102 protein-coding genes, 4 tRNA genes, 1 other RNA gene and 1 pseudogene (1 of these 108 running past the window's edge) are annotated in these 113,572 nt (G+C 72.9%); 69 read left to right on the forward strand and 39 right to left on the reverse strand.

Features of this window, described 5'->3' with window-relative positions; translation table 11 throughout:
* Positions 1-144: 144 nt before the first annotated feature.
* From ACPYO4_RS04005 to ACPYO4_RS04025, 5 genes are all read left to right on the forward strand, one after another.
* Positions 145-1,131 (forward strand): hypothetical protein, encoded by a 987-nt coding sequence (locus ACPYO4_RS04005; protein WP_425707928.1) that lies wholly within the window; start codon positions 145-147, stop codon positions 1,129-1,131.
* Positions 1,132-1,338: 207 nt separating this feature from the next.
* Complete coding sequence (locus tag ACPYO4_RS04010) at positions 1,339-2,892, forward strand: SLC13 family permease (RefSeq protein WP_425707929.1); 1,554 nt, start codon at positions 1,339-1,341, stop codon at positions 2,890-2,892.
* Between the two features lie 131 nt (positions 2,893-3,023).
* Positions 3,024-3,096, forward strand: a tRNA-Arg gene (locus ACPYO4_RS04015).
* Positions 3,097-3,327: 231 nt separating this feature from the next.
* Positions 3,328-3,936 carry a MarR family winged helix-turn-helix transcriptional regulator gene (locus ACPYO4_RS04020; protein ID WP_425707930.1) on the forward strand — a complete coding sequence of 203 codons (609 nt, stop codon included), beginning with the start codon at positions 3,328-3,330 and terminating at the stop codon, positions 3,934-3,936.
* On the forward strand, positions 3,933-5,780 hold the full coding sequence (locus ACPYO4_RS04025) for an MFS transporter (RefSeq protein WP_425707931.1): 1,848 nt from the start codon (positions 3,933-3,935) through the stop codon (positions 5,778-5,780). Before ACPYO4_RS04020 ends, ACPYO4_RS04025 begins: the two co-directional genes overlap by 4 nt.
* Here ACPYO4_RS04025 and ACPYO4_RS04030 read toward each other — a convergent pair.
* Genes ACPYO4_RS04030 through ACPYO4_RS04040 form a run of 3 tightly spaced genes read right to left on the reverse strand, consistent with a single transcriptional unit; the run spans position 5,743 to position 8,018 of the window.
* Positions 5,743-6,729 (reverse strand): alpha/beta hydrolase, encoded by a 987-nt coding sequence (locus tag ACPYO4_RS04030; protein WP_425707932.1) that lies wholly within the window; start codon positions 6,727-6,729, stop codon positions 5,743-5,745. The two genes, ACPYO4_RS04025 and ACPYO4_RS04030, sit on opposite strands and share 38 nt — an antisense overlap.
* Before the next feature lie 26 nt (positions 6,730-6,755).
* The gene (gene upp, locus ACPYO4_RS04035; protein WP_425707933.1) at positions 6,756-7,394 is read right to left on the reverse strand and encodes a uracil phosphoribosyltransferase; all 639 of its coding nucleotides are present in this window, start codon (positions 7,392-7,394) and stop codon (positions 6,756-6,758) included.
* Between the two features lie 9 nt (positions 7,395-7,403).
* The gene (locus tag ACPYO4_RS04040) at positions 7,404-8,018 is read right to left on the reverse strand and encodes a GNAT family N-acetyltransferase (protein ID WP_425707934.1); all 615 of its coding nucleotides are present in this window, start codon (positions 8,016-8,018) and stop codon (positions 7,404-7,406) included.
* Between the two features lie 47 nt (positions 8,019-8,065).
* Between ACPYO4_RS04040 and tadA the strand changes: the two genes are divergently transcribed.
* Positions 8,066-8,548 (forward strand): tRNA adenosine(34) deaminase TadA, encoded by a 483-nt coding sequence (tadA, locus tag ACPYO4_RS04045; RefSeq protein WP_425707935.1) that lies wholly within the window; start codon positions 8,066-8,068, stop codon positions 8,546-8,548.
* Positions 8,549-8,670: 122 nt separating this feature from the next.
* Here the strand turns inward: tadA and ACPYO4_RS04050 are convergent, their stop codons facing one another.
* A complete protein-coding gene (locus tag ACPYO4_RS04050) occupies positions 8,671-9,747 on the reverse strand; it encodes a Sir2 family NAD-dependent protein deacetylase (RefSeq protein ID WP_425707936.1) in 1,077 nt (358 codons plus the stop codon).
* Between the two features lie 114 nt (positions 9,748-9,861).
* Here ACPYO4_RS04050 and ACPYO4_RS04055 point away from each other — a divergent pair.
* Both ACPYO4_RS04055 and ACPYO4_RS04060 read left to right on the forward strand, forming a co-directional pair.
* Positions 9,862-9,950, forward strand: a tRNA-Ser gene (locus ACPYO4_RS04055).
* Positions 9,951-10,117: 167 nt separating this feature from the next.
* Positions 10,118-11,260, forward strand: a complete 1,143-nt coding sequence (locus ACPYO4_RS04060; protein ID WP_425707937.1) for a hypothetical protein — start codon at positions 10,118-10,120, stop codon at positions 11,258-11,260.
* Between the two features lie 126 nt (positions 11,261-11,386).
* On the opposite strand, the gene ACPYO4_RS04065 is transcribed toward ACPYO4_RS04060, so the two are convergent.
* From ACPYO4_RS04065 to ACPYO4_RS04075, 3 genes are all read right to left on the reverse strand, one after another.
* A complete protein-coding gene (locus ACPYO4_RS04065) occupies positions 11,387-12,604 on the reverse strand; it encodes an RNA polymerase sigma factor (RefSeq protein ID WP_425707938.1) in 1,218 nt (405 codons plus the stop codon).
* A 95-nt stretch (positions 12,605-12,699) separates the two neighbouring features.
* Positions 12,700-13,131 carry a YciI family protein gene (locus tag ACPYO4_RS04070; protein WP_425707939.1) on the reverse strand — a complete coding sequence of 144 codons (432 nt, stop codon included), beginning with the start codon at positions 13,129-13,131 and terminating at the stop codon, positions 12,700-12,702.
* 342 nt (positions 13,132-13,473) lie between these two features.
* A complete protein-coding gene (locus ACPYO4_RS04075) occupies positions 13,474-13,677 on the reverse strand; it encodes a CsbD family protein (RefSeq protein ID WP_425707940.1) in 204 nt (67 codons plus the stop codon).
* 249 nt (positions 13,678-13,926) lie between these two features.
* Here ACPYO4_RS04075 and ACPYO4_RS04080 point away from each other — a divergent pair, with 249 nt between their 5' ends.
* Complete coding sequence (locus tag ACPYO4_RS04080; protein WP_425707941.1) at positions 13,927-16,455, forward strand: choice-of-anchor I family protein; 2,529 nt, start codon at positions 13,927-13,929, stop codon at positions 16,453-16,455.
* A gap of 309 nt (positions 16,456-16,764) precedes the next feature.
* On the opposite strand, the gene ACPYO4_RS04085 is transcribed toward ACPYO4_RS04080, so the two are convergent.
* Both ACPYO4_RS04085 and ACPYO4_RS04090 read right to left on the reverse strand, forming a co-directional pair.
* Positions 16,765-17,499 carry a glutamine amidotransferase gene (locus ACPYO4_RS04085; protein ID WP_425707942.1) on the reverse strand — a complete coding sequence of 245 codons (735 nt, stop codon included), beginning with the start codon at positions 17,497-17,499 and terminating at the stop codon, positions 16,765-16,767.
* Between the two features lie 42 nt (positions 17,500-17,541).
* Positions 17,542-18,081 (reverse strand): DUF4190 domain-containing protein, encoded by a 540-nt coding sequence (locus tag ACPYO4_RS04090; protein WP_425707943.1) that lies wholly within the window; start codon positions 18,079-18,081, stop codon positions 17,542-17,544.
* 200 nt (positions 18,082-18,281) lie between these two features.
* On the opposite strand from ACPYO4_RS04090, the gene ACPYO4_RS04095 reads away from it, so the two are divergent.
* Positions 18,282-19,664 carry a uracil-xanthine permease family protein gene (locus ACPYO4_RS04095; protein WP_425707944.1) on the forward strand — a complete coding sequence of 461 codons (1,383 nt, stop codon included), beginning with the start codon at positions 18,282-18,284 and terminating at the stop codon, positions 19,662-19,664.
* A 125-nt stretch (positions 19,665-19,789) separates the two neighbouring features.
* On the opposite strand, the gene ACPYO4_RS04100 is transcribed toward ACPYO4_RS04095, so the two are convergent.
* The 3 genes and pseudogenes from ACPYO4_RS04100 to ACPYO4_RS04110 form a co-directional block, all read right to left on the reverse strand.
* The gene (locus ACPYO4_RS04100) at positions 19,790-20,416 is read right to left on the reverse strand and encodes a LytR C-terminal domain-containing protein (protein ID WP_425707945.1); all 627 of its coding nucleotides are present in this window, start codon (positions 20,414-20,416) and stop codon (positions 19,790-19,792) included.
* Between the two features lie 250 nt (positions 20,417-20,666).
* Positions 20,667-20,960, reverse strand: a pseudogene (locus ACPYO4_RS04105) (type II toxin-antitoxin system VapB family antitoxin); the annotation flags it as partial.
* Positions 20,961-21,254: 294 nt separating this feature from the next.
* Positions 21,255-21,755, reverse strand: coding sequence for a MogA/MoaB family molybdenum cofactor biosynthesis protein (locus ACPYO4_RS04110; RefSeq protein ID WP_425707946.1), 501 nt, complete (start codon positions 21,753-21,755; stop codon positions 21,255-21,257).
* 196 nt (positions 21,756-21,951) lie between these two features.
* Between ACPYO4_RS04110 and modA the strand changes: the two genes are divergently transcribed.
* Both modA and ACPYO4_RS04120 read left to right on the forward strand, forming a co-directional pair.
* Positions 21,952-22,737, forward strand: a complete 786-nt coding sequence (gene modA, locus ACPYO4_RS04115) for a molybdate ABC transporter substrate-binding protein (RefSeq protein ID WP_425707947.1) — start codon at positions 21,952-21,954, stop codon at positions 22,735-22,737.
* A complete protein-coding gene (locus ACPYO4_RS04120) occupies positions 22,734-24,854 on the forward strand; it encodes an ATP-binding cassette domain-containing protein (RefSeq protein WP_425707948.1) in 2,121 nt (706 codons plus the stop codon). Before modA ends, ACPYO4_RS04120 begins: the two co-directional genes overlap by 4 nt.
* 24 nt (positions 24,855-24,878) lie before the next feature.
* Here the strand turns inward: ACPYO4_RS04120 and ACPYO4_RS04125 are convergent, their stop codons facing one another.
* Positions 24,879-25,112: a hypothetical protein gene (locus tag ACPYO4_RS04125; RefSeq protein ID WP_425707949.1), complete on the reverse strand. Its 234-nt coding sequence runs from the start codon at positions 25,110-25,112 to the stop codon at positions 24,879-24,881.
* A 201-nt stretch (positions 25,113-25,313) separates the two neighbouring features.
* Between ACPYO4_RS04125 and ACPYO4_RS04130 the strand changes: the two genes are divergently transcribed.
* Both ACPYO4_RS04130 and ACPYO4_RS04135 read left to right on the forward strand, forming a co-directional pair.
* Positions 25,314-25,856 (forward strand): nucleotidyltransferase family protein, encoded by a 543-nt coding sequence (locus ACPYO4_RS04130; protein WP_425707950.1) that lies wholly within the window; start codon positions 25,314-25,316, stop codon positions 25,854-25,856.
* Positions 25,857-26,070: 214 nt separating this feature from the next.
* On the forward strand, positions 26,071-27,288 hold the full coding sequence (locus tag ACPYO4_RS04135; protein WP_425707951.1) for an MFS transporter: 1,218 nt from the start codon (positions 26,071-26,073) through the stop codon (positions 27,286-27,288).
* On the opposite strand, the gene ACPYO4_RS04140 is transcribed toward ACPYO4_RS04135, so the two are convergent.
* Positions 27,251-29,116, reverse strand: a complete 1,866-nt coding sequence (locus tag ACPYO4_RS04140; RefSeq protein WP_425707952.1) for a helix-turn-helix domain-containing protein — start codon at positions 29,114-29,116, stop codon at positions 27,251-27,253. The genes ACPYO4_RS04135 and ACPYO4_RS04140 overlap by 38 nt on opposite strands.
* A 204-nt stretch (positions 29,117-29,320) precedes the next feature.
* Here ACPYO4_RS04140 and ACPYO4_RS04145 point away from each other — a divergent pair, with 204 nt between their 5' ends.
* From ACPYO4_RS04145 to ACPYO4_RS04230, 18 genes are all read left to right on the forward strand, one after another.
* Positions 29,321-30,412 carry a C4-dicarboxylate TRAP transporter substrate-binding protein gene (locus ACPYO4_RS04145; protein WP_425707953.1) on the forward strand — a complete coding sequence of 364 codons (1,092 nt, stop codon included), beginning with the start codon at positions 29,321-29,323 and terminating at the stop codon, positions 30,410-30,412.
* 71 nt (positions 30,413-30,483) lie between these two features.
* Positions 30,484-31,071, forward strand: a complete 588-nt coding sequence (locus ACPYO4_RS04150) for a TRAP transporter small permease (RefSeq protein ID WP_425707954.1) — start codon at positions 30,484-30,486, stop codon at positions 31,069-31,071.
* Positions 31,071-32,480 (forward strand): TRAP transporter large permease, encoded by a 1,410-nt coding sequence (locus tag ACPYO4_RS04155; protein WP_425707955.1) that lies wholly within the window; start codon positions 31,071-31,073, stop codon positions 32,478-32,480. Before ACPYO4_RS04150 ends, ACPYO4_RS04155 begins: the two co-directional genes overlap by 1 nt.
* A gap of 70 nt (positions 32,481-32,550) precedes the next feature.
* Entirely contained in the window at positions 32,551-32,988 is a 438-nt protein-coding gene (locus ACPYO4_RS04160; RefSeq protein WP_425707956.1) for a universal stress protein, read from the forward strand.
* Between the two features lie 257 nt (positions 32,989-33,245).
* Positions 33,246-34,478 carry an FAD-dependent monooxygenase gene (locus ACPYO4_RS04165; RefSeq protein ID WP_425707957.1) on the forward strand — a complete coding sequence of 411 codons (1,233 nt, stop codon included), beginning with the start codon at positions 33,246-33,248 and terminating at the stop codon, positions 34,476-34,478.
* 86 nt (positions 34,479-34,564) lie between these two features.
* Positions 34,565-35,005: a hypothetical protein gene (locus ACPYO4_RS04170; protein WP_425707958.1), complete on the forward strand. Its 441-nt coding sequence runs from the start codon at positions 34,565-34,567 to the stop codon at positions 35,003-35,005.
* A gap of 316 nt (positions 35,006-35,321) precedes the next feature.
* On the forward strand, positions 35,322-36,197 hold the full coding sequence (locus ACPYO4_RS04175) for an FAD binding domain-containing protein (protein ID WP_425707959.1): 876 nt from the start codon (positions 35,322-35,324) through the stop codon (positions 36,195-36,197).
* The gene (locus tag ACPYO4_RS04180) at positions 36,194-36,769 is read left to right on the forward strand and encodes a (2Fe-2S)-binding protein (RefSeq protein ID WP_425707960.1); all 576 of its coding nucleotides are present in this window, start codon (positions 36,194-36,196) and stop codon (positions 36,767-36,769) included. The genes ACPYO4_RS04175 and ACPYO4_RS04180 overlap by 4 nt, the downstream gene beginning before the upstream one ends.
* The gene (locus ACPYO4_RS04185) at positions 36,766-39,231 is read left to right on the forward strand and encodes a xanthine dehydrogenase family protein molybdopterin-binding subunit (RefSeq protein ID WP_425707961.1); all 2,466 of its coding nucleotides are present in this window, start codon (positions 36,766-36,768) and stop codon (positions 39,229-39,231) included. Before ACPYO4_RS04180 ends, ACPYO4_RS04185 begins: the two co-directional genes overlap by 4 nt.
* Positions 39,228-40,130, forward strand: a complete 903-nt coding sequence (locus ACPYO4_RS04190; protein ID WP_425707962.1) for an AAA family ATPase — start codon at positions 39,228-39,230, stop codon at positions 40,128-40,130. The genes ACPYO4_RS04185 and ACPYO4_RS04190 overlap by 4 nt, the downstream gene beginning before the upstream one ends.
* Positions 40,127-41,335, forward strand: a complete 1,209-nt coding sequence (locus ACPYO4_RS04195) for a vWA domain-containing protein (RefSeq protein ID WP_425707963.1) — start codon at positions 40,127-40,129, stop codon at positions 41,333-41,335. The genes ACPYO4_RS04190 and ACPYO4_RS04195 overlap by 4 nt, the downstream gene beginning before the upstream one ends.
* A complete protein-coding gene (locus ACPYO4_RS04200) occupies positions 41,332-42,426 on the forward strand; it encodes an XdhC family protein (protein ID WP_425707964.1) in 1,095 nt (364 codons plus the stop codon). Before ACPYO4_RS04195 ends, ACPYO4_RS04200 begins: the two co-directional genes overlap by 4 nt.
* 246 nt (positions 42,427-42,672) lie before the next feature.
* A complete protein-coding gene (locus tag ACPYO4_RS04205) occupies positions 42,673-43,638 on the forward strand; it encodes an ABC transporter substrate-binding protein (protein WP_425707965.1) in 966 nt (321 codons plus the stop codon).
* A 34-nt stretch (positions 43,639-43,672) separates the two neighbouring features.
* Positions 43,673-44,446 (forward strand): SDR family oxidoreductase, encoded by a 774-nt coding sequence (locus tag ACPYO4_RS04210; RefSeq protein ID WP_425707966.1) that lies wholly within the window; start codon positions 43,673-43,675, stop codon positions 44,444-44,446.
* Positions 44,443-45,813 (forward strand): aldehyde dehydrogenase family protein, encoded by a 1,371-nt coding sequence (locus ACPYO4_RS04215; protein ID WP_425707967.1) that lies wholly within the window; start codon positions 44,443-44,445, stop codon positions 45,811-45,813. Before ACPYO4_RS04210 ends, ACPYO4_RS04215 begins: the two co-directional genes overlap by 4 nt.
* Before the next feature lie 53 nt (positions 45,814-45,866).
* On the forward strand, positions 45,867-47,297 hold the full coding sequence (locus ACPYO4_RS04220) for a UbiD family decarboxylase (protein ID WP_425707968.1): 1,431 nt from the start codon (positions 45,867-45,869) through the stop codon (positions 47,295-47,297).
* A gap of 13 nt (positions 47,298-47,310) precedes the next feature.
* Entirely contained in the window at positions 47,311-47,931 is a 621-nt protein-coding gene (locus ACPYO4_RS04225; RefSeq protein WP_425707969.1) for a UbiX family flavin prenyltransferase, read from the forward strand.
* A complete protein-coding gene (locus ACPYO4_RS04230) occupies positions 47,928-48,473 on the forward strand; it encodes a gamma carbonic anhydrase family protein (protein WP_425707970.1) in 546 nt (181 codons plus the stop codon). Before ACPYO4_RS04225 ends, ACPYO4_RS04230 begins: the two co-directional genes overlap by 4 nt.
* Here the strand turns inward: ACPYO4_RS04230 and ACPYO4_RS04235 are convergent.
* Positions 48,449-49,261 carry an alpha/beta fold hydrolase gene (locus ACPYO4_RS04235; RefSeq protein WP_425707971.1) on the reverse strand — a complete coding sequence of 271 codons (813 nt, stop codon included), beginning with the start codon at positions 49,259-49,261 and terminating at the stop codon, positions 48,449-48,451. The genes ACPYO4_RS04230 and ACPYO4_RS04235 overlap by 25 nt on opposite strands.
* Complete coding sequence (locus tag ACPYO4_RS04240) at positions 49,258-49,908, reverse strand: PadR family transcriptional regulator (protein ID WP_425707972.1); 651 nt, start codon at positions 49,906-49,908, stop codon at positions 49,258-49,260. Before ACPYO4_RS04240 ends, ACPYO4_RS04235 begins: the two co-directional genes overlap by 4 nt.
* An 83-nt stretch (positions 49,909-49,991) precedes the next feature.
* On the opposite strand from ACPYO4_RS04240, the gene ACPYO4_RS04245 reads away from it, so the two are divergent.
* Genes ACPYO4_RS04245 through ACPYO4_RS04270 form a run of 6 tightly spaced genes read left to right on the forward strand, consistent with a single transcriptional unit; the run spans position 49,992 to position 58,255 of the window.
* Positions 49,992-52,421: a xanthine dehydrogenase family protein molybdopterin-binding subunit gene (locus ACPYO4_RS04245; RefSeq protein ID WP_425707973.1), complete on the forward strand. Its 2,430-nt coding sequence runs from the start codon at positions 49,992-49,994 to the stop codon at positions 52,419-52,421.
* Positions 52,422-52,442: 21 nt separating this feature from the next.
* Positions 52,443-53,222: an enoyl-CoA hydratase/isomerase family protein gene (locus ACPYO4_RS04250; RefSeq protein WP_425707974.1), complete on the forward strand. Its 780-nt coding sequence runs from the start codon at positions 52,443-52,445 to the stop codon at positions 53,220-53,222.
* A gap of 1 nt (position 53,223) precedes the next feature.
* Positions 53,224-54,126 (forward strand): FAD binding domain-containing protein, encoded by a 903-nt coding sequence (locus ACPYO4_RS04255; RefSeq protein ID WP_425707975.1) that lies wholly within the window; start codon positions 53,224-53,226, stop codon positions 54,124-54,126.
* Positions 54,123-55,400, forward strand: coding sequence for a xanthine dehydrogenase family Fe-S subunit (locus ACPYO4_RS04260; RefSeq protein WP_425707976.1), 1,278 nt, complete (start codon positions 54,123-54,125; stop codon positions 55,398-55,400). Before ACPYO4_RS04255 ends, ACPYO4_RS04260 begins: the two co-directional genes overlap by 4 nt.
* Positions 55,401-55,403: 3 nt before the next feature.
* Entirely contained in the window at positions 55,404-56,969 is a 1,566-nt protein-coding gene (locus tag ACPYO4_RS04265) for a class I adenylate-forming enzyme family protein (RefSeq protein ID WP_425707977.1), read from the forward strand.
* On the forward strand, positions 56,966-58,255 hold the full coding sequence (locus ACPYO4_RS04270; protein WP_425707978.1) for a benzoate/H(+) symporter BenE family transporter: 1,290 nt from the start codon (positions 56,966-56,968) through the stop codon (positions 58,253-58,255). Before ACPYO4_RS04265 ends, ACPYO4_RS04270 begins: the two co-directional genes overlap by 4 nt.
* A gap of 195 nt (positions 58,256-58,450) precedes the next feature.
* On the opposite strand, the gene moaC is transcribed toward ACPYO4_RS04270, so the two are convergent.
* The 11 genes from moaC to ACPYO4_RS04325 form a co-directional block, all read right to left on the reverse strand.
* On the reverse strand, positions 58,451-58,927 hold the full coding sequence (gene moaC / locus ACPYO4_RS04275; protein ID WP_425707979.1) for a cyclic pyranopterin monophosphate synthase MoaC: 477 nt from the start codon (positions 58,925-58,927) through the stop codon (positions 58,451-58,453).
* The gene (gene glp, locus ACPYO4_RS04280; protein ID WP_425707980.1) at positions 58,924-60,195 is read right to left on the reverse strand and encodes a gephyrin-like molybdotransferase Glp; all 1,272 of its coding nucleotides are present in this window, start codon (positions 60,193-60,195) and stop codon (positions 58,924-58,926) included. The genes moaC and glp overlap by 4 nt, the downstream gene beginning before the upstream one ends.
* Positions 60,192-60,998, reverse strand: coding sequence for a HesA/MoeB/ThiF family protein (locus tag ACPYO4_RS04285; protein ID WP_425707981.1), 807 nt, complete (start codon positions 60,996-60,998; stop codon positions 60,192-60,194). Before ACPYO4_RS04285 ends, glp begins: the two co-directional genes overlap by 4 nt.
* Positions 60,995-61,417: a molybdenum cofactor biosynthesis protein MoaE gene (locus ACPYO4_RS04290; RefSeq protein ID WP_425707982.1), complete on the reverse strand. Its 423-nt coding sequence runs from the start codon at positions 61,415-61,417 to the stop codon at positions 60,995-60,997. Before ACPYO4_RS04290 ends, ACPYO4_RS04285 begins: the two co-directional genes overlap by 4 nt.
* A gap of 2 nt (positions 61,418-61,419) precedes the next feature.
* The gene (locus ACPYO4_RS04295; protein ID WP_425707983.1) at positions 61,420-61,749 is read right to left on the reverse strand and encodes a MoaD/ThiS family protein; all 330 of its coding nucleotides are present in this window, start codon (positions 61,747-61,749) and stop codon (positions 61,420-61,422) included.
* Position 61,750: 1 nt separating this feature from the next.
* Positions 61,751-62,884: a GTP 3',8-cyclase MoaA gene (gene moaA / locus ACPYO4_RS04300; protein WP_425707984.1), complete on the reverse strand. Its 1,134-nt coding sequence runs from the start codon at positions 62,882-62,884 to the stop codon at positions 61,751-61,753.
* A gap of 164 nt (positions 62,885-63,048) precedes the next feature.
* Complete coding sequence (locus ACPYO4_RS04305; protein WP_425707985.1) at positions 63,049-63,687, reverse strand: hypothetical protein; 639 nt, start codon at positions 63,685-63,687, stop codon at positions 63,049-63,051.
* 93 nt (positions 63,688-63,780) lie between these two features.
* Complete coding sequence (locus ACPYO4_RS04310; RefSeq protein WP_425707986.1) at positions 63,781-64,512, reverse strand: alpha/beta fold hydrolase; 732 nt, start codon at positions 64,510-64,512, stop codon at positions 63,781-63,783.
* A 5-nt stretch (positions 64,513-64,517) separates the two neighbouring features.
* A complete protein-coding gene (locus tag ACPYO4_RS04315) occupies positions 64,518-66,008 on the reverse strand; it encodes an NAD-dependent succinate-semialdehyde dehydrogenase (protein ID WP_425707987.1) in 1,491 nt (496 codons plus the stop codon).
* Positions 66,005-67,126: an alcohol dehydrogenase catalytic domain-containing protein gene (locus ACPYO4_RS04320; protein ID WP_425707988.1), complete on the reverse strand. Its 1,122-nt coding sequence runs from the start codon at positions 67,124-67,126 to the stop codon at positions 66,005-66,007. The genes ACPYO4_RS04315 and ACPYO4_RS04320 overlap by 4 nt, the downstream gene beginning before the upstream one ends.
* Positions 67,123-68,730, reverse strand: coding sequence for a class I adenylate-forming enzyme family protein (locus ACPYO4_RS04325; RefSeq protein WP_425707989.1), 1,608 nt, complete (start codon positions 68,728-68,730; stop codon positions 67,123-67,125). The genes ACPYO4_RS04320 and ACPYO4_RS04325 overlap by 4 nt, the downstream gene beginning before the upstream one ends.
* Before the next feature lie 99 nt (positions 68,731-68,829).
* Between ACPYO4_RS04325 and ACPYO4_RS04330 the strand changes: the two genes are divergently transcribed.
* The 4 genes from ACPYO4_RS04330 to ACPYO4_RS04345 all read left to right on the forward strand — a co-directional run bounded on the left by ACPYO4_RS04330 (position 68,830) and on the right by ACPYO4_RS04345 (position 72,264).
* Positions 68,830-69,432 (forward strand): TetR/AcrR family transcriptional regulator, encoded by a 603-nt coding sequence (locus ACPYO4_RS04330; protein ID WP_425707990.1) that lies wholly within the window; start codon positions 68,830-68,832, stop codon positions 69,430-69,432.
* A gap of 153 nt (positions 69,433-69,585) precedes the next feature.
* On the forward strand, positions 69,586-69,936 hold the full coding sequence (locus ACPYO4_RS04335) for a DUF485 domain-containing protein (RefSeq protein WP_425707991.1): 351 nt from the start codon (positions 69,586-69,588) through the stop codon (positions 69,934-69,936).
* Positions 69,933-71,492, forward strand: coding sequence for a solute symporter family protein (locus ACPYO4_RS04340; protein ID WP_425707992.1), 1,560 nt, complete (start codon positions 69,933-69,935; stop codon positions 71,490-71,492). Before ACPYO4_RS04335 ends, ACPYO4_RS04340 begins: the two co-directional genes overlap by 4 nt.
* Positions 71,493-71,529: 37 nt before the next feature.
* A complete protein-coding gene (locus ACPYO4_RS04345) occupies positions 71,530-72,264 on the forward strand; it encodes an alpha/beta fold hydrolase (RefSeq protein ID WP_425707993.1) in 735 nt (244 codons plus the stop codon).
* A gap of 4 nt (positions 72,265-72,268) precedes the next feature.
* On the opposite strand, the gene ACPYO4_RS04350 is transcribed toward ACPYO4_RS04345, so the two are convergent.
* Positions 72,269-72,751, reverse strand: coding sequence for an acyl-CoA thioesterase (locus ACPYO4_RS04350; protein WP_425707994.1), 483 nt, complete (start codon positions 72,749-72,751; stop codon positions 72,269-72,271).
* A gap of 84 nt (positions 72,752-72,835) precedes the next feature.
* On the opposite strand from ACPYO4_RS04350, the gene ACPYO4_RS04355 reads away from it, so the two are divergent.
* The 8 genes from ACPYO4_RS04355 to ACPYO4_RS04390 are packed head-to-tail and all read left to right on the forward strand — an operon-like array spanning position 72,836 to position 80,821.
* Positions 72,836-73,642 carry an SRPBCC family protein gene (locus tag ACPYO4_RS04355; RefSeq protein ID WP_425707995.1) on the forward strand — a complete coding sequence of 269 codons (807 nt, stop codon included), beginning with the start codon at positions 72,836-72,838 and terminating at the stop codon, positions 73,640-73,642.
* Positions 73,627-74,460: an MBL fold metallo-hydrolase gene (locus tag ACPYO4_RS04360; protein ID WP_425707996.1), complete on the forward strand. Its 834-nt coding sequence runs from the start codon at positions 73,627-73,629 to the stop codon at positions 74,458-74,460. Before ACPYO4_RS04355 ends, ACPYO4_RS04360 begins: the two co-directional genes overlap by 16 nt.
* A gap of 10 nt (positions 74,461-74,470) precedes the next feature.
* The gene (locus ACPYO4_RS04365; RefSeq protein ID WP_425707997.1) at positions 74,471-75,238 is read left to right on the forward strand and encodes an SDR family NAD(P)-dependent oxidoreductase; all 768 of its coding nucleotides are present in this window, start codon (positions 74,471-74,473) and stop codon (positions 75,236-75,238) included.
* Positions 75,235-77,577 carry a xanthine dehydrogenase family protein molybdopterin-binding subunit gene (locus ACPYO4_RS04370; RefSeq protein WP_425707998.1) on the forward strand — a complete coding sequence of 781 codons (2,343 nt, stop codon included), beginning with the start codon at positions 75,235-75,237 and terminating at the stop codon, positions 77,575-77,577. The genes ACPYO4_RS04365 and ACPYO4_RS04370 overlap by 4 nt, the downstream gene beginning before the upstream one ends.
* Entirely contained in the window at positions 77,574-78,302 is a 729-nt protein-coding gene (locus ACPYO4_RS04375) for an enoyl-CoA hydratase (RefSeq protein ID WP_425707999.1), read from the forward strand. The genes ACPYO4_RS04370 and ACPYO4_RS04375 overlap by 4 nt, the downstream gene beginning before the upstream one ends.
* A gap of 10 nt (positions 78,303-78,312) precedes the next feature.
* Entirely contained in the window at positions 78,313-79,149 is an 837-nt protein-coding gene (locus ACPYO4_RS04380) for an FAD binding domain-containing protein (protein ID WP_425708000.1), read from the forward strand.
* Between the two features lie 2 nt (positions 79,150-79,151).
* The gene (locus tag ACPYO4_RS04385; protein WP_425708001.1) at positions 79,152-79,652 is read left to right on the forward strand and encodes a (2Fe-2S)-binding protein; all 501 of its coding nucleotides are present in this window, start codon (positions 79,152-79,154) and stop codon (positions 79,650-79,652) included.
* Positions 79,649-80,821 (forward strand): XdhC family protein, encoded by a 1,173-nt coding sequence (locus ACPYO4_RS04390; RefSeq protein ID WP_425708002.1) that lies wholly within the window; start codon positions 79,649-79,651, stop codon positions 80,819-80,821. Before ACPYO4_RS04385 ends, ACPYO4_RS04390 begins: the two co-directional genes overlap by 4 nt.
* A gap of 4 nt (positions 80,822-80,825) precedes the next feature.
* On the opposite strand, the gene ACPYO4_RS04395 is transcribed toward ACPYO4_RS04390, so the two are convergent.
* Positions 80,826-81,401 carry a TetR/AcrR family transcriptional regulator gene (locus tag ACPYO4_RS04395; RefSeq protein WP_425708003.1) on the reverse strand — a complete coding sequence of 192 codons (576 nt, stop codon included), beginning with the start codon at positions 81,399-81,401 and terminating at the stop codon, positions 80,826-80,828.
* Positions 81,402-81,583: 182 nt separating this feature from the next.
* Positions 81,584-81,668 (reverse strand) — tRNA-Ser (locus ACPYO4_RS04400).
* 129 nt (positions 81,669-81,797) lie between these two features.
* Between ACPYO4_RS04400 and ffs the strand changes: the two genes are divergently transcribed.
* The 8 genes from ffs (at position 81,798) to helR (ending at position 94,145) form a co-directional block, all read left to right on the forward strand.
* Positions 81,798-81,894: signal recognition particle sRNA small type (ffs, locus tag ACPYO4_RS04405), an RNA gene on the forward strand.
* Positions 81,895-81,948: 54 nt separating this feature from the next.
* The gene (locus ACPYO4_RS04410) at positions 81,949-85,317 is read left to right on the forward strand and encodes a DNA polymerase III subunit gamma and tau (RefSeq protein ID WP_425708004.1); all 3,369 of its coding nucleotides are present in this window, start codon (positions 81,949-81,951) and stop codon (positions 85,315-85,317) included.
* Positions 85,318-85,326: 9 nt separating this feature from the next.
* Positions 85,327-85,926, forward strand: coding sequence for a recombination mediator RecR (gene recR / locus ACPYO4_RS04415; RefSeq protein ID WP_425708005.1), 600 nt, complete (start codon positions 85,327-85,329; stop codon positions 85,924-85,926).
* A 9-nt stretch (positions 85,927-85,935) separates the two neighbouring features.
* Positions 85,936-86,721, forward strand: a complete 786-nt coding sequence (locus ACPYO4_RS04420) for a TSUP family transporter (protein ID WP_425708006.1) — start codon at positions 85,936-85,938, stop codon at positions 86,719-86,721.
* Positions 86,722-86,897: 176 nt separating this feature from the next.
* Positions 86,898-88,172 (forward strand): aspartate kinase, encoded by a 1,275-nt coding sequence (locus ACPYO4_RS04425; RefSeq protein ID WP_425708007.1) that lies wholly within the window; start codon positions 86,898-86,900, stop codon positions 88,170-88,172.
* Positions 88,169-89,215 (forward strand): aspartate-semialdehyde dehydrogenase, encoded by a 1,047-nt coding sequence (locus ACPYO4_RS04430; protein WP_425708008.1) that lies wholly within the window; start codon positions 88,169-88,171, stop codon positions 89,213-89,215. The genes ACPYO4_RS04425 and ACPYO4_RS04430 overlap by 4 nt, the downstream gene beginning before the upstream one ends.
* Before the next feature lie 266 nt (positions 89,216-89,481).
* Positions 89,482-91,482 (forward strand): acyltransferase family protein, encoded by a 2,001-nt coding sequence (locus tag ACPYO4_RS04435; protein ID WP_425708009.1) that lies wholly within the window; start codon positions 89,482-89,484, stop codon positions 91,480-91,482.
* Between the two features lie 512 nt (positions 91,483-91,994).
* Complete coding sequence (helR, locus tag ACPYO4_RS04440; protein ID WP_425708010.1) at positions 91,995-94,145, forward strand: RNA polymerase recycling motor ATPase HelR; 2,151 nt, start codon at positions 91,995-91,997, stop codon at positions 94,143-94,145.
* Between the two features lie 98 nt (positions 94,146-94,243).
* On the opposite strand, the gene ACPYO4_RS04445 is transcribed toward helR, so the two are convergent.
* The 3 genes from ACPYO4_RS04445 to ACPYO4_RS04455 all read right to left on the reverse strand — a co-directional run bounded on the left by ACPYO4_RS04445 (position 94,244) and on the right by ACPYO4_RS04455 (position 97,889).
* A tRNA-Pro gene (locus ACPYO4_RS04445) sits at positions 94,244-94,320 on the reverse strand.
* A gap of 129 nt (positions 94,321-94,449) precedes the next feature.
* Positions 94,450-95,445 (reverse strand): metallophosphoesterase, encoded by a 996-nt coding sequence (locus tag ACPYO4_RS04450; RefSeq protein ID WP_425708011.1) that lies wholly within the window; start codon positions 95,443-95,445, stop codon positions 94,450-94,452.
* On the reverse strand, positions 95,445-97,889 hold the full coding sequence (locus tag ACPYO4_RS04455; RefSeq protein ID WP_425708012.1) for a transglycosylase domain-containing protein: 2,445 nt from the start codon (positions 97,887-97,889) through the stop codon (positions 95,445-95,447). Before ACPYO4_RS04455 ends, ACPYO4_RS04450 begins: the two co-directional genes overlap by 1 nt.
* Positions 97,890-98,096: 207 nt before the next feature.
* Here ACPYO4_RS04455 and ACPYO4_RS04460 point away from each other — a divergent pair, with 207 nt between their 5' ends.
* From ACPYO4_RS04460 to ACPYO4_RS04470, 3 genes are read left to right on the forward strand one after another with little or no spacing between them, the layout of a single operon-like run.
* Complete coding sequence (locus ACPYO4_RS04460) at positions 98,097-98,423, forward strand: WhiB family transcriptional regulator (protein WP_425708013.1); 327 nt, start codon at positions 98,097-98,099, stop codon at positions 98,421-98,423.
* 22 nt (positions 98,424-98,445) lie between these two features.
* Complete coding sequence (locus ACPYO4_RS04465) at positions 98,446-98,607, forward strand: DUF4177 domain-containing protein (protein ID WP_425708014.1); 162 nt, start codon at positions 98,446-98,448, stop codon at positions 98,605-98,607.
* Complete coding sequence (locus ACPYO4_RS04470) at positions 98,607-99,077, forward strand: RidA family protein (protein WP_425708015.1); 471 nt, start codon at positions 98,607-98,609, stop codon at positions 99,075-99,077. Before ACPYO4_RS04465 ends, ACPYO4_RS04470 begins: the two co-directional genes overlap by 1 nt.
* Positions 99,078-99,138: 61 nt before the next feature.
* Here ACPYO4_RS04470 and mtr read toward each other — a convergent pair whose 3' ends face one another.
* Together mtr and ACPYO4_RS04480 are read right to left on the reverse strand one after the other, a co-directional pair.
* Positions 99,139-100,548, reverse strand: a complete 1,410-nt coding sequence (mtr, locus tag ACPYO4_RS04475; protein ID WP_425708016.1) for a mycothione reductase — start codon at positions 100,546-100,548, stop codon at positions 99,139-99,141.
* A gap of 86 nt (positions 100,549-100,634) precedes the next feature.
* A complete protein-coding gene (locus ACPYO4_RS04480) occupies positions 100,635-101,312 on the reverse strand; it encodes a Crp/Fnr family transcriptional regulator (protein ID WP_425708017.1) in 678 nt (225 codons plus the stop codon).
* A 110-nt stretch (positions 101,313-101,422) separates the two neighbouring features.
* Here ACPYO4_RS04480 and nth point away from each other — a divergent pair, with 110 nt between their 5' ends.
* A complete protein-coding gene (gene nth / locus ACPYO4_RS04485) occupies positions 101,423-102,103 on the forward strand; it encodes an endonuclease III (RefSeq protein ID WP_425708018.1) in 681 nt (226 codons plus the stop codon).
* Between the two features lie 8 nt (positions 102,104-102,111).
* On the opposite strand, the gene acs is transcribed toward nth, so the two are convergent.
* The 3 genes from acs to ACPYO4_RS04500 all read right to left on the reverse strand — a co-directional run bounded on the left by acs (position 102,112) and on the right by ACPYO4_RS04500 (position 106,853).
* The gene (gene acs, locus ACPYO4_RS04490) at positions 102,112-104,094 is read right to left on the reverse strand and encodes an acetate--CoA ligase (protein ID WP_425708019.1); all 1,983 of its coding nucleotides are present in this window, start codon (positions 104,092-104,094) and stop codon (positions 102,112-102,114) included.
* Between the two features lie 57 nt (positions 104,095-104,151).
* On the reverse strand, positions 104,152-105,741 hold the full coding sequence (locus ACPYO4_RS04495; protein ID WP_425708020.1) for a hypothetical protein: 1,590 nt from the start codon (positions 105,739-105,741) through the stop codon (positions 104,152-104,154).
* Between the two features lie 116 nt (positions 105,742-105,857).
* Positions 105,858-106,853 (reverse strand): hypothetical protein, encoded by a 996-nt coding sequence (locus tag ACPYO4_RS04500; protein ID WP_425708021.1) that lies wholly within the window; start codon positions 106,851-106,853, stop codon positions 105,858-105,860.
* A 326-nt stretch (positions 106,854-107,179) separates the two neighbouring features.
* Between ACPYO4_RS04500 and ssd the strand changes: the two genes are divergently transcribed.
* The 7 genes from ssd to ACPYO4_RS04535 all read left to right on the forward strand — a co-directional run bounded on the left by ssd (position 107,180) and on the right by ACPYO4_RS04535 (position 112,307).
* Entirely contained in the window at positions 107,180-108,154 is a 975-nt protein-coding gene (ssd, locus tag ACPYO4_RS04505) for a septum site-determining protein Ssd (protein ID WP_425708022.1), read from the forward strand.
* Positions 108,151-109,509, forward strand: coding sequence for a TadA family conjugal transfer-associated ATPase (locus tag ACPYO4_RS04510; RefSeq protein ID WP_425708023.1), 1,359 nt, complete (start codon positions 108,151-108,153; stop codon positions 109,507-109,509). Before ssd ends, ACPYO4_RS04510 begins: the two co-directional genes overlap by 4 nt.
* A complete protein-coding gene (locus tag ACPYO4_RS04515; protein WP_425708024.1) occupies positions 109,506-110,417 on the forward strand; it encodes a hypothetical protein in 912 nt (303 codons plus the stop codon). The genes ACPYO4_RS04510 and ACPYO4_RS04515 overlap by 4 nt, the downstream gene beginning before the upstream one ends.
* A complete protein-coding gene (locus tag ACPYO4_RS04520; protein ID WP_425708025.1) occupies positions 110,414-110,962 on the forward strand; it encodes a type II secretion system F family protein in 549 nt (182 codons plus the stop codon). Before ACPYO4_RS04515 ends, ACPYO4_RS04520 begins: the two co-directional genes overlap by 4 nt.
* Before the next feature lie 213 nt (positions 110,963-111,175).
* Entirely contained in the window at positions 111,176-111,394 is a 219-nt protein-coding gene (locus ACPYO4_RS04525) for a DUF4244 domain-containing protein (RefSeq protein WP_425708026.1), read from the forward strand.
* A gap of 155 nt (positions 111,395-111,549) precedes the next feature.
* A complete protein-coding gene (locus tag ACPYO4_RS04530; RefSeq protein WP_425708027.1) occupies positions 111,550-111,891 on the forward strand; it encodes a TadE family type IV pilus minor pilin in 342 nt (113 codons plus the stop codon).
* A complete protein-coding gene (locus tag ACPYO4_RS04535; protein WP_425708028.1) occupies positions 111,888-112,307 on the forward strand; it encodes an Rv3654c family TadE-like protein in 420 nt (139 codons plus the stop codon). The genes ACPYO4_RS04530 and ACPYO4_RS04535 overlap by 4 nt, the downstream gene beginning before the upstream one ends.
* Before the next feature lie 75 nt (positions 112,308-112,382).
* On the opposite strand, the gene ACPYO4_RS04540 is transcribed toward ACPYO4_RS04535, so the two are convergent.
* Positions 112,383-113,572 carry the end of a DEAD/DEAH box helicase gene (locus ACPYO4_RS04540; protein WP_425708029.1) on the reverse strand. Its footprint extends 1,417 nt past the window's final position, so 1,190 of the gene's 2,607 nt are visible here — the last part of the coding sequence; the start codon falls outside the window, past its right edge; the stop codon is at positions 112,383-112,385.

Consider the following 113,572-nt stretch of genomic DNA (forward strand, 5'->3'; position numbering starts at 1 on the left):
TCTTTTTCCCTCCTTCCTTTTTTTTCTCTCCCTTTGTTTTGCTCACCGGTATCTTTTCCCCCCCCCCCCCCCCCCCCCCCCCCCCCCCACGACTCGGGGGGCCGGTCGGTGCTCCGAGGACGCCACACTGGAGGGACATCAGCAATGAGCACCCACCGCACACAGATCGCACCCGCACGACTGCGCCTCATCTGCGCGGGACTCGCGACGACCGGTCTCGTCGCCGCCGGTGCCATCGCGGCGCACGCGACCGGCGGCTCCAACGACGAGCTCGGCGAGGGCTACTACCCGAGCAACTCCTGGTCGGAGACGGCCGACACCCGGTTCACGTTCGGCGACGCCACCTCCTCGGTGTTCGTCGGCGACTGGGACGGCGACGGCGCCGACAGCTTCGGCGTCCGTCGCGGCAACGAGTACCACCTGCGCGACACGCTGAGCGCGGGGCCGGCGGACACGACGGTCGCCTACGGCCGCGCGGACGACACGGTCCTGGTCGGTGACTGGGACGGCGACGGGCACGACACGCTCGCCGTGCGCCGCGGCGCCGAGTACTTCCTGCACAACACGCTCGAGTCCGGTCCCGCGGACGAGCACGCGATCTACGGCCGGGCGGACGACACGGTCCTGGTCGGTGACTGGGACGGCGACGGCGCGGACACGCTCGGCGTGCGCCGCGGCATCAGCATCTACCTGCACGACGAGATCGCCACGGGGCCGGCCGAGACCGTCCTCGACTACGGGCGCCTCGACGACGGGCTCGTCGTGGGCGACTGGGACGGCGACGGCGTCGACTCGCCCATGGTGCGGCGTGCCGACTTCATCCGCGCGGCGGTCCGGGGCGCGACGCTCGCCGCAGCGGAGGGTGACGCCGCCGAGCTCGAGGCGTACACGGACGCCGCGGGCTACGACGAGCTCTGGTACGCGTTCCAGGGCTTCTACGACCCGCCGCTGACGCCGTCCAGCATCGAGAACTGCCACCAGTCGTTCGACACGGGTGTCATCACGTGCGACGTCTACTCGGACGACCACGAGCGGCCGATCGGGCGTGCCGAGGTGGCGCCGACCGACGTCGGGACGTTCGAGGTGGTCGGCTACGAGATCTACGCCGACTGGGAGGGCTCGGCCCCGTAAGGGCCGGCCCGCCCCGACGTGCGGCGCGGGCCCGGCACGATCACGGTGCCGGGCCTGCGACGCGCCGACGGAAGGCGATGACGCAGATCCTGTGACGCGCCTCTCCCGCTGGTAGGTTCGCGAGCGACCGGAACCACGCAGCGGTGCGTGGCGGGGGCCCGGCCCACGCCTGCCCCCTGCCGCCTGCGACGACGCAAGGAGCAGCTCGTGTCCACCCCAGAAGTCAAGGAGAGCACGTCGCGGGCCGCCGGCCTCGACGATCTCCCCGCCGACCCCAGGACCCGCAACCGACGATGGATCGGCCTCGCGCTCGGCGTCGTCGGCGCGTTCGTCATCTACTTCATCTTCCCGAAGGAGCTGTCGGCCGAGCTGGTGGCCACCCTGACGGAGAACGAGATCGAGCCGTCGGGCCACCACATCGCCATCACGGCGGCGGTCGCCGTCCTCATGGGCGTGTGGTGGATGACGGAGGCGATCCCCCTGGCGGCCACCGCGCTCGTGCCGCTCGTGGCCTTCCCGGGGCTGGGTGTCGTCAGCATCGGCGACACGGCCGCGCCCTACGCCTCGCCGACGATCTTCCTGTTCCTCGGCGGGTTCTTCCTCGCCCTGACGATGCAGCGGTGGAACCTGCACCGGCGCATCGCCCTCGGGGTGGTGCTGGCGGTCGGGACGAAGCCGAAGATGCTCGTCCTCGGTTTCATGGTCGCCACCGGGTTCCTCACCATGTGGGTGTCGAACACCGCCACCGCCGTGATGATGATGCCGATCGGGCTCTCCGTGCTGGCGCTGGTCGGCACCCTGAGGGGCGACGACACGAAGAGGTCGAACTTCGGTACCGCGCTCATGCTGGGCATCGCCTACTCGTCGTCGATCATGAGCGTCTCCACGCTCATCGGGACGCCCCCGAACGCGCTGCTCCGAGCGAACCTCGCGGACAACTACGACATCAACCTCAACTTCGGCACGTGGATGCTGTTCGCCACCCCGCTGGCGATCGTCTTCACGCTCCTGTGCTGGCTGCTGCTCGTCAACGTGGTGTTCAAGCCGGAGATGAAGGAGATCCCGGGCGGCCGTGAGGTCATCCAGGAGGAGTACCGCAAGCTCGGTCCGATGAGCCGCCAGGAGAAGATGACCCTCGTCATCTTCGCCGGAGTCGCCATCTCCTGGGTGACCGTGCCGCTGGTCTGGCCCGAGTCGAACTTCAGCGACGAGGTCATCGCGATGATCCTCGCGCTCGTGCTGTTCCTCGTCCCGGCAGACGTCAACAAGGGCGTCCAGCTCCTCGATTGGGACACCGCCAAGGAGGTCCCGTGGGACATCCTCCTGCTGTTCGGCGGCGGCCTGTCGCTGTCGGCCGCCTTCACCGCGACGGGGCTGTCCCAGTGGATCGGTGAAGCCGCGGGCGGGCTCGAGGGAGCGCCGGTGATCCTCATCGTGGCCGGCGTGACGGCCCTCGTCATCTTCCTCACGGAGATGACGTCCAACACGGCCACCGCCGCGGCGTTCCTGCCCATCATGGGCGGCGTCGCCACGGGCATGAACGTCGACGTCATGCTGCTCATGGTGCCCGTGGCGCTTGCCGCGACCTGCGCCTTCATGCTGCCGGTGGCCACGCCGCCGAACGCCATCGTCTACGGCTCCGGCTACATCAAGATCTCCCAGATGGTGAAGGCCGGCCTGTGGCTCAACCTCTCGGGGATCGTGCTCATCACCCTCACGGTGATGACCCTCGGCAACTGGGTCCTCGGCATCGCGATGTAGGCGGTCCGGGGGAGGGGGCCGGCACGCCGGCCCCCTCGCGCCGGCCACCCGGTCGTGGTGAGCACACTCACGGGGACGGGGGCGGCTGCGGTCCCCGGGCCGTTGTAACCTGGTCCCTGCCCTCGTGGCGTGCGCCCGTAGCTCAATGGATAGAGCATCTGACTACGGATCAGAAGGTTGGGGGTTCGAGTCCCTTCGGGCGCGCAGATGCCCCGGTCGCGTATGCGGCCGGGGCATTCGTCATTCCCGGGGACGTCCGGCCCCGCCACCAGTGTGGCCCGGCCGCTCCGATGGCCCCGCCGGCCCGTTCGATCGCCCTCCGGTCCCCGGCCTCGTCCGCTCCGGCGAGCCCGCCCGACCATGGCCGCGACCCGCCCGATGTGCCCCGGCTCACGACTAGTTGCATGTGGCAAACAAAAGCGTAATATCGGGACTGTGCCCGATACTTCGTCCGCCAGCTCCCGGACCCCCGACCCCGCGCCCCCCGGGCCCCCCGAGGACCGCGGAGCCGTCGTCGCCGATCTCGTCCTGGCCGTGCTCGAGGCGGGGCGGGTCACCCGCGGCCTGGGGGAGGCCGTCAACAAGCACACCGGCATCCACCGCGCCAACTACCTCACGCTGCTGCGGATCCAGGAGTTCGACCGCTCCCGGATCTCGGACATCGCGGCGGGCCTCGAGCTCGACGTGTCGGTGATCTCGCGGAAGATCGCCGCCCTCGACGAGCTCGGCCTCGTCTCCCGCAGCCCGCACCCCGACGACGGCCGCGCCCAGGTCGTGTCCGTCACCGAGCTCGGGCGCGCCACCATCGCGGAGAACCGCCGGATCTACACGGAGGCGGTCGGGCGGCTCACGGCCGACTGGGACACCGACGACCTCGCCACCCTCGCCGCCGGCCTCCACCGCCTCGGTTCGCACCGGCCCGAGGCCGCCGTCGCGGACACGGCGGAGGACGCCGGGGCGGACGCGGACGGCGGGGCGAGCACGAGCGAGACCGCCGACGCCACCGGCGCGAGTACCACGACGACCGACACGAAGGACCGGTGAGGGAGACGACGAGCTCCAGGACCCCCACGAATCCCGCGGCACCCGGCGCCCGGACGAGCGCGCGCCAGTCCGGGCGCAGGCCGAAGGACCTCACGCGGAAGAAGATCTACGCCGGCCTCACGCAGGCCGAGGCGGAGGCCGCGGAGGCGGAGCACCGCCGGATCATGGCCGTGCTCACCGGCCTGCTGCTCACGCAGTTCCTCGGGATGATGGCCAACACGATCGTCGGCAACGCGATGCCGGTCATCGCCGCCGAGGTCGGCGCGCGGCCGGACCAGTACGTCTGGATCATCACCTCGGCGATCCTCGCCAACACGGTGATGACGCCGATCGCGGGCAAGCTCGGCGACCTCTTCGACAAGCGCCTCATGCTCATCGCCTTCATCGGCGTCTTCGTGCTGGGCTCGCTGCTGAGCGGCCTCGCGGTGGACGCCGAGATGCTCATCGCCACCCGGATCCTGCAGGGGATCGGCATGGGTGGCCAGGTGATGATGTCGATCATCATCATGGCGACGATCATCCCGCCGAGGAAGCGCGGCAGGTACAACGGCTACCAGGGCGCCGTCATGGCGGTGGCCACGGTCTCCGGCCCGTTCGTCGGCGGCGTCATCGTCGACACCCCGTGGCTCGGCTGGCGCTGGTGCTTCTTCGTGATGATCCCGTTCATGCTGCTCGCCGCAGCGGTCGTCGGCTCGCGTCTCAAGCTCCCGCCGAACCCACGCACCGGCAGGGCCCGGATCGATTTCCTCGGCGCGGCCATCATCGCGGTCGGCTCCACGCTGCTCCTGGTGTGGATCTCGATCGGTGGCACCACCTTCGAGTGGGCGTCGTGGCCGTCCGCCCTCATGCTCGGCGGCGCGATCGTCCTCGCGGTGCTGTTCGTCGTCGTCGAGCGGCTCGTGCCCGAGCCGCTCATCCCCCTGCACATCCTGGGGTCGCGCACCACGGTGCTCGCGATCGTCGCCTCGCTCGGCGTCGGGGGGATGATGTTCGGCTCCAACGTCTTCCTCGGCCAGTACTTCCAGTACGGCCGCGACTACTCGGCCACCGTCGCCGGCTTCCTCGGGCTGCCCCTGATGTTCGGTCTGCTCATCGCGTCGACCTGGTCCGGCCGGGTCGTCACGGCCCGCGGCACCTGGAAGGGCGTCGTCATGTGGGGGATGGGTCTGATGACGCAGGGGACGTTCCTGTTCGGCACCCGCGTCCACCAGGACACCTCGCTCCTGCTGACGTCGCTGTTCCTGTTCGTCGCGGGCTGGGGCATGGGCATGTGCCTGCAGAACCTCGTGCTCGCCGTACAGAACACGGTCGGCCTCCGGCACATGGGTGCGGCCACCAGCTCGGTGACGTTCTTCCGCAACCTGGGCGGCGCGATCGCCATCCAGGTCTTCGGCATCCTCTACGCGCGGCAGGTCGCGAGCCACATGCGCGACGCCGGCGTCACCATGCCCGGCGGCGACGCCTCCGGGAGCACGCTCGACCTCGCCGGCCTGCCCGACGACGTCGAGGTGGTCGTGCGTGCCGCCTACGCCGAGGGCATCGGACCGGTGTTCCTCTCGATCTTCGCGCTCGCCCTGGTCGGCTTCGTCGCGACGATCTTCATGCGGGGCACCTCCCTGCGCGACACGGTCGACGTCGAACGGGCGACCGGTCCGGCGGGCCCCGTCGTCCCCACGTCCGGCGCGTCCGTGACCACGGCACCAGCGGGACTCACGCCGCCCGAGGCCGACGCGACCCTGCCCGACGGCGACGTGAACGACGTCGTCGGCCCCTCGGACCGCACCGACGATGAGCGGGTGCCGGCTCTCAGGGGGTCCACGGGCGCGAGCTCGCCCAGGCGATGACCTCCGAGGTGTAGAAGGAACGGGCCGGCTCCGGGGACAGCGCGAGATCGTGGATCCCGCCCGGGACCTCGAGGACGTCGACGCGGTCCCCCAGCAGGGAGACGCTGCGCCGCATCGTCGTCACGTCGAGCACCACGTCCGAGGACGACAGGTCCGCAGGGCCGGGATCGACGCGGGCGCCGGACCGTCGCGACATCGCCATCAGGACCGGCTCCGCGACCGTCGCGCGGCCCGCCTGCACGGCCCGCTGCGCGCGCCGCACGGCCCGGAAGAAGCCCGCGTGCACGGGCATCGTGTCGGTCGGCTTGAGCGACGGCGGGACCTTCCACCCGCCGCCGTCCGGGTCCGTCAGCCAGGCGCCGTACGTGCCGGTCAGCGAGGAGATCGGCAGCCGGGGTGCGAGGGGGGCGAGGCGGTCGATCACGGCGGTCGCGACGACGTCGGTGAGCGGGCCGCGGCCGAGGTCGAGCCAGGGCGAGTTGAGGATGACGCCGTCGACGGCGCCGGGGTGGTCGTGCGCGAAGAGCACGGCCTGCAGCCCGCCGGTCGAGTGGCCGAGCAGGACGACCTCCTGGGCGCCCTCGCTGCGGGCGAGGTCGACGGCGAGGCCCACCTCCTCGTGCCGGACCGACATCATGCGGATGTCGTCGCGCACCTGCCCGGGCCGCAGGGATCGGCCGGACCGTCGCATCTCCAGGGCGTAGAGGTCCCAGCCCGCCTCGTGCCAGGCGTGCTCGTGCTCGGCGTGGAAGAACGTGTCGATGAACCCGTGCAGGTAGACCACCGCGCGGCCGTGCCGGCCCGTGCCCTCGTGGTGCACGATCGTGGCGACGTCGCGCACCCGACGCGAGTGGCCGCCGTCGGTCAGGGAGAGTCCGACCGTGCGGGAGACGTACGGGTCGCCGAGGACGTCGGCGGTGGGGGCCGAGAGGTCCGCGGTGGTGGTCACCGGGGGAGTCGACACCATGGCGAGCGTCAGTCGACGATGCCGTACAGGCGGTCCCCGGCGTCCCCCAGACCGGGCACGATGTACGACCTGTCGTCGAGACCCTCGTCGATCGCGGCCGTGACGACCGAGACGTCCCCGCGGGCGCCGACGCTCTCCTCGACGTGCCGCAGCCCCTCCGGCGCGCACAGCAGCGTGATGCAGGTGACGTCGCGGGCGCCGAGGTCGAGCAGGTACTCGATCGCGGCGACGAGCGTGTGACCGGTGGCCAGCATCGGGTCCAGGACGAAGCACTGGCGGCCGGAGAGGTCGTCGGGCAGACGGTTGGCGTAGGTGATCGCCTCGAGCGTCTCCTCGTCGCGCTTCATCCCGAGGAAGCCGATCTCGGCGGTGGGGATGAGCCGGCTCATCCCCTCCAGCATGCCCAGGCCGGCGCGCAGGATCGGCACGACGAGCGGTCGGGGGCGGGCGATCCGTACGCCCGTCGTCGTCGTGACGGGTGTGGTGATCTCGTGCGGCTCGGTGCGCACGTCGCGCGTGGCCTCGTAGGCGAGGAGCATGACGAGCTCCTCGACGAGGAGCCGGAAGGTCGGCGACTCGGTGCGCTCGTCGCGCAGCGTGGTCAGCTTGTGGGCGACGAGCGGGTGCTCCGCGAGGTGGACGCGCATGGGACGAACTTACCCGGGGTAAGGGTCGGAGCGCGTGCGGTGGCGCGCGTGACCGGGCCCGGGTCCGCTCGGCCGTACGACGGCGAGGATCACCATGTCCACCCGCCGGCCGCCGATCTCCTCGTGGCTGCGGAGCACGCCCTCCCGGACGTAGCCGGCACGCTCGGCCACAGCCAGCGACCCGGTGTTGCCCGGTTCGATCCGCAGCTCGACGCGGTGCAGGGCGGGCACCGTCCAGGCGAAGGCGGTCAGCGCCAGGAGGGCGTCGGTCGCCAGCCCGCGCCCGCGCGCGGAGGGGACGAGCGAGTACCCGATGCTCGCGCGTCCGTCGGCCAGCTCGCGGAGCCAGAGGCCGCAGCTACCGACCGCCGCCCCGGTCGCCCGCTCGACGATGGTGAACGAGAACCCGGCGCCGTCGTCGTACCTGGCGCGCTGCCGCTCCACCCAGGCGATCGCCTCGTCGCTGCTCGCGTGCGCGGGGAGCGTGCCGATGAGCGGGACGTACGGGTCGGTCGCGAGCTCGCGGGCCATCTCCGCGTCTGCCGTCCGTGGCCTGCGGAGCACCGCACCGCCGTGCGCCGGGGCCGTGTCGGGCCAGGGCGGCAGGTCGGACCGGGCGGTCATGGACCGAGCGTAGGGGGCCCACGCCTCGTGGCTGGCACCATGGCGGCATGGTGAGCGTGCGGGCCGGCGGGGGAGCGTCGTCGCCGTGGGGCGCTCCGATGGACCGGGCGCTCGGGCTGGCGCGTCAGGCGGCGGGGCGCGGGGACGTGCCCGTTGGCGCCGTCGTGCTGGGTCCCGACGGGAGCGTGCTCGGTGAGGGGGCGAACCGGCGGGAGGCCGACGCCGACCCCACCGCCCACGCCGAGGTGCTCGCCCTGCGCGCGGCGGCTCGGGAAATAGGGGAGTGGCGGCTCGACGGCTGCACGCTCGTCGTCACCCTCGAGCCGTGCACGATGTGTGCCGGCGCGCTCGTGCTCGCCCGGGTCGAGCGGCTCGTGCTCGGCGCGTGGGACGCCAAGGCGGGGGCGACGGGGTCGGTGCGCGACGTCGTGCGCGACTCCCGGCTCAACCACCGGGTCGAGGTGGTCGCCGGCGTGCGTGGCGACGAGTGCGCCCAGGTGCTGGAGTCCTTCTTCCGCGCCCGCCGCTGACCCCCGGATTCGTCGAGTGTGCGGTTCGTGACCCTCGAGTGTGCGGGTGCGCGCATTCTCCGGCGAGCATCAGCCGCACACTCGACGACCGGCAACCGCACGCTCGACGACGTGGGGAGGGCTCAGCGCTGCCAGGCCGGGCGCGCGTCGCGGCGCCTGCGCAGGGCGCGCAGGAGGGCGGGCAGCGCCCGTGTGGTGGAGGCCGAGAGCGTGGCCGCCGCCTCGTCGTCGGACCGGGTCGGTCCCCGGTTGACGATCACCAGCGGGAACCCGTTGCGCACGGCCCGGCGGACGAGGCGGCGCACGCCGAACACGGACAGGGTCGAGCCGGTCACGAGGACGCCGGTGGACGCCTCGACCAGCTCGGCCGCCCGGCGTGACCGGTCGGGCTCGGCGCTCCCGCCGAAGAAGACGACGTCGGGCACGAGGATCCCGCCGCACACCTCGCAGTCGACGACGTGGAAGTCGGAGGTGTCGTCGAGGACGGCGTCGGCGTCGGGCGCCACCTCGACGTCCTGCAGCCGCAGCAGCCGCTCGCGCCAGCCCGGGTTCGCGGCGGTGAGGCGGTCGTCCTGCTCGGCCCGCGGGATCGTCCGGCCACAGCCCAGGCAGCGCACGCGGTCGTAGCGGCCGTGCAGGTGCACGACCGTCGGCTGGCCTGCCCGCGCGTGCAGGAGGTCGATGTTCTGGGTGACGACGCCGGTCGCGAATCGCGCCCGCTCCATCTCCGCGAGCGTGCGGTGGCCGAGGTTGGCCCGGCGGCCCGCCATGTAGCGCCAGCCCAGGTGGTTGCGCGCCCAGTAGTGCGCCCGGTGTGCGGGCGAGGTGAGGAACTGCTGGTAGGTGATCGGCCGTCGCACCGGCGAACCGGGGGAGCGGTAGTCCGGGATGCCGGAGTCGGTGGAGATGCCCGCGCCGGAGATCACGAGGAAGCGGCGGCCGTCGAGCGCGTCGGCCAGCGGCTCGACGGCGGCGTCGATGTCGCTCGGCTCCGGCGGCAGCGAGCCCGCCGGTGGGGGTGGGGGCGGCGGGATGAGGCGGAGCCTCGGCGTCGAGGGGGTCGTGGTCGGGGCCTCGTGAGTGCCCGCGCCCTGCCTGGCACCGTCCGCGGCGGAGACGCGCGCGTCGCCGGCGCCCACACCCGGGAAGAAGTCGCCCAGGGTGTGGCCGCTCCCGTTCGGCGTCGGCGGCTGAGTCACCAGGTCAGGGTATGGGCGACAGGTGACGGCGTCGTGTGCGACGCGTGAGCGTGACACGTCTCGCGTCGGATCGGTGCGAGGCGGGAGAGCCCCGCGGGTACAGTGGTGCGCCGAGGTAGCGTGTCCGAGCGGCCGAAGGTGCAGCACTCGAAATGCTGTGTGGTTAACAGCCACCGTGGGTTCAAATCCCACCGCTACCGCCATGTGATGTCCCAGGACATCGTGAACGGCTGAACCCCCGGCGACGGGGGTTCAGCCGTTTTTTCGTCGGTGGCGGACGTCGCGGCGGTGCGGGGCGCAGCCAAATCGGGCAGGACGTGGGAGGCGCCGGACGATAGCGTGGACGGTCACCGAGCGACTGGAGGAACGTATGGACCTCATGACCAGGCCCGAGTTCGAGGAGCTGGTGGGCGACGGTGGTGGGACGCGGGTGTCCCTGTACGTGCCCACCCACCGCGTGAGCGGCCCGCGGGAGAGCGACGCCGACCGGCTGCGTTGGAAGAAGCTGCTCACGGCCGTGGAGGCCACGCTGACCGAGGAGGGGCACGCGCGGCGCGACATCGACGAGCTGCTCGCCCCGGCCTGGGACCTGCACGGCGACTCAGTGGCCTGGAGCCATATGGCCGACGGCCTGGCGATGTTCCTCGCGCCCGGCTGGCAGGCGACGTACCGCGTGCCGCTCGACCTGCCCGAGCACGCGACGGTCGGGCCCGAGTTCGTCCTCACGCCCCTGCTGCCGCTGCTCACCGACCGCAACTTCGTGGTGCTCGCGCTCAGTCAGAAGAACGTGCGGGTCCTGCGCGGCGCCCGCGACCGGATCGTCGAGCTGGAGCTGGACGGGGTGCCGCGCGCCTTCTCCGACGTGTACGAGAAGGACGGGCCCCAGTCCGACAAGGTGCCGCGACCGAACGCGTCGGGCGCGATCGGCAACGGCGGGTCCGTCTACTACGGGGCGAGCGCCCTGGACAACGTGCACCAGCAGGACATGGTCGAATTCCTCCGGGAGGTCGCGCGCGGGGTGGAGAGCTCTTTCAACGGTCGCACCGTGCCGATGATCCTCGCCGGACTTCCCGAGTGGGTGACGATGTACCGCGACGTCAGCTCGTACCCGCACCTGGTCGAGGCGGCGATCGAGCGCAATCCCGACGACCTGAGCCAGGACGATCTTCGGCTTGCTGCGTGGGAGCTCGTCGAGGAGCGCCTGGGCCGTGAGAACGCGCGCCTGCTCGACCGCTTCCACGAGCAGCACGCACGTGGCGGTGCCGCGCTGGGCCTCGACGACGCCTTCCGCGCGGCTCACGAGGGGCGTGTCGACACGCTGCTCATGACGACGGAGACCGGGCACCCGGGCGGATCGGGCGGTCCGACCGTCGCCCCGTCGCGACCCGAGCCGTACGACATCTACGGGCGCGTGGGCGTCGCCGCCCGCGCCACGCTGCGCGCCGGGGGCGCGGTGCGCGTCCTCGAGGACCTGCCCGACGGCGCCCCGGTGGCGGCGATCCTCAGGTACTGACGCAGGTCACCGCGCCTCGGTGACGCGGCATCCAGGCCTGCCGCGGCGTCCGGACCTGCCGCGGCATCCGGGCCGCGCACGGGCCCGGTCGGCTCCGCGCCACGCCGGCACGCGAGTGTCGAAGCGTCACAGCGCGGCCGCCTTCGCCCGCAGCACCTCGGCCTCCCGGTGGTTGCGGGTGAGGTCGGCCGCGGCGAGCAGCTCGGCGCGCGCCTCGGAGCGACGCCCGAGCCGGCCGAGCAGCTCGCCCCGCACGCTCGGCAGCAGGTGGGAGCCGCGCAGCCCCTTCGCGCCCGCGAGGCCGTCGACGATCCGCAGCGCCTCTCCGGGTCCGGTGGCCATCGCCACGGCGACCGCCCGGTTGAGCTCGACGACAGGGCTGGGCGCCAGGCGACCGAGTGCCTCGTAGAGCAGCACGATGCGGTCCCAGTCCGTGTCCTCGAAGCGGCGCGCCACCGCGTGGCACTCCGCGATCGCCGCCTGGAGCGAGTAGCTGCCCCGGCCCCGGCCGACGGCGTCGGCGCGGGCGAGCGCGGCGCGTCCGCGCAGGGTCTGCGCCCGGTCCCATCGGGAGCGGTCCTGGTCGGCGAGGAGTACCGGGCTGCCGTCGGGCGCCGTGCGCGCGCCGAAGCGTGCGGCCTGGAGCTCCATGAGCGCGACCAGTCCGTGCGCCTCGGGCTCGCGCGGGAGCTGTCCGGCGAGGACCCGACCGAGGCGCAGCGCCTCCATCGCGAGGTCGGGGCGCATCCAGCGCTGACCGGCGGTGGCGGCGTAGCCCTCGGTGAAGAGCAGGTAGATCACGCCGAGGACCGCGCCGAGCCGCTCGCGCCACTCGCCGGGGTCGGGCGCCTCGAACGGCACCCGGGCGGCGGACAGGGTCCTCTTCGCCCGGACGATGCGCTGCTGCACCGTCGGCACCGGGACGAGCAGCAGCCGGGCGATCTCCTCGGTGGTCAGTCCCGCGACGACCCGGAGCGTGAGCGCGACCTGTGCCTCGCGCGAGAGGACCGGGTGGCAGGCGGTGAGCACGAGGCGCAGGACGTCGTCGCGGATCGGCTGCCACTCGTCGTCGTGGATCTCGGACAGGTCCCTGGCCATGTCCCGATACCGGGCGTCGAGCGCCGCCTGACGCCGCCACGCGTCGATCGCCCGCCGCCGGGCGACGGCCGTGAGCCAGGCACCCGCGTTGCGCGGGACGCCCGTCGTCGGCCACCGTTCCAGGGCCTCGGCGACGGCCTCCTGCGTGAGGTCCTCCGCGAGTGCGACGTCGCCGGTCACGCGCGCGAGCGTCGAGACGACCTGCGCGCCCTCGATCCGCCACACCGCCTCGACGGTTCGGCGCACGTCCGCAACAGACCTGTTCGACGACGACGACGCCGCCCCGCCGGACGACGACGCCGCCCCGCCGGACGACGACGCCGTCGCTCCGTCAGAGGTGCTCAGGCCCGCGCCCTCTTCTCCTGCTCCTCGCGCCAGCCCTTCTCCTTCTCGAGGTACTCGTTGCCCTCGAACTCGGCGAAGTCGGCCTCCTCGTGCACGCGGCGGACCTCGAGCTTGCTGCCGGGGCCCAGCGGGCAGCGGCTCGCCCACTGGGCGGCCTCCTCCTTGCCCGAGACCTCGAGGATCCAGAACCCGTTGAACAGCTCGTGGGTCTCCCCGTACGGGCCGTCGGTGACGATCGGCGTCTCGCCGTCGAAGTCGACGACGAACCCCTCCTCGGCTCCGGCCAGGCCCTCGCCGGCGAGCATGACGCCGGCCCCCATCAGCGACTCGTTGTACCGGCCCATGGCGTTGAGGATCTCCTCGAAGTCGATCTCCTTGGAGGCCTCGAGCGCGGCGTCGGTGCTGCGCATGATCAGCATGTACTTCATCGTGGTGCTCCCTCGTCGTGGAGGGGCCGTGTGCGCCCTCCTACCGTCCCGTCGAACGGGGAGGGGACGGATCGACATCGACGACAAGATCGGCTCCGGCCGGCGGGACGGCCACAGCATCGCAGCCGCGTGCGGCCCGGTCGAGAGGGGCCGCGGTAGATCCGGGCCCCACGGCGAACCGGAGGTCGGGCCGGCGTACCCGTGTGGGGCCGGCGTACCCGTGTGGGGCCGGCGCACCCGGGCCCGGAGCGCTGCTCGCCGTCGAGCACGACCGAGCCCCGGGCCGGATCGGCCGGGGGCTCGGGTGTGGTCGTCGGCGCGGCCGACGGCGGTGGGGCAGGCTCAGACGTTGCGCGGCTTGTCGTCGCCGAACCGCTCCTGAGCGCCCTCCTTGAGGTTGTCGACGCCCTCCTTGACGTCCTGCTTGGCCCTGGCGGCGTGCTTCTCTGCGGCGCCCTTCGCCTGGGTGGAGCGGTCGTCCGTGGCGTCGCCGAACTTCTCCTTGGCCGCGCCCTTCATCTCGTCGAACTTGTCACCGAGGCCCATCGGGCCACCTCCTCGTGTCGTCGAGCTCCCGGCGAGCGCCGGGCCTGCATTCCACTGTTCCGCGCCCGCCCCGGGTCCGCAACCGGACGGGGGCGTGGCCGCCGCTGTCGTTCGCTCTGCGCGAGCGCGCGCGGATGGGCCGACCACTGGCGCGCGGCAACCCGGGACGTTCACCTCGAGGTCATCGGACGGCCACCGCTCGCTCGTACGTTGGTGGCTCCCCAGTCCCACCGACGAAGGTGACACCTGATGAACCGCCAGCGCTTCCGCGCGTGCGGAGCCGCCGTCCTCGGCTCCGCCCTCCTCCTGCCACTTGCGGCCCCGGCGGTCGCCGGGCCGGGCTCCGTGCCCGGCCGCACCGCGATCGTCCCCGAGCCGATCACCGTCTCCGCGGACGACCCGTCGGTGTCGCTCGACCCGATCGGCACCTTCGAGTCGGGCGTGTTCGACGAGTCCGCCTCCGAGATCGTCGCCTTCCACGCCCCCACTCAGCGGACGTTCGTGGTCAACGCCCTCGACGGCGTCGTCCAGGTCATCGACTCCGGCGACCCCACGACCCCGGTCGAGTCCGGGCAGATCGCCGCGGCCGGCGTCGACGTCGACGGTGGCGGCACCATCCCCGAGGGCGCCATCGCCAACTCGATCGACGTGCGGGAGGACGGCCTCGCCGTCGTCGCGGTGGAGAACCCCACGAAGACCGACGACGGCTGGCTGATGTTCGTCGACGTCAGCGGTGAGCCGACGACCCTCGGCGCGGTCCAGGTCGGACCGCTGCCCGACTCCGTCGCGCTCTCCGAGGACGGTGGCCACGCCGTCGTCGCCAACGAGGGTGAGCCGGCGGACGACTTCTCGGTGGACCCGGAGGGGTCGATCTCCGTCGTCGCCCTCCCGGGCGGGATCGCCGCCGCCACGGCCGCCGACGTCGAGACCGTCACCTTCCACCAGTTCGACGAGGCCCCGGAGACCCTGCCCGAGGGCGTGCGCGTGTTCGGCCCGCAGCGGCCGAACACGAACGGCGAGCCCGAGCGTCGGATCTCGCAGAACCTCGAGCCGGAGTTCGTGACGATCGCCGGGTCGACCGCGTACGTGTCGGTCCAGGAGGCGAACGCGATCGCCGTCGTCGACATCGGGTCGGCCACGCTCACCGACCTGCTCCCGCTGGGCCGCCAGGACCACTCCGCCGAGGGCCAGGGCATCGACCCGTCCGACCGGGATCCTGAGGACGACCCGACCTTCGATATCCGCACCTACGACAACCTGTTCGGCATCTACATGCCCGACTCGGTCGGCGCCTACACGGTCGGCGACCAGGACTACATCGTCACCGCCAACGAGGGCGACGCGCGCGAGTGGGGCGAGGGCACCGAGAACGACTACCTCGAGTCCGTGCGGGTGAAGCACCTCGGGGCCGACCCCGAGGACGAGGACTACGTCGGCCACGGGCCGGTCGACCCGGAGTTCTTCCCCGCGGAGCTGCTCGAGGACGACGAGCTCGGTCGCCTCAACGTCAGCATCGAGGAGGGCTTCAACGAGGAGACGGGGATGTACGAGGAGCTCCACGCCTTCGGCTCGCGCTCCTTCTCGATCTTCGACACCGAGGGCAACCGGGTCTTCGACTCCGGCGAGGACTTCGAGCGCATCACCCACGAGGCGGCGCCCGAGTTCTTCAACTCCAACCACTCCGAGTCCAACCTCGAGGGACGCTCCGAGGACAAGGGCCCCGAGCCCGAGGGCCTCGTCCTCGGCGAGGTCGGCGACCGCACGTACGCCTTCATCGGGTTCGAGCGCGTCGGCGGCGTGGCCGTCTACGACATCACCGACCCGGCCGGCGCCACGTTCGTCACCTACGTCAACAACCGTGACTTCTCCATCTCGATGGAGGACGAGGCCGACGCCGGGAACACCGAGGAGGCGCTCCCGCAGGCGGGCGACCTCGGTCCCGAGGGTCTCGCGTTCGTGACGGCCGAGGAGTCGCCGAACGAGCAGCCGCTGCTCATCGTCGGCAACGAGGTCTCCGGCACCACGACGTTCTTCCAGGTCACCGACCTCGTCGAGGACCCGGAGGAGCCGGGCGAGCCCGGTGAGCCGGTGCCGCCGACGCCGGGGCGTGGGTTCTACCTCAACAACGGGTGGGACGCGAATGCCGAGCACGAGTTCAGCTTCGGCCGCCCGGGTGACGACGTCCTGGTCGGTGACTGGGACGGCGACGGCAGCGACACGCTGGCGGTCCGCCGCGGCAACGCCTACTTCCTTTCCAACTCCTTGTACGGCGGTGCTGCCGACGTGGAGCTGACCTACGGCCGCGCCGGGGACACGGTGCTGGTGGGCGACTGGGACGGCGACGGCAGTGATTCGTTCGCGGTGCGTCGCGGGAACAGCTACTTCCTGACCAACTCGCTGACCGGCGGCAATGCCGAGACCGAGCTGGACTACGGGCGGGCCACCGACGGCGTGTTCGTGGGTGACTACGACGGCGACGGCGTGGACTCCTTCGCGGTGCGTCGCGGGAGCGCCTACCTGGTGTCGAACTCGCTCGAGACCGGCTGGGCGGACGCGGAGTTCACCTACGGCCGGGTGCACGACGAGGTGCTGGTGGGAGACTTCGACGGCGACGGGGTGGACACGTTCGCCTCGCGCCGCGGGAACCTGTACCTGGTGTCCAACAGCCTGGAGTCAGGCTGGGCGGACATCGAGCAGCACTACGGCCGGTCCAGCGACACCGTGTTCGTCGGCGACTGGGACGGTGACGGCAGCGACACCCTTGGTGTGCGCCGCTGAACCAGGAGCTGATGCCGACGATCGGCGAGTGAGCGGACTTCCGCTCCACGAGTGAGCGGAGTTCGGCTTCACGACGGGCGGGTCCCGCATCCTGATGGGTGCGGGGCCCGCCCTTCGCCGTCGTCGTGCCCGGCGCCGGCTCGGTCTGGTCGGTGAGTCAGTGGGATACCCATCGAGGCAGTGCCCCGGGGGGACTGCCTCGGTGGTTACCCGATTGACTGGGCGACGGCGCCACACCGCGACACCCGCGACCCGCTCCCCAACCGGCAGAAGTCCGCTCACTCGTCAGCGGGTCAGCGGGTCAGTCGGTCAGTGGCGGGCGTAGAGGCGGGCGAAGTTCGTCAGCACCTTGTGGGCCGCAGACACGTCGACGTCCTCGACCGCCTGCTCCACCAGCGCCTGGTCCGTCGGGTCGAAGTAGCCGGCCAGCCGGTAGGCCTCGATGCGCTGGAGGATCCCCGGTACGTCGAGCTCGGGGTGGAACTGCGTGGCGAACAGGTTCTCCCGCACCTGGAACATCTGGACGGGGCAGCGCTCGGACGTGGCCAGCAGCGTCGCACCCCCGGGGAGCTGCCGCACCGCCTCCTTGTGCCCGACGAACGCCTGGAACCTCCGCGGCATCCCGGCGCACAGCTCGTGGTCGAGGCCCGCATCCGTCAGCTCGACCACCGGGGCCGAGATCGGCTCGGCGTACGTCCCGTCCACGACGGCCCCCTGATGGCGGGCGAGCGTGCCCACGCCGTAGCAGGCCCCGAGAAAGGGGAAGTCCTCGGCGACGACGACGTCGAGCAGGCCGGCGAGCTCGGCCTCCACCCGCAGCTGGGTGTCGGACTTCGTCTCCTCCGGGACGGACCCGGTGAACGGGCTGCCCCCGGCGACGATGCCCGACAGGTCCCCGAGGTCGATGTCCGGGAGCGGCCCCTGCTCGAGCCGCACGCGCACGAGCTCGTCCGGCGCGAGCCCGGTGTGCCGCAGCAGCTGCTCGTACTCCGCGTCGGCGACGGCGTTCTCCGGCCGGGTCGCCAGGAGAAGGAACGGCTTCATGGCCGCGATGCTAGGGCGGCGGCGGAGCCGTCGAGCGCGGGCTCAGAAGAATGAGCGCAACGTCTCGACGAACAGCTCGATGAGCACGTGCACGCCCACCGTCAGGTAACCGAGGACGGTGCCCGTCAGCGCGATGCCGCGACCCCCTGTGTAGGGCCGTTGCGCGAGCCGGTGGAGGGTGACGTGGCCGAGCGCGATCGCCCCGAGCCCGACCCAGGGGATGACGCCGAGCATGCCGACCACGAGGGTGAGCACGGCGAGGCCGTCGGTGCGCGGCGGCCGCCCCTCGTAGCCCTGCCCGCCGAGAGTGGCCTGCAGGTCGACGAACTCCGTGCCCGGGAACGGCTCGTGGGCGCGGCCCGGCGGCGTCGAGTCCGCTCGTTCGCTGCCGTTCCACGCCCAGGGCAGGTCGGCGACCCCGTACGGTGCCGTGGCGGGCCCGCCCGGCGTCGGCGCGGCCCCGTACGTCGCGAGCGCCTCGCCGGCCGGCGCGCGGGTCGCTGCGCTACCGGCCCCCGCGCCGCCGGCCCCGGCGAACCGGTCGCCCGCGCCGGCAGGGAGGTGCCACCCGTGCTCGCTCATCGCCCCTCCGTCCGCGCTGCCACAGCCAGGCCGGAGCCCGTGGCGCCGGCGGGTCCGGGCGCCGGCCCGGACGTTCGCAGCATCGCACAGGGCGGCCGACGACGTCGCGGTCCGCCGCGGGGAGCGGCCCCCGGCGCGGGGCTAGCATTGCGCGGGTCCCGCCCGGGGCCACGAACGCGCAGGTAGGCGAGGGAGTGCACATGGCGTCGGGTCGCACGGAACGCACGGAACACACGGGCCGCAAGGGTCTGTGGACCCTTCACGGGGACGGCAAGGTCGTGGGGTCCGGCGACGTCGTCGCCCCCGAGGAGCGGCTCTCGTGGCCGGCGACGATCGGCATCGGCGCCCAGCACGTCGTGGCCATGTTCGGCGCCACGTTCCTCGTTCCCCTCCTCACGGGGTTCCCGCCCGCGACGACGCTGTTCTTCTCCGCCGTCGGGACCCTGCTGTTCCTCGTCATCACCGGCGGGCGGCTGCCCAGCTACCTCGGCTCGAGCTTCGCGTTCATCGCGCCGATCACGGCACTGCAGGTCGTCCCCGGCGAGCCGACACCGGAGGAGATGGCCCTCGCCCTGGGCGGCGTGCTCGTCACGGGCGTGGCGCTGGCGCTGGTCGGGCTGCTCGTCCACGTCGCCGGATCCAGGTGGATCGACCTCGTCATGCCGCCGGTCGTCACGGGAACGATCGTCGCCCTCATCGGCTTCAACCTCGCGCCGGCCGCGTGGGGCAACGTGCAGCTGGCGCCGGTGACGGCCGTCGTGACCATCGTGTCGATCCTGCTGATCACCGTCCTGTTCAAGGGGCTGCTCGGGCGGCTCTCGATCCTCGTCGGCGTGCTCATCGGGTACGCCACGGCGCTCGTGCGCGGCGAGGTCGACCTCGACCCGGTGCGCGACGCCGCCTGGATCGGCCTGCCGGACCTGACCGCCCCGACGTTCGACATCAACGTGCTCGGCCTGTTCCTGCCCGTCGTCCTCGTCCTCGTCGCGGAGAACGTGGGCCACGTGAAGTCGGTGGCCGCGATGACGGGGCGCGACCTCGATCCGGTGACCGGGCGGGCGCTCATGGCCGACGGCCTGGCCACCGTCCTGGCCGGCAGCGGGGGCGGTTCCGGCACCACGACCTACGCGGAGAACATCGGAGTCATGGCCGCCACGCGCGTCTACTCGACGGCGGCCTACCTCGTGGCCGGCCTGTTCGGGCTCGCACTGTCGATGTCACCGAAGTTCGGGGAGCTCATCGCGACGATCCCCGCCGGCGTCCTCGGCGGTGCGGCGACCGTGCTCTACGGGATGATCGGCATGCTCGGTGCGCGCATCTGGGTGCAGCACCGCGTGGACTTCTCCGACCCGGCCAACCTCAACACCGCGGCCGTCGCGCTCGTCATCGGCATCGCCAACTTCACCCTCGTCATCGGGGACATGACGTTCGAGGGCATCGCGCTCGGCTCGTTCGCCACGCTGATCGTCTACCACGGCATGCGACTCATCGCCTGGCTGCGTGGGACGCACCAGGAGTCCGCTTCGCCGGCGTCGGCGCCGTCGGGCTCGGAGGTCGGTCGTGACCGGGGGAGCGCGGACTGAGGGTCGCGCGGGGGGCAGGCCGGTCATGACCGGGGGAGCGCGGACCGAGGGTCGCGCGGGGCGCAGGCCGGTCGTGACCGGGGGAGCGCGGACCGACCCTGCCGCGGGGCGTCCGCCCCGGCGGCTCAGCCGTCGGTCGGGACCTCCTCGACCGGCACGCACTCCTCGGGGGCGACGAGCGGCTCGGTCGGGTCGAGCGCGGTCATCTCCTCGGGCGGGAGCAGCGAGTCGTAGGCCTCGCCGAGGACGATGTCGACGGACTCGTCGGTGCGGTCGTCCATCGTGACCTCGGCGCTGGGGAACACGCGCGCCACGGAGTAGGCGGGCACCACGCCCGGTGCGCCGGCGATGATCCGGACCGCCCCCGTGATCGGGCTGCCCGCCCAGTTGCCCTGCTGGTTGACGACGATGCCCGCGGCCGCGAGCTCCTGCGCGGTGGTGCCCGCGAGCCCGCCGCGCTCGGTCGCGTTGAACACGTTCGCCGTGATCTCGTCGAGCGGCCGCGCGGTGGCGCCGGGCGGGGGGCACGGCTGGGACGCCTCGCCCGTGCCGCCGCCGTCGGTGGCGGACTCGGGGTCGGCGCTGAACTCCCGGTCGAACGGGCTGGGCAGGATCTGGGCCCAGATCGCGGCGGCGACGAGGGCGACGAGCAGGAGCACGGCCACGAGGCCGCCGATGACGGTCGTCTGCCGCTGCTGTATGGCGCGACGACGTCGGTCGTGCGGCGACAGCTTGGTACGGGCCGAGTTCACCGGGCCACCGTAATCGAGAAGGTCACGCGCGATCGGTAGGTGGGCGACGGCGGGAGAGCGGACGGCGGCGCACCTGGCGCTCCGGCCCGGCCGCGGACGTGGGCGGCGGTGGCGGCGGCGGAGGGGCGGTCGACGTGCGCGGAGGAGGCGGTGGGGCCGAGCCGAGCGGAGGGCGCGTGGAGCCGGCCCGGGACGAGCGGCGCAGCGGCGCGTCGATCGCGGTGTGCGTGCCGGTCGGGTTCGTCGGGTCGTCCAGGTCGAGCACCCGGGCGTGGATGACGGTCCGCTGCTGGAGCGCTGCGCGCAGCGCCCGATGCAGCCCGTCCTCGAGGTAGTGGGCGCCCTGCCACCGGACGACGTGGGCGAAGAGGTCCCCGAAGAACGTCGAGTCGGAGGAGAGCAACGAGTGCAGGTCCAGCTCGGCGCGCGTGGTGACGAGCTGGTCGAGGCGGACCTGGCGCGGCGCGACCGCGGACCATTCCTTGGGCGTGACCAGGCCGTGGTCGGGGTACGGGCGCCCCTCGCCGACGGCCTTGAAGATCATCGCTCGTTCGTCGCTCCTCGCCTGTTCCGGGGTGCGGGCCCCGTCCGGTGTCCTGGTGATGGCGCCGGCCGTGAGCCCGCGTACCGGCCGACGCGTTCGCTGCGCCCCGCTGCCGGGCGCAGCCGCGTCGTCCGTCCGATCGTAGGCGGCGGACCGCCCGCGTCGCCGATCCGTGCGGTGGCCCGAGGTTGCCGTTGTGTCACGGCGCACAGGAGCGGCAGTGGGTGGGGTGGACCGGGGGTCCGTGGATCGCAGGGACCGTGGAGCTCTGCCCGGCGGGCCCGGGGGTTCCGTTCAGTGCGCGGCGCCGGCGGCCTGCCCGAGCACGTGGCGCACGAGCGGCGCGACGACGGCGACCGTGTCCCGCACCCCGCCCGTCGATCCGGGCGCCGTGACCACCAGCGCGCCGCGCTCGCCCCGGTCCGTGAGGCCGACGACCCCGCGCGCGATGACGGAGTGCGGCGTCGAGGCCAGGCCGCGGGCGCGGACCTGCTCGGCCACGCCCGGCAGGTCGAGCGCCAGCAGCGGAGCGACGGCCTCCGGCGTGACGTCCCGCGGCCCGACCCCGGTCCCGCCGGTGGTGAGCACGAGGCGGGCGCCGGCCTCGAGGGCCGCGCGCACGGCCCCCTGGATGGCGTCGATCTCGTCGGGCACGACGACGGCCTCGTCCGCGACCATGCCCTCGGCGGCGAGCAGGTCGCGGGCCAGCGGGCCCGAGCGGTCCTCCTGCGTGCCGGCGTGGCAGCGGTCGGACACGGTGATGACGGCAGCGGGGACGTCCGGAGTCGTGTTCATGCTCACCACGGTAGGAGACGGGCCCGTGGGACGTTCGCCCGACGCCGACGCCGACGCCGACGCCGACGCGACCCTGCGAACATGAGACGTTCCGCATCCACGCTGACAACACGCGAACAGCGCCGCAGATGCGGTGCTAGGGTTCCATTCATGCCGAATCATCGGCATCACGACGGCGATCGAACGGACGGGTGACATGAGACGAGGCCCGGGACGGGTGGCGCTCGCCGCGAGCGCGGGAGTGCTCGCACTGGGGCTCGCCGCCTGCGGCACGAGCGACGACGAGAACGGGTCCGGGTCGGACGACGTCGGCGACGGCGCAGGCGGCGGTGACGGCGGCGACCTGACGATCTACGTGGCCGCCTCGCTCGCGGATGTGCTCACCGCGGCGGCCGAGGACTGGACAGAGACCTCCGGGGTCGAGGTCTCCGTCGTCGGGGGCGGTTCGAACGCGCTCGTCGACCAGCTGGTCGAGGGTGCGCCGGGGGACATGCTGGTCACCGCGAACCTCGAGACGATGGACCGCGCGGTCGAGGAGGGCGTCGCGGCCGACCCGACTGACCTCGCGACGAACACGCTCGTCGCCGCGATCGCGCCGGACAACCCCGGCGGCATCGAGAGCGGCGCCGACGCGTGGGCGTCCGGCCGGCTCGTCGTCTGCGCGCCCGAGGTGCCCTGCGGCACGGCGACGGAGGAGCTCGCCGAGCTGAGCGGCGTCGAGTACGACCCCGTCTCCCTCGAACCCAACGTCACCGACACGGTCGGCAAGGTCGAGACCGGTGAGGCCGACGTCGGCATCGTCTACCAGACCGACGTCGGCGACCTGGAGTTCGTGGAGCTCGACCAGTCCCAGGAGGTCATCGTCACCTCGGCGGTGGCGCTCACCGCCGACGCCGGCGACGACGCCGGGAGCCTCCTCGAGCACTTCCTGTCCGAGGACGTGCGCGCCACCCTCGACGAGGAGGGCTTCGGACGCCCGTGACACGTGAGCGGACCGGGCGTACAGCCGCCACCCCGCCGTCCGCCGCGGTGGGTGCGTCGGGGCGGCACCCGGCGGTGGTCGCCGTCGGGATCCTCGCCCTGGCCTACCTCGTCCTCCCCCTGGTCGGGCTCGTCTCGCGCGTCGACTGGGCCGGGCTGCCGGAGACCCTGTCCCGGCCCGACCTGCTCGACGCCCTGTGGCTCTCGCTGCGCACGTCTGCCGCGGCTGCCGTCGTCACGACGCTGCTCGGCGTGCCGCTCGGCCTGTGGCTGTCGGGTCAGGCGCGCCTGGCGCCGGTCGCGCGGCTCCTCGTGCTCCTGCCCCTCACACTGCCCCCGGTGGTCGCCGGCCTCGCGCTCGTGGCCACCCTCGGGCGCAACTCACCCCTCGGGCGTGTCCTCGGCGAGCTCGGACTCGACGTCGGGTTCACCACCCCCGCCGTCGTCCTCGCCCAGGTGTTCGTCGCGCTGCCGTACGTCGTCGTCACCGTCGAGTCGGCGTTGCGCGTGCTCGACCCCGCCCCCGCCGACGCCGCGCGCGCCCTCGGTGCGCGGCGCTGGACGGTCCTCGCGCGCGTGGTCCTCCCGGCGGTGGCACCCGCCGTCGTCACCGGTGCCGCTCTGGCCGGGGCGCGCGCCCTGGGCGAGTTCGGGGCGACCCTGACGTTCGCCGGCTCCCTGCCCGGTGTCACCCAGACGATGCCGACGGCGATCTACCTCTCGCGCGTCTCCGACCCCGAGGGCGCCTACGCGCTGGCGCTCGTCCTCATCCTCACCGCCGTGGTCCTCATCGGCGCCGGCCTGTGGCTCGCGGGCCGGCTCACCGCCGGCAGCGGCCGGGACCGGGGCGCACCTCCGGAGGAGGGGTCCGCAGAGGGCCCGGGTGACCGGTCCCCGCTCCGGTCCGGAGCCGGAACCACGCCCGACGACGCCGGACGCACCGACCGGGGGGCGGCCGTCGCTCTGCGGGCACGGGTCGTGCACCCTGCGCGGGGTGTCGACGTCCGCGTGACGCTGCGGCCCGGCCGCCTCACCGCGGTCGTCGGGCCGAACGGTGCGGGCAAGTCCACCCTCGTCGCCTCGCTCGCGGGCCTGCTCCCGGACGCCGAGACCGACGTGAGCGCGTACCGCGCCGACGCGGGGGCGGGAACCGGCGGCACCCAGGGTGCGCCGGCCGTCGGCAGCGCGCCCGCTCCCGATGCCGCCTCCGACGACCGCGCCCCCCGCACGGCCCTGCTCAGCCAGAACCCGGGACTCCTGCCGGGCCAGCGGGTGGTAGACGCGGTCGCCCTCGGCCCCCGGATCCGCGGCGCGCGCACCGCCTCGGCCCGCGAGCAGGCGCACGCGGCGCTGCGCCGGGTCGGCTCCGAGCACCTCGCGGGCCGACGCGTCGGCACCCTCAGCGGCGGCCAGCGCGCCCGCGTGGCGCTCGCCCGCGCGCTCACCGTCGACCCGGACGTGCTCCTGCTCGACGAGCCGTTCGCCGCCCTCGACGTCCGCGCGGCCGCCGAGGTGCGCGACGTCGTGCGCGAGGTGCTGGTCGGCCGCACGGGCATGCTCGTCACGCACAACCTGCTCGACGTCGCGAGCCTCGCCGACGACGTCGTCGTCCTCACCGACGGCGGCCTCGCCGAGTCGGTGCCCGTACAGACCTTCCTCGCCGCCCCCCGGTCGGACTTCGGGCGCCGGCTCACCGGGGTGACCACGCTCGACGGCGAACGGACCCCCTCGGGGAGCGTCGCCGTCGCGGGGACCGAGCTCGTCGGAACGGACGGCACGCCCGGCGGCCCCGCGCCGGCCGGCCGGCCCGGGCGGGGTGGCGGCGCGGCCACCCGGGCGGGTGACGGTACGCCCGGCGCGTGCCTCGTCCACGTCCGCGCGGCGGACGCCCGCGCCTCGCTCGACGAGCTGCCCGGGTCGCTCCCGGCCAGGCCGGTCGCCGTGACGGCCTCGGTCGGAGCGGTCCGCCTCGACGTCGAGCTCGGCGACGGTCAGACCCTCGACGTCGACGTCCCGCCGGGCTGGGAGGGCCTCGGGTCGGAGGTCGTGTGGGTGCGCATCGAACGGTTCGCCACGAGCGACCCGGAGCCTGTGGGGGCGGCGCTGCCCGCCCGGTAGCGCGGCCGGCCCGTCCGCGAGTGCTCAGTGGCCGGCGCGCGCCGCCCACCAGGAGGCCGTGTAGCGCAGCCCGCCGTACGGCGGAGGGGTCGTCCGGGGAGCCCCCGTGAACGCCGACTCGACGTCGGTGACGAGCTCGGCCGGCGGGAGCATCCAGGCGGTGTCCGGTGAGAGGGCCGACGGTACGCCGGTAAGGGGGGACGCCTCGGCCACCCGCTCAGGTCTCGTGGAGCCGACGGTCGTGGCGTCGTGGGACATCGCGGGTCTCCTTCCGAGGTCGTGCGGTATCCGGAACGGGTGGTCCCGGGTAGACGGGTGACCGTAGTGCATCACGCGGGCGGTCGATGACACACGGCGACACGTGGACACTTCTCCACCTCGGCGGGCTGTGGATCGGCGGCGAGCACCCCGCTTGCCGCCCCGCTTGGCGCCGAGCCCCGGCTGGGGGACGCTGGCCGGATGGAGACGGAGGCCCCCGCCGGTGGGACGTACGGGCTGCTGCTCGCCGCGGGCGCGGGCAGGCGCTACGGGCACCCGAAGATCCTCGTCCCGGGCTGGCTCGAGCACGCCGTCGACGCACTGGGTCGGGGCGGCTGCGATCGCGTGCTCGTCGTCACCGGCGCCGCCCGGCCCGAGATACCGCGCGGCGCGGAGGAGGTCCACTGCGCCGGGTGGGACCGGGGGATGGGAGTCTCGCTGCGGGCCGGGCTCGGCGCGGTCCCCGCGGGCGCCGGGCGCGTGGCCATCCACCTCGTCGACTACCCCGACATCGGGCACGACGTCGTCGCACGCATCCTCTCAGCCGCGGGCGACGACCTCGCCCGCGCCGCGTTCGACGGACGCCCGAGGCACCCCGTGGTCGTCCCGGCCGCCCACCTCGCCCCGCTGCTCGCCGCGCTCACCGACGACGACGGGGCGGCGCCCTACCTGCGCGGGCAGCGCGTGCGGCTCGTCGAGTGCGGCGACCTCGCCGGCGGGGAGGACGTCGACGTCCCGGGCTGACCCGTGACAGGGGTGTCCGGCCCGCGTCCGGTGTGGGTCGCTCCCGGTGGCGACGGCGCGGGCGAGGGGCGGTGGCCCGGCACACCGGCGGCGCGGTCCGCTGGCCGGGCCGACATGGACGGGGTCGGCGTCGAGGGTGAGAATGGCTGCCCGAACGTCCGGACCGGCGGTGCGTGCCGGTCGCGGACGAGGACACGAGGGAGACGAGGTCTGCGTGACGGGGAGCGGCACGCGAGCAGGCGCATCGGACCGGCCGCACCCGCTCCTCCTGATCCCTGCCGGACTCCTGGCCTCCGCCGCCGGCTGGGGGCTCACCGCCGCGGGCGCTGCGGCCGGGACGCTCGCCCGCTCGCACGGCACCACCCTCGTCACGATCGGCCTGCTGACGACCGTGTTCGCTGTCGCCTATGCGGCGCTCCAGATCCCCACCGGCGTCCTCGTCGACCGGTGGGGCGTGCGCCGGACCGCGTTCGCAGGACTGGGCCTGACGGTGCTGGCCTACGCGGCCGCCGTCGTGACCCCCTCGCTGCTCATCGCGTTCCCGGCGCGGCTGCTCGCCGGCGCGGGCTGCGCCGTCGGCTTCGTCGCGGGCGCCGAGCTGGCGCGTCGCTCGCGCACCGGCCCGACCGGGCTGGGCGTCTTCGGCGGCATGGCGATCGGCACCGGCGGCATCGCGGTCGCGGTGATCCCCGCCCTCGAGGACCTGCTCGGCTGGCGCTCGGCCTGGATCACCTGCATAGCCGTGGCCGTCCTGGCCGGGCTGCTCGTGCTCCTCCTGGTCGACGACGCGCCACAGGAAGGACCGCCGGCAGCCACCGCCTCGGGGGCGCGACCTCACCTGCTGCGCGACCCCGAGCTCCTCCGGCTCGCCGCCGTGCACGCCTCGACCTTCGGGATCGGAGTCGTCCTCGGCAACTGGACCGGGACGATCCTCACGGAGCGTTGGGGGATGGAGCCGCGCACCGCGTCCACCGTGGCCTCGCTCGTGCTGGCGACGACCCTGGTCAGCCGGCCCCTGGGCGGCTACCTCACCTCGCTGATCGGCCACCGCAGCCGCAGCCTCGTCGCGGTGTCGCTGGTCGCCTGCGCCGTCGGCACGCTGCTGCTCGCCGTCCCCTCGACGCCGGCCGTGGCCGTGGTCGCGACCCTGACGATCGGCGTGGCGAGCGGCCTGCCGTTCGCCTCGGCCCTCGCCGGCGCCCAGCGGCTGCGCGACGACCGGCCGGGGGCCGCGGTCGGCGTGCTCAACGCCGCAGCGAACTTCCTCGTCGTCATCGGCACACCGCTGCTCGCGTGGGCGATCGAGCGCGGCGCGACCGCCGGTGCGCTGGTGGTGGTCGCGGTCGCGTGGGCGGTGCCGCTCCTCGCGCTCCCGCGCACGCTGAACGACGGGCCTACGCGTCCAGGGTCAGCGCGACCTGGTCGGCCATGAGCGCCATCCCCACGTGGACGACGGCGTCCGTCCCGGACAGGGACAGGCCGAGGATCTCCTCGATGCGCCGCACGCGCAGGCCCACGGTGTTGGGGTGCACGTGCAGCTCGCGCGCCGTCGCCGCCGTGTTCTGGTCGTGCGCGAAGTACACGGACAACGTGTCGACCAGGCTTGAGCCGCGCCGCTCGTCGTGCGCGCGCAGCGGGCCGAGCAGGCGCTCGGCGTAGCGGACGAGCTCGGCGGGGTCCTCGATCTGGAGCAGGAGGGACATCGGACCGAGGTCGTCGAGGCGGATGGTGCCGTCCCGACGGCGCCTGACCCGTGCGAGCTCGGCCATGCCACGCCCGAGACGGAAGGCGCCCGCGTACTCGTGCATCGAGCGGCAGGTCGAGGAGACCGTCACGGACGCCGTCCCGGAGCGTCCACGGATCCGGCGGTAGGTGCGCCTGAGCTCGTCCGCGACAGCATCGATCGCCGACTCCTCGTCGTCGGGCCACAGCATGACGACGTAGGGACCGATCGCGGCCACGAGCGGGCGTGGACGAACCGACGACGCTGCGGAGCGAGCGGCGCCGAGCAGTGCGCTCTCCCCGGCGGTGCTCGCCGTGTCCGGCCGCGCGACGAGGACGACGTGCGGGTGGTCGAGGTCGTGGTCGAGGCGCTGCGCCCGGGAGGTCAGGTCGGCCGGCGTCGTCGGCCCACCGCGCACGAGCTCGTGGACGAGGTCGCTCGACGTGCGCCACTCGACCTCCTGCGCGGTCCGCCGCCGAAGGAGCTCGAGCGCGAGGACGGTCCCGGCGTAGTCCACCGCGCGCCGCTCGAGCCGGGACAGGTCCGCGCTGCGGCCCTCGAGCCACACGTGGGCGGCAACGTCCCCGCCGAGCCGGACCTGCAGGATCGTCAGGGGGCCGTCCGGACCGTCGACGTCGACCAGCTCTCCACCGGTCGATGTCTCCTCCGCGCGGCCGTCGCCCGGACCGTCGTCGGCCGGTGGCGCGGTGAGCGACTGCCCGTCCACCACGACGCGCGCGATCTCCCGGCCGCCAGGTTCCTCGACGACGACGGACCGATGGAGCAGCTCGCTCAGCGCCAGCGTGACGCCCTCGACGCCGCCTTGCTCGAGGGCGACCTGTGCGAGCCGCTGGTGGATCGCCTCGGCCTGCTGGGCGAGCGTGTGCTGCTCCTCGAGCGAGGAGTTCAGCTGCTCGAGGTTCTGAATCGTGCGGGCCTGGGCGGTACGCAACCGGGCGCTGGCGATGGCGATCGCCGCCTGGTTCGCGAGCGTGCCGGCGAGCTCGACAACGTGCTCGTCGAACGTCTGGCGCCTGCTCGTGTACCCGTTGAGGGTCCCGACGGTCGTGCCGGACACGATGAGCGGCACGGCGATCATGGAGCGGAACCCCTGCTCCCGGGCCCCCTCGCCCCACTGTGCGAACGCCGGGTCCGTCGCGGTGTCGAGCACCTGGACCGGCTCCTGCGTGAGGAACGCGCGCGTGGACGGGGCCTGCGTCGTACCTTCTTCGATCGTGATCGGGTGGAGGGCGTTGACCTCGGTGATGTACCGGGGCGAGAACCCGTAGGAGCCTTCGACCACGAGGACGCCCTTGGTGCGGTCGGGCAGGAACACGCCGCAGAAGTCGAATCCCATGAGCCGGCACGCGGTCTCCGCCACGAGGTTGAGGAGGGTCGGCACCGAGACCGGCTCGTTCACGGCCGACGAGATCTCGGCGACGCCGTGCAGGAGGTCGCGTAGGCCGACCGGTTCCGGTGACGAGGCGTCACGGCCGACGTCGATCGGCTCGTGCGAGGGGGGATGGGTGGGCGACATGGCGCGGTCCTTTCGGGGCGGAGCGTCGACGCTGCCATGCCCTCGTGGCCGACCGTACTGGATGTCGCCACAGTGGGAGCTCATCGAGCGGTGCAGCGGCCCATTGAGCGGGTGAGTGTGAGCCGGTGACACTCGGGCAGTTCTGTCCCCGTACCCGAAGGGTTCTCGATGGCTCGCGTGATGACGCGCAGGCGACGCTCGACCATGCGGCGTACCACGGCCGCCACCGTCGTGGCGGGTGCAGCGGCGCTGGCGGCCTGCTCGACCGGCGCGCCCACGACCGCCGAGGGCGGAGAGACGTTCACCCTGACGATCGGAGCCGGGGTCCCCCGGACCGCGCTGACCTCGGTCGGATCGGTGTCCGACGTCTTCGTGCCCGAGGTCGTACGCAGGGTCTCCGAGGAGACGATCCACGAGATCGAGTTCGACGAGTTCTTCGGCACCTACGTCGAGGTCGGCGAGGAGCTCGACGCGATGGAGTCCGGCCAGCTCGACATGGGGGCCTCGGTCTTCCCCTACAACCCGTCTGAGCTCCCCCTGCACAACCTCGGCTACTACGTGCCCTTCTCCTCGCCCGACGCAGAGATCGCGATCGCCGCGTTCCGGCAGGTCTACGAGGGGAACGAGGAGTTCCAGCAGGTCTACGCCGATCGCAACCAGACGGCGATCGCGTTCCTCGCGGTCGGCAACTACGGGCTCGGCACCAACTTCCCGGTCGAAGGGGTCGAGGACCTCACCGACCGGCAGGTCGCCGGCGTCGGATCGAACCTCGAATGGCTCGGGCCGATGGACGTCGTCCCGGTCCAGGCGCCCTCGACCGAGTGGTACTCGGCGTTCCAGACGGGTGTGTACGACGGCGTCGTCAACTTCGTCGAGGGATTCGACAACCTCCGGCTCTACGAGGTGCTCAGCCACTTCACCGCGATGGACTTCGGCGCGGTGCCGCTGGGGGCGCTCACCGTCAACCAGGACACCTGGGAGACGCTCCCGCCGGAGGTCCAGGACATCGTGCTCGAGGTCGCCCTCGAGTTCGAGCAGGTCTCCGCTCAGGCGGTCAACGAGGCCGTGGCGCACTCGGAGGAGACGATGGCGGCGGAGGGAATGACGGTGACGGAGCCCAGCGACGAGCTCCGCGAGCACTGGACCGAGGCGCTCGCCGACCTCCCGCAGCGGCGCGCCGACGAGATGGACGAGTCCGGGCGGCCCGGCTCCGAGCTCATCTCCGCCTACATCGCGGCGCAGGAGGAGCTCGGGCACGAGTACCCCGTGCCCTACGAACCGGGGGAGCAGCAGTGACCACGCGCGATGCGACCGGCGGCCCACGTCCTGGCGGTGCCGCCAGGTTCGTCGACGGAGCCGACCGTGTGATGCGGACCGTGTCCGGTGCCATGGCGGTGCTGGCGGGGGTGCTCCTCGTCGTGATGATCGGCTGGGTCCTCGCGAGCGTGGTGGGTCGGTTCGTCGACGGTGTCGTCGTGATCGGGAGCGCCGAGGTCGCCTCGAACGGGGTGGCCGCAGTGACACTGCTGTGCGTGCCCTACGTGATGCGGAGCGGCGGCCACATCCGGACCGGGATCCTCGTCGACCGCCTCCCGGTGCGAGCACAGCGCGTCGCCTGGATCGTCGCCTGCCTGCTCGGCGCCATCGTGTTCGCCGTCGTCGCGTGGTCGACCTGGGGGCCGATGCTCGAGTCCTGGGCCTCCGGCGAGTACTCGGGCGAGGGGTCTATTCGGATTCCGACCGGCCCGCTACGCACGATCGTCGTCCTGTTCGCCGTCTGCATGGCGGTGGAGTGCCTGCTTGCCGCGCACCGAGGGCCCCGGTCGTCCGCCGACCACGACGGTGCTGCCCCCGCGAGCGATGCCGGCCCCGGTCACGGTGCCGACACCGTGGCACCGGCCGGGGGGCACTCTTCCCGGAACGGCTCCGGCCGGACCGGCAGGAGGGAGGCGTGATGGCGGATCTTGCCGTCGGAGGCGTCGCCGTCGTGGCGCTCTTCGCCCTGGTGGTCCTCGGCGTTCCGATCGCCTTCTCGCTGTTCGTCGCGAGCCTGCTCGGGATGCTCCTGCTCACCGGGAGCGTCGAGCAGACGGCGGTGCTCGTGTCCAACACGGTGCTCGGCGGGGTACGCGACTACGTGTTCGCCGTCATCCCGCTGTTCATCCTCATGGGCGCCTTCATGAGCCACAGCCCCGCGGCGCGCTACCTGTTCGACGTCGCCAGGCTGGTGGCGCGACGGCTCATCGGCGGGCTCGCCTCCGCGACCGTCTTCGCCAACGGGATCTTCGGCGCCGTCACCGGCGTCAGCGTCGCCTCAGCCGCGATCTTCGCACGCATCGCCGTGCCCGAGATGGTCGCGCGCGGGTACGACAAGAAGCTGGCCCTGGGGACCGTCGCCGGAAGCTCGGTCCTGGGGATGCTCATCCCGCCCAGCCTGCTGATGATTCTCTACGGGGTCCTCGCCAACGTCTCGATCGGCACCCTCTTCATCGCCGGCATCGTGCCCGGAGTCCTTCTCGCGCTCGTGTACGTGCTGACGATCACCGCCATCGGTGTCGCACGCCCCGAGCGGGTCGGCCGCCCGGCCCGGCCCGGGCGGATCGCGACCGCGTCGCCCACCTCCTCCTCGTCCGCCGCCACGGAGCCGACCGGCACCGGGTGCTCCTCGCCGGCGCTGCCGACCGCGAGGACGACGGTCGAGGACGTCTCGGCCGCGCGGACGATGGTGCGCGCGCTCCCGATCGGCGCACTCATCGCCCTGGTCCTCGGCGGGATCTGGCTCGGATGGTTCACGCCCACCGAGGCGGCGGCCGTCGGTGCGTCCGGGGCGTTCGTCGTCGCGGTCGGCTACGGCATGCGGACGCGGGCCATCGTCAGCGCGTTCCGCGAGTCCGCGGTCAGCATCGGCTCCATCATGCTGCTGCTGATCGGTGCCCAGCTGTTCTCCCGGACCCTTGCCCGCAGCGGGCTGGTCACCGAGATGACGAACCGGATCACCGACTCGGCGCTCTCGGCGGGGATGGTCGTCCTGCTGTTCGTCGTCGTCCTCATCGTGCTGGGGGCGGTGCTCGACTCGAGCTCGATCCTGCTCATCATGGTCCCGCTCATGGCCCCGGTCGTGACCTCGCTCGGACTCGACCCGATCTGGTTCGCGATCATCGTCATCGTCGCGGTGGAGGTCGGGCTCCTCACCCCGCCGTTCGGGATGTCCCCGTTCGCCATGAGCGCCGTCCTCGGCGACCGCGCCACGGTCGGCGAGATCTTCGCCGGCGCGATGCCGTTCGTCCTCGCGATGCTGCTCACGCTCGGCCTGCTCGCCGCGTTCCCACCGTTGGTGACGTGGTTGCCGTCGCTGCTCGGATGAGCCCCGGTCCGCGTCCGGGCTCCGCCGTCGTTCCGCCGTCACGACACCCATCAGCACCAGGAGGAACAACATGACGATCGTCGTCGGATACTCACCGACCGATGCGGGGCGCGCAGCCGTCGACACGGCCGCCGCCGAGGCACGCCTGCGCGACGCACTGCTCGTGGTGGTGTCGGTGGGGCGGGCCGGAGAACCCCAGGGGGCGAGTGCCGCGGCTGCGTTCCGCGACGAGCTCGACGAGGCGCGCCGCGCGGTCGCGGGAGTGCTCGACGAGGTGGGCCGGCTGCTCGTCGACTCGCGGGTCGAGCACGAGCTGGTGCCGATCGTGTCGAGCGAGGACCCGAGCAGCGAGATCCTCCGCGTCGCCGACGAGCGGTCTGCCGAGCTCGTCGTCATCGGGATGCGACGACGCTCGCCGGTCGGCAAGCTCGTCTTCGGCTCCGACGCACAGCGAGTACTACTCGGTGCGCGCTGCCCTGTCATGGCGGTGCACGCGCAGCAGCACTGAAGTCGGCTGCCTCTCGCCGGTGGCGCACCAGCCGACGCGAGTCACCGCACCGTGGTGGCCTGCCGGGCGCCTGTCGCCGGCTGGTTCCTTGCCGGTTCGACGGCCGGCGGCGAGGACTGGGCCGTGACACAGCAAACTGCGCATCTTCTGTCGCTCCCGCCATGGAGGCGGCATCGAGGCCCCTCGATACTGAGGGCCGGGCGCGACGCGGGGAGACCGGCGTCGACCGGCCGCGAACCACTACGAAGGAGAAGTCGATGGTGACAACGTTCGACGGCGCGCGGGCCCTCGTGATCGGAGGATCGATCGGCGGACTCACGCAGGCGCTGCTGCTGCGCGACCTGGGGTTCGACGTCACCGTGTTCGAGCGGACCCCCAGCCTGCTGACCGACCGCGGGGGCGGCATCGTGCTGCAGCCCGACACGGTGCGATGGTTCGCCGAGCGCAGCGAGCGAACGCCCGAGGACGTGAGCTCGGCGACGAGCTACCTGCGCTACCTGGGCAAGGGTGACGCGATCCTCCACGAGGAGAGAATCGAGTGGCGATACTCCTCGTGGTCGACGATCTACCGCGCGCTCTACGAGGACTTCGACCCGCACAGGTACGTGCTCGGCGAGTATGCGGCGGGCTTCAGCCAGGACGAGGACGGCGTCGAGGTCCGGTTCGTCAGCGGTCGGGTCGAGCGCGCGGAGCTCGTCGTGTTCGCCGACGGCATTTCGTCGATCGGCCGGCAGCGGCTCAACCCCGGTGCGGGAGCGACCTACTCCGGCTACGTCGGCTGGCGCGGCACGGTCCCGGAGAGCCTGCTGTCCCCGGGGTCGCACGCGCTGCTGGGGGACGCGCTCGCCTACTCGGTGGCGCCCCACACCCAGATCTGCATGTACCCGATCCCGGCGTCGCAGGACGCTCTCGGACAGGGCGACCGGCTGATGAACTACGTCTGGTACCGCAACGTCACCGAGGGTCCCGAGCTTGACGAGATGATGCTTGACAAGCAGGGGATCCCCCGCCCGGTGTCGGTGCACCCGGGCCAGGTGCAGGACCGCTACGTGGCCGAGATGAAGGAGGCCGCGGGCGACCTGCTCGCCCCGGCCGCGGCCGAGCTCGTGCGCCTGACCGAGGAGCCGTACATCCAGGCCCTGTACGACATCCGCAGCGAGCGCGCGGCCGTCGGGCGGGTGGCCCTGGTCGGCGATGCGTCCTTCGCGTCCCGACCGCACGCGGCCGCAGGGAGCGCGAAGGCGGCGGCGGACGCGTGGGCGCTGGCCGAGACGCTGGGGTCCGGGGACGGGGACATCCCCGCCGCGCTGGCGGCGTGGGAGCCCGAGCAGCTCGCGCTGGGGCACGCCCTCGTCGACAGGGTCTCCGCGATGGGGGAGCGCTCGCAGTTCACGAACACGTGGGTGCCCGGAGACAAGGACCTGGAGTTCGGCCTCTACGGCGCCGGGGTGCTCACCCGCGAGGCGGCCCGGGCCACGGCGACGCCCTGATCAGCAGGCGCCGTCCGGCGCGGACGGAACAAGTACCGGGCCCGAGGGCCGGACCCGACAGGACGAGGAAGGTTGTGGTGAGAACGATGACGACGCCGAAGTTTCTTGCGGATTTCCCGCTGGCCGGAGAACTGGTGGGAGAGAACTTCGAGGGCTGGCCGGACGATGTGCGCAAGGAGTTCGAGGACCTTGCGTTCGACGGTCACGTCGGATCCCGGCTGCTCAGCGAGACCGACCGGGTGCGCGTGTGGGAGATCCGGCTGGCGCCGGGGGAGCGGTGGCACGCCCACCGGCACGTGCTGGACTACTTCTGGACCGCCGTGACGGCGGGGACGAGCAGACAGCACACCTTCGACGGCACCACGCGCGACGTGTCCTACGGGGCGGGCGAGACGCGGCACTTCCACTTCGGCCCCGGCGAGTACCTGCTGCACGACATCGAGAACATCGGCGACCAGGAGCTGATCTTCACCACCGTGGAGCACCTGGACAGCGACAACGACCCGCTTCCCGTCGACGCCGGCTGACCGGCGGCCGGTCCACGGTGCACCGTCGCCGTCCGGTCTTCCCCCCTGGGTGGAGGGCTCGCCAGGCCGCGACCGGTAAGGAGGCGCATCCGCTGTGACGGGGCACAGTCGACCACTGGCGGTCGGTGCGTTGCCACATGGATGACCTCGGCGGTGTGCGCGAGACTGGCGTCCACGCCGGTCGCGGGACGTCGTCCCGACCCCGGCAGCAGGCCTTTGCCCGAAGGAGAGCGATGGAGCCCCCCGCAGCAGCACGTTCCCACCCGTCAGGCGTCGTCGACGCCGACGCACAGACCACCAGAACGAAGGGAGCGCGATGAAGCCGTCGGCCTTCGCCTACCACGACCCCGAGACCATCGACGAGGCGGTGACGCTGAAGTCCGCCCACGGGTCGGACGCCACCGTGCTCGCGGGCGGCCTCAGCCTCATGCCCTTCATCTACGCACGCGTGCACCGGCCCGAGGTACTCGTGGACATCAATCGCGTCACCGAGATGCAGCAGGTCGTCGTCGCCGGCGACCACGTCGAGATCGGCGCGGGTGTCCGCCAACGGACCGCCGAGACCGACGGCGGGGTCCGCACGGCCGTCCCGATCCTCACCGAGGCGATCTCCTACATCGGTCACGCCGAGATCCGCCACCGCGGGACCGTCGGCGGCAGCATCGCGTTCGCCGACCCCGCGACCGAGCTCCCCACTGTCGCCGTCACCCTCGGCGCGCAGATGGTGGTTGCCGGCCCGTCCGGGGTCCGCACGCTGCCGGCCGAGGAGTTCTTCGTGGGGCAGAAGATCAACGCGCTCGAGCCCGACGAGGTCCTCGTCGCGACCCGGTGGCCGGTGCCCGGAGGGTCCCACGGATACGTGGAGGTCTCCCGACGCGTCGGCGACCGGCCGATGGCGGCCGCCGCCTGCCAGCTCGAGCTCGCCGACGACGGCACGGTGGCGGCCGCCGCGATCGGCGTCGGCAACATCGCCGACCGACCCCTGCGCGCCTCCGCGGCGGAGCAGCTGCTGGTCGGGAGCGAACCGACCGCTGAGCTCGTCACCGAGGCCGCGCGCACCGTCCGCGACCAGGTGACCAACGGCGACGACATCCACGCCACGCACGACTACCGCAAGCACGTCGCGGCGACCATCACCGCCCGCGCGATCACCGCTGCGCTCCACCGCGGGGCGAGAGGAGAGACGGCATGACGACACCGACGACGGACCGCACCCGGCGGCGTGAGATCACCGTGACCGTCAACGGCCGCGAGGTCGTGCGCGAGGTCGAGACGCGCATGACGCTCGCCGACTGGCTCCGCCAGGAGCTCGATCTCGTCAGCGTCCACCTCGGCTGCGAGCAGGGCGTCTGCGGGGCGTGCAACGTCCTCATGGACGGGCAGTCCGTGCGCTCGTGCCTCATGCTGGCGGTCCAGGTCGACGGCCACTCGATCGAGACGGTGGAGTCCCTGTCCGCCGACCAGAAGAACCTGCACCCGATCCAGGAGGCGTTCCACGAGGAGCACGGGCTCCAGTGCGGCTTCTGCACCCCCGCGATGGTCCTGCGGACCAAGGAGATGCTCGACGAGAGACGGGACCGGACCGACGACGAGGTGCGGGACGGCATCTCCGGGATCCTCTGCCGGTGCACCGGTTACCAGAACATCATCAACGCCGTCCAGTGCGCGGCACGCAAGCTTGACGCGGGCGGGTGCCCGCGTCGGGCCACGGCAGCGGCCGGCGGCAACGGAGCCGCGGACGAGGCAGGAGGCCACGAGTCATGACCAGCGCCAGCACCGAGCACCGCAGCGGCACGGAGTCCGTGCCGGCCCCGGAAGGAAGCAAGCACCGGTACATCGGCCGGAGCATGAAGCGGGTCGAGGACCCCCGGTTGCTCGTCGGTCGCGGCGGCTACATCGCCGACCTCAAGATCCCCGGGCTCAAGCACGCCGCCGTCTACCGCAGCCCGGTCGCGCACGGCCGGATCGTCTCCGTCGACGCCTCCGAGGCGCTGAAGATCCCCGGCGTCGTCGCCGTCGTCACCGGCGAGGACTGCAAGGCGAAGATGAACCCCTGCATGAACTTCGGGCCGGCGACGATCCCGCAGTACCCGCTCGCGGTGGACAAGGTGCGCTACTTCGGTGAGGCCGTCGTCGCGGTCATCGCGGACAGCCGCTACATCGCCGAGGACGGCATCGACGCACTGAAGGTCGAGATCGAGCCGCTGCCGCACGTCGTCGACCCCTTCGCAGCGCTCGAGCCCGACGCTCCCGTGCTGCACGAGGAGCACGGCTCCAACCTCGCCTACGAGCGGACCTTCGACTTCGGCGGCGCCGAGGAGGCGTTCGCCGAGGCAGACATCATCGTCTCCGACACGCTCCACTGGGGACGGTCCTCAGGCACGCCCATGGAGACGACCGGCGCCGTCGCCCGCCCCGGGCTCAACGGCGTGCTCGAGATCTTCTGCAACTCGATCAACTTCACCTACTTCGCCTTCCTCATCTCCACCGCCCTCAAGCTGCCGAGCAACCAGGTCACCCTGCAGCCCGTCCCGGCCGGCGGCAGCTTCGGTACCAAGTTCACCGCCCACAAGGTCCCCACCCTCGCCGGGTTCCTCGCGCTGCAGGTCGACCAGCCGGTCGCCTACATCGAGGACCGGCTCGACCACACGATGAACTCCGACCACCACGCGTCCGACCGGTACTACGAGGCCCGGCTCGCGCTCACCGCGGACGGGACGTTCACGGCGCTCGACGTCGATGTTCTCGACGACTACGGCGCCTACCTCCAGTTCGGCGTCGGCACCCACGGCAACGCACTCTCGCAGTCGGTGGGGCCGTACAACATCGGGAAGCTGAAGTACCACCTCCGTGCCGCGGTGACGAACAAGTGCCAGCAGGGCGCCTACCGGGGCTTCGGCTCCGAGGTGCAGAACTGGGTGCTCGAACGACTCGTCGACCTGGCCGCGAAGGAGACCGGCATGCGGCCGGAGGACATCCGCAGGAAGAACTTCATACGGCCCGAGCAGTTCCCCCACAAGATCCCGGGCGGCAACCTCTACGACTCCGGCGACTACGAGGCGGTCCTCGACGAGACTCTGGGGCTCGTCGACCTCGAGCACTGGCGCGCCGAGCAGGTCCGGCTACGCGAGGAGGAGGGCCGCTACGTCGGCATCGGCCTCGTCTCGACGCAGGAGCGCAGCGTCTTCAGCTCGACCGAGTTCTGGTACTGGTTCGACGAGCCGGGCTTCGCCCCGACCTCGAGCCCGGAGAGCGCGACGATCACCATCGACCCGACCGGCCAGTTCCACGTCGTCCTGCACTCGCAGGCGATGTGGGGCAACAGCCCGGAGACCGTGGCCGCGATGGTCGTCGCCGAGGAGTTCGGCACCGACCCGTCGACCGTCAACATCCGGTACCAGGACTCGGCGCACGCACTGCCGGGCACCGGGCCGGGCGGCAGCCGCTTCACGGTGATGGTGACCGGCGCGATCCGCGGCGCGGCGCGCAAGCTGCAGAAGAAGGTCATCGACATCGCGGCGCACACCCTCGAGGTGCCGGCCGAGGACCTGGAGATCGTCGACGAGCGCGTCCAGGTCAAGGGCGCCCCCGACGTCAGCCTCGGGCTCGCCGACGTCGCCGGGACGGCCTACTTCTTCGCCCTCAACCTCCCGCCGGGCGTGACGAGCGGGCTGGAGGAGCAGTTCACGTACGACCACCCGATGACCACGATGCCGTCCGCCGACCGCGCGGACCTCGGCGTCTTCTACCCGATCATGGGGCACAACTGCCACATCGCCGTCGTCGAGGTCGACCCGGACACCGGTCTGCTGAAGATCCTCGACTACACCGCCGTCCACGACGCCGGCACCGTCGTGAATCCCGTGACGCTCGGCGGCCACGTGGTCGGCGGCACGGCCCAGGGCATCGGCACCGCGCTGCTCGAGGAGCTCCCGTACGGGGAGGACGGGACGTTCGAGGCCATCTCGTTCCGTGACTACCTCGTGCCGACAGCGCACGAGGTCCCGTACGTCAAGCTCGGGCACGTCGAGACCCCGTCGCCGTACACGGAGTTCGGTATCAAGGGCGGCGGCGAGGGCGGCCGCATGGCGACCCCGGGCGTGCTGTCGGCGGCGATCGACGACGCGCTGAAGGAGTTCGGCATGCGCGTGCGCGAGCTGCCGGTCAAGCCGTCCGCCATCGTCGAGAGCGTCGCCAGGGCGCGCCGGTCAGGACTGAGCACATGACGACCGTGCCCGAGCACCACGGCTCGCCCGCCCAGGCCCGACCGGCCGACGCGGGCGAGCTGCGGGACGCCCTGCGCGGTGTCGGCTACGTCGCCGGCGACGACCTCGCGATGGCGGCGTTCCTCGCGCTGCGGCTGGGCCGTCCGCTGCTCCTGGAGGGGGAGAACGGCGTCGGCAAGACGGAGATCGCTCGGGCGCTCGCCGACGTGCTCGGTCGCGAGCTCGTCCGGCTCCAGGCATACGAGGGCATCGACGCGAGCCAGGCGCTCTACGACTGGCACTACCCGGCGCAGCTGCTGGCCGTGCGCGAGGGCGCCGGTCACGCCGATGTGTTCACCGAGGAGTTCCTGCTTGAGCGTCCCCTGCTCCGGGCGCTGCGGGCAGGCTCGGGTGCCGTGCTGCTCATCGACGAGCTCGACCGGGCCGACGACGAGTTCGAGGCGTTCCTGCTCGAGCTCCTGTCCGACTTCGCCGTGACGATCCCCGAGATCGGCCGGGTGAGCGCGGCCGAGCCGCCGCTGGTCGTCCTCACGTCGAACCGGACCCGCGAGCTGCACAACGCGGTCCGTCGCCGGTGCCTCTACAGCTGGGTCGAGCACCCCGGGCCGGAGCGTGAACGTGAGATCCTCGCCCTTCGGGCTCCCGAGGTGCCCGAGCAGCTGGCCAGGGAGGTGTGCGAGGCGGTGGCACGGGTGCGCGGCCTCGAGCTCTCCCACCGGCCCGGCGTCGGGGAGGCGCTCGACTGGGCAGGTGCCCTGCACATGCTGGGCGTGACGACGCTCGACGCGGACGTCGCGCGCGCCACGCTCTCGACCATGACGAAGGACGTCGACGACCAGCGGGCCGTGCTCGACGCCGTGGAGACGATCGTCCCCGACCGGGACTCGGGGCCGGCGTGACGAGGACGGCGACGGACACCCTCCGGCGCCCGGACCCGCCGGCCGGCACGACGACCTCCGGGCGGGAGGTCGAGACGCTGTGCGCGGAGTTCGCCGAGGTCCTGCGCGGACACGGCGTGCGCATCGGCACGTCGCAGGTCCTCACCCTCGTCCAGGCGCTCCATGCGCTCGGTGGCGTGCGGGCGGGCGAGCTCTTCTGGGCCGGTCGCGCCATCCTCGTCCAGGACCCTCGCCACTACGACGCCTACGCGCGGGCGTTCGCCGAGTTCTTCGCCGGTGCCGTGCCGGGTGAGGATCTCCCCGTCGTGGCACGCCCCCCGACGAGCCTCCTCGTCGAGGCTCCGGACGGTCAGGGGCAGCCGCCGTCCGACGGGAGTGTCGAGGAGGAGTACCGCGAACAGCCCGAGCCTGCCCGGGTTGTGGCCAGCGCAGAGGAGCGGCTCCGGGTCAAGTCGTTCACCGCGATGACCGACGAGGAGCGGCGCGAGGCGGCCCGGATGATCCGGGACCTGCGGCTGCGCCTGCGCCACAGGCTGAGCAGGCGGCGGCGCCCCGCCCGTTCCGGTCGGCACCTCGACATGCGGGGGACCATGCGGAGCCTCCTCGCCACCGACGGCGAGCCGCTGAGGCTCCGGCGGCTCCGGCGGCGCACGCGTCAGCGGCCGATCACCTTCCTCGTCGACGTCTCCGGCTCCATGTCGGCCTACGGCCGGACGATCCTGCGGTTCGCGCACATGCTCATGCGTGCCGGCGAACGGATCGAGGTGTTCACGATCGGCGTGCGTCCCCACCGCGTGACGGCCGACATGCGCACGCCCTCACCAGATCGTGCCCTCGAACGGGTCGGCGCCGCGGTGACGGACTGGGACGGTGGCACCCGGCTCGCGTCCTCCATCTCCACCCTCCTGCGGGGCGGACGGGGGCAGGACGCGCTGCGCGGCGCCGTCGTCGTCGTATGCTCGGACGGGCTGGACCACGACGAGCCCGCGGTCATGGCCGCGAGCATCGCCAGGCTGCAGCGCCTGGCCCACGAGCTGGTCTGGCTCAACCCGCTCAAGGCGGATCCCCGCTACGAACCGCTGGCGCGCGGAATGGCTGCTGCGCTGCCACACATCGACGACTTCCGCGCCGGTCACAGCATCGCCGGCCTCGAGGCGCTGGCACCGGTGCTGGCCGGGCGCGGACGTTCAGGGAGGCTGCGATGAGGGACATTCTCGACGACGTGCTGGCGTGGCACCGGGCAGGGACCCGGTTCGCACTGGCGACGGTGGTGCGGACGTGGAGCTCCTCCCCGCGCGGGCCCGGTGCGTCGATGGCGGTCGCGGAGTCGGGCGAGGTCGTCGGGAGCGTGTCCGGCGGGTGCGTCGAGGGGGCGGTGTACGACCTGGCCGAGCGCGTGATCGCGACCGGCGTGCCGGTGCGCGAGACCTACGGGGTCTCCGACGACGAGGCGTTCGGCGTCGGGCTGACGTGCGGCGGCACCATCGAGGTGTTCGTCGAGCTCGTCACGGCGGAGTCGTTCCCCGAGCTGCCCGCCGTGGCCGCGGCCGAGGCCGACCGCCGTGCGACGGCGGTCGCGACCGTCGTCGACGGCGAGGGCGAGCTCGGCGGCCGGATCGTCCTCGGGCCGGACGGTGCCTCCGGCACGGTGCGCGATCCCGACCTGGCATACAGCGTGGCGGAGCTCGCCGAGGGCCTGCTGGCGCACGGGCGCAACGGGGTGCTCCACCTCGGGGCCCACGGGGAGCACCGCATGGAGGACGTCACGGTGTTCGTCGAGTCGTTCGCGCCGTCGCCGGAGATGATCGTGTTCGGCGCGATCGACTTCGCCGCGGCCGTCGTGCGGGTGGGCAAGTTCCTCGGCTACCACGTCACGGTGTGCGACGCGCGGCCGGTGTTCGCCACCGCCCGGAGGTTCCCGGACGCGGACGAGATCGTCGTGCAGTGGCCGCACGACTATCTCGCCGGTCGCGAGGTCGACGAGCGGACCGTGATCTGCGTGCTCACGCACGACCCGAAGTTCGACGTGCCGCTGCTGGTCGAGGCCCTGGGGACCAGGGCCGGCTACATCGGGGCGATGGGCAGTCGGCGCACGCACGACGACCGGATGGCCCGGCTGCGCGAGGAGGGGGTCTCGGAGGCGAACCTGGCCCGGCTCTCCTCCCCGATCGGGCTGGACCTGGGCGGCCGCACCCCGGAGGAGACCGCGGTCGCGATCGCCGCCGAGATCGTCGCCGCGCACTGGGGCGGGAGCGGCCGGCGGCTGAGCGACACCACCTCGCCGATCCACGCCTGACCCAGAGCCCTCCGGCGGAGGGCAGCGTGAGTCTTCCGAACGCGCTCGATGGCGACCCTCTCGTCTCCCGTAGCTGACCAGCCGCGATGACGGCCTGGATCTCAGCGGACTTGACACCTTCTCAATGGTCCGACAAGGATGGTCCGAGTCGGACTACGTGAGTCGGGGCGCCGATCACGTTTGCACGACGAGCACCGTGGGTGCGTGTCCGGAGTGGTGCACGTTCAACGAGGAATCGAGCAGCTCATGAGTCGCAGACTGACAGTTGGGACCGTCTTGGTCGCCGGTGCTCTCGCGCTAGCCGCGTGCGGGGGCGACGCAGAGGGAGAGGCACCAGAGGGGGATGGTGGCCTGACGAGCATCACGGTCGGCGTGATCCCGATCGGTGATACCGCGCCCGCGTGGTTGGGGCTGCAGGAAGGAATCTTCGAGGAACACGGTCTGGACGTCGAGATCCAGGTGCTCCAGGGCGGCGCCGCCGTCATTCCTGGGGTGCTCAGTGGTGACATCCAGTTCGGCTTCTCCAACACGACATCACTACTTATCGCGGCGGACCAGGGGCTCGGGCTCAGCTGGGTGGCTCCGGCTGCCTCGACCACGGGTGATGTCGAGGAGGACTTCAGCGCCGTGATGACCATGCCTGGATCCGGCATCTCGTCTCCGTCGGACCTCGAGGGGCGCACGGTGGCTGTCAACACCCTCAACAACATCGGTGACACGGTGGTCAGGTCCGTCGTCGAGGCCGACGGAGGAGACCCGGACGCGGTCGAGTTCGTCGAGCTCGCCTTCCCGGACATGCCTGCGGCGCTGACCGAGGGCAGGGTGGAGGCCGCGTGGGTGCTCGACCCGTTCATGACGATGTTGAACGACGAGGGAGCGGAGTCCATCAGTCGTCCCTACGCGGAGGTGCACCCCGAGCTGATGGTTGCCGCGTACTTCACGTCGGAGCAGCTCGCGAGCTCGGACCCGGAGGTCATCGAGGCCTTCCAGGCCGCGATGCAGGAGTCGTTGACGTACGCGGAGGAGCACCCGGACGAGGCGCGTGCCGTTCTCTCCGAGTTCACGGAGATCGCTCCGGAGGTGCGTGAAGCGATCGTTCTGCCTCGGTGGCCCAGCGAGTTCGCGATCGAGTCGATCGAGACCCTCGCCGATCTGGCCTATCAGCACGGTCTGCTCGAGGAGGAAGTTGCCCCTGAGAGCCTCCTCTACTGATCCGGCCGACCGTCGACCACCTGAAAGGCGACAAATGACCAACGAACACGCAGGGCGCACCGTCCTGCTCACGGGTGTGGTGGGGGACATCGGCCAGGCGTATCTCCGCGCCCTCGTGGCAGCCGGTGCGAACGTGCTCGCGATGGACCTCGAGTCCACGGCTGATCAGGCGAGCGCTCTCGTCGAACGGGCAAGCTCCGCTGGTCCGGGTAGGGCGCAGTTCATGGGCGGCGACATCACCGATCGGGCGAGCGCTGACCGCGCGGTAGAGGCTGCCGTCGAGAGCTTCGGGCGCCTCGATGCCCTCGTCAACAACGCAGCTGTTTATCACGGGCTCGGTGCGAAGCGCTCGATGCTCGAGCTCACCGAGGCCGAGTGGGACCTCGTCCTGCGGGTCAACGTCGTTGGAACGTGGCAGATGATGCGCGCCGCTGCACCCGCACTCGCCGACGGCGGCGGGGGACGCGTCGTCAACATTGCCTCGACCGTGACGCGGATGGGGGCCGCAGGATTCGCGCACTATGTCGCGTCGAAGGCGGCGGTCGAGGGGCTCACCCGAGCTGCCGCGCGTGAGCTGGGCGCATCAGGCACCACGGTGAACGCCGTATCCCCGGGGCTCGTGGACGACACGGGGTCCCGCGCAGTCAACACCGACGAATACATGAGCAAGGTCGCCTCGACCCGGTCCGTCCAACGCTCGATGGTCCCGGAGGACCTCGTGGGAGCAGTCATGTGGCTGTCCGGACCGAGCGCAGGCTTTGTCTCAGGACAGACGATCGTCGTCGACGGCGGTGGGGTGTTCGTATGACTCACGTCCTTCTACCGGTCAGTCAGGACGAGCTCGAGGTCCCCGACGAGGCAAGCGACCAGGAGATCGACCGTGTCGTCTCCGCCTCGCTCGCCGCCTTCCGTGGATCGTGGCCCCGAGACCACAAGCGCCGGGCGGAGGTGCTGCTCGGGTGGGCGGAACGGATCGAGTCGGAGTTCGACAGCCTGGTCGACGAGATCGTCCTGGAGACCGGCAAGATCACGGCCGAGGCGCGGACGGAGCTCGTCGGAAGTATCGATGCGTTGCGGTTCAACGCCGGACTCGCGCGACTTCCGCTCGGTCGCGCAGGTTCGATGTCCGACGGCAGCGAGTCGCATCTCGTGCGTGAGCCCGTTGGTCCGACGGTATTCATCACACCATGGAACTGGCCCGTCCTTCTCCTGCTGCGGGACCTGGCGCCGGCCTTCGCTGCCGGGGTGACCGCGATCGTCAAGCCGAGTCCGCAGACCCACATGGTCACGGAGCACATCGTTCGACTGGGCCACGAGTCGGGGATCGAGGCGGGTGTGCTGCAGGTCGTCGCCGGTGGAGCCGTGGCCGGCTCTGCCCTCGTGCGTCACCCGGGGACGGCGGCCGTGGCTCTGACAGCGTCGACGGCAGCCGGACAGGCAGTCCTGCGCGACTCGGCGGAGACGATGACTCGGCCGCTGCTCGAGCTCGGGGGCAAGGCCTCGATGCTCGTCCTCCCGGACGGCGACCTCGACCAGGCACTCGCAGCAGCATCCCGCGCCGCGGTGACGACCTCCGGGCAGATGTGCATGGCCTGCACCCGTGTGCTGGTTCACGAGGATCAGCTCGGCGAGACCGCCGACCGACTGGGCGAGTCGATCGGCGCGCTCAAGGTCGGGGACCCGCGTGATCCGACGTCGGACCTCGGCCCGTTGATCTCCGAGGCAGCCTTCGAGAAGGTGTCGTCGTATGTCGACCTTGCCCGTCGGGACGCAACTGTCCGCGTCGGTGGCGAGCAGGTTCAACCGGCGGGCACCCGCGGATTCTTCATGACGCCGAGTGTCGTGACGGACGCTGAGCCGGGATCGGCACTCGTTCAGGACGACATCTTCGGTCCTGTGCTCTCGGTCGAGTCCTACCGGGACGAGGACGACGCGGTCGAGCTCGTCAATGCGAACTCGTTCGGTCTCGCCACCTCGGTGTGGAGTCGCGATCTCGGCCGCGCTCTGTCCGTGTCACGAGGAATCCGCTCCGGCACGGTCTGGATCAATGGTTACAACAGGTCCTACGCAGAAGCCCCCTCGGGTGGATATCGCATGTCAGGGCTGGGGCGCACCCGCGGGGTCGAGGGCATAGAGCAGTTCACCGAGCTCAAGCACGTCCACTTCTCCCTGTAGATCCCGGATCCGTGCCCGCCATCCCTTCATGAAACCGAGCAGGAGAGTCAGAGATGAGTACGCGAGCGGCATCGACGGACGACCCGGACCACCGGGAGGAGCTTCCGCCTGGCAGTGACCTCCGAGGCTGGCTGGACCACCTGGCGGCGAGCAACCGCCTGTCCGTCATCCACCATGGGATCGATCTGCGGCACGGTGTCGCCGCGGTCGCCAACCGCTTGGACGGATCGACCGCATCGTTGTTCCCTCGACCGGGAACCCATAACGGCACGGTGATCTCCGGCCTGCTCTCTCAGAGGGCGTGGATGGCTGAGGCGGTCGGCGTCGGGGAAGACGAGTTGGTCAGCACGTTCGAGGCTGCCTGTCGCAATCCATTGCCGTGGACGGAGGTTCCCCACGCCCCGGTCCAGGAGGTCGAGCACGAAGAGGTCGACCTCGAGCGGATCCTTCCGATCCCGACGCACAACGAGCACGACAGCGGCAGCTACATCACGGCGGGGCTGCTCATCTCCCGTCAGCCCTCGACCGGCGCCCAGAACGTCTCCATCCACCGGCTCCAGGTGAGCGGGCCGGACCGCCTGGGGGCGCTCCTGCTGCCGCGGCACACGATGCGGTTCTTCGACGAGCTTGAGGCCGCCGACGAGGACCTCGAGATCGCCGTCGTGGTCGGTGTCGACCCGCTGACCCTCATGGCCTCCCAGGCGATCGTCCCGCTCGGGCAGGACGAGCTCGAGATCTCGGGTGCACTGCGTGGTGCGCCGCTTCGGGTGACGCGATGCCGTACCAACGACGTCCGGGTCCCGGCGGACGCAGAGATCGTCATCGAGGGTCGGTTGCTGGCCAACCGCCGAGAGCCCGAGGGGCCGTTCGGAGAGTTCCCCCAGTACTACGGCGAGCGCGCGGAGAGGCACGTCATCGAGGTCGACCGGGTCACGCATCGCAAGGACCCGCTGTTCCACACGATCGTCGGAGGCGGGCTCGAACACCTCCTGCTGGGGGGCATCCCGCGCGAGGCGTCGTTCCTCTCGCACCTGCGACGCACCTTTCCCTGCGTGAAGGACGTCCACCTCTCGCTCGGCGGAGTCGCTCGCTACCACCTCTATGTGCAGGTCGACCAGGCACAGCCGGGCGAGGCGAAGAACGTCATCCTCGGCGCACTCGCCACCCACTACGACATCAAGCACGTCACGGTGGTGGACACCGACGTCGACGTGCACGATCCGCGCGAGGTCGAGTGGGCCGTCGCGACGAGGTTCCAGGCGGATCGTGACCTCGTCGTCGTGGGACCGTCCCAGGGTTCCAAGCTCGATCCGTCCACGACCGAGGGTGTCGGTGCGAAGCTGGGCTTCGACGCGACCGTCCCGGCGGGCGCTCCCGACATGAAGTTCCTGAGGATCCGGGTGCCGGGCGAGGACGACGTCGACCTCGAGGCGGTCGTCGACGCCTCCGTGACAGACTGGCACGCAGCAGTCACCGCTCGATGAGGAGGATGGACGCATGGATCTCTCCGACATGACGCCGCGCCTGATCGTCGGCATCTCCGGCGCGTCCGGCGCTGCCTACGGCATCCGGATCCTCCAGGTGCTGCGGGACACTCCGGTGGAGACGCACCTGATCGTCAGCAAGGCCGGACGGCTCACGCTCGCCCAGGAGACCGGCCTGCGGACGGGCGACCTCGAGGACCTCGCCGACGTCGTCCACGCCAACCACGACATCGGCGCGAGCATCGCGAGCGGATCGTTCCGGACCATGGGCATGGTCGTGGCACCGTGCTCGGTCAAGACCATGTCCGAGATCGCCTCGGGAGTGACCTCCTCCCTCATGGCACGCGCAGCGGACGTGCAGCTCAAGGAGCGCAGGCGTCTCGTCCTCGGGATACGGGAGACACCCCTGCACCGCAACCATCTTCGAACCATGGCCGAGCTGAGTGAGCTGGGTGCCGTGATCGCCCCGCCCGTGCCGGCGTTCTATACGCACCCGGCGACGGTGCAGGACGTGGTCGACCACTCGGTCGGGCGGATGCTGGACCTGTTCGACATCGAGGTCGGGCTTGTCGAGCGCTGGCCCGGCGTCGCTGCGAGCCTCGACGGCCGCCCGGGCGCAGGGGGCCGCGCATGAACGCCGACCGCGCCCCCCGCACCCTCGCCCTGCCCGACGGCGCGACGCCCCAGCTCGCCGAGGACGCCTTCGTCGCCCCCGGCGCCACGGTCGTCGGACGCGTGAGGGCGGCCGAGCGATCGAGCATCTGGTACGGCGCCGTCCTGCGCGCGGACCTCGACGGTCAGGAGATCCGGCTCGGCGCACGGAGCAACATCCAGGACAACGTGAGCGTCCACGTCGAGGTCGGGCAGTCCGCCCGCATCGGGGAGGGGGTCTCCGTCGGGCACAACGCGGTGGTGCACGCCGCCGAGATCGAGGACGACGTCCTCATCGGCATGGGCGCCGTCGTGCTCACCGGCGCACGGATCGGCGCGGGCAGCCTGATCGCCGCCGGGACGGTCGTCCTCGAGGGGACCGAGATCCCACCGCGCTCGCTCGTGGCGGGCGTCCCGGGCAAGGTGCGCCGGCAGACCACGGACGAGGAGGTCGAGGCGATCCGCCGGAACGCCGAGACGTACCTCGAGCTGTCAGCCGTTCACGCGGACGCCCGCGGGGCCTGACCGGCGCCGGCGTCGCGCGCCTGGGCGCTGTCGGTCCGCCGCCAGAAGTCGTCGACCAGCGCGTCGAACGGCTCGCCCACCAGCGGCACCATGTGCTGTCGGCCCGGCAGCACCGCACGCTCGGCGTCCGTGGCGGAGGCGATCGTGTCCGCCACCGCCTCGAACCCGGCGTGGTGGCCGCCCGAGACGACGAGCACCGGGAACGGCGCCGCGCGGAGCGCTACGAGATCAGGCCGCGCCTCCCAGGGGCCGCGCGAGCCCATGAGCGCCCGCACGCCGTCCTCGAAGGCGGTGGGCAGGGGCTGCCGGGGCCACGGGCGCTCGCCGATCGTGCGCGCGAACCGGTCCCAGAACTCGAACGGGTCGTCCGGCCCCTGTTCCCAGAGCTCGATGAGCCGCTCGCGGGTGGCGACGGCCTCGGGCGCGTCGGTGACGCCGAAGGCGGGCGGCTCGACGAGGGTCAGGGACCTGACCAGGTGCGGTGCCAGCGCGGCGACGTGCATGGCGGCCACGCCACCGTTCGAGTGGCCCACCAGGTGCGCGCCTTCGCTCAGGAGGCCCGCGTGTGCGGGCGCCTCGGCCTCGAAGTCGACCCGGGCGCGCGGGCTGCGGCCGTAGCCCGGTCGGTCCGGGACCACGAGGGTCCAGCGCGAAGCCAGTCCGCGCTGCGCGCGCCACCCCGTGCTGCCGGTGGCGGCGTCGCAGTGCAGCAGGACCACCCGTGGGCCGTCGCCGGTCGTGGTGACGTGGAGGTCGCTGGTTCTCGTGGCGTGGAGCTCGCCGGTCATGCCCGGCGCCTCAGGTCCTCGGTGGCGGCCACCGTGTAGATGAGATCGCCCTCCGTCCCCACCTCGTCGGCCGGGTCGGTGCCGGTGCCTTCCTCGTCAGCCCGGCCGGCGCCGGTGCTCACCTCGTCGACGAGCTCGGTCCAGAACTCGAGCGCGGCGCGCTCGAGCCGCTGCCCGAGCCGTAGCGAGCGCAGACGTGGGGCCAGGCGCGGGGCGCCCTCGTAGCGGGCCGCCATGTCGTCGTACACGCCCAGCCGTGCGCCGTGCTGGCGGACCTGCTCCTCGGCGAGCGCGAGCAGGTCGTCCTCGGTGGCAAGCTCACCGAGGAAGAGCTTGAGCTCGGCGACGTCACGGATCTGCATGGGGTCCGTCACGGGCTCGGCGAGCCACCGCGACAGCTCGGTGCGGCCCTGCGACGTCAGCGAGAACGTCTGCCGGCGGCGCCCGTCCGACTCCGTCTCGACCTCCAGCAGTCCGGCGTCGGCGAGGCGGCGCGGCTCGGAGTACAGCTGGGCGTGCGGGAACGGCCAGAAGTAGCCGACTGAGCGGCCGACGGCGCGCTTGAGGTCGTACGAGGTGGACGGGCCACGCAGCCCGATGAGTCCGAGGACGACGTAGGACGTCGTCGAGAGCCGCACCGTTGACATGTCCCCGACCGTACTCTAGTTTCATCCTCCGGGACATACCGTCTGAAGCGGATGGTTATGTGACGATGTCGGCGGAGGATGCCATGACCGGGGATACGAACGGCCGCGAGAGGTTCGTGGGGCAGGGCCTCGCGCGCCTCGAGGACCCCGCGCTGCTCACGGGCCGTGGCCGCTTCCTCGACGATCTCGACCCCCTTCCGGGCACGCTGGTCGCCGCCGTCGTGCGCAGCCCGCACCCGCACGCCTACATCCGTTCGGTCGACCTCGACCGGGCCCGCGCCCACCCCGGCGTCGCCGCGGTCATCGGCCCCGAGGAGGTCCTCGAGGCGCTCAAGCCGTTCCCCCTCTCGCTGCGCGCACCGATGCCCTACTACCCCACGGGCACGGACAAGGTCCGCTTCGTCGGCGAGCCGGTCGCCGTCGTCGTCGCCACCGACCGGTACACCGCGGAGGACGCCGCCGAGCTCGTCCGTGTGGACTACGACCTGCTGCCCGCCGTCGTCGACACCGCAAAGGCGATCGAGCCGGACGCGCCCCTGCTGCACGACACGGCGGAGACCAACGTCGCGAGCGACCGCACGTTCACCTTCGGCGAGGTCGACGAGACGTTCGCCTCGGCAGCGCGCGTGGTCACCGGGGAGTACAGCTTCCCGCGGTACTCGTCCACACCGATGGAGTGCTACTCGGTCGTCGCCGAGTGGCGGGACGAGGCCGACGGCCCGCACGTGACCGCGTACTCCAACTTCCACGGACCGTTCTCGATGGTGCCGGTGCTGTCCGGCGCGCTGGGGATCGGGCCGGCGCAGCTGCGGCTGATCGTGCCGGAGGACAACGGGGGCAGCTTCGGCATCAAGGCGGGCATCTACCCCTACATCGCGCTCATGGCGCTCGCGAGCCGGCATGCGGGCCGCCCGGTGCGGTGGACCGAGGACCGCAACGAGCACCTGCTCGCGAGCTCGGCCGGGTCGGACCGGCTCATGCGCTTCACCGCCGCCGTCGATGCCGACGGGCTCGTCCAGGCCCTGGACGTCGACTTCACCGAGAACGTCGGTGCCTACCTGCGCCCGCCCGAGCCGGCGACGCTCTACCGGTGCTTCGGCAACATCACCGGCGCCTACCGGATCGACGCGGTGCGCCTGAGGTCCCGCGCGGTCGTCACGAACAAGACACCCACCGGGCTCAACCGCGGGTTCGGCGGCCAGCAGCTGTACTTCGGCCTCGAGCGCGTGATGGACAAGATCGCGCGCGAGCTCGGCGACGACCCCGTCGAGCTGCGGCAGCGCAACCTCGTACGCTCCGGATCGTTCCCCTACGCCACGCCCACCGGCGGCATCTACGACTCCGGGGACTACGAGAAGGCCGTCGAGCTGCTGCTGGAGTCGACCGACTACGCGCGGCTGCGCGCCGAGCAGGCCGAGGCCCGCGCGCGCGGCGAGCTCGTCGGCAGCGGCGTGGCGGTCGTCGTCGAGCCGTCGGCCACGAACATCGGCTACGTCGGCCTCGCGACCCCCTCGGAGGACCGCCCGCCCGGGCGGGACAAGTCCGGCTCGACGGAGCACGTGCGCGTGACGGTCGACCCGTTCGGCGTCGTCTCCGTGCTGCTCGGCACGGTCCCGCAGGGCCAGGGGCACGCGACGGTCGCCCGGCAGGTGGTCGCCGACCAGCTCGGGCTGCCGCTGGAGCAGGTCGTGCCCAAGGTGGACATGGACACCTCGACGACGCCGTGGACGGTCACCTCCGGCAGCTACTCCTCGCGCTTCTCACCGCTCCTGACCTCGGCCATCGTCGAGGCCACCGACCGGATCGCGGCGTCGATCAAGGTGGCGGCCGGGGTGCTGCTCCAGGCGGAGCCGGACGAGCTCGAGCTGGTCGACGGCCTCGTGCGGGTCGCCGCCGAGCCCGAGCGCTCGGTGAAGTTCCGGCACGCCGCGGGCGTCGTCCACTGGGACCCGGGCTCCCTGCCCGACGACGTCGAGGCCAGCCTCTACGCCGAGGCCGCGTTCGTCCCGCCGGAGGCGAAGGCGCCCTCGCGCACGGACCAGGTCAACTCCTCCCTGTGCTACGGCTTCGTCGCCGAGCTCGTCCAGGTCCGCATCGACCCCGAGACGTACGAGATCGCCGTCGAGAAGGTCACCGGCGTGCACGACGCCGGCACCGTCCTCAACCCGCTGCTCATCGAGGGCCAGGTGCACGGGGCGATCGTCCACGGCCTGGGCGGCGCGCTCTACGAGGAGATGGCCTACACGGACTCCGGGCAGCCGACCTCGACGTTCATGGACTACCTCGTGCCCACGGCCGCGGAGTCGATGTTCCCGCTGGTGGGGAACCGGCTGGTGACACCATCCCCCGTCACGAGGCTCGGCGCGAAGGGCTCCGGCGAGGGGAGCTCGATGAGCTTCCCCGTGGCCGTGGCCAACGCCGTCGAGGACGCCCTGTCCGCGCACGACGTCGAGATCACGCGCCTCCCGCTCCACGGCAACGTCATCCACGACCTGCTCACCACCTCCCGCTGACCCACGAAGGAAAGAGACGACATGCCCCTGACCGGCGGAGACATCCGACTCGAGCGCAGCCACGACGGCCGCGTCGCCAACCTCACGCTCGACCACGGGCGGTTCAACATCGTGACGATGGAGACCCGCGCGCTCATGGCCGAGCGGTTCGCCGAGATCGACGCCGACCCGCGCGTGGCGGTCGTCGTCATCCGCGGCGAGGGCGAGCACTTCACCTCGGGCGGCGACATCGCCGGCTTCATGGAGGTCGAGCCGTTCGATCTCACCGACCTCGGTCAGGACATCACGGCACCGGCCCGCTCGCCGAAGCCCGTCATCACCGCGGTCGACGGTTACTGCTTCGGCGTCGGCTTCGAGCTCGCCCTGTCCACCGACATCCGGCTCGCGACCGCGCGCTCGGAGTTCGCCCTGCCCGAGATGCGTCTCGGCATGATGCCCGGCAGCGGCGGGACCCAGCGCCTCGCCCGCCTCATCGGCCTCTCCCGAGCCAAGTACCACGTCCTCACCGCCGAGCGGATCCAGGCGCAGCAGGCGCTCGACTGGGGCCTGCTGGCGTCCGTCTCCGAGGACCGCGACGGCCTCGAGGCCGAGGTCGAGCGCGTCGTGTCGACGATGCTCGGCTACTCGCCCGTCGCCCTGCGCACCGCCAAGGAGGTCCTCGACCGCGGCGTCGACGGGCCCCTGTCCACCGGCGTCGAGCTCGAGCGCAAGTCCTACTCGATGCTGCGCGCGACGCACGACTTCGCCGAGGGCGTCGCCGCGTTCACCGAGAAGCGCGCGCCCGTCTTCGAGGGCCGTTGACGTGAAGGCCGCCCCCTTCGCCTACGTCCGACCGACCAGGCTCGCGGACGTCGTCGCCGAGCTCGTCGCCGCGGACGAGCAGGGCGGCGGCAAGGTCATCGCCGGCGGACAGTCGTTGGTGCCCGTCCTCGCGATGCGGCTCGGCCGGCCGGCCACGCTCGTCGACATCACCCGCGTCCCCGAGCTCGCCCAGGTCGGCATCTCCGACGGGTGCCTGCGCATCGGTGCCGCCGTCCGCCAGCGCCGCATCGAGCGGGAGCACCGCGGCACCGTGCCGCTGCTGAGCCAGGCGCTCCCGTGGATCGGCCACCGGGAGATCCGCAGCCGCGGCACCGTGTGCGGCTCGCTCGCACACGCGGACCCGTCCTCCGAGCTGCCCGCGGTCGCGCTCTGCCTGGGCGCCACGCTCGACGTCGCGGGGCCGGCCGGACGGCGACAGGTCACGGCCGAGGACTTCTTCGTCGGGGCCATGACGACGGCGCTGGGCCCCACCGACGTCGTCACCTCGGTGCGGATGCCCGTGCCCGAGGCCGGTGACGGGTACGGGTTCTCCGAGGTCGCTCGCCGCCACGGCGACTTCGCGCTCGCAGGCGTCGGCGTCCGGGTGCGCACCCGGGACGGCGAGATCCGCGACGCCCACGTCACCTCCTTCGGGGTCTCCGACCGGCCGCAGCGCCGCGACCTCGGTGGCGCGCTCGCCGAGGCTCTCGAGGGCTCCGACGGGTCGGCCGCCGACCTGGCCGCCCGGCTGACCGAAGCGACCGACGCGATGGCTGCCGACGTCGTGACGACCGGCGGCGACGCCGGCGGCTCTCCCGCCTACCGCCGCCGCCTGGTCCGCACGCTCGCCGCCCGCGAGCTCGCCCGCGCCTACACCTCGACCGTGAGGAGCGTCGCCGCATGAACCCCCCGCGCACCCTGTCCGCCACCCGCGACCTCCTCACGGGCCGCTCGGGCCGGCCCGGACGCTCCGGCCGCACGGCCGAGGACGCCCCGGAGACCCTGCGGGTCGAGGCCGGGGAGACCGTGCGCGTGTCCTTCACCGTCAACGGTCGGCCCGCCACCGTCGACGTGGCGCCCCGGGTCACGCTCTCCGACGCCCTGCGCGACCACCTCGGCCTCACGGGCACCCACATCGGCTGCGAGCACGGCGTGTGCGGGATGTGCACCGTGATCGTCGACGGCGACGCCGCCCGCGCCTGCCTCCTCCTGGCCTGCCAGCTCGAGGGGGCCGAGATCATGACGGTCGAGGGCCTGGGCCGGCCCGACGACCTCCACCCGCTGCAGGAGTCGTTCGGCCGGCACCACGGGCTCCAGTGCGGCTTCTGCACGCCCGGCCAGCTGATGAGCGCCTACGACCTCCTTGACCACGAGCCCGGGGTGTCGCGCGAGGAGCTGCCCGAGAAGATGTCCGGCGTCCTGTGCCGTTGCACCGGGTACCGGAACATCATGGACGCGGTCGCGGAGGTCTCCGAGGACCACCCGGACGGCGTCCCCGCCCCGCACAACTGCGCCACGGCCGCCCTTCTCCCGCGCGACAGCGTGGGCGGGCGGGCCTCGGCCGCCGGGCAGGACGAGGCCGAGGTCGACCAGGGCGTCGCCGAGATCCGCATGCCCGCCACCGAGCCGACCGTGGCGATCGAGGTCGACGACGAGGTGGCCGCCACCCCCGAGCAGATCTGGGCCGTCATGGCGGACACCGAACGCCTCGCCCGCTGCCTGCCGGGCGCCGAGCTCGTCTCCGACTTCGGCGACGACCGGTACAAGGGTCGCATCCGGGTCGCGCTCGGCCCCGTCAAGCTCGCGTTCGTCGGCGACATCCACGTGGTCGAGCGGGACGGGACCGACCGCCGGATCGTCGCGCTCGCCCAGGCCGAGGACGCCGGGGGCGGCAGCGTCCAGGCGAGGGTGCTTCTCACGGTGGCCCCGCACGGCGACGGCGCAGTGATCCACGCCGAGGCCGACCTGCACATGACGGGCCGCATCGCCCAGTTCGGCCGCTCGCTCGCGGGTGACGTCAGCCGCGAGATGTTCGGGCAGTTCACGCGTGCGATGGACGCGACCGCGCGCGGCGAGGAGCCCGTCACCACCGCACCGCCCAGCGCCATCGCCATGGTCACCCAGCTCACCGCCGCGCGCCTGCGTGGGGTTCTCAACCGCATCACGAGGAGGAACTGATCGATGGAGATCGGACGCACGCTCGCCTGGACGGCGGAGCGGTTCCCTGAGCGGCTCGGGTTCGTCGGCTCGCGACGCATGACGTATCGCGAGTGGGACGAGCGCACCAACCAGATCGCCAACGCCGTGCGCGGGCTGGGGGTGGCCCCGGGCGACCGGGTCGCCATGTTCCTGTCGAACTCGGAGGTCATGGCCTCCACGCACCTCGCGCTGCAGAAGCTCGGCGTGCTCTCGACCCCGTACAACATCCGGCTCTCGGGGCCGGAGCTCGCCTACTGCCTCGACGACGCCGAGCCGAAGGTCGTCGTCGTCGACGACCTCGCACGCGGGGTCGCCGAGGAGGCGCTGCGCATGGCGACGGTGAGCCCCGTCCTGCTGTACGCCGGTACCGACCCGCTGGACGGGGCGGAGGACTTCGCGAGCGTCGTCGCCGCCGCCGGCAACGCGGCGCCGGACGTCGTCGTCACCGAGGACGACCCCGCCGTCATGCTCTACACGTCGGGCACCACGGCCAAGCCCAAGGGCGTGCCGCGGACCCAGCGCAACGAGTTCGCGGCCTCGGCCGCGCACGTCATGCAGTGCAGCTACCAGTACGGCGAGTCCACGCTCGGCGCCATGCCGATGTACCACACGATGGGGCTGCGCTCGCTGCAGTCGATGCTCATCGTCGGCGGCACGTTCGTCGAGATGCCCGTCTACAACGCGCCGCAGGCCGTCGAGCTCATCGAGGCCGAGCAGGTCTCCGCCCTGTACCTCGTGCCGACCGCCTTCTGGGCACTCGCCCAGACCGGCGGGCTCGATCGCGTGGGGCGCTCGGTGCGCAAGCTCGCCTTCGCGGGCGCCGCGATGACCTCGACCCTGTGCGAGCAGCTCGAGAAGGCGATCGCCCCGGAGGTGTTCGTCAACCACTACGGGTCCAGCGAGGTCTACACCTTCGCGATCGAGGAGAACGCGGCCCGCAAGCCCGGCAGCGCCGGGCGCCCGGGCCTGTACTCCCGCCTCCGGGTCGTCGACCCCGGGTCGACGGACACCCACGAGCAGCTTCCGGTCGACGTCGTCGGGGAGATCGTCGCCTCGCTCGACTCCGACGAGGCCTTCCAGGGCTACTGGAACCGGCCCGACGCCGACGCGAAGTCCATCCGCGGCCGCTGGTACCACACGGGCGACCTCGGGCACATCGACGCCGACGGCGACCTCTGGGTCGACGGCCGGGTCGACGACATGATCATCACGGGCGGGGAGAACGTCCACCCCATCGAGGTCGAGGACGTCCTCTCGCGTCACCCCGGTGTGTCCGAGGTCGCCGTCGTCGGTCTCAAGGACGAGAAGTGGGGGCAGGCGGTCACGGCCTTCGTCGTCCCGGCCGACACGGGCGTCGACCCGACCGCCTTCGCTGCCGAGCTCCAGGAGTGGAGCCGCAACGAGGCCCCGCTCTCGCAGTACAAGCGGCCCAAGAAGATCCTCGTCATCTCCGCCATCCCGAAGAGCCCGGTCGGCAAGATCCTGCGCCGGAAGCTCGTCGCCGGCGACTACCAGCTGCGTTCCACCACGGAGGTCGGCGCGTCATGAGCGTCAGCGAGCAGCAGCAGGAGCACGAGCAGGAACCCACGCCCACGGTGGTCGACCGCAGGTTCGTCGAGGCGGGGTCCGGGTTCGCCGCGGGTGTACGGGACCTGCCGAAGCACCTCAACATCTCCACGGTCGGCGCGGGCCTCATCGCCGCCATCTTCGGGTGCACCGGCCCGGCCCTCATCGTCATCAACGGCGGCCAGGCCAACGGGTTGTCCGACGTCGTCATCTCCTCGTGGATCTTCGGGATCTACGTGTTCGGTGGCCTCATCTCGTTCGTCATGGCGCTGTACTACAAGCAGCCCATCACGGGGGCCTACAGCATCCCGGGCGCAGTCCTCGTCGTCGCGGCGCTCGCCGAGTACGAGTTCTCCCAGATGGTCGGGGCCTTCCTCGCCGCCGGTGTCATCGTGCTCGTCATCGGGCTCACGGGCCTGGTGCGGAAGGTGGCCACCTGGCTGCCGTTCCCGATCGTCATGGCGATGATCGCCGGAGCTCTCATCAGGTTCGGGACCGGGGTCGTCGACGCGGCCGTCGCCCTGCCGGTCGTCGTCGGCGCCGCCATCGCCGGGTATCTCATGCTCTCCCGGTTCATCAAGGCGGTGCCCGGAGTCGTCGGCGCGCTGGTGGCCGGTGCGATCGCCGCCGCGGTCACAGGGTCGTTCACACCGCTCGAGAGCAACCTCGCGCTCACGGCCCCCGAGCTGGTGATGCCGTCGTTCGACGTGAGCGCGATCCTCGCCGTCGGTGTTCCGCTCGCGTTCCTCGTCATCGGGGCGGAGAACGCCCAGGCGATGGGCGTGCTCATGGTCGAGCGGTACCGGCCGCCCTTCAACTCGATGACCGTCATCAGCGGCGTGGGCGGCATCCTCGCGCCCCTGTTCGGCGGGCACAACGCGAACATCGCCGGACCGATGACCGCGATCTGCTCGTCCGAGCAGGCGGGTGCGAACAAGGACGGCCGATACGCGGCGACCGCCGTCAACGGGGTCCTCTTCGCCGTCTTCGGGATCTTTGCCAGCGTCGCCGTCGCGATCGTCGGCACGCTCCCGCCGGAGCTGACGGCGGCACTCGCCGGACTCGCCATGATCGGCGTGCTGCTCCAGGCCTTCCAGTCCAGCTTCCGGGAGAGGCGATTCCAGGTCGGAGCGCTCGTCGCACTCGTCATCGCCATGAGCGGGGTGTCCATCCTCCACATCTCGGCACCGTTCTGGGCCCTCGTCGGAGGCGTGCTCACCTCCCTCGTGCTCGAGCAGAAGGACTTCTCGCGCCGCGAGGAGTCCTGACACACGGACGTGGGGGGGGGGGGGGCGCCGCAGCACCACCCCCCCCACACCACCTAGCGGCCACTGCGGTCCCCTGGAGGCGGCGGGGCCCGCCGCCGCACGCCCGACCACACACAGCTGAGCGACCGCGCCGGTCCAGTGGACGTGCGACGGACCGCCTCGTCAGCCGGCTGACCCTCTCGGCCGACCGCAACCTCAGTCGGCCGGCCGCACCCAGTCCCCGGACCGCCCGCCGGACTTCGCGACGATCATCGCGTCGCGGATCGCGACCGTCCGGTCGATGCCCTTGAGCATGTCGACCACCGCCAGGGCGGCGACGGTGACCGCCGTCAGCGCCTCCATCTCGACCCCCGTGCGGTCGGCGGTCCGCACGGTCGCCCGCACCGACACGCGGTCCTCGAGGAGCTCGAGGTCGACGCTCGCCCCGTGCACGCCGATGACGTGGGCCAGCGGCAGCAGCTCCGGCGTCCGTTTGGCCGCCTGGATGCCGGCGATCCGCGCGACCGCGAGGACGTCGCCCTTGGGGACGTTCCGCTCGCGCAGGGCCGCCATCGTGTCCGGCGCGCACGTGACGGCGGCGCTCGCCGTCGCCTCTCGCACGGTGGGGGTCTTCGCGGTGACGTCGACCATGTAGGCGGTGCCGTCGGACCGCAGGTGGGTGAGCTCGCTCATGCGCCCCATCCTCGGACACCGAAGGCCTCGAGGCGGTCCCCGGCCGCCACGCGGTCGGCGTCGGCCGGCACGATCGCGAGCGCGTCCGCGAGCCCGAGGGTGGCCGCGAAGTGCGACTTCGCCCCGCTCGCGTGCGGCGGCTCGGCCACGAGCGCCCCGTCCTCGCGCCGGACGACCACGGGCGCGTACTGGCGGCGCCCCGGCGGGGTCGGCCAGTCGCGGCCGGCCACGACCTCGAACGTCGGACGGTCCGGGTCCGCGCCGGTGAGCACCGCGAGCAGCGGACGCACGAGCACGTGGAACGCGACGAACACGCTCACCGGGTTGCCGGGCAGCGCGACCACCGGCACGCGCCGTCCGGTGCCGTCGTCGAGCGTGCCGAAGCCCTGGGGCTTGCCCGGCTGCATCGCGACCCCCAGGAACTCGACGCCGCGGCCCTCGAGGCTCTGGCGCACGACCTCGTGGGCGCCGGCAGAGACCCCGCCGGCGGTGACCACCAGGTCGACCTCGGGCAGCGACTCGTCCAGCCGCGCGCGGAAGGCGTCGACGTCGTCGCGGCTGCGGCCGTGCACCGGCGTGCCGCCGGCCTCGGCGACCAGGCCCGCGAGGAGCGTCGAGTTGGAGTCGGGGATCAGGCCGACGGCGGCCGCGTCGCCCGGCTCGACCAGCTCGTCCCCGGTGGTGACGACGAGCACCCGGGGCATGCGGGCGACCGTGAGGCTGCCGTGGCCGACGGACGCCGCGGCCGCGACCTGTGCCGGGCCGAGGACGGTGCCGGCGGTGAGGACGGTGTCGCCCACGGCGACGTCCTCGCCCCGGTACCGGACGCACGCGCCGGGCTCGGCACGCCTGGCGATCCGCACCCGTGCGGGCGCGGGGCCGGGGCCGGGGGAGTGGTCGGTGTCCTCCACGGGGATGATCGCGTCGGCGCCGTCCGGCAGCGGCGCGCCGGTCATGATGCGCTGCGCCGTCCCGCTCGCGAGGGGCTCGGGGACGGCGCCGGCCGCGACGTCGCCGCACACGGGAAGCTCGATCGCGTCGTCGGGCAGGCCCGCGAGGTCGGCGGCCCGCACGGCGAACCCGTCCATCGCGGAGTTCGTGAACGGCGGGACGTCGGCGCGCGCCTCGACGTCCGCGGCGAGCACGCGGCCGCGGGCGGCGCCGAGGGGGACCCGCTCGACGGTGCGCTCCGGCTCGGCGGCCACGACGTCGCGGGCCGCGGCCAGGATGCGACCGAGGTGGGTCTCGACGTCGACCAGTCGGCTCATGCGTCGTCCCTGGGGGTCGAGTACTCGAGCTGGTCCATCTGCTGGGTCCGTGCGTCTCCGACGAGCACCCGGCCGAACAGCGGGGAGCCGGTGCCCACGATGAGCTTGACGGCCTCGACGGCCTGGGTGGAGGCGACCTGCCCGACGACGGGGCCGAGCACGCCGATCTCGTGAGAGGTCTGCACGGCGCCGGGCGCGGGGGGATCCGCGTGGAGGTCCCGCAGCGCGAGGGGGCGCCAGGGCGCCGGCGGGCTCGTCCAGAACACGGAGGCCTGCCAGATCATCGCCATGACGCTCGCCCACACCAGCGGCTTCCCGTTCGCTGCGCACCAGTCGCCGACCAGGTACTTCGTGGCGAAGACGTCGGAGCACTCCATCACGAGGTCGATGTCGTCGCGCAGCGCGTCGAGGGACTGAGGCGTGGCGGGGCCCATCGGCACGATCTCGATCTCGGAGTTCAGGGCACGCAGCGCCTGGGCGGCGGAGTCGGCCTTGAGCGTGCCGACGGTGGCCTCGGTGTGGATGAACTGCCGCTGGAGGTTGTTGAGCTCGACCTCGTCGGCGTCGGAGACGTAGATCGTGCCCACGCCCATGGCGGCCAGGTAGAAGAGCACGGGCGAGCCGAGCCCGCCGGTGCCGACGACGAGGATCCGCGCCGCCGCGAGGCGCTGCTGCCCGCGCTCCCCGTAGCCCTCGACGAGGAGCGACCGGCGGTGCCGGTCGTAGGCGCCCGGCGGCAGCGGCTCGAGCGGCCGGCCGAGCGGGATCTCGAGCGAGGGCAGGGGGGCGGGTGCGGGGCTCACGGGAGGGCGCTCCATTCGGTGGATCCGTCGGTGAAGGCCTGGTGCTTCCAGATCGGCACGCGGGACTTGATCTGCTCGATCAGCTCGGACAACGCCGCGAAGGTCTCCGCGCGGTGCTCGCCCGCCACGGCGGCGATGAGCGCGTGGTCCCCGATCGCCAGGTCGCCGACCCGGTGCTGGGCGCCGACCGCGTGCACGCCGGGCCGGTCGGTGAACTCGTCGACGACCTCCGCGAGGAACCGCGCGGCGTCGGGGTGGGAGCTGTAGGTGATGCCGGTGACGCCGCGGCCATCGTCGTGGTCGCGCACGACCCCGGCGAACGTGGCGACGGCGCCGCACCGGTCGTCGGCGCACGCCTCGGTCAGGGCCGCCGGGTCCAGAGGGGTCTCCAGGACGTCCGCGGCGACGCGTCGGGCCATGCTCAGCCGCCCGCGAAGGGCGGGAGGCAGTCGACCGTGGCTCCGGCCGGGACCGGGGCGGAGTCCTGCGTGCGGCGCCCGTCGAGGAGCCAGGTCGCGACGTCGAGGACCTTCGTCAGGCGCTCGTCGGCGTCCTCGCGCAGCGCGGCGACGACCGTACCGACGGTCGCGCCCGCGGGGACCTCGACCGTCCTGACGCCGGTGCCGGCCGCCTCGGCGGCGCCGGCGAAGAACCGGACGGTGACGGTGGTCGTGCCGGCCGTGGTGCTCGTACCGGCAGCGGTCGGGCCGGGCGTGGTGGTCGTCGTCGTGGGCGTGGCCTCTGTGGTCACGTCAGCCTCCAATGGCGGACATCGTGCGGGAAGGGGCGGCGAAGGAGTCGTCGGTGCCGAAGCCGTGGGCCCGGGGCTTGCCCCACATGGCCTCCTGCCAGCGGCGGGCGAGCGCGGCGTCGTCCGCGCCGTCGCGCAGCAGGCCGCGCAGGTCGGTCTCCGAGGTGGCGAACAGGCACGAGCGCACCTGTCCGTCGGCGGTGATGCGGGTCCGGGTGCAGGCCGCGCAGAACGGCTCGCTCACCGAGGCCACGAGGCCGACGCTACCGTCGGGCAGGCCGGGAGCGGTGACGTCCTCGACCTCGGCGGGCGCGGACCCACGGGGGCCGGGGCGCTGGGTGAGGGTGAACCCGGCGTCGGTCAGTGCGTCGCGGAGGTCCTGGGCGGTGACGACCTCGCCGCGCTTCCAGGACTCGCGCGGCCCGATCGGCATGTACTCGATGAACCGCAGCTGGTAGCCGCGTTCGAGGCAGAAGCGCAGGAGCTCGGGCGCGTCCTCGCGGTAGGAGGCGGCGATCGGGACGGCGTTGATCTTGACCGGGCGGATCCCGACCCGGTCGACGGCGTCGAGCGAGCGCAGCGCGTCGTGGAGCCGGTCCCGGCGAGCGGCCGCGGCGTACCGCTCGCGGTCCAGGGAGTCGATCGAGATGTTCACCCGGTCCAGGCCGGCCTCGACGAGGGAGTCGATGCGCTTGTCGAGGCCGAGGGCGTTGGTGGTCAGCGCGATGTCCGGCTTGTTCCCGTCGGGGTCCCGGAGCGCGGCCGTGCCGGCGATGATGTGCTCGAGGCCCCGGCGCAGCAGCGGCTCGCCGCCGGTGAACCGGACCGTGCGCACCCCGAGGTCCCGCACGGCGATGGCGACGAGGCGGACGACCTCGTCGTCCGTCAGCACGTCCGGCGTGGGGAGCCAGTCGAGGCCCTCGGCCGGCATGCAGTAGGTGCAGCGCAGGTTGCAGCGGTCAGTCAGCGAGACCCGAAGGTCGGTGGCGCGGCGGCCGAAGCGGTCGGGCAGGCCGCGGGCGTCGGTGGGCAGCGGGGTGCCGGAACCGGTACCGGTGGCTGCGTCCGTACCGGAGGGCGACGGGATGGTCGGGATCGGCATGAGGACGGGTGCCTGCGAGGGTTGTGTGGTCACTTCGCCTCCCCTCGACGACGACGGGCGATTCGCGGACCAATACGCAATCAATCTATCAACTAATGACCCCGCGGGAAGTGGGTGTTCTCACCGCGGACGGGCCCGCCGGGTGGGGCGGGCAACAGGAGTGCGGACGCGCGTGGCCGGCGTCGGCAGGACGGGAGTCAGGAGCTCTCGACGCCGTCCGGCACCTGGACATCGACGGGCTCGCCCCAGTCGCGCAGGATCCCGTCCCCACCATCCGGCCCGGTGTCGATGCGAAGGAGCCGGTCCTCGTCGTCGACCCACCACCGGTGGACCTGGTCGCCGAGGTCCACCTCGTACTCGACCGTCGTGGTGCCCTCGACGTCGGCCTCGCCGACCTCCTCCATGGACTCCGGATCCCCCCACGCCTCGGTGGCGCCCGCCCAGTCCCAGCCCTCGATGTGGTTAGCACGGGCCTCGTCGTCGAGGACCGCGTACTCACCGGCACCGCCGGTGCGCTCGTACATCGTCCCGTCGATCAGCCGCACCTCGAGGGTCACGGAGCCGTCGTGGTCCCGAGTGGTGAGCGAGAGGAGATCCACCTCCCCCTCGTCGTCGTATCGCACCACCCCGTCCGTGGTCGTGCCGGCGTCCGGGATGTCGGAGGTCCACTCGAAGGAGAAGGTCGGAGCCTCGCGCATCGCCGTGGCGACGCGCTCGACGGCGTCGTCCTCCGTCAACGCTTCGTCGCCGCCGCAGCCCGTGAGAACCAGGAGGCTCGAGGCCGCCACCAGCGCCGTCGTGCGAGCCCGTCGACGTCCCCGCCTCGTTGCGTCCATCGCACCAGGGTAATGGCGCGCGGCGTCGGCGCCCTCTCAACCTGTCGGGGTGGCGGCGTGCTGGCCCACGGCAGTGCCCCGCATCGCACGGCATCACGCAGGGAGGAAGTCCCGCAGCAGGTCGTTGAACGCCGGCCCGACCCGCGGCACCGCATGCCGGGCGCCTGCGACGACCTCGCGCCGGGCGGACAGCTCGCCGGCCAGGCGGTCGCACAGTAGCTCGAGCGCCTCGGCGTGGCCGCCGGAGACGACCATGACCGGGATCCCGGCCTCGCGGATGGTGGCGACGTCGATCTGTGCCTCCCACGGCACACGCTCGGCCATGAGCTGCCGGACGCCGTCCGCCATGGCCTCGGGCATCGGGGAGCGGGGCCACGCCCGCTCCCCGATGATCGCGGCAAACCTCGAGAAGAACCTCTCGGGATCGTCGGGCTCCTCCGCCCAGACCCGCTCCAGCGCCGACACCATCTCGCGCACCTCGGGAAGGTCCGGCGCGAGGGCGAACGCGGGCGGCTCGACCACGGTGAGCGACAGCACGGACGAGGGCCGTGCGGCAGCGGCCAGGAGGCTCACGACACCGCCGTAGGAGTGACCCACCAGGTGCGCCCCGCCGTCAAGGAGCGGGAGGACCGCCTCGACCTCCCGCTCGAAGTCGACGCGTCCCTGGGCCGTGCTCTGCCCGTATCCCGGGCGGTCGGGAATCACCAGCCGGTAGCTGTCGGCGAGCTCGAGCTGGCGCCGCCACGCCGAGGCCCCCGTGGCGACGTCCGCGTGGATGAGGACGACGCGGGGACCTGAGCCGTGGCCCTCGACGTGGAGGTGCATGCTGCCTACGTCAGCGAGGCGTACGGGTCGGCGAGACCGACGTACCGGGTCTCGAGATACTCCTCGATGCCTTCCGCACCGCCCTCGCGACCGAGACCGGACTGCTTGACCCCGCCGAAGGGAGCGGCTGCGTTCGACACGACGCCGACGTTGACGCCGAGCATGCCCACCTCGATCTCCTCGGTCAGACGGATCGACCGGGCCAGGTCCCGGGTGTACACGTAGGCGACCAGCCCGTACTCGGTGGAGTTCGCGAGGGTGACGGCCTCCTGCTCCGTGGAGAACGTGACGACCGGCGCGACCGGGCCGAACGCCTCCTCGTGGAGGATGCGCGCGTCCGGCGCGACGTCCGTGATGACGGTCGGCGGGAAGAAGTAGCCGGGACCATCCGCGGGCGCGCCGCCGGTGAGCACACGCCCGCCGCCGCTCTCGGCGTCGCGGACGAGCTCCTCGACCTTGTCCCGACTGCCCGAGTCGATCAGCGGACCGATGTCCGAGCCCTCCTCGGTGCCCCGGGCCAGCCGGAGCGCCCCGAAACGGTCGGCCAGGCGCGAGGCGAAGTCCTCGGCCACGGACTCGTGGACGATGAAGCGGTTCGCGGCGGTGCAGGCCTCGCCCATATTTCGGAGCTTGGCCAGCATGGCGCCGTCGACGGCCGCCTCCAGGTCGGCATCCTCGAACACGAGGAACGGCGCGTTGCCGCCCAGCTCCATCGAGGTGCGCAGCACCTGGTCGGCGCTGTCCTTGAGCAGGCGCCGCCCGACCTCGGTGGACCCCGTGAAGGAGAGCTTCCGCAGGCGCGGATCCTGGAGGAGCGGGCCGGTGACCGAGCTCGCGCTCGACGTGGTAACCACGTTGAGCACGCCGGCGGGAAGGCCCGCGTCGGCCAGCACCTGGGCGAGCAGCAGAGTGGTCAGCGGCGTGGCGCTCGCGGGCTTGACCACCATCGTGCAGCCAGCCGCGATCGCGGGACCGATCTTCCGCGTCGCCATGGCGAGGGGGAAGTTCCAGGGCGTGATGAACAGGCACGGGCCGACGGGCCTCTTGTGCACCAGCAGTCGCGTCCTCCCGTCCGGCGCGGTGGAGTACCGACCGTCGATGCGTACCGCCTCCTCCGAGAACCACCGGAGGAACTCCGCGCCGTAGGCGACCTCGCCCCGGGCCTCGGCGAGCGGCTTGCCCATCTCCAGGGTCATGAGCAGGGCGAAGTCGTCGGTGCGCGCGACCACGGCCTCGTAGGCGGCGCGCAGGATCTCTCCGCGGACGCGGGGCGCGGTGCGTCGCCACTCCTCCTGTGCGGCCGTCGCGGCGTCGAGGGCCGCGAGACCGTCCTCCGCCGTCGCGTCCGCGATGCTCAGGAGGACGTCGCCGGTGGCGGGATCCTCGACCGCGAACGTCTTTCCGGAGCCGGCGGCGCGCCACTCACCGCCGATGTACAGCTCGTTCCTCACCGTGGCGAGCAGGTCCTTCTCGTCGCGTGCAGCGATGGTGGTCATGCGGTGGCTCCGTCCTCGAACGAGATGATCTGGCGGATCGCGACGCCGTCGGCCAGCTGGTCCATCGCGACGTTGATGCCGTCGAGCGTGATGCGGGAGGAGATCAGCGACTCGACCGGCAGGCGACCCTCCCGCCACATCTGGGCGAAGACCGGGATGTCGCGGGCCGGGACGGCCGAGCCGAGATAGCTGCCGACGATGGTCCGCCCCTGGGCGACCAGCCCGAGCGGCTTGAGATCGACCGAGGCGTCGGGTGAGGGCAGGCCGACCGTGATGGTCGTCCCCCCCGGTGCGGTCGCGGCCAGCGCGCTGTCGAAGGCGCGGGCGTTGCCGGCCGCCTCGATGACGATCGAGGCCTTGACGCCCTTCTCGGCCAGCTCCGCCGGCGAGTACGTCTCGTGGGCGCCGAGCGCGCGTGCCGCCGCGAGCTTGTCGTCCACGCCGTCGACGCCGATCACCGTGACGCCCGCGTGCGCGAGCGCGGTGAGGAGTGCGGCCATCCCGACACCGCCCAGACCGACGACCATGACGACGTCGCCGTCCTTGGGATTCGCGGCGTTGACGACGGCACCGCCGCCTGTGAGCACGGCGCACCCGAGGACGGCGGCCACCTCCGGGGGCACGTCGTCGTCGACCGGGACCACCGAGTGGCGGTCGACGATCGCGTGGGTGGCGAAGGCGGAGACGCCCAGGTGGTGCTTGACCTCCTGACCGTCCCGCTCGAGCCGGTTCGTGCCTCGGAGCAGGGTGCCCTCGTTGTTCGTCAGACTCCCGCGGACGCAGGGCGCCCGGCCGTCCGTCGCGCATCCCTCGCAGTCCCCGCACCGGGGTAGGAAGGTGAGGACCACGCGCTGCCCGACCTGCAGGTCGTCGACGCCGTCGCCGACCTGCTCGATGCGCCCCGCGGCCTCGTGCCCGAGCAGCATCGGGACCGGGCGCACGCGGTTGCCGTCGATGACGGACAGGTCGGAGTGGCAGACACCGGCCGCCTCGATCCGGACCAGCAGCTCGTCCGGCCCGGGGCCGTCGAGCTCGAGCTCGGACACGGTGAGTGGACGGGTGCTCCGGTACGGCCTCTCGCGGCCGATCTCCTCCAGGACTGCTCCACGGATCTTCATCTGCTCGCCTCCATCTTCTGGGGAGTGCCGGAGTCCTTCGGGAGCTCCGGTCGGTTCTTGGTCAGCTGGAAACGCCGGATCTTCCCGGAGCCCGTGCGCGGGATCTCGTTGACCTCGATGAGCTCGGCCGGGACCTTGAAGTAGCTGAGGTCCTTGCGGCACGCGGAGAGGACCGCCTCGTGGTCCAGGGCGCTACCGTCCGGGGGGACGACGTAGGCGACGGGCACCTCACCGAGCATGGGGTGGGGTGCACCCACGACGGCCGCGTCGGCGACGCCGTCGCAGCGCTGCAGGACAGCCTCGACCTCGGCGGGGTAGATGTTCTCGCCGCCGCGGATGATGAGCTCCTTGACCCTGCCGCTGATGCGCAGGAACCCGTGCTCGTCGCGCTGGCCGAGATCGCCGGTGCGGTACCAGCCGTTCGTGAGGACGTCGGCGGTGGCGCCGTCCAGGTTGTGGTAGCCGAGCATGACGTTGGGGCCCTGCACCCAGATCTCCCCCTCGTCGCCCGGCGCGACGTCCTTGAGGCTCGCCGGATCGACGAGCCGCACCGTCAGCCCGGGGAGCGGCATCCCGCAGGAGCCGAGCACGCGGCTGGCGGTCGGAGAATTGAGGGTCACCATGGTCGACGTCTCGGTGATCCCGTACCCGTCGAGAAGACGGACCTGGGCGAACTCCTCGAACTCCGCGTTGAGGTCCGCCGACATGTTGGCGCCTGCGCTGACGCAGAGACGTAGATGTGGTGCTTCGATCCGGTCGGTCGGCGACCTGTCGATGAGGTACCGGAACATCGTGGGGACGCCCGGGAAGAAGGTCACCGGTTCGTTCGCCAGCAGGTCGAGGACCTTGCTGGGGGAGAACGACCTGAGGATCCGCTCGCTCGCTCCGGTCGCCACGATCGCGAGGACGCACAGCACGAGCGCGTAGGAGTGGAACAGGGGGAGCGGGGAGAGGACGAGGTCGTCCGGGCCGAGGTCGGCGATGGTGCTCCAGCAGGCCGCGACGACCCACAGGCAGCTGCGCTGCGTCAGCTTGACGCCCTTCGGACGGCCGGTGGTCCCCGACGTGTAGAGCATCCAGCACCACTCGTCGAGGCCGGTCGAGTCGGGGCTCTGGACGTCGGGCTCGACGGCCATCAGGTCGTCGTACCGACGGATCCGGACCGATCCGTCGACCGCACCGGCGTCCACCGGCGCCGCGCCGGTGACGATGACGAGGTCGACATCGGTCCCGGGGACGAGCTCGAGGACCGTGTCGAGATGCTCCTGGTCCGTGAGGACCGCCCGGGCTGCGCTGTCGGTGAGGATGTGGGCGAGCTCGGCTGCGGGTGCGGCCGGGTTCGCGCACACCGTGACGAGGCCCGAGCGTGGAGCGGCGAGGTATCCCTCGGCCACCTCGACGCTGTTGTCGAGGTACATGAGTACCCGCTCCTGCGGCTTCAGGCCGGCGGCGAGAAGGTGGCCGGCGAGCCGAGAGGTCCGCGTGTCCAGGTCGCCGTAGGTCACTGCCGTGACGTCGTCGACGAACGCCACTTTGTCCTGACCTGCATGAGCATGCTCCGCCAGCAGCTCGGGGACGGTGCGCACTGCGTCGATGTTCAGCATCGAACCTCCTTCGTTTACTAACGAGTATTCGTTAGCCTAGCGTGAGGAGGGCCCGAGGGGAAGCCTCGGGCGGGATCGAGGAGCTGGCGGTTGATTCGGATGGCACAGTCGGAGGCCGGTGGCCCCAGGGGCACGATCGACGCGGGGCGTGTGCGTGAGGCCGCTCTGACCACGTTCGCCCGTGTCGGCTTCCATGGTTCATCGATGGGGCAGGTCGCTGCGCTGCTGGGTGTCCGTGCGCCGTCCCTCTACAACCACATGGCGTCGAAGGATCTCCTGCTCGAGGAGATCGTGCTGGCGACCGCCGAGCAGGTGTGGCGCGACTTCGAGGATGCCGTGCGGACGGAGCGAACCCCGGAGCGCCGCCTGTGGGCGGCCGTGCGCGTCTACGCCCTGCGGCACGCCACGCACCCTCGCGAGGCGGTGATCGTCAACCGTGACGCCCGGAGCCTGGCGCCTCCGGCGCGCGATCGCGCGCTGGCCCTGCTGCGCCGGCACGAGCGCGGCGTGCGGGGGCTCATCGAGGCCGGGGTCGCGAACGGTCGGTTCGGGACGGAGCATCCGGCGCTCGTCTCGTTCGGCGTGCTCGAGATGTGCGTGTCCGTGGCCAAGTGGTTCGACGGCGGCGGCGATCGGAGTGCGGCCGAGGTTGCGGAGATCTACGCCGACTACGCCCTTCGTATGGCCGGTGCCCGCGATTGAGCAGCGGCGCGCACCTGTCCGTCGCCACTGGGTGAGCTCCGGTACCAGGCGTGCTGCTCGGCCCTTGACAGGCAGTGAGTGGTGTGCCTAACTAACTATCGCACGTTAGCCCGTCCGGGCTGCCACGCACGCACGACGAGAAACGAGACAACGATGTCGCAACACACCTCTTCGCCCGAGCAGAGGGAGAAGCAGAAGATCCTCGACGAGGTCGCGCGCAGCGAGCCGTTCCGGGAGCTCGTCCGGCGTCGGTCCAGGTTCGTCCGCGCCGCGCTGACGTTCTCGATCGCCTGGTTCGGTGGGTTTCTCCTGCTGATCGCGTTCGCCCCCGACCTCATGGCCACGATCCTCGTGCCGGGCCTTTCGCTCGCGTACCTGCTGGGCTTCTCCCAGTTCGCCCTGGTGTGGGTCGTGACCTGGCTCTACATCCGCATGTCCGACAGGGTGTTCGTGCCCCTGCAGGAGCGCGCGCTCCTCGTCGCCGAGGAGGTGGCTGCGCGATGAACATGACCCGCTTCATCTTCTTCGCCCTGATCATCGTGGTGACGATCGGTGTCACCGTATGGGCCTCGCGTCGCACGAGCACCCAGGCGGACTTCTACGCCGCAGGCCGCGGGATCAGTGCCCGCCAGAACGGCCTGGCGATCTCGGGCGACCTCATGTCGGCCGCGACCTTCCTCGGTTTCACCGGTCTGATCTACCTCAACGGGTTCGACGGTTGGGTCATGGCGATGGCGGCCCTGTGGTCCTTCATCCTCATCCTCCTGCTCCTCGCGGAGCGCATGCGCAACGCCGGCCAGTTCACGGTGGCAGACGTGCTGTCCTTCCGGATGTCGGCGCGGCCGGTGCGCGGGGCGACCGGCATCGCCACCCTGGTCATCGCCATCTTCTACCTCGTCGCCCAGCTGGTCGGCGCCGGCGTGCTCCTGCAGGCCCTCGTCGGCCTGCGCTTCGACGCCGCGGTCGTCATCACCGGCGTGGTCATGCTCTCCTACGTCGTGTTCGGCGGCATGCTCGCCACGACCTGGGTCCAGATCATCAAGGCTGTCCTGCTGCTCTCGGTCGGCATCGCACTGACGGTGGGGATCATCGCCCAGTCCGGCCTCAACCCGTTGGGCATCTTCGACGCCGCGGCCGACCGTCACCCTCTGGGTGAGGGCTACCTCGGCCCGGGCGGCACCGGCGAAAGCCCGTGGAACACCCTGTCCTCGGCAGCCGCCTACGGCATCGGCACCGCGGCGCTCCCGCACGTACTCATCCGGTTCTTCACCGTGCCCGACGCGAAGGCCGCGCGGAACTCGGTCGGTTGGGCGGTCGGCATCATCGGCGCCTTCTTCATCGGTACCTCGTTCTTCGGCTACGGCGCGCGTCACCTGCTGCCGGAGGGCTCGGAGGAGGCCACGGCCGGCGGCAACCTCACCGCACCTCTCCTGGCCGAGCACCTCGGTGGCGGCGCGGGAACCGTGGGCGGCGACATCTTCATCGCCGTCGTCACCGCCGTCGCATTCGCGACCATCCTGGCTGTCGTGGCCGGACTCCTCATCTCCGCCTCCGGAGCGGTCTCTCACGACCTGTGGTTCAACGTGCTCAAGCACGGTCAGCCGCGCGACGAGCGGCAGGGGACCCTTGTCGCACGCCTGGCCGCCCTCGTGGTCGGGGGGCTCGCGATCGTCGTCACGCTCATGGTGGGCGGCTCGACCAACGTCGCTGTGCTCGTGGGCCTGGCGCTCTCGGTCGCGGCGAGCGCGAACTTCCCGGCGCTGGTCCTCTCCCTCATCTGGAAGCGGTTCAACACGGCGGGTGCGGTCGTGGGCATCTTCGTGGGGCTCATCAGCTCTGTCGTCCTCATCCTCGTCGGGCCGCACGTGTGGCCCGGTGGGCCGGAGGAGGCGCTGTTCCCCATGGTGTTCCCGGTCCTGGTCTCCGTGCCGCTCGGCTTCCTGGGCTGCTTCGTGGGCACCCTGCTGGGTGCTCGGCGCGACACGGACGAGGACCGCTACACCGAGCTTCACGTCCGGTCCATGACCGGCCTCGGCGCCGAGGGCGCGAGCTCGCACTGATCCGGTCCGCCGGCGCTACGACTCCCGAGGAGGAACGATGCACGTCAACGTCTGGGGCTCGGCGGGGCCCGAGGCCCTGCTGGTCCACGGGAGCGGCGCGGGCGGCGAGCTCATGTGGCGCCGGCAGCGACCCCTCGCGGAGGGACGTCGCCTCCTCGTCGTCGACCGCCCGGGCCACGGTGGGACGCCCGCTCGGGCCCGGGTCGACTTCGACGACGAGGCGGACCTCCTCGAGGACGTGCTCCCGGACGGCGCGCACCTGGTCGGGCACTCCTACGGCGCCGTCGTCAGCCTGACCCTCGCCACCCGTCATCCGGAGCGCGTGCGGTCGGTCGTCGTCAGTGAGCCCCCGATATACGGGATCGCCGCGGACGACCCGGCCGCGCGCCGACTGATGGAGGACGCCGCCGACCTGTGGGACGACACCGGGCTCGACCCGCACACCTGGTTCGACCGCCTGGCCGACCTCATCGACGAGCGCAAGTACCCGGGAGGTCTGCCGCCGGCGGCGGTCAGGGGCGTGGAGCTGCTCCGGGGCGAACGTCGCCCGTGGACCGCCCGGCCGGAACTCGAGCGCCTGGCGGATGCGCGCGTGCCGGTGCTCGTCCTCTCGAGCGGGTCCGTCGCCGGGATGGAGGCGACGTGCGACGCGGTGGCCGCCCGGACGGGCGGCCACCGCGAGCTGGTGCCTGGGTCCGGCCACAGCGTCCCGCGCGAGGCGGAGCGCTACAACTCCCTCGTCGCGGACTTCTGGGACTCGGTCGAGGCTTGAACCACTAGCTCACGGCACCCGCGGATTCGCCGCCGTCCTCGACCCGGAGCTGCTCCAGGGCGTCGCGGACCGGGTCGGGAACCGAGACCGTGCTGCGGGACGCCTTGTCTACGTACACGTGGACCCACCTGCCGTACGCGGAGACGGTCCCGTCGGGCTCCCGGTCGTCGAACAGGCCCAGCTCGTAGACCACGCTGGAGCGCCCGACATTGGCGACCCGCAGCCCGGTCGAGACCGGATGGGGGAAGCCGACCTCACGGAAGAAGCGGCAGGTGGACTCGGCAACGACCGGCATCTCGGGCGACTCCTGAGGGTCGCGCCCGGTCTGCGCGGCCATCCATCCGTTGATCGCGCTGTCGAAGAGTCCGAAGTACACGGCGTTGTTCATGTGTCCGAACATGTCGTTGTCCGCCCACCGCGTCGTCTGGGGGATCAGAACGGGGAAGTTCGTGCGGGTCAGTGCCCGTGCATCGGTCGTCGTGCCCATGCGGTGCCTCCGAGGTTTGACAGGTCTGAGATGACCTCCGTACTGTAACGAACAAACGTTCATTAGTACAGGGAGTGGGTACCGATGGAGCTGACCAACGCCTTCACCGTCGACCTTCCGGTCGACGACACCTTCCGGACGCTCGAGCAGCTTGAACGGGTGATGCCGTGCGTGCCCGGCGGCGCGATCGAGCGCGTTGACGGCGAGGACTACCACGGGATCGTCAAGATCAAGGTGGGGCCGGTCTCGACGAAGTACTCGGGCGTCGCCCGCTTCGTGGAGAAGGACGCCGAGAACCACCGTGCGGTGATCAGGGCGGCCGGCACCGACGTCGGAGGCCAGGGGGGCGTCGAGGCGCTCTTCACGGTCACGCTCGAGGAGCACGGCGGCGGCACGCGCGTCCAGGTGGACACCGACCTCAACCTGTCGGGCCGCGTCGCCGGCTTCGGTCGGGGCATCGTCGCGGACGTCGCGGGCAAGATCCTCAGCCGATTCGCCAAGAACCTCCAGGAGGAGCTGGCGAGCGGGTCCCTGGCGGCGCCGTCCGATCCGGGCTCGGTGCAGCCCGGCGCAGGCGACGGTGCAGCCGCAGGCGCGAAGGATGGCACCCCCCAGGCGGCGTCGCGCCCGACCGCACGTTCGTCATCGGCGGACGACGTCGAACCCCTCGACGTCATGTCCATAGGACCGGCCGTCGCCAAGTACCTCCTCCCCGTCGCCGGGGCCCTGGCGGTGCTGGGGCTCGGCGCGGCGCTGCTGCGCCGCCGAGGGGGCTCCGGATCCGGGGCCGGCGGCTGGCCCGCAGGGGGCCTGCACATCCACGTCACGCTGCCGCAGGGTGCCTGGCAGGCGGTCCCCGTGCCGACGGACCACACATGGGGCGAGCAGTGACCGGGCGCTCGAGCGGACCGGTCATCGAGGTCGGCGACCTTCGCGTGCTCACGCTCGAGGACGGCCACGGGCGGGAGGTCGCCCGGGACGTTCTCACGCGGGAGGGGCACGCCGACGGCTGGTCGTGCCACGGAGACCTGCTCGACGAGCAAGGCGACCTCCACCTTGCCGTCGGGGGGTACCTCCTGCAGAGCGGCGACCGGACGATCGTCGTCGACACCGGTGCGGGCACGATCGACAACGGCCGGTACAAGGGCGGGCTTCTGCTCGAGAGCCTCCGCGTGCATGGCGTCGAGGTCGAGGACGTCACCGACGTTCTCCTCACGCACCTCCACTTCGACCACGTGGGCTGGGTCTCCAAGAAGGGCAGCCCCGTCTTCCCCAGGGCCACCTATCGCGTACACGAGGCGGACTGGAACCACTTCGTCGACGCCCCGGACGCCCAGCCCGGGGCCCTGCGCAAGCTCGAGCCGATCCGGGAGCAGCTGGAGACGTTCGACGCCAGTCGCACCATCGCTCCGGGCCTCGACGCCCGGCCCATGCCGGGGCACACCCCGGGCTCGACGTCGTTCGTCGTCTCGGACGGCAAGGACCGGCTCGTCCTCGTCGGGGACCTGGCGCACAGCCCGGTCGAGCTCGTGGAGACCGGCTGGAGGTTCCGGCACGACCACGACCAGGAGCTGGCGGCGCGCTCGCGCACCGAGCTCGTCGAGGAGTTCACCGACACCGGGGCGGTCATCGCGGCCGCCCACTTCCCCGACTTCCGGCCCGGCCGTCTCGTCGCCGGCCCCACTGGACCCCGCTGGTCCTCGATCTGAAGGAACGAAGATGGATCTCGATCTGCACGGCAAGAACGTCCTGGTCACCGGCGCCGGCAAGGGGCTCGGCAAGGAGATCGGCCTGGCGTTCGCGGCGGAGGGCGCGAACGTGGCCTTCCACTTCGGCTCGTCCTCCGCGGGCGCTGAGGAGGCCGCCGAGGAGGCGCGCTCCGCCGGCGTCCGCGCTCTCGCGGTCGGCTGCGACGTGCGGGACGGTGAGGCGGTCACCGAGGCGGTGGCGACCGTGCGACGCGAGCTCGGACCGATCGACATCCTCGTCAACAACGCCGCACTGGCCGTCTCGCAGCCCTTTCTCGAGTCGGACGAGGAGGACTGGCTACCGCAGATCGACATCACCGTGACGGGCACCCTCCGCATGACCCACGCGGTGGCGCGCCAGATGGTCGAGGACGGCACCGAGGGCTCGATCCTCACCATGACCGGCGACTCCGGTCGTGTGGGAGAGTCGCGGCTGCTGGTCACCGCCACGGCGCGTTCGACGGCGCTCGGGCTCACGAAGTCGCTCGCCAAGGAGCTCGCCCGGCACAAGATCCGCGCCAACGCCGTCTCCATCGCGCTCGTCCAGACGGGCAGCCTGGCCGAGCACACGGGCAACGCCGACGAGGCCAAAATGAAGAAGATCCTCTCGGCCTACCCGCTGCGCCGGTTCGGCCGCACGGAGGACATCACGCCCACGGTCCTCCTCCTGTCCTCACCTCGTTCGTCGTGGACCACGGGTCAGATCCTGTCGGTCAACGGCGGGTACTCCATGCCATGAGCGCCACCCACGAGCAGACCACGGACGCGCACGCGGAGCCCACGGAGGGCGCCATCGGCCGCAGCGTCACCCGCAAGGAGGACCGGCGGCTCCTCACGGGACACGGCAACTACGTCTCGGACCTCGTCCTGCCCCGGATGCGTCACGTCGCCTTCCTCCGTTCCCCTCACGGGCACGCGAGCATCCTCGACGTCGACACCTCGGCCGTGCGGGCCGACGCCGTCTTCACGGGGACGAGCAGTAGCTTCGCGACGACGGAGCTGCGCGCGAGGTCCGCCCTGAAGTCGTACGTGGAGACCGCGCAGCCGCCGCTGGCGCGGGACAAGGTGCGGTTCGTCGGGGAGCCGGTCGCCGCCGTCGTGGCGGGCGACCGCTACCGGGCCGAGGACGCCCTGGAGCAGATCCGCGTGGACTACGACCCGCTGCCGGCGACGACGCTCGCCTGGGAGCCGTCCGGTGTGCCGGTGCACGAGGAGGCGCCCGACAACGTCCTCCTCGAGCGCGAGTTCGACGCCGGCGATGTCGACCAGGCATTCGAACGTGCGACGGTCGTCGTCGAGCGGGAGTACATCACCAACCGGCACGCCGGTAACCCGATGGAGGGACGCGCGGGCGTCGCACTCTGGGACCGGTCGGAGGAGCGGCTCACCTACTGGTCCGGGACCCAGATCCCCCACCTCGTGCGCAACATGCTCGCCGAGCTGCTCGGCCTGCCGGAGGGCAACGTCCGGGTCATCGCCCCCGACGTGGGCGGCGGGTTCGGTACGAAGTCGATCCTCTACCCCGAGGACGTCGCGCTGTGCCTCATGGCGCGAGAGATGCGGGGTATCCCGCTCAAGTGGGTCGAGGACCGGGCAGAGCACCTCCAGGCGGCGGCCCATGCCCGCGACCACCGGTACCTGATGAAGGCCGGATTCACCGAGGACGGCGAGCTGATCGCTCTGCAGGCGGACATCACCTGCAACATCGGCGCCTACTCGGTGTACCCGTGGACCGCCGGCATCGAGCCGCTCATGGCCGGAGGCCTGCTCACGGGCCCCTACAAGCTCGCCAACTACCGGTGCACCACGCGAGGAGTCACGACGAACACCGGGTACGCCGGGCCGTACCGCGGCGTCGCGCGGCCGGCGACCGTGTTCGCGATGGAGTCCGTGATGAACGCCGCGGCGCTCGAGCTCGGGACGACCGCGATCGAGCTGCGTCGCCGGAACCTCATCGACTCCGTGCCCTACCGCATGCCCTCACGCCTCGTGGACGACTCCGGCTGGTACCGCGAGTGCCTGGACAAGGCGCTGACCCTCGTCGGGTACGAGGACTTCCGCACCGAGCAGGAGCGTCGTCGCGACGCGGGGGAGCACCCGATCGGCCTCGGGGTGGCCTGCTACAACGAGCTGACCGGTCTCGGTCGTGCCGCCGCGGCGGGCCCCCGGATGCCGTTCCGCACGGGGCACGACGCCTGCACCGTCCGGGTCGAGGCCGACGGGACGGTGACCGTGCTGTCCGGCGTGACGTCGCAGGGCCAGGGGCAGGAGACGACGATCGCCCAGATCGTCGCGGACGCCGTCGGGGTCCGGTACGAGGACGTCAACGTCCGGATCGGCGACACGAACGAGGCGCTGTGGGGCTTCGGCGCGTTCTCCTCGCGGCAGGCGGTCATCGGCGGAGGAGCGGCCCACCTGAGCGGGACCGCCGTCCAGGAGCAGATCCTTCAGCTGGTGGCGGCCCTCTTCGAGACCAAGGCGGACAGCCTCACCGTGAAGGACGGGACGATCTACGGGCTGGACGGAGACCCGGTCATGACGCTGGCCGAGGTGGCCCGGATCGCTTACCTGGAGTCCAACCGGCTGCCCAAGGAGATCGACCCCGGGTTGCAGGCCACGCGCTTCTTCGATCCCATCCTCGGAGCATTCTCGGCCGGCGCACAGGCCGCCGTCATCGAGTTCGACCGGGCCACCGGACAGATGAAGATCCTGGACTGGATCTGCGTGGAGGACGCGGGTCGCATCATCAACCCGCTGGTCGTGAACGGCCAGATCGCCGGATCCATCGCGCAAGGGATCGGCGGGGCGATGTACGAGCACCTCATATACGACCAGTCGGGCAACCTCGCGACCGGCAGTCTCATGGACTACCTCATGCCCACGACCTACGAGATCCCCGAGCTGACGATCGAGCACGTCTCGCACCACGCGGACAACCCGCTCGGCGTCCGCGGCGTCGGAGAGGGCGGGACGCTCGGACCCAACGCCGTGATCGCGGGCGCGGTCTCCGACGCCCTGGGACTCGAGATCACACAGCTGCCGGTCACGCCGGCGACCGTCTGGGAGGCGATGCAATGATCCGCACGACCGCACGCCGCTCCGTCACGCTCGTCGAGATGGACCGGCACAGCAAGCGCAACGCGCTCGACATCGAGCACCTGGCGGGCATCCGCGGCGCCGTCGAGAAGGCGGCCGACGACGGCACCCGCGTCGTCGTCATCACGGGACGCGGCACCAGCTTCAGCGGCGGTGCTGACCTCGACGGCGTCTACGGCGCGAACTTCCGCGACGCCCTCTACGGCACCCTCGGCGCGATCACCTCGTCGCCCGTGCCGGTGGTCGCCGCCGTCAACGGGCCGGCGATCGGCGCGGGGACCCAGCTCGCCATCGCCTGCGACCTACGGGTGGCGGCCCCGGACGCCGTGTTCGCCGTCCCCACCGGGCGGAACGGGCTGGCCGTCGACCCGTGGACGGTGCGCAGGCTCGCGCTCCTGGCCGGCGGCGGGCCGGCCAGGGCGCTCCTGCTGGGCGCGGCGTCGTTCACGGCGCAGCAGGCCGCGGCGTTCGGTCTCACCGAACGGCTCGGTGATCTCGACGACGCGATGGCCTGGGCCGAGGAGATGTCGAACCTGGCTCCGCTCACGCTCTCGTACTCGAAGCGGGCTCTCGAGGCGGCTTTCGAGCCCGCCGCGTGGCCCGCAGATATCGACGCGGAGTTCCTGCGGTGCTGGGACAGCGACGACGCCGCCGAGGCACGCCGGGCACGCACGGAGAAGCGCTCGCCCGTCTTCCAGGGACGTTGAGGGAGCCACCGTGAAACCTGCACCGTTCGACTACGTCCGGGCCTCCACCGTCGACGACGCCATCCGGACCCTCGACGAGGCCGACGGCGACGGCAAGATCATCGCCGGCGGACAGAGCCTCATGCCCGTCCTGGCCATGAGGATGTCCCGACCGAGCATCCTGGTGGACGTCAACCGGATCCCCGGGCTCAGCACCATCGACGTGCGCGGCGACTCGGTACGGATCGGAGCGCTCGTGCGGCACGTCGACCTCGTCCGGCAGGACGAGGTGCCGCTGCTGTCCGCCGCGGCGAAGTGGATCGGGCACCCGGCCATCCGGTCGCGCGGCACCTTCGGCGGCAGTCTCGCGCACGCCGACCCCTCCGCGGAGCTCCCGGTGGTCGTTGCGGCCCTCGACGGTGTCATCCACGTGACGGGCCCCGACGGGGCCCGGGACATCCCGGCGAGCGAGATGTTCGTGGGGACGATGGAGTCGTCCCTCGAGGAGCTTGAGATGGTGACCCGGGTGACGCTCCCGCTGCCGGAGCTCTGGGGCTTCACGGAGCTGTCCCGCCGGCACGGGGACTTCGGTCTCGTCACCGTCTGTGCCGCGACAGTCGATGGCTCGTGGCGCATCGCCGTCGGCGGAGTCGGCGGCGTGCCCCACCGCGCGACCGGAGCCGAGCGCGTCCTCGACGAGGGCACGGTGACCGATGAGCGGATCGACGAGGCCGCCCGCGCCGCCGCTGACGGGATCGCCATCCCGGACGAGGACGCGCCCGGAGCCCGCTACAGCAGGGCGATGACCGAGCAGTTCACCCGGAGGGCCGTGGCACGCGCCGTGGCCAGCGCCAGAACAGGAGGCTGAGGATGAAGGTCAGATTCACGGTCAACGGTGCCGCGGTCGAGGTCGACGTCGAGCCGCGGCGGACGCTCGCGGACGCGTTGCGCGAGGACCTCCACCTCACGGGCACGCACCTGGGCTGCGAGCACGGAGTGTGCGGTGCGTGCACCGTGCTGGTCGACGGCGAGCCCGCGCGCGCCTGCCTCATGCTCGCGGTCCAGGCCGACGGGATGTCTGTCTCGACCGTCGAGGGGATGGCCGGCGACGACGGCACCCTGCACCCGCTGCAGAAGGCGTTCGGCGAGTGCGGCGGCCTCCAGTGCGGATTCTGCACGCCGGGCATGCTCATGTCGGCGCTCGACCTCCTCCACCGCGAGGAGAACCCCTCCCGGGAGCACATCCGGGAGGAGCTGTCCGGGACCATCTGCCGGTGCACCGGATACATGGGGATCGTCGACGCGGTCGAGCAGGCCGCCGCCGAGCTGCGCGGGTTCCAGGAGGGCGCCGTCGTGGGCCCCGAGCAGTGAAGGACATCCTGGACGACCTCGTCGGCTGGTGGGAGTCCGACGTCCCGTTCGCCGTCGCGGTCGTCATCCGTACCTGGAGCTCGGCCCCTCGGCCCCCTGGTGCCGCGATGGCTGTGGTGGGCACGGGGGAGGTCGTCGGGAGCGTGTCGGGCGGGTGCGTCGAGGGCGCCGTGTACGAGGTCGCCCAGGAGGTCCTGCGCACCGGGCGGCCGGAGCTGGTGACCTACGGGGTGGGCGACGACGACGCCTTCGCGGTCGGCCTCACCTGTGGGGGCACCATCGAGCTCCTGGTGCAGCGCGTCGACCGCGAGTTGTTCCCGGAGCTCGGCGCGGTGGTGGACGACGTCCGGTCGCGCGAACCTGTCGCGCTGGTGAGCCTGGTCCCCGGTGTGAACCCCGGCTCCCGCGCTGACGCCGAGGACGATGCCGACGGTGGAGCCGGCGCGGGCCGCGACCCCGGTCCGACCGCCGGGGCCCGCGGCGGGTACGTGGTCGTCCGGCCGGACGGCGCGGTCGGTGGCCTCGGCAACGGCACGCTGGACGCCGCCGTGAAGGACGAGGCGAGGGCCCGCCTCATGCACGGCACCTCGGAGGTCGTCACCATCGGCGCCACGGGCCAGCGCCGCCTCGAGGACCTCGAGGTGTTCGTCCACTCCTTCGGCCCGCCCCCGAGGATGCTGGTCTTCGGTGCGATCGACTTCGCCGCCGCGGTGGTGCGGATCGGGAAGTTCCTGGGCTATCACGTCACGGTCTGCGACGCGCGGCCCGTCTTCGCCACGAGCAGTCGGTTCCCCGACGCGGACGAGATCGTGGTCGCGTGGCCGCACGATCACCTCGCCGAAATCTCCGTCGACGCTCGCACCGTCATCTGCGTCCTCACGCACGACCCGAAGTTCGACGTGCCGCTGCTCGAGCTCGCGCTGCGGAGTCCCGCCGGCTACGTCGGTGCCATGGGAAGTCGTCGCACGCACCTGGACCGGATCGATGAGCTGCGCAGGCGCGGTTTCTCGGACGACGAGCTCTCCCGGCTCTCGTCCCCGATCGGGCTCGACCTCGGTGGTCGCACCCCGCAGGAGACGGCGGTGTCGATCGCCGCTGAGATCATCGCGTCGAGCTGGGGTGGTTCCGGGAGGCCGTTGAGCGAGCTCGACCAGCCCATCCACCGCTAGGCGGCTACGCGGTCCGACGCACTCCGGCGATCCTCAGCGCGTACTCGCCATACTGCCGGGACAGCTCCTCGGGCGTCGTGTCGCCGCCGCCGACGCGGAACCAGCGCGAGACGCTCACGCACATCTCGCGGATAGCGAACGAGGCGAGCTTGGCGGACTCGACGTCGAACACGCCGGCGTCCACACCGTCGACGATGATCTGTCTGAACGCCCTCTCGTGCCAGCGACGCTTCTCGCGCACGAGGCTCCGGGCCGGGTCCTCGAGGTGGACGGCGTCCCCGTTGACGACCATGGTCTCCCGGCGGTGGACGGCATGCCGGAACGCGTACACCTCGGTCGCCCGGCGGAGGCGCTCGACCGGGTCGGTGACACCCTCGGTCGCCGCGGTGAACTCGTCGACCACAGCGGTGATGGTGCTGGTGGTGATGGCGTCGAGCAGCGAGGCCTTCGACGTCATGTGGTTGTAGAGACTCGGTGTCCTGATCCCGAGTGCCTCGGCGATCTGGCGGAGCGTGGTGCCGTGGTACCCGCGTTCCGCGAACAGCGTGAGAGCCATGTCGAGCACTGCCGCGCTCGACACCGCGGGAGCTCTCTCCGTGGGGGTGCTGGTGCCCTGAACCATCGATGACCCTCCCGGACCGTGTGCGATGCGCGACGTCCTGCTCGTCCAGAAGACTAACGCGCGTTCGCCACAGGCGCTGCTCTTGCCCGCGTAGTGAAAGCAAGAACCCCGGACCCTTGCGGATCCGGGGCTTCTCCCTGCGGAGGATGAGGGATTCGAACCCTCGAGGGCTTGCACCCAACACGCTTTCCAAGCGTGCGCCATAGGCCACTAGGCGAATCCTCCTGGGCCGCGTGCCGGGGCGCGCGGTACCGGGGATCGATCCTACCCGAGTCGGCCGGGCGCCTCACGCCCCGACGGCGAGTGACGGGCCACAGTCCTCGGCACCGGTCCCCACGACTTGTAGACTTGTCACCAGACCCCCCGTGCGGCGGCATCTCGCTGAACCCCCCCAGGGCCGGAAGGCAGCAAGGGTAGGCGGGCTCTACCGGGTGCGCGGGGGGTCCCTTCATGCCCTGTGGGGACGCGACGCACCGTGTCCCCTCGCCCGGTTAGGGTCGACCCCGTGACGACAGCCCTGTATCGCCGGTACCGCCCGGACACCTTCCAGGAGGTCGTGGGCCAGGAGCACGTCACCGAGCCGCTCATGGCCGCGCTGCGCACCGGCCGCATCACGCACGCCTACCTCTTCTCCGGTCCGCGCGGCTGCGGCAAGACCACGTCGGCCCGGATCCTCGCGCGCTGCCTCAACTGCACGCAGGGCCCCACCGACACCCCGTGCGGGACGTGCGACTCGTGCGTCGAGCTCGCGCGCGGGGGAAGTGGCTCGCTCGACGTCGTCGAGATCGACGCAGCCAGCCACAACGGCGTCGACGACGCCCGCGAGCTGCGCGAGCGCGCGTCCTACGCCCCCGTGCGCGACCGGTACAAGGTGTTCATCCTCGACGAGGCGCACATGGTCACGCCCCAGGGCTTCAACGCCCTGCTCAAGCTCGTCGAGGAGCCCCCGGAGCACGTGAAGTTCGTCTTCGCGACGACGGAGCCCGAGAAGGTCATCGGCACGATCCGCTCGCGCACGCACCACTACCCCTTCCGGCTGGTGGGGCCCCGGGTCCTCACCGGCTACCTGGGCTCGCTCGCCGAGGCCGAGGGGGTGCAGGTCGCCGAGGGCGTCCTGCCGATGGTCGTGCGGGCGGGCGGCGGGTCCGTCCGTGACTCGCTGTCGGTCCTCGACCAGCTCGTGGCGGGCTCGGCCGGCGGCACGCTCGCACTCGACCGCGCCTCCGCGCTGCTGGGGTTCACCGACTCGGCGCTGCTCGACTCGGTCGTCGACGCGCTCGTCGACCGGGACGGCGCAGCGCTGTTCGACGTCGTCGACGACATCGTGGCGACCGGCCACGACCCCCGACGGTTCGTCGAGGACCTCCTCGAGCGGCTCCGCGACCTCGTCGTCATCTCGGTCGCCGGGGAGCAGGCCGACTCCGTGCTCCGCGGGGTCCCGCAGGACCAGCTGACGCGCATGCAGGACCAGGCTCAGCGCATGGGCTCCGCCCGCCTGAGCCGGGCCGCCGACCTGACGAACGCCGCCCTGTCGGAGATGACCGGGGCCACGAGCCCGCGCCTGCACCTCGAGCTGCTGTGCGCACGGATCCTGCTGCCCGGCGTCGGGGACGCGGAGGCCGGCATCCTCGCGCGCGTCGAGACGGTCGAGCAGGCCCTCGCCTCGGGCGGGGCGATCGCCCACGACGGCGGCGCGTCGGCACCGCAGGCGCCGCCCGCCCGAGGGAGTGCACCCGGGCGCGCGACGACCGGCGGCGACGTCGGTCGGGAGATCGAGGGTGCCGGTCCGCTCGCCGCAGGCCGCCCTGCAGGGGATGCCCGCACGGAGGTCGACCCCGGCCCGGGCGTTTCGTCCGCGGGCGGGCAGGTGTCGGACGCGGGGGCCGCGCCCGCCGGGTCGGGGAGCGAGCCCGCGCAGGTGCCGCCGGAGCCCGTGGTCGCGCCGGACTGGCGCGACATGCTCTCGCCCCCCGTGGCGCCGTCGTCCGGCGGGTCGTCCGACGGGGGCGCGTCGCCGGCAGAGTCGGCGGACCGTCCGGGTGCCGTGAGCCGCTCGACCACGAGCCCGTCGACCGCGGGCAAGGCACCGGACGGAGTCGCCGCGGACGCGGCAGCGGCACCGCCGCCGGCCCCGTCCGCAGAGCCGGCGGCCGACCGGCAGGTGCCACCGCCGTCGGGCACCGCACAGGCGCGGGACGACGCCCCGACGCCAGCGGGGCCGCACCGCCCGGAGGGCCAGGGAGGCGCATCGCAGGGCGACATGCCCGCGGACGGCACCGCTGGCCCGAGCGCGGCCGACGGGACGGCGGACGGCATCGGCCCGGAGGCGGTCTCGAAACGCTGGAGCGAGGTCGTCGAGGTGCTGGCCGGGCTGCGCCGCGCCACCTGGGCGCTCGTGTCGCAGAACGCCGTCGTCGGCGACGTCTCCTCGGACGAGGTGCGCCTCGACTTCCCGAGTGCCGGACTCGCCGACGCCTTCCGCAACGGCGGGCACGCGGAGCCGGTCGAGGAGGCGCTGCGACGCACGTTCGGTGTGCGGCTCCGCACGACGTCGGCCGTGGCGGGCGCTCCTCCCGGCGGCGGTGCGGACGCCCAGACGTCCGGGGCGCGGGGACGCTCGCCCCGCCCGGGACGACCCGCGGGCGCGCGCGGCAGCGGCTCCGACGACGACCCCGGTCATCGAGCCCCCGAGCCCGAGCCCCCCGCGGACCCGTACGACGCACCGCCGCACGCCCCGAAGCCCGGCGCGGCCACCGGGGACGGCTCCGAGGTCGGAGCCCACCCGCCGGAGCAGGGCGCGCCGACGCCCGGCGTCCCCCTGACGCCCGAGGGCGAGCCTGCCGTCGACCCGGACGGCGGGCCGTCCTCGCACGCCCACGCGGAGCCGGAGACCGACCCGGGCCCGCCCGCCGACGGCCACCGCGCGCCGTCCGACGGCCACCGTCCGCCGGGCGCCCCCCTCGACCACGAGGCGACGGAGTCACGCACGCCCGCCCCGCCGCCGGTGAGCGCTGAGGCGACGGAGTCACGCCCGCCCGCCCCGCCGCCGGTGGGTCCGGACGGCTGGCCGGCCGTGGCCGTGCCCGGCCGAGCCCTGCGAGAGGCCGCGGCCGGGGACGAGGGCTCGGAACGGGCCGCCTCCGTGGCCCCGGCGTCCGTGGCACCCGTACCCACCACACCGATGTCGTCGACGTCGCCGGCCGCTCCGACGTCGTCGACCTCGCCCGGCGCAGCGACATCGCCCGGCTCACCCGGCGGTCCGGGCGCGGGGCCGGGCGTGAGCGCGAGTCCCGACGAGGACGATCTCGCCGACCTGCCCGGACCCGAGGTCGCGGACGAGGACGGCTGGTCCGCCCCGGCCGGGCCGCGCGGCCCGGTGGGCGAGGCCGTCGACGAGAGCTCCGTCGTCGGCCCGGACCAGGACGCGGCCGGTCCCGACGTGGACGGTTCCGACACGGAGGGTCCTGACGCGGCCGGCGCCGAGGCGTACGGGCCCGGCGCCGGGCGCGACGGCGCCGGCGCATACACCGCGGACCGGGGCGTGTACGGCGACCACCCGCCCCCGGACGAGCGCTACGCACCCGAGGACGACGGTCCGGAGCCGCCGCCCGTCGTGCTGCCCGGGCAGCGACCCCTCGACGGCGGCGAGGAGCCTGCGGGGAACGCCGGGCGGGGCGCCGGCACCGGACCGGGTGGCACCGGTCAGGAACGCCCGGCCCGGCCCCGGGTCGACCCGGCCGACGACCAGCCCTCCCCGGACGACGAGGACGCGGACCAGTCCGGCCTCATGGGGGTCGACCTGCTGATCTCCGCGTTCGGCGCGCGGATCCTCGAGAAACGGTCACCGGGCGCCGATGTCCCCCCGGGGACGTAGGCTTCCCGCGTGTACGACGGCGCGGTTCAGGACCTGATCGACGAGCTCGGGCAGCTGCCCGGGATCGGGCCGAAGTCTGCCCAGCGCATCGCGTTCCACGTGCTCGCCGCCGACCCGGAGGACGTGGCCCGCCTCGCCACGGCCCTCGTCGAGGTCAAGGCCAAGGTCCGGTTCTGCGACGAGTGCGGGAACGTGGCCGAGGCCGAGCTGTGCCGGATATGCGCCGACGAGCGCCGCACCTACGCGCTGCTGTGCGTCGTCGAGGAGCCCAAGGACGTCGTCGCCATCGAGCGCACGCGCGAGTTCCGCGGCCGGTACCACGTGCTCGGGGGAGTCATCGATCCGCTCCGGGGGGTCGGCCCGAACGACCTGCGGATCGCCGACCTGCTCACCCGCATCGGCAAGCACCCGGTCGAGGAGGTCATCCTCGCCATGGACCCCAACATCGAGGGCGAGGCCACGGCCACCTACCTCACCCGCCTGCTCGGACAGCTCGAGATCCCGGTCTCGCGCCTCGCCGTCGGGCTCCCCGCCGGCGGCGACCTCGACTACGCCGACGAGGTCACCCTCGGCCGGTCGTTCGAGGGCCGCACGCGCATCTCGTCCTGAGCCCCGGCCGTGCCCGAGATCGACCTCACGGTCCTCCTGCTGCTCGCCCTCGCGGGGCTGGCCGCCGGCTGGGTCGACGCCGTCGTGGGCGGCGGCGGCCTCATCCAGCTCCCCGCCCTCCTCCTCGTCCCCGGGATGAGCCCGCTCGCGGCCGTGGCCACCAACAAGGTCGGCTCGATCATGGGCACGACCGTCAGCTCGATCACCTACTACCGGCGCGTGCACGTCGACCTGCGCACCGCGCTCCCGATGGCGGGCGCCGCGCTGCTCGCGGCGGTCGGCGGCGCGGCGATCGCCTCCTCGATCCCCGAGCAGGCGTTCACCCCGATCATCCTCGGCGCCTGCGTGGCGGTCCTCGTCTACACGGTGGCCCGGCCCAGCGTCGGCCGCGACAACGCGCTGCGGCTCACCGGCCGGCGGCACCTCGCCGCGGCCTGCGCGATCGGCGCCGTCATCGGCATGTACGACGGCGTGCTCGGCCCCGGCACCGGATCCTTCCTCGTCATCAGCCTCGTCGGCCTGCTCGGGTACGCGTTCCTCCAGGCCTCCGGCATCGCCAAGATCGTCAACCTCGCGACCAACCTCGGCGCGCTGCTCTTCTTCGTCCCCGCGGGCCACGTGGTCTGGGCGGCGGGCCTCGCCGTCGGCGTCGGCAACCTCGCCGGCGGCTACCTGGGGGCCCGCACGGCGGTCGCCCGCGGGTCCGGGTTCGTGCGCGTGGTGTTCGTCGTCGTCGTCTCGGTCCTCGTCGTGCGGCTGGGCCGGCAGATGGGTGACGAGCTCGGCTGGTGGTGACCGGGCCCCGCGACGGTGGCCCCCGCTACGACGGGACCCCGTGTGAGGCGTCACTCGGGTCCGCGGATCGGGACCACCTGTCCGGCCCTCGGGCGGCCGCCCTATCCTTGTCGGCACGACGACGTCGGCGGTGGCCTGATCCGTCGGCACACCATCGACCAGCGGGAGGCACCGCAGTGGCACGTGTCGTGCAGAAGTTCGGCGGGTCCTCCGTCAGTGACGCCGAGGCGCTGCGGCGGGTCGCGCGCCGGATCGCCGCGACGAAGAAGGCCGGCCACGAGGTCGTGGTCGTCGTCTCCGCGATGGGTGACACGACGGACGACCTGCTCGACCTCGCCGCCCAGGTGATGCCCGACGACCCGCCGGCCCGCGAGCTCGACATCCTCCTGACCGCCGGCGAGCGCATCTCGATGTCGCTGCTCGCGATGGCGCTGACGGGCGAGGGTGTACGCGCCCGGTCCTACACCGGTCAGCAGGCCGGCCTCGTCACCGACATCAACTACGGGCGCGCGTCCATCGTCAAGATGGCGCCCGAGCGGATCCTGCAGACGCTGCAGGACGACCAGGTGGCCATCGTCGCCGGCTTCCAGGGTGTCAACGAGCGCAACGACGTCACCACGCTGGGCCGCGGCGGCTCCGACACGACCGCCGTCGCGCTCGCCGCGTCGCTGGACGCCGACGTCTGCGAGATCTTCTCCGACGTCGACGGCCTGTTCACCGCCGACCCGCGCATCGTGCCCAAGGCCCGGAAGATCGAACGGATCTCGTTCGAGGAGACGCTCGAGCTCGCCTCCCACGGGGCGAAGATCCTCCACCTGCGGGCCGTCGAGTTCGCCCGCCGCTACGGCGTGCCGCTGCACGTGCGCTCGTCGTTCTCGAACCTGGAGGGGACCCTGGTCACCTCCGAGGACACCTACGAGGGAGCCGACATGGAAGAACCGATCATCTCGGGCATCGCCCACGACGAGAGCCAGTCGAAGATCACCGTGGTCGACGTGCCGGACATCCCCGGCTCCGCCTCGAGGCTCTTCCGGGTCGTGGCCGCCGCCGAGGCGAACATCGACATGATCGTCCAGAACGTCTCCGCCAAGGCGACGGGGACGACCGACATCTCCTTCACGCTCCCCACCACGCAGGTCGCCGCCGCGCGGCGCGCGCTCGAGGCCGCCCGGGAGGAGATCGGGTACGGCGAGCTGCGCGCGGACGAGGAGGTCGGCCTCCTCTCTCTCGTGGGCGCCGGCATGCGCTCGAACCCGGGCGTCTCCGCGCGCCTCTTCGACGCCCTGTACAACGCGGGCATCAACATCGAGATGATCTCGACGTCGGAGATCCGCATCTCCGTCGTCACGCGGGGCGAGGACCTGACGGCGGCGGTGCGCGCGGTGCACACCGCCTTCGACCTCGACGCGCAGGACACCGAGGCCGTCGTGTACGGAGGGACCGGGCGATGAAGGGACTCAAGGTCGCGGTCGTCGGTGCGACCGGACAGGTCGGACGCGTGATGCGCGAGCTCCTCGCGCAGCGCGAGCTCTCCCCGGCGGACGTGCGCTTCGTCGCCACCGCCCGTTCGGCCGGCACGCGCCTGCCGTTCCGGGGCGAGGAGATCGTGGTCGAGGACATCGAGACCGCCGACCTCGCGGGCATCGACGTCGCGCTGTTCTCCGCGGGAGGCGGCACCTCGCGGGAGTGGGCGCCGCGGTTCGCCGAGGCCGGTGCGGTCGTCGTCGACAACTCCTCCGCGTTCCGCAAGGACCCCGAGGTCCCGCTCGTCGTCTCCGAGGTCAACCCGCACGCGGTGGCCGCCCGCCCCAAGGGGATCGTCGCCAACCCCAACTGCACGACGATGGCCGCGATGCCGGCCCTCAAGGCCCTGCACGAGGCCGCCGGGCTGGTCCGCCTCACCGTGACGAGCTACCAGGCGGTCTCCGGCTCCGGTCTCGCCGGCGTGCGCGAGCTCGCCGGCCAGGTCCGTGCGGGCGTCACGCAGGACATCGAGGCACTCGCCCTGGACGGCGGTGCCGTCGACCTGCCCGCCCCCGAGGTCTACGCCGAGCCGATCGCCTTCAACGTCGTCGCCCTCGCGGGGAGCATCGTGGACGACGGCTCGCGGGAGACCGACGAGGAGCAGAAGCTGCGCAACGAGTCCCGCAAGATCCTCGAGCTGCCGGAGCTGCGCGTGTCCGGCACGTGCGTGCGCGTCCCGACCTTCACGGGCCACGGCATGTCGGTCAACGCCGAGTTCGAGCGGGAGATCGGCCCCGAGCAGGCCCTCGAGGTGCTCGCCACGGCCCCCGGTGTGGCCCTCGACGACCTGCCGACCCCGCTCAAGGGAACGGGCCGGGACGAGACGCTCGTGGGCCGTGTCCGCGCCGACGGCGCCGCCCCGGACGGTCGCGGGATCGCGATGTTCGTCGTCGGCGACAACCTGCGCAAGGGTGCCGCCCTCAACACCGTCCAGATCGGGGAGCTGCTCGCGGCCGAGCTGGCCGGCTGACCTCCGGGACGCCCGCGCGGGGCCCGTGGACCTGTGGGTCCGCGGGCCCCGCGGCCGTTCCCCGACCGCCCGAACCGCGGCTGCGGCCGTGCGCGTCCGCCGGGTGGGGCCGTCCGTCGTGGCGGTGGGTCCCTCGGGCGGGTGCGCCCGCCGGGCCGGCGCGGGACGGCTGTGGCCCGCGTGTCTCCTGTGACTCGAGGGACTTGTGGTGTTCCATGGTGCCGCCGTCCCGACCGGGCGGGCACCAGCGGGAGGGAGCGCGCCGCATGTCGGTGGGTGGACGCATCAGGGGACTGGACGGCCTGCGCGCGCTCGGCTGCGCGCTCGTCCTCGTCTACCACCTGCTGCCCGGGCTCGCCCCGGCCGGCAACATCGGCGTCGACGTCTTCTTCGTCGTCTCCGGCTTCCTCATCACCTCGCTGCTCGTGCGCGAGATCGGACGCACCGGCTCGGTCGACGTCGTCGGGTTCGTCGTGCGCCGCTTCCGCCGGCTCGCCCCTGCCGTGGCCGTGTGCGCGCTCGTCGTCACGGCCCTCGCGGGGCTCGTCGGCGGCGACGTGCTGGTCCGGATCGGCCGCCAGCTCGCCGGGACGCTGACCTTCACCGCGAACTGGGTCCAGGTCGCCGACGGCCAGAGCTACTTCGACCAGCAGACGCCGGCCCTTCTCACGCACGCGTGGTCCCTCGGCGTCGAGCAGCAGTTCTACCTCCTGTGGCCCCTGGTGCTCCTCGTGATCTGGCGAGCCCCGCGCCGCGTCCGGCCCCTCCTGGCCCTCGGGATCGGCGCCGGATCCGTGGCGCTGGCCGCCGGCCTCGGCGGCTCGCGCGCCTACCTCGGCACGGACACCCACCTCTACGGCCTCATGCTCGGCGCCGCACTCGCCCTCGCGCTGGCCCCGGCCCCTGCGCGAGCCGGCGACGGACTCTGGTACCCCGCCGCCGGCCACCCCGCCCGTGGCGCCGCCCCGAGGGGCACGGAGCCGGCCCTGGGTGCGATCCGCGGCCTCGCCGGGTGGGCAGCGCTCGCGGGGCTGGTCGGCCTGGCGGTCCTCGGGACGGCGGCGAGCGACCTCGCCACCCCGTGGCTGCTCCTGGCCGCCTCGGTCCTCGCCGCGCTCGTGGTCCAGGCGATGACGCCGGCCGTCCTCTCCCGGTCGCCCGGCCGCTCCCTCGCCAGAGCGCTCGAGCTCCCGCCCGTGGTGTGGCTCGGGGAGCGCTCGTACTCGATCTACCTGTGGCACTGGCCGCTGCTGGTCCTCGCCCAGGCCCGTTGGCCGTACGCCGACCCGCGCCTCGTCGCGCTCGGGGTGCTCGCGGCGACGCTCCTCGCGGCGGAGGCGAGCTACCGCTGGGTCGAGACCCCGTTCCGGCGTCTCGGCCTGCGCGGGGCCGCGGCCTCGCTCCGACGCCGCGTCACCACCCTCGCGGTACCCGTGGCGGCCGTGTCCGCGCTCGTGCTCACGGGCACGGCCTGGGCCGTGGACGAGGCGCCCGACCGCACCTCGACCGAGGAGCTCTTCGCCTCCGCCCACGGAACCGGTGGCGTCGTGACCTACCCGGGGCCGGCGGAGGAGCCCGACGGCGCGGCCCCCGGGACGGCGGACCCGGGCGCCGACGACCCGGGCACACCCGGCGGCGGACCCGGCACGCCCGACGGGGACCAGGACCGCGCCGGCGCCCCGAGCTCGTCGGACGGCGCGGACGGGCCGGGCGGCGAGACCCCCTCCGACGCCGAGGCGAACCCCGGTGGGAGCACGGGCGCCGACCCGACCCCGGGCGCCGACCCGACCCCGGGCGAGGCAGTGAGCGTCGTCGGGGACTCAGTCACGCTGGCCGCCGGCCCGGCGCTCGGAGAGGCGCTGCCTGGCGTGACGGTCGATGCGGAGGTCTCCCGGTCGTTCCTCGCCGAGATCGGCATCGTCGAGCAGATGGCGCGGACCGGCTCGTTGCGCGAGCACCTGGTCGTGGCCGGCGCGACGAACGGCATCGTCCGGGCCGGCGAGATCGACGAGCTCGTCGAGGCCGCGGGGGAGCGGTGCGTCGTGCTGGTCACCGGGTCCGGACCGGGCAGCGCCACCTGGATCCCCGAGGCCAACGGCGCGATCCACGAGGCCGCGCAGCGGCACCCGAGCGTCGTCGTCGCCGACTGGGCCGCCGTCGTCGAGGCCGATCCCGAGCTGCTCGGGCCGGACCACATCCACCCCGGCACCGCGGGCGCGGGCCGGTACGCAGCGACGATCGACGAGGCGCTCGCCACCTGCCCGTGAAGACCGGTACCACATCGACGAGCCCCGCGCAGGCCGGGCACGTGGGTAGTGCTCTCTCCTCCTCGCGGTGGAGACATTCGCTCCGGAGTTCACCCTCGTGACGGTGAGCGGGAACGTGTCGAGGCGGCAGGATGGGTTGTGGGCGCGGGGGCGTCCGCAGCAGTACACCGTGGCGCGTCCCGGACGATCCGGGGGGACAGCCGGGACGTGCCACGGATCTGCCACCGCCGTCCGGACGGATCGCAGGGGGATTCGTCGGGTCAGCGCAGACATCACGAGGGGCCGCAGGCACACAGCCTGCGGCCCCTCGTCGTTGCTCGGGTGTGCGCGCGTGCCGCTCGTCCGGCGCGGCGACCCGCCGTCAGGTTCCTCGGTGTACGCGGGTCACGCTCGTCGTCGAGCCGTCCTCCGCCGTTGCCCCAAGTGTACGGCGGGTGGGGGATCTTGCCGCAAGGCCCCCCTCGTGGGGCAGTATCGCGGGCTCGTCGCCAGCCCGCGCCCCCGGAGGCCCCATGACCACGCCACGCATGTTCCACCTGCCGTACCACCTGGCAGCCAAGGACGACCCCGACCTGATCGGGCCGGACGAGGAGCACCTGGCTGCCGTCGCCGCCGCTGTCGAGGACCGGGTCCGGCACCTCACCCACCGCCTGGAGCGGGCACGCCGCGCACCCGCGGGGGGTGGGCAGCAGGCGCTCGAACGCGACCAGGAGGTCCACCGGCTCACCGCCCGGCTGCGGATGGCCCTGCGCTTCGGCGCGGACCTGTGCCTCGGCCGGCTCGTCCCGGGCGACGGCGACGAGCCCGTCTACGTCGGGCGCACCGGGCTGACGGACCGGGCGGGCCGCCGGCTCCTCGTCGACTGGCGGTCGCCGGCCGCCGAGCGGTTCTTCGCCGCCACGCACGCCGACCCGATGGGCCTGACCGCCCGCCGCCGCTACCGCTGGAGCCGCGGCCGTGTGAACGACTACTGGGACGAGGTGTTCTCCGGCGAGCTCGGGTCCCGCGCCTCGCTCGACGACCACTCCGCCTTCCTCGCCAGCCTCGGCGCCGACCGCTCGCCACGCATGCGCGACGTCCTCGGCACGATCCAGGCGGACCAGGACGCGATCATCCGCGACGCCGCGGACGGGGCGCTGGTGGTCGACGGCGGGCCCGGGACCGGGAAGACCGTGGTCGCGCTGCACCGGACGGCCTACCTCCTGCACTCCGAGCCCAGGCTCGGCCACCGACGCGGCGGCGTTCTGCTCGTCGGTCCGAACGACCGCTACCTGTCCTACGTCTCCGACGTGCTCCCGAACCTCGGCGAGGACGGGGTGCGCGCCTGCACCCTGCGCGACCTCGTCCCGGAAGGGGCGGGCGCGGCGCAGGAGCCGGACCCGGAGGTGGCCCGGCTCAAGTCCTCGGCGGACGTCGTCCGGGCCGTCGACGCCGCCGTCGGGATCTATGAGGAGCCCCCGACGGAGCCGCTCGTCGTCGGGACCCCGTGGGCCGACCTCGTGGTCTCCACGACGGACTGGGCCACCGCGTTCCGCTCGCCCGAGGTCGGCCTGCCGCACAACGAGGCGCGCGACCAGGTGTGGGACGTGCTGGTCGAGGGGCTGATCGACCAGATCGAGGAGGACGACGAGGTCACGCCCGTGCGCGTGCGTCGTGCCCTGCTGGGCAACGACGAGCTCGCCGGCGCGTTCGAGAGGGCCTGGCCCAGGCTGGACCCGAGCGACGTCGTCGCCGACCTCTGGGAGGTGCCGGCCTACCTGAGGCGCTGCGCGCCGTGGCTCACCGACGACGAGGTGCGTTCGCTCGGGCGTGCCGGTCGGTGGGCGTGGACGACCGCGGACCTCCCGGTGCTCGACGCCGCGCGGCGTCGCATCGGGGGCCCGGGCCGCAGCGCCGGGGACCGCTACGCCGAGCTCGAGTCCGAGGTCGAGCGAGAGCAGCTCGACCACGCCGTCGACCGCATCCTCGAGTCGATCGACGACCCGGACAGTCCGGTCGTCATGCTGCACGGGCAGGACCTGCGCGCCTCCCTCGACGCGGGGATCACCCGCCGGACGCCGCCGGTCGACGTGCTGGCCGGCCCGTTCGCCCACGTCGTCGTCGACGAGGCGCAGGAGCTGACCGACGCCGAGTGGCAGATGGTGCGGGCGCGCTGCCCCTCGGGGAGCCTGACGATCGTCGGCGACCGGGCGCAGGCGCGGTCCGGGTTCCCCGAGTCCTGGGAGGAGCGCCTCGCGCGGTGCGGCATCGGGAACGCCCGACGCGCGACCCTGAGCGTCAACTACCGCACCCCGAGTGAGGTGATGACGCGGGCCGAGCCGGTCATCCGGGAGGTGCTCCCGGACGCCGCCGTCCCGACGTCGGTGCGCAGCACGGGCGTCCCGGTGCGGTACGGCACGGTCGACGAGCTCGAGGCGGTGATCGACCAGTGGCTCGAGGACAGCGCGGACCGGACCGACGGCGTCGCGTGCGTCATCGGTGACGAGACGTTCCCCGAGCGGCCGCGGGTCGCGTCGCTGACCCCCGAGCGTGCCAAGGGGCTCGAGTTCGACCTCGTCGTCCTCGTCGAGCCGGCAGCCTGGGGCGACGGCGTCGAGGGGGCCGTGGATCGCTACGTCGCGATGACGCGCGCGACCCAGCAGCTCGTCGTCCTGACCGGCTGAGCGCGTGGGCCGATCGGGCACGCCGGGCGGCCCGGGACGGGGCCGAGAACGACGAAGGGCCACCTCCCTGCGTCTCCGCAGGTCAGCGGCCCTCCACGTGGTCGGGGTGACAGGATTTGAACCTGCGACCTCTTCGTCCCGAACGAAGCGCGCTACCAAGCTGCGCCACACCCCGTGGCAACCGGACCAGCCTACCCGTTCGGCCGGGGCGCACCGCTCCTCGACCAGGTGGTACGCCACACATGCGCGGGTGCGGAGGAGGCGCGGCCGCGACGCCGGTCGAACGTCGTGCCGTCCGGCCCGGTCAGCCCTCGCCGCGCGGTTGCACGAGCGTGAGCACGGTCGCCTCGGGCCGGCACGCGAACCGCACCTGCGCGTAGGGGCTGGTCCCGAGCCCGGCGGAGACGTGCAGCCAGGTCGAGACCTCGCCGCCCCTGCGGTCGGGGCGAGCACCGGGCCAGCCGTGCAGGCCGGACGCCCGGCCCGTGTCGAGGTCGGAGTTGGTCACGAGCGCCCCGTAGAGCGGCACGCGGACCTGCCCGCCGTGCGTGTGCCCGGCCAGGATGAGGTCGCACCCGTCGTCGGCCATCGCGTCGAGCACCCGCGTGTACGGCGCGTGCGTCACGCCGAGGTGCACGGTCGGCACGCGGTCCTCTGCCTCGGTCGCCGCGGCCCGGTCGGGGAAGCGGTCGCGATCGAGGTGGGCGTCGTCGACGCCGACGGCGGTCACCCGCACGCCGCGCACCTCGACCTCGTCCCGCCGGTTCGTCAGGTCGGTCCAGGAGCCCGACGTGAGCATGGCCCGCAGCTCGTCGGTCGGGAGCGGCGTCTCGTCGGTCTCCGCCTCGTCCTCGGACGAGGGGCCCGTGAGGTAGCGCAGCGGGTTGCGCCACCTCGGCGCGGTGTAGTCGTTGGAGCCGAGGACGAAGAACCCGGGGACGTCGAGGAAACCGCCGAGCGCCTGGCGCAGCGGCTCGATCGCGTCCGGCGAGGCGATGAGGTCGCCCGTGAGCACGACGAGATCGACCTCGACGTCCTTCAGGGAGCGCAGCCAGCGCAGCTTGGCGCGCTGGGTGGGCAGGAGATGCAGGTCGGACAGGTGCAGGACCCGCAGCGGCTCGTTGCCCGCCGCGAGCGTGGTCACGCGGTCGTGGCGCAGCGTGAACATCCGGGTCTCCGCCACCGACCAGGTCGCCACCCCCGCCGGCACGGCGGCCAGCGCGTACGGCCACGCGTTCCGGCCGATCCGGGCGGCGCTGCGCCCGACACTCCTGGCGACACCTCGCCAGGCCCCCGCCATCAGTCGTCCCCGCCGGACGGCGCCTCGGTCTCGTCGTCCGACGGTGGGTCGGACGGCGAGGGCTCCTCCGTGGTCGGAGGCTCGGAGGCCGGCTCCTCGCTCGGCGGGCCGGACGAGGGGTAGATGTTGACGACCGACCCGCGCGGAGCGGACGAGCCCGACGCGGGGCTGCTCGCAGCCACGCCGCCCGCGCGCCACTCCGAGGGGCGCTCGGCGCCCACGCTCACGGTGAAGCCGGCGCGCTCGAGCAGGGTCGTGGCGTCGTCGACCGAGTACCCGACGACATCGGGCACGTTGACGCCGGGTGCGTCGTCGTCATCGTCGTCGGCGGTCGAGGGCCGGTTCGTCGTCCGGTCGGGGAACTGGAGGACGGGCTCGCCCTCGAGCGCCCGGGCGGTGTACTCGGAGAACACCATCGCCGGGTACAGGCCGCCGTAGACCTCCTCGTGGAACTGCCCGTTGATCGTGGAGTCGAACATCGACTCGTTGGAGTCGATGTGCCCCATCCAGATCGCCGAGGCGAGCTGGGGGGTGTAGCCGGCGAACCACGCGGCGGCGTCGAGGTTGGCCGTGCCGGTCTTCCCGGCCGCCGGCCGCCCGTCGGGCAGGACGGCGTTCGAGCCGGTCGAGTTCGGCTGCACCACCGACTCGAGCGCGGTCGTCACCTCGGCCGCCACCTCGGGGGCGAGCGCCTCCTCGCAGCTCGCGGGCGGGAGGGGAACGTCGTTGCCGGCGCTGTCGGTGACCGCGAGGATCGCCACCGGGTCGCAGTGCACGCCCTCGGCGGCGAGCGTCGCGACGGCCTCGGCGATCTGGATCGGGGTGTTCTGGTTCGTGCCGAGCAGCATCGAGGGGCGCGGGACCATCGGGTCGCCGTTGGCCTGGGCGTCCACACCCATCGCGGCGGCGGTGTCGATGATGCCGCACAGGTCGAGCTGCGTGCCCATCTCGATGAACGGGGTGTTGATCGACCGTGCGGTCGCGTCGAGGACCGTCACGAGGCCGCGCGCCGCGCCCAGGCCGCTCTCGAGGTTGCCCGGATCGTAGTCGTCGGCCACCTCGGGCATGCAGGAGATGTTCCACTCCGCGCGCCGGAACTCGCGATCGGTGGCGTTGACCCGGTCGTTGATCGAGTGCCCCTCGTCCACCCACTCGGTGAGCGTGAAGACCTTGAAGAACGAGCCGGTGAGGAAGCCGTTGCCGCCACCGCGGTCCGTGCCGACGTTGAGGTTGATGAGCGTGGCGTCCTGGTCGGTCTCCGTCGGTGGTCCGTAGTTCGTGTTCTGGACCATCGCCTGGATCCGGCCCGTGCCGGGCTCGATCGACGTGAGGGCCATGCGGATGTCGGACGGGTCGGTGACGGGGACGTTCGCCGTCACGGTCTCGTAGGCCGCGGCCTGCCGGTCGAGGTCGAGCGTGGTGGTGATGGTCAGGCCGCCGCGGTAGAGCATCGCCTGACGGTCGGCCAGGGACTCGCCCCATTCCTCGTTCGCCAGGAGGTCCTTGACGACGTAGTCGCAGAAGTAGGCGGCGTTGCCGGCGGCCCCGCACCCGTTCTGGGTGTAGGTGACGTCGAGCATCTCCTCCACGGGGGTGGCGATCGCCTCGGCGTGCTGCTCCTCGGTGATGAACTCCAGGCGCAGCATGTTGTCGAGGACGAGGTCACGGCGGACCTGGGCGTTGTCCGGGTGCGCGACCGGGTCCCAGCGCGCGGGGGACTGCGTGATGCCCGCGAGGAGCGCGGACTCGGCCACGCTCATGTCCGCCGCCGAGTGGTTGAAGTAGTGCTGCGCCGCGGACTCCACGCCGTAGACCGACGGACCGAACTGCGCGATGTTGAGGTAGCCGGTGAGGATCTCGTCCTTCGACTGCTGCTGCTCGAGCGCGATGGCCAGCTGGGCCTCGCGGAGCTTGCGTCCCAGCGACGTCTCGGTCGCGCCCTCGATCGCCTCGGCGTCGCCCGAGCGCCGGCCCTGCTCGATGAGCAGGTTCTTCACGTACTGCTGCGTGAGGGTGGAGGCACCGGCGAGCGCGCCACCCGTGAGGTTGTTGACGGTGGCGCGCATGATGCCCTGGAGGTCGACGCCGTTGTGCTGGTAGAACCGCTCGTCCTCGATGGCGACCACGGCGTTGCGCATGTCGTTGTCGATGGCCTCCGACTCGACGATGATCCGGTTCTCCGCGTAGAACGTGCTCAGCACCGTGCCGTCGGAGGCCAGGATCGTCGACCGCTCCGAGGGCTCGGGGATGCCGAGCTCGGCCGGCAGGTCGCTGAACAGCTCCGTGCCGGCGCGCGTGACCTGGCCGGTCGTAGCCACGGCGGGCATGACGAGCGCGGCACCGAGCAGCCCCCCCATGATCGAGACCAGGAGGAACGCGAGAAGCGTGACGAGCGCCTGGTCCACGCGCAGCGCGCGGCGGGATCGTGAGGAGCTGCGACTCATGGGCGTCAGGGTACGCAGCGAGCCACCTGCAGCGGTGCAAGCCAGGTCACTCACGAGCGAGGTCTTCGTGGCGATTTCGTCTCACCTCAGCCCGAGGGTCTTCCCATAACCCAGGAATTCGGGCTAACTTCGGCGCGTCGCGTTTCGTTCCGGCAACGTCCGTCCCGGTGCGTCGCGACACGATGAGGCAAAGAAAGGTGTGACGCGTTGAGTGACGCAAGCTGGACGATGAGGGCAGCGTGCGCTGATCTGGACCCCGACGTCCTTTTCGCCGAGGGCCCCGCACAGCGGCAGGTCCGGTCCGTGTGCTTCGCCTGTCCCGTCCGACTCGAGTGCCTGGCCGACGCCCTCGAGGCGGGCCCGGTCCAGGGCGTCTGGGGCGGCCTGACCGAGCGCGAGCGTCGCGCGCTGCAGCGCCGGTACCCCGCCGTCACCTCGTGGAGCGAGGCGCTGCGCCGCGAGGACGACGCCGTCATCGCCCAGCTCCGGCAGGCCGAGGCCCCGCGCCTGCTCATGGCGCGTGCCACGACCTGACGCACCCCTCTAGGATCGGCGCATGACTACCTGGGAGTACGCGACCATCCCGCTCATCAGCCACCAGACCAAGGCGATCCTCGACCAGTGGGGGGCCGACGGCTGGGAGCTCGTCCAGATCGTCCCGGGCCCCGAGGGCACCACGAACCCGGTGGCCTACCTCAAGCGCCCCACGAGCGCCTGATGGGCGCGGAGGCCCGGCTCGTCGAGCTCGGGATCCAGCTCCCTGCCGTGGCGACCCCGGTCGCGGCCTACGTGCCCGCCGTCCGCACCGGAACGCACGTCCAGACCTCCGGCCAGCTGCCGGTCGTCGGCGGCGAGCCGACCCACCTCGGCCTGGTCGGCGCGGAGGTCTCCGCCGAGGACGCGTACGCCGCGGCACGGACCGCCACCCTCAACGCGCTCGCCGCCGTCCGCTCGCTCGCCGGCTCCCTCGACGCGGTCGCCCGCGTCGTCAAGGTGACCGGCTTCGTCGCCTCGGCGCCGGGCTTCACCGGCCAGCCGCAGGTCGTCAACGGCGCCTCCGAGCTGCTCGGCGAGATCTTCGGGGACCTCGGCCGGCACGCGCGCTCGGCCGTCGGCGTCGCCGTGCTGCCGCTCGGCGTCCCGGTGGAGGTCGAGCTCCTCGTCGAGCTCTCGCCCGAGGAGGACTGAGCCGGCCGGTCGGCGCACGGCCGGCCCCGACGAGGACGCGACCCGCCGCGCGCCGGGCGCGTCAGCTCAGGTCGAGGCCCAGCAGCGCGTTCTCGGTGACCTCCGGCAGGGCGGGGTGGATCCAGTACTGGTTCCGCGCGACCTCGCGCAGGTCGAGGTCGAACGCGAGGACCGTGATCATCTGCTGGACGAGGGTCGAGGCCTGCGGGCCCATGTAGTGGGCCCCCAGCAGCCGGCGGGTGCTGCGGTCCGCCACGAGCTTGACGATGCCGGTGGTGTCTTCCATGGCCCACCCGTAGGCCACGTCCCCGTAGCTCTGCACCTTGACCGTCACGTCGTGCCCCGCGGCCCTCGCCTGCTCCTCGGTCATGCCGACGGTGGCGATCTGCGGGTGCGTGAACGTGGCGGCGGGGACGTGGTCGTGTGGCAGGCGCCGCAGGTCGTCCGGGTGGAGCAGGTTGTGGTGGATCACCCGCGCCTCGGCGTTGGCCACGTGCTTGAGCATGTACGGCGAGGAGACGTCACCGAGCGCCCACACGCCCGGCGCGGTCGTCGATCGGCCGAACTCGTCGACCGCGAGCCGCCCGTCGTCGAGCGTCTCGATGCCGCCGGCCGCGAGGTCGAGGCGGTCGCCGTTCGGCGTGCGGCCGGTCGCCACGAGCAGGACCTGCGCGTCCGCCGTCGTGCCGTCGTCGAGGCGCAGGCTTACGCCGTCCGCCAACTGCTCGGCCCCGACGACGGTGCGCCCCTCGCGCAGGTCGAACCGGGCCCGCGCCAGGTCGTTGAAGCGTTCACCGAGGTCGGCGTCGAGGTGCCGCAGGAGCGGTGAGCGGGAGACGATCGTGACCCGCGACCCGAGGGCGTCGAAGACGTGGGCGAACTCCATGGCGATGAATCCGCCGCCGACGATGACGACGGAGCGCGGCAGGTCCGGCAGCCGCATGATGTCCTCGTTGGTGTGCAGGTGCACGCCCGAGGCCGCGATCGCGTCGGGGACCACCGGCCTCGAGCCCGCGGCGACCACGATCTGGTCGCCGGAGATGATCCTCTGCTCGGCCCCCTGCCCGGTGCGCAGCGTGCGCTCGCCGACGAAGACGGCGTGCTGGTCGTAGACGTCGATGTTCGGCGTGCGCGGTCCGCGGCGGTACTCCTCGCCGCCGGCGGCGATCGGGTCGATCCGCTGCTCGAACACGCGCGAGACGATGCCGGGCCAGTCGACGGAGGTAACCTCGGCGTCCAGGCCGAGCCGGCCGGCCCCGGCGGTCTCCAACGCGACGTCGGCGGCGTATACGTACATCTTCGTGGGGATGCAGCCGACGTTGAGGCAGGTGCCCCCGAACCGTCCCTCCTCGACGATGGCGATCGACCGGTCGTCGAGCTCGGGGGAGGGGATCGAGTTCCCGGAGCCGGCGCCGAGGACGACGAGGTCGTAGTGGGCGTCGACGCTGATGGCGTCGGCAGGCAGATTCACGTGAGCTCCTCGGCGGGTGTCGGCAGGCGTCCCCACGACGGCGCCCCGGGCCGTGGGACGCACGGACCGGGGCGGGGCCGTCGGGGTCAGCGGGCGCGGCGGCGCAGACGCTCGATGTCGAGGAGCAGGACGGCGCGGCCCTCGAGGCGGATCCAGCCGCGGGAGACGAAGTCGGCGAGCGACTTGTTGACCGTCTCGCGGGAGGCGCCGACCAGCTGGGCGAGCTCCTCCTGAGTGAGGTCGTGCGGGACGTGGACGCCCTCGGAGGTCGACTCGCCGAAGCGGTCGGCGAGGTCGAGCAGGGCCTTGGCCACGCGGCCGGGCACGTCGGAGAAGACGAGGTCGCCGAGCGCGGTGTTGGTGCGGCGCAGCCGCTGCGCGAGCGAGCGCAGGAGCCGCTTGCCCAGGCCGGGGCGGGTGTCGACGTACTCCATGAGGTCCCGGTGCTCGAGCACCAGCATGCGGGTCGGCGCGACGGCGGTCGCCGTCGTCGACCTCGGTCCCGGATCGAACAGGGTGAGCTCGCCGAGCAGCTCGCCCGGACCGAGCACGGCGAGCAGGTTCTCGCGGCCGTCGGCCGAACGGTGCCCCACCTTCACCTTGCCGTCGATCAGGATGTACAGGCGGTCGCCCGGCTCCCCCTCTCGGAACAGGATCTCGCCACGGCGCAGCTTGATCTGCCCCATGACCTGCAAGAGGGCGGCGCGGTCGGCCTCCTCGAGGTCCTCGAACAGGGGGACCGAGTCGATGACGTCACCATCCACGGCGCTTCTCCTTCTTCTCGCGGCGGGCAGTACCTCGGGGCACTACCTCCCTATCCTGCCATTCTCTGTGATCCAAGGCACCGAGCCTCGCCGCGACCTAGCATCGGGACGTGGTCCGGGGATCTGCGCAGACGGCCGGGGAGGCGCCCCGGGGCGACGGCGAGGGCGACGAGTACGGCCGGGAGGTCGACGCCGTGCTCGCCCGCGCCTACCCGGACGCCCGCTGCGCGCTCGACCACTCCGGTCCGTTCGAGCTGCTCGTCGCCACCGTCCTGTCGGCGCAGACCACCGACGAGCGGGTCAACACCGTCACCCCCGAGCTGTTCCGCCGCTGGCCCACGCCCGAGGACCTCGCGGGCGCGGACCCCGACGAGGTCCGGGAGGTGGTCCGCACGCTCGGCTTCCAGGCCCGCCGCGCCACCCAGCTCGTCGGGCTCGCCGCCGCGCTGGTCCACGACCACGCCGGCGAGGTCCCGCCGGACCGTGACGCCCTGGTCGCCCTGCCGGGCGTGGGCCGCAAGACCGCGCACGTCGTCCTCGGCAACGCCTTCGACGTCCCGGCGATCACCGTGGACACGCACGTCGGCCGGCTCGCCCGGCGGCTCGGCCTCAGCCGGGAGACGTCGTCGCCCGCCGTCGAGAAGGACCTCGCCCGGGCGCTGCCCGAGCGGGACTGGACGTTCGCGTGCCACCGGCTCATCGCCCACGGCCGGGCCGTGTGCACGTCGCGCGCCCCGGCGTGCGGGTCGTGCGTCCTGCGCGGGCTGTGCCCCCGGGTCGGGGTCGCGTAGCCCCGCGGTCAGTCCTGCTGCATCCCCCGGGTGATCTGGTCCATCACCGAGGTGTCGGCGAGCGTGGTCACGTCGCCGGCGTCGCGGCCCTCGGCGACGTCGCGCAGCAGGCGGCGCATGATCTTCCCCGAGCGGGTCTTCGGCAGCTCGGCGACCACGTGGAGCGTCCGCGGCCGGGCGATCGGTCCGATCTGGGCGGCGACGTGCGCGCGCAGCTCGCCGACGACGTCGGACCCCTCGCCGGGCTCGTCGGCCTCCTGGAGCGCGTCGCCGCGCAGGATGACGAACGCGACGACGGCCTGGCCGGTCGTGTCGTCCTTCGCTCCGACGACGGCGGCCTCGGCGACCTTCGGGTGCGAGACGAGGGAGGACTCGATCTCCGTGGTGGACAGGCGGTGGCCGGACACGTTCATCACGTCGTCGACGCGGCCGAGGAACCAGATGTCGCCCTCGTCGTCCTTGCGCGCGCCGTCGCCCGCGAAGTAGCTGCCCGGGAAGCGCGACCAGTACGTGTCGACGAACCGCTGCTCGTCGCCCCAGATGCCACGGGTCATCGCCGGCCACGGCGCGGTCAGCGCGAGGTAGCCCCCCTGGCCGTCGGTGACGGCCTTGCCGGCGTCGTCGAGGATCTCCGCGGAGATGCCCGGCAGGGGCTTCGTGGCCGAGCCGGGCTGCGTCGAGGTCACGCCCGGCAGCGGCGCGATCATGATCGCGCCGGTCTCGGTCTGCCACCACGTGTCGACCACGGGCGTGCGCTCGGCGCCGATGACGCGGCGGTACCACATCCACGCCTCGGGGTTGATGGGCTCACCGACGGTGCCGAGCAGCCTCAGGCTCGACAGGTCGAACTTCCCCGGGACGTCCTCGCCCCACTTCATGCACGTGCGGATCGCGGTCGGCGAGGTGTAGAGGAGGGTCACGCCGTACCGCTCGACGATCTCCCACCACCTGCCCTGGTGCGGGGTGTCCGGGGTGCCCTCGTACAGGACCTGCGTGACGCCGTCGGACAGCGGTCCGTAGACGACGTAGGAGTGCCCGGTGACCCACCCGACGTCGGCGGTGCACCAGAAGACGTCCTGCCCGGCCTTGTGGTCGAACACGTTGTGGAACGTGTACTGCGACTGGGTGAGGTATCCGCCGGTCGTGTGGAGGATGCCCTTGGGCTTCCCGGTCGTGCCGGACGTGTAGAGGAGGAACAGGGGGTGCTCGGCCTCGACGGCGACGGGCTCGTGCTCCGCCGGGGCCGCGGCCAGCGCCTCGGCCCACTCGACGTCGCGACCCTCGGTCCAGTCGGTCTCCTGGCCGGTACGGCGCACGACGAGGACGTGCTCGACGTTCGTGCCGCCCTTGGCGAGCGCGTCGTCGACCGCCCGCTTGAGGGGGAGCTGCTTGCCGCGGCGCCAGCCGCCGTCGGCGGTGACGACGAGCCGCGCGTCGCCGTCGATGATCCGGGAGTGGAGGGCGTCGGCGGAGAACCCGCCGAAGACCACGGAGTGGACGGCGCCGATGCGTGCGCAGGCGAGCATCGCGACCACGGCCTCGGGGATCATCGGCAGGTAGATCGCCACGCGGTCGCCGGTCGTGACGCCGAGGGCCTCCAGCGCTCCGGCGGCGCGCGATACCTGCTCGAGCAGCTCGGCGTACGTGAGGTCGTACCGGTCGCCCGGCTCGCCCTCGAAGTGGATGGCCACCCGGTCGCCGTGCCCGGCCGCGACGTGCCGGTCGACGGCGTTCTCGCACGCGTTGAGGGTGCCGTCCGCGAACCAGCGGGCCACCGGGGCGCCCGACCAGTCGAGGGACTGCGTGGGCTCGGTGCGCCAGGTGAGCAGGTCGCGCGCCTGGTCGAGCCAGAACGCGTCGGTGTCGGCGGCGGCAGTGTCGTAGAGGTCGGCCCCTGCGTTCGCCTGGGCGGCGAACTCCGGGTCGGGTGCGAACGTGCGCGTCTCGGTGAGCAGGTTGTCCACTCCGCCGGTCGTCTCGTCGGTCGTCATCGGGGCCCCTTCGCCGTTGCGGGCCCTGCGGGCCCGGTTCCGTGTCCGGGTACGAGCCTAGCCCCGGGGGCGGGTGGCGCGCCGCTCCTCCGCGACGAAGACGCCCTCCGCACGGCCCGCCCGGCGAGCCCCGTGGGTGGCGATGGCGACGCCGAGAAGCGCGAGCCCGTACATGAGAAGGCGCCCGGACGTGCCGTCCGTCACGAGGTGCGCGGCGATGTTCTCGCCCAGCGACTCGACGCCGGACAGGTTCGTCAGGCCGTCGAGGACCGGGTCGAGCAGGTCGGACAGGGGACCCGGGACGACGAGCCAGGCCGCGCCGAGCACGGTCCCGACGATGCCCCACACCCAGGCGCCGAGCGAGCTGACGCGGGCGAGGAGGACGAGGAGCAGGACGAGGACCGCACCGGCGCCGAGCTCGGCCACGTGCTCGGCGACGACGTCGCCGGTCACCCAGGCGGTGCTCTCGCCGTTGGAGAGGCGCGCCCCGGCGTCGGCGACGAGGTACCAGGCCACGGGGGCCAGGACGAGGGAGACGAGCAGGACCCAGACGTGCGTGCCCGCGCCCCGGCTCGGCGGGGCGTCCTGCGGGGCGTCGCCGTCCCAGGTGTCGGGCAGTCCCTGGTCCTTCCGGCCGGTGGTCGTCGAGCCCGCCGCGGTGCCGGCGGCGGTCGTACCCGCTGCGGTCGCACCCGCGGTGGACGCCGCCGCCCTCGACTCGGGCGTGCTGCCGCCGCGACCGCTGCGGGCGGCTCCGCCGGCGGCGAGCCTGGTCGTGGCCGTGCCGTCGGAGCCCGGGGCGTCAGGAGTGGTGGTCGTGGGCACGGCGGAGTCGGGCGCGTGCCCCTGCGCCGCGTCGGCCGAGCCGGCGCTGCGGGCGGCCGCCGCGCGCGAGGCGGCGAACAGCGGCGTCCAGGCCTCGTCGTCCTCGTCGTCCGCCGGAGCGGCGGTGGTGGTGGGTGCGGTGGTGGTCGTGGGCGCGCCGTCGGTGGTGGTGCCGGAGGAGGGCGCGCCGTCCGTGTCCGCGGAGTGCGCGTCCGCGTCGCGTGCGTCAGCGGTCTGCGGGTCCGTGTCGGGTGCGTCGGCGGGGTGCTCGGCCGCCGTCGGCACGCCGTCGCCGCCGGAGGCGAACGCGGCGTCCCAGGACTCGGCGTCGACCTCGTCCTCGGCGGTCTCCTCGCCGGTCGGGGGCGGCGGGGCCGTGACCGACGTGTCGTCCGGTCGGGCGGCCCGTGCGCCGCTGCCGGTGGCGCCGTGCGGCGCTGCCGGGTCTGCGTCGTCGGCGACCACGACGGTGTCGACGTCGTCGGCGTGGGCCCGGTCGGCGGGGTCGGGCTCCGCGGGTGCTGCCTCGGTCCGCTCGGGCTCGCGGCCGTCGGTACCGGCCGCGTGCTCGGCGGCGGCATCCCGCTCGGTGGTGGCATCCCGCTCGGTGGCATCCCGCTCGGTGGCATCCCGCTCGGTGGCATCCCGCTCGGTGGCGGCGTCGTCGTCGACCTCGGCCGCGGGCGCCCCGGTCTCCTCCGGACCCGGGCGAGGCTGGAACCGGTCGGGGGAGGAGGTGGGCAGCAGCGCGCGGCGACGCGCCGCGGCCAGCTCCTCGTCGGCCGACGTGCGCGACCCGTCCGTGGTCGGGTTGTCCGTCACCGTGACTGCCTCCTCGACATGACGTGGGCGTGGCGGGACGGCCTCCCACCTGTCTCCCGCCACGCTACGGCCGCATCTCGCGCGCGCCGCGGAGGCGCCCCGGCGCGTTGCGCGCGTCACACGGGGCGGCGAGGGGTGCGACGGGCGGCGGGACCGCCCGTGCGGGAGACCTGCGCGATGGCCATCTCGGTGCGTTCGTACCGCTTGCCCGACCGGCGCGCCCAGTGTGCGCCGGACGTCCCCATCGCCAGGGCGATACCGAGCGTGAGGAGCGTGCCGTCGGCGAGGGCGCTCGAGGACTGGCCCGGGTCGAGGTCCACGGGGACCGGCCCGGTGCCGAGCAACGACGTGTGCAGCAGGCACAGAACCACGAGGAGCCCGCCGGCGACCTGCCCCCCGATCGAGGAGATCCCCGACGTCGCGGCGCACGCCGCCAGGAGCACGGCGCCGAGGAGCAGCAGCCACGACCCCCAGCCGTCGCCCTCGGGACGCCCGGGCGAGGCGAGCGCGACGAACCACGCACCGGCGGCGCCGAGCACCACGGCGGGCGCGGTCGCCAGGACGTGGTCCCCGCGGCGGGAACGCTCGTGCCCGGTGGTGGCCTCGGCGCGCTCGTCGGAGCGACCGGCCCGGCGCGCGATCGAGGTGCCGATCGCGACACCGGCCACCAGGACGACCGCGACGGTGGCGGTCCCGTGCTCGGCGAGCACGTGCAACCCGTCGGCGGCCCGCCTGAACGCGGCGGGCGGGTCCGCCTCGGCGAGACGGTCGGCCGAGAGCGAGACGACCAGCCAGCCGCCGAGCGCGTAGAGCCAGGCCGTCACGGACGAGAACACGGCGGTCGCCCAGCCGACGAGCCAGCTGAGCACGAGGGCGGCCAGCGTGAGAGCCAGCAGCGCGGCCATGGGTCCGAGGGCACCGTCGGTGCCGGAGGTCGCCACCACCCGGGCCGAGGCCCACGGCAGCACGGCGAGGACGCCGAGCGTGCCGGGGACGAGAAGGACGGCGAACACGACGGCCCACGCGTGCTGGGGCAGCCGCGTGCGACGCCGGTAGGGCCGACGCCGCCGGGCACGACCCGCCGAGGTGGCCCCGGCCCTCGCGCGGGGCACGGAACCGTCCGTGGCCCCGGCGTCCTCGGGAGTCTCCGCGGACACCGGCGTGGGAGCGGGTCCGGACGGCGACGACATCGAGCTCTGGCCTCCGGTCGGGCGCCCGCGGGTCGGACGAGTCGGCACCAGGGTAGTCGGGCCGCCGCGGTCCCCGCGGGCGCCCACCCCCGGTCGCCACGGAGGCCGTCGCCGTTCCCCGCGGGCCCCGTCGCCGGTCCACAGGGCATGACGACGAGTCGTGGTCCACAGGTCCAGGGCGAGCGCCCGGTCGGGTGCGGCAGCGTCGGTTCCGACGGCGCATCCCGTGCCGCGGACGGAGGGTGACCATGGGTGGGACGACGGCGGTCGTGGCCGTGCGGGGAGGGGCGCCGGACTCGGCCGGCCGGGACGCGGTGCGGCGGCTCGGCGAGCTGGGTGGCGTGCGCGTGAGCGACGACTGGCGCGGCGCGGCGATCGTCCTCGACGACGTCGGCTCGGGCGAGCTGGTGGTGGTCGCGGGCCCGGAGGTAGGGGCCCGCCTGCAGGTCCCCAGGGATGAGGAACGGCTGCTGGACCTGCTGCTCGGCGCGGTGCCCGCACGGGCGACCCGCGTGGGGGTCGTGGGTGCCCACGGGGGCTCGGGGGCGACGATGCTCGCGGTGGCGCTCGCGAGCGTGCCGGTGCGCGCCGGGATCCCCGTCTCGCTCGTCGACCTCGACCCGGCCGGAGGCGTCGTCGAGCTCCTTACGGGCCTCGAGCGCGACCCGGGGACGCGGTGGGCGGACCTCCGGCGCCAGGAGGGCACGCTGCTGCCCGAGCGACTCGCCACCTCCCTTCCCGCGTTCGAGCACGTCCGCCTCCTCGGGGGCGACCTGCGCGGGGGTGCCGACGTCGACGAGCCCGTCGTGGCCCGGGCCGTGCGCGCCGTCGCCCAGGCCGCCGAGGTCGTCGTCCTCGACCTGCCGCGTACCGTCCTCTTCCGCGCTCAGGACTCCCGCCCGTCGCTGATCGACGACCTCGACCACCTGGTGCTGACGGCGAGCGCCGGGCTGCGCGGCGGTGCCGCCGCGGCAGCCGCGGCACGAGCGCTCGCGAGGTCCTCCGGCGGCCCGGAGATCTCGCTGGTCGTGCGCCGGCGCAGCGGTGAGGACGTCCTCGCGTCCGACGTGGCAGAGGCCTGCGGGCTGCCGCTGCGTGGCGTCGTACGCCACGTACGCACCCTCGACGCGGGCGTCGAGCACGGGGTCGTCCCCGGGGCGCGGCGCGGGCCGCTGCGCGCCGCCGCGGAGGAGGTCGCGGACGCGCTGGGGCTTCTCCCGTGAGGGCGCGACCCGCGTCGGTGTCCGGTGCCTCCTGGGTGCGCGCCGAGGTCGCCGCCGGGCGGAACGTCACCGAGGCTCTCGACGCCGGTACGGTCGGTGCCCTCGGCTCCGGCACGCTCCTGCGCCTCGAGCACGACCTGCGTGCCGAGCTGCTCGGTGCGGGCACCCTGCTCGCCCCCCTCCTGGCCGCTCCCGACGTCACCGACGTCCTCGTCAACGGCCCCTCGGGCGTGTGGGCGGACCGCGGCGAGGGGCTCGTCCCGGTGCCCGACCCGCGTCGGGTGCTCGGCGACGAGAGCGCCGTGCGGGGGCTCGCGACCCGGCTCGCGGCCGCGTGCGGCCGGCGGCTGGACGATGCCGCGCCCGTCGTCGACGGCACGCTGCCCGACGGGACGCGGCTGCACGCCGTCCTCCCGCCGCTCGCCGCGGACGGGACGACGATCTCCCTGCGCACCTTCCGGGACCGGACGCTGTCGCTGGCGGACCTCGTCGGCCTGGGCGCGGTGCCCGCGCACGTCGCACCCGTCCTGAAAGCCCTCGTGCGCAGCCGGGCCAACGTCGTGCTCTCCGGGGCCACCGGTACGGGCAAGACCACGATGCTCGCCGCGCTCCTCGGACTCGCCGACCACCGCGAGCGCATCGTCTGCCTCGAGGACTCGGTCGAGCTGCGCCCCGCGCACCCGCACGTCGTCCATCTCCAGGTCCGCCGACCCAACGTCCAGATGGCCGGCGAGGTCACGCTGGCCGACCTCGTGCGGGCCGCGATGCGGATGCGGCCGGACCGCATCGTGCTCGGCGAGTGCCGCGGAGCCGAGGTCCGTGACGTCCTCGGCGCGCTCAACACGGGCCACGAGGGCGGGTGGGCGACGGTGCACGCGAACACGGCGCAGGACGTGCCCAGCCGCCTCGTCGCGCTCGCGGCGCTCGCCGGGATGACCGAGTCCACGCTCGCCGCGCAGGCCGCCTCCGGGATCGACGCCGTGGTGCACCTGCGGCGGTCCGACGGACGCCGGCACGTCGCCCAGGTCGGCGTGCTCGTCCGGTCCGGAGCACAGCTGGACTGCGTCGACGCGCTGACGGTCGCGCCGGACGGACGGGTGACGGGTGGCCCCGGGGTCGACCGCCTCGCGCACCGGGTCGGCGACGACGTCGTGGCCGCCGCCCTCGCCGCGGTCTCGGCGGAGGACGACGGCCATGACCGGTCCCCGGTCGGCGCCGACGGTGGGCGGACCGGGCAGGCGCGGGCAGGACGGGCGCGGGCCCGGACCGCGGTGGGCGAGGACGCACGGACGGACGGGGCACGTGCGGAACCCGGTCGGCGCGCCGACCGGGCACGGGTGAGGACCGGGGCATGACGTCCGGTGTCCTGCTCGCCGGCGTGCTCGTGCTGCTCGCCGTCGCGCTCCTCGCGCCGCCGCCCAGGCGCGTGCGGCGACCTGCGCGTCGCGCCGTCGGTCCCGCGGCCCCGTTGACACGGCGCAGGCGGCGGCACCGGCCCGTGCAGCTCGATCCCGGCCTGCTGGTGTCCGAGGTCGCCATGCGGCTGCGTGCCGGTTCGGACCCGGGGCGGGCCTGGACCGCCGCGCTGCGCCGGTCCGGTCTCCCGCCCCGTGGCGAGCCCGCCGGGCGTGGGGGTGACGCGGGGGTCGTCGTGGCTCGTTCGTCCGACGGGGAGCTCTCTCGCGCCGGGGCCGCCGGTGCCGTCGAGGGTGTGGCGCCCGTCGGCGCGGCGCGTTCGGCCGGCGCTGCCGCGGGCGAGACCTTCGGGGCCGGCGCCGAGCTCGACGAGAGCGGCGTCCCCGTCGCGCTCCTCGACCTCGCCGGTCGGCTCGGCGGCGGTCCGCGGTCCGCGGGGCGGCCGGGCGCGGGCCGCCGGGCCGGGCCACGGCTCGGCAACCGGGCGGAGCGGGCCTCGGCCCGCGGCGCGCTGGCGGGGGTCGTCGCGGCCTGCCGCGTCACGCGTGCCACCGGTGCGCCGCTGGCGGAGATCCTCGACCGCAGCGCCGTCGGCATCGCCGAGTCGGCGCGCGCTGCCGGGGCGCGTACCGTCGCGCTCGCCGGGCCGCGAGCGACCGGCAGGTTGCTCGGCTGGCTCCCCCTCCTGGGGCTGCTTCTCGGTGCCGCGGTCGGGGCGGACCCGGTCGGGGTCCTGCTCGACGGCGGGCTCGGCACCGTGTGCCTCGTGGTCGGCACGGCGTTCCTCGTCGGCGGCTGGTGCTGGGTGCTCCGCGAGGAGCGCCGGGCCGAGACGGCCGACGCATGAGTGTCCATCTGCTCCTGCTCGCCGTCGCGGCCGTCGCCCCGTGGCTGCTGACCCGCCCGGTCGCCGTTCCTGAACGGCGACGCGGACCGAGCCTGCCCGGACTCGCCCTCGACCCCGCCGTCCTGCTCGACCTGTGCGGGGCGGCCCTCGCGGCCGGCAGCTCCGTGCCCGGCGCGCTGCGCGCCCTCGGCGGTGCCCTGACCGAGATCGGCGACGGGAGCACCGCCCGGGCGCTGCGCCCGGCCGGAGACCTCCTCCTGCTCGGTGCGTCGTGGGAGGAGGCGTGGGCCGGCGCGCCCGCCCACGCGCGGGCGCTGGCCGACTGCCTCGAGCCCGCCTGGAACGACGGCGCCGACCCGGGACCGCTGCTGACGATGCGGGCCGAGACGCTGCGGGCGGACCGGGCCCGGGCGGCCGAGGAGGCCGCGGCGCGACTAGGCGTCCGCCTCGTCCTCCCGCTCGGACTGTGCTTCCTGCCCGCCTTCGTCCTGCTCGGGATCCTGCCCGTGGTCCTCGGCGCGGGGCTCGACCTGCTCGGGCGATGAGGGCCGCGTGCCGCGCGGTGCAGAGCGCCGGCCACGGCGCCCCGAGCGCGGGACAGCTCGCGCGACGCGGGTTCCACAGGTATCCGTCGTGCGCATGGATGCACAGGCCCCGACCGTCCCGGAGCGGGCCGGCACACCGCCTCGGCAGCCTGGTCCCGCGAGCCCGGCACCGGGTCGGGCGCACACCGGGACGAACCGGGGAAGGACGACGACATGCACACGATCACCCAGGCGGCTCACCGCCTCACCACCACCCTTCGTGCACGGCACGGACGCGCGGCGGAGGATCCCGAGGCGGGGATGGCGACCGCCGAGTACGCCATCGGCACGGTCGCGGCGGCCGGCCTCGCCGCGGCGCTCATCGGGATCCTCAACGGCGACGCCGTCATCTCGATGGTGACCGGGCTCATCACGCGGGCGCTCGGGGTCTGATGACCACGCACGCACAGCCGGGGGCCGGGCACCATGCCCGGCCCCCGGCCGCGCCCCGCCGGACGGACGAGGCCGGGTTCCGTCGGACGGGCCGGTCCTCGCGTCACCGGGCGGCCGGCGCCGCGTCCCACCGGCCCGGACCGGACGAGCGCGGCATGGTCACGGCCGAGCTCGCGACCGTCCTGCCCGCCGTCGCCCTCGTCCTCCTGCTCGTCCTCTCGGCGATCGCCACTGGGGCCGCGCACATCCGCGCCACCGACGCGGCCCAGGCCGGCGCGCGGGCCGCCGCCGCCGGGGAGAGCTCCCAGGTGGTCGTCGACCACGCCCAGCGCCTGGCGCCCGACGACGCGAACGTCACGGTGGCGCAGGACGACGGCCTCGTCGTCGTCACGGTCGTGGCGCCGTACCCGGGTCCGCTCTCGCTCGTCGGTGGTCGGGTCATCGCCAGCGCGAGCGCGGTCCCGGAGGAGGCGCTCGTCGGAGAGGGCTCGCCGTGAGTGCCCCGGGTTCCGGGCCGCCTGCCGGGAGGGTCCGGGGCCGAGAGGCCGCGCGGGTCGTCGACCGGGACCGCGAGCACGGTGCGGCGACCGTCCTCGTCGCGGGCGTCGTCGCGTCCATGCTCCTCCTCCTGGTCGGTGTGCTCGCGCTGGCCCGCGTCCAGGTCGCCCGGCAGGAGGCCCAGGGCGCCGCCGACCTCGGCTCCCTGGCCGCCGCCGGTGCGCTCCAGCACGGCGCCGCACCGGCCGAGGCGTGCGCGCGGTCGACCGGGGTGGTGGGCCTCAACGAGGCCGCCACGGTGTCGTGCGAGGTGGAGGGCGAGGAGGTCGTCGTGTCGGCGACGGTGCTCGTGGAGCTCGGCGTGTTCGGGACCTACGACGCGGTGGCTCACGCCCGCGCCGGCCCCGTGCGGTGAGTGCGCCGGCCCCGTGCGGTGAGTGCGCCCGCCACGTGCGGTGGGCGCGCGGTGCCCGGGCGGAGGGAGCGCCAGTCAGAGGTCGCCGGTCGGGGGCGCGTAAGCCTCCGCCTCCGGGTGCCGCTCGGCGGCGCCTGCGAGGACGGTGAGGAGCGCGATCGCTCCCGCCTTGTCCAGCGGGGAGTTGCCGTTGCCGCACTTCGGCGACTGCACGCAGCGCGGGCACCCGGCGACGCACGGGCACGTCCGCACGGTCTCCAGGGTGGCGCGTACCCACTCCACCGATGCGTCGAAGCCGCGGCGCGCGAACCCTGCTCCGCCCGGGAAGCCGTCGTGCACGACCACGGTGGGCCGGCCGGTCTGGTCGTGGGCCTCGGTGGACAGGCCCCCGATGTCCCACCGGTCGCACGTCGCGAGCAGCGGGAGCATGCCGATCGATGCGTGCTCGGCCGCGTGCAGCGCCCCGCCGAGCCGGCCCGGGTCGACGCCCGCCGCCTCGAGGGCGGCCTCGTCGAGGGTCCACCACGTGCCGACCGTGCGGAACGTGCGCGCGTCGAGATCGAGCTGCTCGACCCCGATCTGCCGCTGGTCGGGCACGCGGTAGCGTACGAACGAGTCGACCTGCCCGGTGATCTCGACCTCGCCGGTCGACCAGCGCACTCCGCCGCGTTCGACCACGGCCTCCTCGGACAGGAACCGGACGCTCGAGCTGCTCCGGGCGCGCGTCCGGTACGGCAGGTGGGCGCCGTCGGTGACCATCGCGACGTCGTCGACCCGGGTCTCCACCAGCAGGACCCGGCCCTGGTGGACGTACACCGCGCCGGGGTGGACCGTGGTGTCGGCGTTGCCGGCGTCGACGGTCCCCAGCACGGTGCCCGTCGCGGACTCGACGATCTGGACCTGCCGCTCGGTGCTGCCGCGCAGCGAGGTGAGGTCCTGGGCACGCACGGTGTTCGCCACGTCCCAGTACCAGCCGGTGGGGCGGCGCCGCAGCAGCCCGAGCGTGTCGACGAGGTGGTCGAGGAGCGCGCGCCCGCGCTCGTCCTCGATGCCGAACAGCGCGAGGTCCTCGGCCGTCAGCGGCAGCTCGGCGGCCGCGGCGCACAGGTGGGGCGCGAGGACGTGGGGGTTGGACGGGTCGAACACCGTGGCCTCGACCGGCTCCCCGAGCACGGCCTCGGGGTGGTGGACGAGGAAGGAGTCCAGCGGGTCGGCCGAGGCCACGAGCACGGCCACGCCGTCGGCCCCCGCGCGCCCGGCGCGCC

Origin of the sequence: Georgenia sp. Z1491, from assembly GCF_049856175.1 — a bacterium.
Taxonomy (GTDB): Bacteria; Actinomycetota; Actinomycetes; order Actinomycetales; family Actinomycetaceae; genus JB111.

Bases quoted from the DNA above. Each gene is read 5' to 3' on its own strand.
- ACPYO4_RS04215 (WP_425707967.1), top strand. From the start codon at position 44,443: ATGACTCACGTCCTTCTACCGGTCAGTCAGGACGAGCTCGAGGTCCCC.
- ACPYO4_RS04465 (WP_425708014.1), top strand. From the start codon at position 98,446: ATGACTACCTGGGAGTACGCGACCATCCCGCTCATCAGCCACCAGACC.
- ACPYO4_RS04290 (WP_425707982.1), bottom strand. From the start codon at position 61,417: ATGGCCCGACGCGTCGCCGCGGACGTCCTGGAGACCCCTCTGGACCCG.
- ACPYO4_RS04515 (WP_425708024.1), top strand. From the start codon at position 109,506: ATGACGTCCGGTGTCCTGCTCGCCGGCGTGCTCGTGCTGCTCGCCGTC.
- ACPYO4_RS04235 (WP_425707971.1), bottom strand. From the start codon at position 49,261: ATGACCGGCGAGCTCCACGCCACGAGAACCAGCGACCTCCACGTCACC.
- glp (WP_425707980.1), bottom strand. From the start codon at position 60,195: ATGAGCCGACTGGTCGACGTCGAGACCCACCTCGGTCGCATCCTGGCC.
- ACPYO4_RS04075 (WP_425707940.1), bottom strand. From the start codon at position 13,677: ATGGGCCTCGGTGACAAGTTCGACGAGATGAAGGGCGCGGCCAAGGAG.
- ACPYO4_RS04130 (WP_425707950.1), top strand. From the start codon at position 25,314: ATGGAGACGGAGGCCCCCGCCGGTGGGACGTACGGGCTGCTGCTCGCC.
- ACPYO4_RS04095 (WP_425707944.1), top strand. From the start codon at position 18,282: ATGGCGTCGGGTCGCACGGAACGCACGGAACACACGGGCCGCAAGGGT.
- ACPYO4_RS04270 (WP_425707978.1), top strand. From the start codon at position 56,966: ATGAGCGTCAGCGAGCAGCAGCAGGAGCACGAGCAGGAACCCACGCCC.
- ACPYO4_RS04310 (WP_425707986.1), bottom strand. From the start codon at position 64,512: ATGCACCTCCACGTCGAGGGCCACGGCTCAGGTCCCCGCGTCGTCCTC.
- ACPYO4_RS04170 (WP_425707958.1), top strand. From the start codon at position 34,565: ATGACGACGCCGAAGTTTCTTGCGGATTTCCCGCTGGCCGGAGAACTG.
- ACPYO4_RS04250 (WP_425707974.1), top strand. From the start codon at position 52,443: ATGCCCCTGACCGGCGGAGACATCCGACTCGAGCGCAGCCACGACGGC.
- ACPYO4_RS04220 (WP_425707968.1), top strand. From the start codon at position 45,867: ATGAGTACGCGAGCGGCATCGACGGACGACCCGGACCACCGGGAGGAG.
- ssd (WP_425708022.1), top strand. From the start codon at position 107,180: ATGGGTGGGACGACGGCGGTCGTGGCCGTGCGGGGAGGGGCGCCGGAC.
- ACPYO4_RS04200 (WP_425707964.1), top strand. From the start codon at position 41,332: ATGAGGGACATTCTCGACGACGTGCTGGCGTGGCACCGGGCAGGGACC.
- ACPYO4_RS04520 (WP_425708025.1), top strand. From the start codon at position 110,414: ATGAGTGTCCATCTGCTCCTGCTCGCCGTCGCGGCCGTCGCCCCGTGG.
- ACPYO4_RS04350 (WP_425707994.1), bottom strand. From the start codon at position 72,751: ATGGGCACGACGACCGATGCACGGGCACTGACCCGCACGAACTTCCCC.
- ACPYO4_RS04085 (WP_425707942.1), bottom strand. From the start codon at position 17,499: ATGAAGCCGTTCCTTCTCCTGGCGACCCGGCCGGAGAACGCCGTCGCC.
- moaC (WP_425707979.1), bottom strand. From the start codon at position 58,927: ATGAGCGAGCTCACCCACCTGCGGTCCGACGGCACCGCCTACATGGTC.
- ACPYO4_RS04375 (WP_425707999.1), top strand. From the start codon at position 77,574: ATGATCCGCACGACCGCACGCCGCTCCGTCACGCTCGTCGAGATGGAC.
- ACPYO4_RS04160 (WP_425707956.1), top strand. From the start codon at position 32,551: ATGACGATCGTCGTCGGATACTCACCGACCGATGCGGGGCGCGCAGCC.
- ACPYO4_RS04190 (WP_425707962.1), top strand. From the start codon at position 39,228: ATGACGACCGTGCCCGAGCACCACGGCTCGCCCGCCCAGGCCCGACCG.
- tadA (WP_425707935.1), top strand. From the start codon at position 8,066: ATGGTGAGCGTGCGGGCCGGCGGGGGAGCGTCGTCGCCGTGGGGCGCT.
- ACPYO4_RS04225 (WP_425707969.1), top strand. From the start codon at position 47,311: ATGGATCTCTCCGACATGACGCCGCGCCTGATCGTCGGCATCTCCGGC.
- ACPYO4_RS04150 (WP_425707954.1), top strand. From the start codon at position 30,484: ATGCGGACCGTGTCCGGTGCCATGGCGGTGCTGGCGGGGGTGCTCCTC.
- ACPYO4_RS04455 (WP_425708012.1), bottom strand. From the start codon at position 97,889: ATGAGTCGCAGCTCCTCACGATCCCGCCGCGCGCTGCGCGTGGACCAG.
- ACPYO4_RS04080 (WP_425707941.1), top strand. From the start codon at position 13,927: ATGAACCGCCAGCGCTTCCGCGCGTGCGGAGCCGCCGTCCTCGGCTCC.
- ACPYO4_RS04260 (WP_425707976.1), top strand. From the start codon at position 54,123: ATGAACCCCCCGCGCACCCTGTCCGCCACCCGCGACCTCCTCACGGGC.
- ACPYO4_RS04470 (WP_425708015.1), top strand. From the start codon at position 98,607: ATGGGCGCGGAGGCCCGGCTCGTCGAGCTCGGGATCCAGCTCCCTGCC.
- ACPYO4_RS04060 (WP_425707937.1), top strand. From the start codon at position 10,118: ATGGACCTCATGACCAGGCCCGAGTTCGAGGAGCTGGTGGGCGACGGT.
- ACPYO4_RS04340 (WP_425707992.1), top strand. From the start codon at position 69,933: ATGAACATGACCCGCTTCATCTTCTTCGCCCTGATCATCGTGGTGACG.
- ACPYO4_RS04435 (WP_425708009.1), top strand. From the start codon at position 89,482: ATGTCGGTGGGTGGACGCATCAGGGGACTGGACGGCCTGCGCGCGCTC.
- ACPYO4_RS04525 (WP_425708026.1), top strand. From the start codon at position 111,176: ATGCACACGATCACCCAGGCGGCTCACCGCCTCACCACCACCCTTCGT.
- ACPYO4_RS04365 (WP_425707997.1), top strand. From the start codon at position 74,471: ATGGATCTCGATCTGCACGGCAAGAACGTCCTGGTCACCGGCGCCGGC.
- modA (WP_425707947.1), top strand. From the start codon at position 21,952: ATGAGACGAGGCCCGGGACGGGTGGCGCTCGCCGCGAGCGCGGGAGTG.
- upp (WP_425707933.1), bottom strand. From the start codon at position 7,394: ATGCGCGTCCACCTCGCGGAGCACCCGCTCGTCGCCCACAAGCTGACC.
- ACPYO4_RS04005 (WP_425707928.1), top strand. From the start codon at position 145: ATGAGCACCCACCGCACACAGATCGCACCCGCACGACTGCGCCTCATC.
- ACPYO4_RS04245 (WP_425707973.1), top strand. From the start codon at position 49,992: ATGACCGGGGATACGAACGGCCGCGAGAGGTTCGTGGGGCAGGGCCTC.
- ACPYO4_RS04185 (WP_425707961.1), top strand. From the start codon at position 36,766: ATGACCAGCGCCAGCACCGAGCACCGCAGCGGCACGGAGTCCGTGCCG.
- ACPYO4_RS04265 (WP_425707977.1), top strand. From the start codon at position 55,404: ATGGAGATCGGACGCACGCTCGCCTGGACGGCGGAGCGGTTCCCTGAG.
- helR (WP_425708010.1), top strand. From the start codon at position 91,995: ATGACCACGCCACGCATGTTCCACCTGCCGTACCACCTGGCAGCCAAG.
- ACPYO4_RS04325 (WP_425707989.1), bottom strand. From the start codon at position 68,730: ATGCTGAACATCGACGCAGTGCGCACCGTCCCCGAGCTGCTGGCGGAG.
- ACPYO4_RS04145 (WP_425707953.1), top strand. From the start codon at position 29,321: ATGCGGCGTACCACGGCCGCCACCGTCGTGGCGGGTGCAGCGGCGCTG.
- ACPYO4_RS04140 (WP_425707952.1), bottom strand. From the start codon at position 29,116: ATGTCGCCCACCCATCCCCCCTCGCACGAGCCGATCGACGTCGGCCGT.
- ACPYO4_RS04175 (WP_425707959.1), top strand. From the start codon at position 35,322: ATGAAGCCGTCGGCCTTCGCCTACCACGACCCCGAGACCATCGACGAG.
- ACPYO4_RS04070 (WP_425707939.1), bottom strand. From the start codon at position 13,131: ATGAAGTACATGCTGATCATGCGCAGCACCGACGCCGCGCTCGAGGCC.
- ACPYO4_RS04305 (WP_425707985.1), bottom strand. From the start codon at position 63,687: ATGGACGCAACGAGGCGGGGACGTCGACGGGCTCGCACGACGGCGCTG.
- ACPYO4_RS04165 (WP_425707957.1), top strand. From the start codon at position 33,246: ATGGTGACAACGTTCGACGGCGCGCGGGCCCTCGTGATCGGAGGATCG.
- ACPYO4_RS04125 (WP_425707949.1), bottom strand. From the start codon at position 25,112: ATGTCCCACGACGCCACGACCGTCGGCTCCACGAGACCTGAGCGGGTG.
- ACPYO4_RS04180 (WP_425707960.1), top strand. From the start codon at position 36,194: ATGACGACACCGACGACGGACCGCACCCGGCGGCGTGAGATCACCGTG.
- ACPYO4_RS04360 (WP_425707996.1), top strand. From the start codon at position 73,627: ATGGGGCGAGCAGTGACCGGGCGCTCGAGCGGACCGGTCATCGAGGTC.
- ACPYO4_RS04210 (WP_425707966.1), top strand. From the start codon at position 43,673: ATGACCAACGAACACGCAGGGCGCACCGTCCTGCTCACGGGTGTGGTG.
- ACPYO4_RS04345 (WP_425707993.1), top strand. From the start codon at position 71,530: ATGCACGTCAACGTCTGGGGCTCGGCGGGGCCCGAGGCCCTGCTGGTC.
- ACPYO4_RS04335 (WP_425707991.1), top strand. From the start codon at position 69,586: ATGTCGCAACACACCTCTTCGCCCGAGCAGAGGGAGAAGCAGAAGATC.
- ACPYO4_RS04530 (WP_425708027.1), top strand. From the start codon at position 111,550: ATGGTCACGGCCGAGCTCGCGACCGTCCTGCCCGCCGTCGCCCTCGTC.
- ACPYO4_RS04110 (WP_425707946.1), bottom strand. From the start codon at position 21,755: ATGAACACGACTCCGGACGTCCCCGCTGCCGTCATCACCGTGTCCGAC.
- acs (WP_425708019.1), bottom strand. From the start codon at position 104,094: ATGACGACCGACGAGACGACCGGCGGAGTGGACAACCTGCTCACCGAG.
- ACPYO4_RS04205 (WP_425707965.1), top strand. From the start codon at position 42,673: ATGAGTCGCAGACTGACAGTTGGGACCGTCTTGGTCGCCGGTGCTCTC.
- ACPYO4_RS04315 (WP_425707987.1), bottom strand. From the start codon at position 66,008: ATGACCACCATCGCTGCACGCGACGAGAAGGACCTGCTCGCCACGGTG.
- ACPYO4_RS04430 (WP_425708008.1), top strand. From the start codon at position 88,169: ATGAAGGGACTCAAGGTCGCGGTCGTCGGTGCGACCGGACAGGTCGGA.
- ACPYO4_RS04040 (WP_425707934.1), bottom strand. From the start codon at position 8,018: ATGACCGCCCGGTCCGACCTGCCGCCCTGGCCCGACACGGCCCCGGCG.
- ACPYO4_RS04450 (WP_425708011.1), bottom strand. From the start codon at position 95,445: ATGGCGGGGGCCTGGCGAGGTGTCGCCAGGAGTGTCGGGCGCAGCGCC.
- ACPYO4_RS04320 (WP_425707988.1), bottom strand. From the start codon at position 67,126: ATGAAGATCCGTGGAGCAGTCCTGGAGGAGATCGGCCGCGAGAGGCCG.
- ACPYO4_RS04355 (WP_425707995.1), top strand. From the start codon at position 72,836: ATGGAGCTGACCAACGCCTTCACCGTCGACCTTCCGGTCGACGACACC.
- ACPYO4_RS04230 (WP_425707970.1), top strand. From the start codon at position 47,928: ATGAACGCCGACCGCGCCCCCCGCACCCTCGCCCTGCCCGACGGCGCG.
- ACPYO4_RS04370 (WP_425707998.1), top strand. From the start codon at position 75,235: ATGAGCGCCACCCACGAGCAGACCACGGACGCGCACGCGGAGCCCACG.
- ACPYO4_RS04240 (WP_425707972.1), bottom strand. From the start codon at position 49,908: ATGTCAACGGTGCGGCTCTCGACGACGTCCTACGTCGTCCTCGGACTC.
- ACPYO4_RS04155 (WP_425707955.1), top strand. From the start codon at position 31,071: ATGGCGGATCTTGCCGTCGGAGGCGTCGCCGTCGTGGCGCTCTTCGCC.
- ACPYO4_RS04330 (WP_425707990.1), top strand. From the start codon at position 68,830: ATGGCACAGTCGGAGGCCGGTGGCCCCAGGGGCACGATCGACGCGGGG.
- ACPYO4_RS04090 (WP_425707943.1), bottom strand. From the start codon at position 18,081: ATGAGCGAGCACGGGTGGCACCTCCCTGCCGGCGCGGGCGACCGGTTC.
- ACPYO4_RS04385 (WP_425708001.1), top strand. From the start codon at position 79,152: ATGAAGGTCAGATTCACGGTCAACGGTGCCGCGGTCGAGGTCGACGTC.